At 40.9% G+C, this 115,343-nt stretch carries 96 protein-coding genes and 1 pseudogene (1 of these 97 only partly in view); 48 read left to right on the top strand and 49 right to left on the bottom strand.

Going from position 1 to position 115,343, the window contains the following annotated elements:
* Nucleotides 1–121: 121 nt before the first annotated feature.
* Nucleotides 122–1,201 (bottom strand): tetratricopeptide repeat protein, encoded by a 1,080-nt coding sequence (locus V7K53_RS33870; RefSeq protein WP_335187213.1) that lies wholly within the window; start codon nucleotides 1,199–1,201, stop codon nucleotides 122–124.
* Nucleotides 1,202–1,290: 89 nt separating this feature from the next.
* Complete coding sequence (locus V7K53_RS33865) at nucleotides 1,291–1,929, bottom strand: RNA polymerase subunit sigma-70 (RefSeq protein ID WP_099101733.1); 639 nt, start codon at nucleotides 1,927–1,929, stop codon at nucleotides 1,291–1,293.
* 325 nt (nucleotides 1,930–2,254) lie between these two features.
* Here V7K53_RS33865 and V7K53_RS33860 point away from each other — a divergent pair, with 325 nt between their 5' ends.
* Nucleotides 2,255–2,851, top strand: coding sequence for a glyoxalase-like domain protein (locus tag V7K53_RS33860; RefSeq protein ID WP_334839267.1), 597 nt, complete (start codon nucleotides 2,255–2,257; stop codon nucleotides 2,849–2,851).
* A 151-nt stretch (nucleotides 2,852–3,002) separates the two neighbouring features.
* Nucleotides 3,003–3,467 (top strand): DUF29 domain-containing protein, encoded by a 465-nt coding sequence (locus tag V7K53_RS33855; protein ID WP_335201832.1) that lies wholly within the window; start codon nucleotides 3,003–3,005, stop codon nucleotides 3,465–3,467.
* Nucleotides 3,468–3,489: 22 nt separating this feature from the next.
* On the opposite strand, the gene V7K53_RS33850 is transcribed toward V7K53_RS33855, so the two are convergent.
* The 3 genes from V7K53_RS33850 to V7K53_RS33840 all read right to left on the bottom strand — a co-directional run bounded on the left by V7K53_RS33850 (nucleotide 3,490) and on the right by V7K53_RS33840 (nucleotide 7,856).
* The gene (locus V7K53_RS33850; RefSeq protein WP_335201799.1) at nucleotides 3,490–6,489 is read right to left on the bottom strand and encodes a CHAT domain-containing protein; all 3,000 of its coding nucleotides are present in this window, start codon (nucleotides 6,487–6,489) and stop codon (nucleotides 3,490–3,492) included.
* Nucleotides 6,490–6,747: 258 nt separating this feature from the next.
* Nucleotides 6,748–7,452 carry a helix-turn-helix domain-containing protein gene (locus tag V7K53_RS33845; RefSeq protein ID WP_335201798.1) on the bottom strand — a complete coding sequence of 235 codons (705 nt, stop codon included), beginning with the start codon at nucleotides 7,450–7,452 and terminating at the stop codon, nucleotides 6,748–6,750.
* Nucleotides 7,452–7,856, bottom strand: coding sequence for a type II toxin-antitoxin system RelE/ParE family toxin (locus tag V7K53_RS33840; RefSeq protein WP_335201797.1), 405 nt, complete (start codon nucleotides 7,854–7,856; stop codon nucleotides 7,452–7,454). Before V7K53_RS33840 ends, V7K53_RS33845 begins: the two co-directional genes overlap by 1 nt.
* 146 nt (nucleotides 7,857–8,002) lie before the next feature.
* Here V7K53_RS33840 and V7K53_RS33835 point away from each other — a divergent pair, with 146 nt between their 5' ends.
* On the top strand, nucleotides 8,003–8,569 hold the full coding sequence (locus V7K53_RS33835; protein WP_335201795.1) for a Uma2 family endonuclease: 567 nt from the start codon (nucleotides 8,003–8,005) through the stop codon (nucleotides 8,567–8,569).
* 25 nt (nucleotides 8,570–8,594) lie between these two features.
* Here the strand turns inward: V7K53_RS33835 and V7K53_RS33830 are convergent, their stop codons facing one another.
* From V7K53_RS33830 to pstS, 5 genes are all read right to left on the bottom strand, one after another.
* Entirely contained in the window at nucleotides 8,595–8,876 is a 282-nt protein-coding gene (locus tag V7K53_RS33830) for a hypothetical protein (RefSeq protein ID WP_289795754.1), read from the bottom strand.
* A gap of 125 nt (nucleotides 8,877–9,001) precedes the next feature.
* Nucleotides 9,002–9,808, bottom strand: coding sequence for a phosphate ABC transporter ATP-binding protein PstB (pstB, locus tag V7K53_RS33825; RefSeq protein WP_322694172.1), 807 nt, complete (start codon nucleotides 9,806–9,808; stop codon nucleotides 9,002–9,004).
* Between the two features lie 56 nt (nucleotides 9,809–9,864).
* Nucleotides 9,865–10,746, bottom strand: coding sequence for a phosphate ABC transporter permease PstA (pstA, locus tag V7K53_RS33820; protein ID WP_292738472.1), 882 nt, complete (start codon nucleotides 10,744–10,746; stop codon nucleotides 9,865–9,867).
* A 19-nt stretch (nucleotides 10,747–10,765) separates the two neighbouring features.
* Nucleotides 10,766–11,716, bottom strand: a complete 951-nt coding sequence (pstC, locus tag V7K53_RS33815) for a phosphate ABC transporter permease subunit PstC (protein ID WP_335201793.1) — start codon at nucleotides 11,714–11,716, stop codon at nucleotides 10,766–10,768.
* Between the two features lie 149 nt (nucleotides 11,717–11,865).
* The gene (gene pstS, locus V7K53_RS33810; protein ID WP_335201792.1) at nucleotides 11,866–13,047 is read right to left on the bottom strand and encodes a phosphate ABC transporter substrate-binding protein PstS; all 1,182 of its coding nucleotides are present in this window, start codon (nucleotides 13,045–13,047) and stop codon (nucleotides 11,866–11,868) included.
* Nucleotides 13,048–13,635: 588 nt separating this feature from the next.
* Between pstS and V7K53_RS33805 the strand changes: the two genes are divergently transcribed.
* Complete coding sequence (locus V7K53_RS33805) at nucleotides 13,636–14,223, top strand: biotin transporter BioY (protein WP_335201791.1); 588 nt, start codon at nucleotides 13,636–13,638, stop codon at nucleotides 14,221–14,223.
* Between the two features lie 94 nt (nucleotides 14,224–14,317).
* Nucleotides 14,318–14,794: a signal peptidase II gene (gene lspA, locus V7K53_RS33800; RefSeq protein ID WP_289795760.1), complete on the top strand. Its 477-nt coding sequence runs from the start codon at nucleotides 14,318–14,320 to the stop codon at nucleotides 14,792–14,794.
* Nucleotides 14,795–15,002: 208 nt separating this feature from the next.
* Here the strand turns inward: lspA and V7K53_RS33795 are convergent, their stop codons facing one another.
* Nucleotides 15,003–15,713: a hypothetical protein gene (locus V7K53_RS33795; protein ID WP_335201790.1), complete on the bottom strand. Its 711-nt coding sequence runs from the start codon at nucleotides 15,711–15,713 to the stop codon at nucleotides 15,003–15,005.
* Nucleotides 15,714–16,150: 437 nt separating this feature from the next.
* Between V7K53_RS33795 and V7K53_RS33790 the strand changes: the two genes are divergently transcribed.
* The 3 genes from V7K53_RS33790 (at nucleotide 16,151) to V7K53_RS33780 (ending at nucleotide 19,560) form a co-directional block, all read left to right on the top strand.
* Nucleotides 16,151–18,421: a transglycosylase domain-containing protein gene (locus tag V7K53_RS33790; RefSeq protein WP_335201789.1), complete on the top strand. Its 2,271-nt coding sequence runs from the start codon at nucleotides 16,151–16,153 to the stop codon at nucleotides 18,419–18,421.
* 310 nt (nucleotides 18,422–18,731) lie between these two features.
* Nucleotides 18,732–19,256, top strand: a complete 525-nt coding sequence (locus V7K53_RS33785) for a J domain-containing protein (RefSeq protein WP_335201830.1) — start codon at nucleotides 18,732–18,734, stop codon at nucleotides 19,254–19,256.
* 31 nt (nucleotides 19,257–19,287) lie between these two features.
* Complete coding sequence (locus V7K53_RS33780; RefSeq protein WP_094351119.1) at nucleotides 19,288–19,560, top strand: DUF3143 domain-containing protein; 273 nt, start codon at nucleotides 19,288–19,290, stop codon at nucleotides 19,558–19,560.
* A 70-nt stretch (nucleotides 19,561–19,630) separates the two neighbouring features.
* Here V7K53_RS33780 and V7K53_RS33775 read toward each other — a convergent pair whose 3' ends face one another.
* The 4 genes from V7K53_RS33775 to V7K53_RS33760 all read right to left on the bottom strand — a co-directional run bounded on the left by V7K53_RS33775 (nucleotide 19,631) and on the right by V7K53_RS33760 (nucleotide 23,190).
* The gene (locus tag V7K53_RS33775; RefSeq protein WP_335201788.1) at nucleotides 19,631–20,749 is read right to left on the bottom strand and encodes a glycosyltransferase family 4 protein; all 1,119 of its coding nucleotides are present in this window, start codon (nucleotides 20,747–20,749) and stop codon (nucleotides 19,631–19,633) included.
* Nucleotides 20,750–21,129: 380 nt separating this feature from the next.
* Nucleotides 21,130–21,687 carry a methylmalonic aciduria and homocystinuria type D protein gene (locus V7K53_RS33770; RefSeq protein WP_190240939.1) on the bottom strand — a complete coding sequence of 186 codons (558 nt, stop codon included), beginning with the start codon at nucleotides 21,685–21,687 and terminating at the stop codon, nucleotides 21,130–21,132.
* Nucleotides 21,688–22,069: 382 nt separating this feature from the next.
* Nucleotides 22,070–22,276 (bottom strand): glycogen debranching protein, encoded by a 207-nt coding sequence (locus V7K53_RS33765; protein WP_094351122.1) that lies wholly within the window; start codon nucleotides 22,274–22,276, stop codon nucleotides 22,070–22,072.
* A gap of 260 nt (nucleotides 22,277–22,536) precedes the next feature.
* On the bottom strand, nucleotides 22,537–23,190 hold the full coding sequence (locus tag V7K53_RS33760; protein WP_335201787.1) for a MotA/TolQ/ExbB proton channel family protein: 654 nt from the start codon (nucleotides 23,188–23,190) through the stop codon (nucleotides 22,537–22,539).
* A gap of 116 nt (nucleotides 23,191–23,306) precedes the next feature.
* Here V7K53_RS33760 and V7K53_RS34195 point away from each other — a divergent pair, with 116 nt between their 5' ends.
* Nucleotides 23,307–23,396 (top strand): DUF6888 family protein, encoded by a 90-nt coding sequence (locus tag V7K53_RS34195; protein WP_442940525.1) that lies wholly within the window; start codon nucleotides 23,307–23,309, stop codon nucleotides 23,394–23,396.
* A 6-nt stretch (nucleotides 23,397–23,402) separates the two neighbouring features.
* Nucleotides 23,403–23,642: pseudogene (locus V7K53_RS34190) on the top strand (DUF6887 family protein).
* A gap of 3 nt (nucleotides 23,643–23,645) precedes the next feature.
* Here the strand turns inward: V7K53_RS34190 and rsmH are convergent.
* The 3 genes from rsmH to V7K53_RS33740 all read right to left on the bottom strand — a co-directional run bounded on the left by rsmH (nucleotide 23,646) and on the right by V7K53_RS33740 (nucleotide 26,618).
* Nucleotides 23,646–24,530, bottom strand: a complete 885-nt coding sequence (rsmH, locus tag V7K53_RS33750) for a 16S rRNA (cytosine(1402)-N(4))-methyltransferase RsmH (RefSeq protein WP_335201784.1) — start codon at nucleotides 24,528–24,530, stop codon at nucleotides 23,646–23,648.
* 171 nt (nucleotides 24,531–24,701) lie between these two features.
* Nucleotides 24,702–25,361, bottom strand: coding sequence for a hypothetical protein (locus tag V7K53_RS33745; protein WP_335201783.1), 660 nt, complete (start codon nucleotides 25,359–25,361; stop codon nucleotides 24,702–24,704).
* Between the two features lie 132 nt (nucleotides 25,362–25,493).
* A complete protein-coding gene (locus tag V7K53_RS33740) occupies nucleotides 25,494–26,618 on the bottom strand; it encodes a M48 family metallopeptidase (protein WP_335201782.1) in 1,125 nt (374 codons plus the stop codon).
* A gap of 330 nt (nucleotides 26,619–26,948) precedes the next feature.
* Between V7K53_RS33740 and V7K53_RS33735 the strand changes: the two genes are divergently transcribed.
* Nucleotides 26,949–28,133, top strand: a complete 1,185-nt coding sequence (locus tag V7K53_RS33735; protein ID WP_229562223.1) for an NAD(P)H-quinone oxidoreductase subunit H — start codon at nucleotides 26,949–26,951, stop codon at nucleotides 28,131–28,133.
* Nucleotides 28,134–28,410: 277 nt separating this feature from the next.
* On the opposite strand, the gene V7K53_RS33730 is transcribed toward V7K53_RS33735, so the two are convergent.
* The 3 genes from V7K53_RS33730 to V7K53_RS33720 all read right to left on the bottom strand — a co-directional run bounded on the left by V7K53_RS33730 (nucleotide 28,411) and on the right by V7K53_RS33720 (nucleotide 32,647).
* Nucleotides 28,411–29,592, bottom strand: a complete 1,182-nt coding sequence (locus V7K53_RS33730; protein WP_335201781.1) for a catalase — start codon at nucleotides 29,590–29,592, stop codon at nucleotides 28,411–28,413.
* A 335-nt stretch (nucleotides 29,593–29,927) separates the two neighbouring features.
* Complete coding sequence (locus V7K53_RS33725; RefSeq protein ID WP_335201780.1) at nucleotides 29,928–31,559, bottom strand: peroxidase family protein; 1,632 nt, start codon at nucleotides 31,557–31,559, stop codon at nucleotides 29,928–29,930.
* A gap of 80 nt (nucleotides 31,560–31,639) precedes the next feature.
* The gene (locus V7K53_RS33720; protein ID WP_335201779.1) at nucleotides 31,640–32,647 is read right to left on the bottom strand and encodes a DUF2235 domain-containing protein; all 1,008 of its coding nucleotides are present in this window, start codon (nucleotides 32,645–32,647) and stop codon (nucleotides 31,640–31,642) included.
* 332 nt (nucleotides 32,648–32,979) lie between these two features.
* On the opposite strand from V7K53_RS33720, the gene mtnA reads away from it, so the two are divergent.
* The gene (gene mtnA / locus V7K53_RS33715; RefSeq protein ID WP_335201778.1) at nucleotides 32,980–34,059 is read left to right on the top strand and encodes an S-methyl-5-thioribose-1-phosphate isomerase; all 1,080 of its coding nucleotides are present in this window, start codon (nucleotides 32,980–32,982) and stop codon (nucleotides 34,057–34,059) included.
* Nucleotides 34,060–34,903: 844 nt separating this feature from the next.
* On the top strand, nucleotides 34,904–35,860 hold the full coding sequence (locus V7K53_RS33710; protein ID WP_335201777.1) for a hypothetical protein: 957 nt from the start codon (nucleotides 34,904–34,906) through the stop codon (nucleotides 35,858–35,860).
* 154 nt (nucleotides 35,861–36,014) lie between these two features.
* On the opposite strand, the gene V7K53_RS33705 is transcribed toward V7K53_RS33710, so the two are convergent.
* Nucleotides 36,015–37,436: an NADP-dependent isocitrate dehydrogenase gene (locus V7K53_RS33705; protein WP_163939025.1), complete on the bottom strand. Its 1,422-nt coding sequence runs from the start codon at nucleotides 37,434–37,436 to the stop codon at nucleotides 36,015–36,017.
* 276 nt (nucleotides 37,437–37,712) lie between these two features.
* On the opposite strand from V7K53_RS33705, the gene V7K53_RS33700 reads away from it, so the two are divergent.
* From V7K53_RS33700 to V7K53_RS33685, 4 genes are all read left to right on the top strand, one after another.
* Nucleotides 37,713–38,432 (top strand): GUN4 domain-containing protein, encoded by a 720-nt coding sequence (locus tag V7K53_RS33700; RefSeq protein WP_335201776.1) that lies wholly within the window; start codon nucleotides 37,713–37,715, stop codon nucleotides 38,430–38,432.
* 107 nt (nucleotides 38,433–38,539) lie between these two features.
* On the top strand, nucleotides 38,540–39,661 hold the full coding sequence (locus tag V7K53_RS33695; RefSeq protein WP_335201775.1) for an ABC transporter ATP-binding protein: 1,122 nt from the start codon (nucleotides 38,540–38,542) through the stop codon (nucleotides 39,659–39,661).
* 111 nt (nucleotides 39,662–39,772) lie between these two features.
* Entirely contained in the window at nucleotides 39,773–40,552 is a 780-nt protein-coding gene (locus V7K53_RS33690) for a superoxide dismutase (protein ID WP_335201774.1), read from the top strand.
* A 375-nt stretch (nucleotides 40,553–40,927) separates the two neighbouring features.
* Nucleotides 40,928–41,464, top strand: a complete 537-nt coding sequence (locus V7K53_RS33685) for a hypothetical protein (RefSeq protein ID WP_335189112.1) — start codon at nucleotides 40,928–40,930, stop codon at nucleotides 41,462–41,464.
* A 104-nt stretch (nucleotides 41,465–41,568) separates the two neighbouring features.
* On the opposite strand, the gene rsmG is transcribed toward V7K53_RS33685, so the two are convergent.
* Together rsmG and V7K53_RS33675 are read right to left on the bottom strand one after the other, a co-directional pair.
* Nucleotides 41,569–42,303, bottom strand: coding sequence for a 16S rRNA (guanine(527)-N(7))-methyltransferase RsmG (rsmG, locus tag V7K53_RS33680; RefSeq protein WP_335201773.1), 735 nt, complete (start codon nucleotides 42,301–42,303; stop codon nucleotides 41,569–41,571).
* A 98-nt stretch (nucleotides 42,304–42,401) separates the two neighbouring features.
* A complete protein-coding gene (locus V7K53_RS33675) occupies nucleotides 42,402–43,076 on the bottom strand; it encodes an ABC transporter ATP-binding protein (RefSeq protein WP_094353410.1) in 675 nt (224 codons plus the stop codon).
* A 305-nt stretch (nucleotides 43,077–43,381) separates the two neighbouring features.
* Between V7K53_RS33675 and V7K53_RS33670 the strand changes: the two genes are divergently transcribed.
* The 3 genes from V7K53_RS33670 to V7K53_RS33660 all read left to right on the top strand — a co-directional run bounded on the left by V7K53_RS33670 (nucleotide 43,382) and on the right by V7K53_RS33660 (nucleotide 45,396).
* Nucleotides 43,382–44,311: a Sll0314/Alr1548 family TPR repeat-containing protein gene (locus V7K53_RS33670; protein ID WP_335201772.1), complete on the top strand. Its 930-nt coding sequence runs from the start codon at nucleotides 43,382–43,384 to the stop codon at nucleotides 44,309–44,311.
* Nucleotides 44,312–44,503: 192 nt separating this feature from the next.
* Complete coding sequence (locus V7K53_RS33665) at nucleotides 44,504–44,956, top strand: DUF3531 family protein (RefSeq protein ID WP_069070833.1); 453 nt, start codon at nucleotides 44,504–44,506, stop codon at nucleotides 44,954–44,956.
* Nucleotides 44,957–44,964: 8 nt separating this feature from the next.
* The gene (locus tag V7K53_RS33660; RefSeq protein ID WP_335201771.1) at nucleotides 44,965–45,396 is read left to right on the top strand and encodes an NUDIX hydrolase; all 432 of its coding nucleotides are present in this window, start codon (nucleotides 44,965–44,967) and stop codon (nucleotides 45,394–45,396) included.
* Nucleotide 45,397: 1 nt separating this feature from the next.
* On the opposite strand, the gene V7K53_RS33655 is transcribed toward V7K53_RS33660, so the two are convergent.
* The 3 genes from V7K53_RS33655 to mfd form a co-directional block, all read right to left on the bottom strand.
* Nucleotides 45,398–45,499 carry a toxin-antitoxin system HicB family antitoxin gene (locus V7K53_RS33655; RefSeq protein WP_335201770.1) on the bottom strand — a complete coding sequence of 34 codons (102 nt, stop codon included), beginning with the start codon at nucleotides 45,497–45,499 and terminating at the stop codon, nucleotides 45,398–45,400.
* A gap of 80 nt (nucleotides 45,500–45,579) precedes the next feature.
* Nucleotides 45,580–45,804 (bottom strand): DUF433 domain-containing protein, encoded by a 225-nt coding sequence (locus V7K53_RS33650; protein ID WP_335201769.1) that lies wholly within the window; start codon nucleotides 45,802–45,804, stop codon nucleotides 45,580–45,582.
* Nucleotides 45,805–45,843: 39 nt separating this feature from the next.
* Nucleotides 45,844–49,407 carry a transcription-repair coupling factor gene (mfd, locus tag V7K53_RS33645; protein ID WP_335201767.1) on the bottom strand — a complete coding sequence of 1,188 codons (3,564 nt, stop codon included), beginning with the start codon at nucleotides 49,405–49,407 and terminating at the stop codon, nucleotides 45,844–45,846.
* Between the two features lie 240 nt (nucleotides 49,408–49,647).
* Between mfd and V7K53_RS33640 the strand changes: the two genes are divergently transcribed.
* On the top strand, nucleotides 49,648–50,976 hold the full coding sequence (locus V7K53_RS33640) for a hemolysin family protein (RefSeq protein ID WP_335201766.1): 1,329 nt from the start codon (nucleotides 49,648–49,650) through the stop codon (nucleotides 50,974–50,976).
* Between the two features lie 241 nt (nucleotides 50,977–51,217).
* Here the strand turns inward: V7K53_RS33640 and V7K53_RS33635 are convergent, their stop codons facing one another.
* Nucleotides 51,218–52,399 (bottom strand): aldo/keto reductase, encoded by a 1,182-nt coding sequence (locus V7K53_RS33635; protein ID WP_335201765.1) that lies wholly within the window; start codon nucleotides 52,397–52,399, stop codon nucleotides 51,218–51,220.
* 838 nt (nucleotides 52,400–53,237) lie between these two features.
* On the opposite strand from V7K53_RS33635, the gene V7K53_RS33630 reads away from it, so the two are divergent.
* On the top strand, nucleotides 53,238–54,353 hold the full coding sequence (locus tag V7K53_RS33630) for a hypothetical protein (RefSeq protein WP_335201764.1): 1,116 nt from the start codon (nucleotides 53,238–53,240) through the stop codon (nucleotides 54,351–54,353).
* On the opposite strand, the gene V7K53_RS33625 is transcribed toward V7K53_RS33630, so the two are convergent.
* The 3 genes from V7K53_RS33625 to V7K53_RS33615 form a co-directional block, all read right to left on the bottom strand.
* Nucleotides 54,337–54,504 carry a hypothetical protein gene (locus V7K53_RS33625; protein ID WP_335201763.1) on the bottom strand — a complete coding sequence of 56 codons (168 nt, stop codon included), beginning with the start codon at nucleotides 54,502–54,504 and terminating at the stop codon, nucleotides 54,337–54,339. The two genes, V7K53_RS33630 and V7K53_RS33625, sit on opposite strands and share 17 nt — an antisense overlap.
* A 14-nt stretch (nucleotides 54,505–54,518) precedes the next feature.
* Nucleotides 54,519–60,473, bottom strand: coding sequence for an amino acid adenylation domain-containing protein (locus V7K53_RS33620; RefSeq protein WP_335201762.1), 5,955 nt, complete (start codon nucleotides 60,471–60,473; stop codon nucleotides 54,519–54,521).
* A 275-nt stretch (nucleotides 60,474–60,748) separates the two neighbouring features.
* The gene (locus tag V7K53_RS33615; protein ID WP_335201761.1) at nucleotides 60,749–61,651 is read right to left on the bottom strand and encodes a methyltransferase domain-containing protein; all 903 of its coding nucleotides are present in this window, start codon (nucleotides 61,649–61,651) and stop codon (nucleotides 60,749–60,751) included.
* 1,003 nt (nucleotides 61,652–62,654) lie between these two features.
* On the opposite strand from V7K53_RS33615, the gene V7K53_RS33610 reads away from it, so the two are divergent.
* The 6 genes from V7K53_RS33610 to V7K53_RS33585 all read left to right on the top strand — a co-directional run bounded on the left by V7K53_RS33610 (nucleotide 62,655) and on the right by V7K53_RS33585 (nucleotide 72,541).
* Nucleotides 62,655–64,097: a sugar transferase gene (locus V7K53_RS33610; RefSeq protein ID WP_335201760.1), complete on the top strand. Its 1,443-nt coding sequence runs from the start codon at nucleotides 62,655–62,657 to the stop codon at nucleotides 64,095–64,097.
* A gap of 250 nt (nucleotides 64,098–64,347) precedes the next feature.
* On the top strand, nucleotides 64,348–65,799 hold the full coding sequence (locus V7K53_RS33605) for an oligosaccharide flippase family protein (protein ID WP_335201759.1): 1,452 nt from the start codon (nucleotides 64,348–64,350) through the stop codon (nucleotides 65,797–65,799).
* Between the two features lie 65 nt (nucleotides 65,800–65,864).
* Nucleotides 65,865–66,968: a glycosyltransferase family 4 protein gene (locus V7K53_RS33600; protein ID WP_335201758.1), complete on the top strand. Its 1,104-nt coding sequence runs from the start codon at nucleotides 65,865–65,867 to the stop codon at nucleotides 66,966–66,968.
* A 12-nt stretch (nucleotides 66,969–66,980) separates the two neighbouring features.
* A complete protein-coding gene (locus V7K53_RS33595; protein WP_335201757.1) occupies nucleotides 66,981–68,195 on the top strand; it encodes an O-antigen ligase family protein in 1,215 nt (404 codons plus the stop codon).
* A gap of 292 nt (nucleotides 68,196–68,487) precedes the next feature.
* A complete protein-coding gene (locus tag V7K53_RS33590; protein ID WP_335201755.1) occupies nucleotides 68,488–69,684 on the top strand; it encodes a glycosyltransferase family 4 protein in 1,197 nt (398 codons plus the stop codon).
* A 628-nt stretch (nucleotides 69,685–70,312) separates the two neighbouring features.
* Entirely contained in the window at nucleotides 70,313–72,541 is a 2,229-nt protein-coding gene (locus V7K53_RS33585; protein WP_335201754.1) for a GumC family protein, read from the top strand.
* 307 nt (nucleotides 72,542–72,848) lie between these two features.
* On the opposite strand, the gene V7K53_RS33580 is transcribed toward V7K53_RS33585, so the two are convergent.
* The 5 genes from V7K53_RS33580 to fabI form a co-directional block, all read right to left on the bottom strand.
* Nucleotides 72,849–74,234, bottom strand: a complete 1,386-nt coding sequence (locus tag V7K53_RS33580; RefSeq protein WP_335201753.1) for a choice-of-anchor Q domain-containing protein — start codon at nucleotides 74,232–74,234, stop codon at nucleotides 72,849–72,851.
* Nucleotides 74,235–75,063: 829 nt separating this feature from the next.
* Complete coding sequence (locus tag V7K53_RS33575) at nucleotides 75,064–76,533, bottom strand: SLBB domain-containing protein (RefSeq protein ID WP_335201752.1); 1,470 nt, start codon at nucleotides 76,531–76,533, stop codon at nucleotides 75,064–75,066.
* Between the two features lie 508 nt (nucleotides 76,534–77,041).
* Nucleotides 77,042–78,025: an ABC transporter ATP-binding protein gene (locus V7K53_RS33570; protein WP_335201751.1), complete on the bottom strand. Its 984-nt coding sequence runs from the start codon at nucleotides 78,023–78,025 to the stop codon at nucleotides 77,042–77,044.
* 220 nt (nucleotides 78,026–78,245) lie between these two features.
* Complete coding sequence (gene hisB / locus V7K53_RS33565) at nucleotides 78,246–78,887, bottom strand: imidazoleglycerol-phosphate dehydratase HisB (protein ID WP_335201750.1); 642 nt, start codon at nucleotides 78,885–78,887, stop codon at nucleotides 78,246–78,248.
* Nucleotides 78,888–78,968: 81 nt separating this feature from the next.
* Nucleotides 78,969–79,745 carry an enoyl-ACP reductase FabI gene (gene fabI, locus V7K53_RS33560; RefSeq protein WP_335189072.1) on the bottom strand — a complete coding sequence of 259 codons (777 nt, stop codon included), beginning with the start codon at nucleotides 79,743–79,745 and terminating at the stop codon, nucleotides 78,969–78,971.
* A gap of 380 nt (nucleotides 79,746–80,125) precedes the next feature.
* Here fabI and ntcA point away from each other — a divergent pair, with 380 nt between their 5' ends.
* The 3 genes from ntcA to V7K53_RS33545 all read left to right on the top strand — a co-directional run bounded on the left by ntcA (nucleotide 80,126) and on the right by V7K53_RS33545 (nucleotide 83,062).
* The gene (gene ntcA / locus V7K53_RS33555; protein ID WP_292854711.1) at nucleotides 80,126–80,797 is read left to right on the top strand and encodes a global nitrogen regulator NtcA; all 672 of its coding nucleotides are present in this window, start codon (nucleotides 80,126–80,128) and stop codon (nucleotides 80,795–80,797) included.
* 168 nt (nucleotides 80,798–80,965) lie between these two features.
* Nucleotides 80,966–82,456 (top strand): DUF3084 domain-containing protein, encoded by a 1,491-nt coding sequence (locus tag V7K53_RS33550; protein WP_335201749.1) that lies wholly within the window; start codon nucleotides 80,966–80,968, stop codon nucleotides 82,454–82,456.
* 150 nt (nucleotides 82,457–82,606) lie between these two features.
* Nucleotides 82,607–83,062 carry a Holliday junction resolvase RuvX gene (locus V7K53_RS33545; RefSeq protein WP_094347375.1) on the top strand — a complete coding sequence of 152 codons (456 nt, stop codon included), beginning with the start codon at nucleotides 82,607–82,609 and terminating at the stop codon, nucleotides 83,060–83,062.
* Between the two features lie 61 nt (nucleotides 83,063–83,123).
* Here the strand turns inward: V7K53_RS33545 and V7K53_RS33540 are convergent, their stop codons facing one another.
* A complete protein-coding gene (locus V7K53_RS33540; RefSeq protein WP_118171445.1) occupies nucleotides 83,124–83,387 on the bottom strand; it encodes a DUF3146 family protein in 264 nt (87 codons plus the stop codon).
* 902 nt (nucleotides 83,388–84,289) lie between these two features.
* Here V7K53_RS33540 and V7K53_RS33535 point away from each other — a divergent pair.
* The 6 genes from V7K53_RS33535 to V7K53_RS33510 all read left to right on the top strand — a co-directional run bounded on the left by V7K53_RS33535 (nucleotide 84,290) and on the right by V7K53_RS33510 (nucleotide 88,310).
* The gene (locus V7K53_RS33535) at nucleotides 84,290–84,490 is read left to right on the top strand and encodes a heavy-metal-associated domain-containing protein (protein WP_099104264.1); all 201 of its coding nucleotides are present in this window, start codon (nucleotides 84,290–84,292) and stop codon (nucleotides 84,488–84,490) included.
* Between the two features lie 403 nt (nucleotides 84,491–84,893).
* Nucleotides 84,894–85,760 carry an aldo/keto reductase gene (locus V7K53_RS33530; RefSeq protein ID WP_335201748.1) on the top strand — a complete coding sequence of 289 codons (867 nt, stop codon included), beginning with the start codon at nucleotides 84,894–84,896 and terminating at the stop codon, nucleotides 85,758–85,760.
* A gap of 113 nt (nucleotides 85,761–85,873) precedes the next feature.
* Nucleotides 85,874–86,470 carry a GNAT family N-acetyltransferase gene (locus V7K53_RS33525; protein WP_335201747.1) on the top strand — a complete coding sequence of 199 codons (597 nt, stop codon included), beginning with the start codon at nucleotides 85,874–85,876 and terminating at the stop codon, nucleotides 86,468–86,470.
* Nucleotides 86,471–86,553: 83 nt separating this feature from the next.
* Entirely contained in the window at nucleotides 86,554–87,330 is a 777-nt protein-coding gene (locus tag V7K53_RS33520; protein WP_335201746.1) for a class I SAM-dependent methyltransferase, read from the top strand.
* 119 nt (nucleotides 87,331–87,449) lie between these two features.
* Complete coding sequence (locus tag V7K53_RS33515; protein WP_335201745.1) at nucleotides 87,450–87,797, top strand: cupin domain-containing protein; 348 nt, start codon at nucleotides 87,450–87,452, stop codon at nucleotides 87,795–87,797.
* 21 nt (nucleotides 87,798–87,818) lie between these two features.
* Complete coding sequence (locus V7K53_RS33510) at nucleotides 87,819–88,310, top strand: hypothetical protein (RefSeq protein ID WP_335201743.1); 492 nt, start codon at nucleotides 87,819–87,821, stop codon at nucleotides 88,308–88,310.
* A gap of 44 nt (nucleotides 88,311–88,354) precedes the next feature.
* Here V7K53_RS33510 and V7K53_RS33505 read toward each other — a convergent pair whose 3' ends face one another.
* Together V7K53_RS33505 and V7K53_RS33500 are read right to left on the bottom strand one after the other, a co-directional pair.
* Entirely contained in the window at nucleotides 88,355–89,053 is a 699-nt protein-coding gene (locus V7K53_RS33505) for a Crp/Fnr family transcriptional regulator (protein ID WP_335201742.1), read from the bottom strand.
* 2 nt (nucleotides 89,054–89,055) lie between these two features.
* Entirely contained in the window at nucleotides 89,056–90,459 is a 1,404-nt protein-coding gene (locus tag V7K53_RS33500) for an amidase (protein WP_335201741.1), read from the bottom strand.
* A gap of 208 nt (nucleotides 90,460–90,667) precedes the next feature.
* Here V7K53_RS33500 and V7K53_RS33495 point away from each other — a divergent pair, with 208 nt between their 5' ends.
* Entirely contained in the window at nucleotides 90,668–92,131 is a 1,464-nt protein-coding gene (locus tag V7K53_RS33495) for a hypothetical protein (RefSeq protein ID WP_335201740.1), read from the top strand.
* Between the two features lie 138 nt (nucleotides 92,132–92,269).
* On the opposite strand, the gene map is transcribed toward V7K53_RS33495, so the two are convergent.
* The 5 genes from map to V7K53_RS33470 form a co-directional block, all read right to left on the bottom strand.
* The gene (gene map / locus V7K53_RS33490; RefSeq protein WP_334903486.1) at nucleotides 92,270–93,097 is read right to left on the bottom strand and encodes a type I methionyl aminopeptidase; all 828 of its coding nucleotides are present in this window, start codon (nucleotides 93,095–93,097) and stop codon (nucleotides 92,270–92,272) included.
* Between the two features lie 217 nt (nucleotides 93,098–93,314).
* Nucleotides 93,315–93,740, bottom strand: a complete 426-nt coding sequence (locus V7K53_RS33485) for a plastocyanin/azurin family copper-binding protein (protein WP_335201829.1) — start codon at nucleotides 93,738–93,740, stop codon at nucleotides 93,315–93,317.
* A 202-nt stretch (nucleotides 93,741–93,942) separates the two neighbouring features.
* Entirely contained in the window at nucleotides 93,943–96,879 is a 2,937-nt protein-coding gene (locus V7K53_RS33480; RefSeq protein ID WP_335201739.1) for a M16 family metallopeptidase, read from the bottom strand.
* 142 nt (nucleotides 96,880–97,021) lie between these two features.
* Nucleotides 97,022–97,465: a VOC family protein gene (locus tag V7K53_RS33475; protein ID WP_335201738.1), complete on the bottom strand. Its 444-nt coding sequence runs from the start codon at nucleotides 97,463–97,465 to the stop codon at nucleotides 97,022–97,024.
* Between the two features lie 71 nt (nucleotides 97,466–97,536).
* Nucleotides 97,537–98,046, bottom strand: coding sequence for a TIGR02652 family protein (locus tag V7K53_RS33470; RefSeq protein ID WP_442937507.1), 510 nt, complete (start codon nucleotides 98,044–98,046; stop codon nucleotides 97,537–97,539).
* 242 nt (nucleotides 98,047–98,288) lie between these two features.
* On the opposite strand from V7K53_RS33470, the gene V7K53_RS33465 reads away from it, so the two are divergent.
* The 3 genes from V7K53_RS33465 to V7K53_RS33455 all read left to right on the top strand — a co-directional run bounded on the left by V7K53_RS33465 (nucleotide 98,289) and on the right by V7K53_RS33455 (nucleotide 100,569).
* Entirely contained in the window at nucleotides 98,289–98,816 is a 528-nt protein-coding gene (locus tag V7K53_RS33465) for a gamma carbonic anhydrase family protein (protein ID WP_289795818.1), read from the top strand.
* A gap of 219 nt (nucleotides 98,817–99,035) precedes the next feature.
* Nucleotides 99,036–99,161: a photosystem II protein Y gene (locus V7K53_RS33460; RefSeq protein ID WP_099101230.1), complete on the top strand. Its 126-nt coding sequence runs from the start codon at nucleotides 99,036–99,038 to the stop codon at nucleotides 99,159–99,161.
* Between the two features lie 88 nt (nucleotides 99,162–99,249).
* Entirely contained in the window at nucleotides 99,250–100,569 is a 1,320-nt protein-coding gene (locus V7K53_RS33455) for a bifunctional folylpolyglutamate synthase/dihydrofolate synthase (protein ID WP_335201737.1), read from the top strand.
* A gap of 36 nt (nucleotides 100,570–100,605) precedes the next feature.
* On the opposite strand, the gene V7K53_RS33450 is transcribed toward V7K53_RS33455, so the two are convergent.
* Nucleotides 100,606–101,904, bottom strand: a complete 1,299-nt coding sequence (locus tag V7K53_RS33450) for an ABC transporter substrate-binding protein (protein ID WP_335201736.1) — start codon at nucleotides 101,902–101,904, stop codon at nucleotides 100,606–100,608.
* 152 nt (nucleotides 101,905–102,056) lie between these two features.
* On the opposite strand from V7K53_RS33450, the gene pilM reads away from it, so the two are divergent.
* From pilM to V7K53_RS33415, 7 genes are all read left to right on the top strand, one after another.
* Nucleotides 102,057–103,163, top strand: a complete 1,107-nt coding sequence (pilM, locus tag V7K53_RS33445; RefSeq protein ID WP_335201735.1) for a type IV pilus biogenesis protein PilM — start codon at nucleotides 102,057–102,059, stop codon at nucleotides 103,161–103,163.
* A gap of 4 nt (nucleotides 103,164–103,167) precedes the next feature.
* Entirely contained in the window at nucleotides 103,168–103,944 is a 777-nt protein-coding gene (locus V7K53_RS33440) for a PilN domain-containing protein (RefSeq protein WP_335201734.1), read from the top strand.
* Complete coding sequence (locus V7K53_RS33435) at nucleotides 103,941–104,705, top strand: pilus assembly protein PilO (protein ID WP_335201733.1); 765 nt, start codon at nucleotides 103,941–103,943, stop codon at nucleotides 104,703–104,705. Before V7K53_RS33440 ends, V7K53_RS33435 begins: the two co-directional genes overlap by 4 nt.
* Before the next feature lie 251 nt (nucleotides 104,706–104,956).
* On the top strand, nucleotides 104,957–107,140 hold the full coding sequence (locus V7K53_RS33430; RefSeq protein WP_335201732.1) for an AMIN domain-containing protein: 2,184 nt from the start codon (nucleotides 104,957–104,959) through the stop codon (nucleotides 107,138–107,140).
* An 811-nt stretch (nucleotides 107,141–107,951) separates the two neighbouring features.
* Nucleotides 107,952–108,236 carry an HU family DNA-binding protein gene (locus V7K53_RS33425; RefSeq protein ID WP_010998076.1) on the top strand — a complete coding sequence of 95 codons (285 nt, stop codon included), beginning with the start codon at nucleotides 107,952–107,954 and terminating at the stop codon, nucleotides 108,234–108,236.
* A 26-nt stretch (nucleotides 108,237–108,262) separates the two neighbouring features.
* On the top strand, nucleotides 108,263–109,366 hold the full coding sequence (cobD, locus tag V7K53_RS33420) for a threonine-phosphate decarboxylase CobD (protein WP_335201730.1): 1,104 nt from the start codon (nucleotides 108,263–108,265) through the stop codon (nucleotides 109,364–109,366).
* A gap of 100 nt (nucleotides 109,367–109,466) precedes the next feature.
* Nucleotides 109,467–110,918 (top strand): dihydrolipoyl dehydrogenase family protein, encoded by a 1,452-nt coding sequence (locus tag V7K53_RS33415; RefSeq protein WP_335201729.1) that lies wholly within the window; start codon nucleotides 109,467–109,469, stop codon nucleotides 110,916–110,918.
* 283 nt (nucleotides 110,919–111,201) lie between these two features.
* Here the strand turns inward: V7K53_RS33415 and V7K53_RS33410 are convergent, their stop codons facing one another.
* The 4 genes from V7K53_RS33410 to V7K53_RS33395 all read right to left on the bottom strand — a co-directional run.
* Nucleotides 111,202–111,723: a hypothetical protein gene (locus tag V7K53_RS33410; protein ID WP_335201728.1), complete on the bottom strand. Its 522-nt coding sequence runs from the start codon at nucleotides 111,721–111,723 to the stop codon at nucleotides 111,202–111,204.
* Between the two features lie 159 nt (nucleotides 111,724–111,882).
* On the bottom strand, nucleotides 111,883–112,476 hold the full coding sequence (locus tag V7K53_RS33405; protein WP_335201727.1) for a DUF4360 domain-containing protein: 594 nt from the start codon (nucleotides 112,474–112,476) through the stop codon (nucleotides 111,883–111,885).
* 652 nt (nucleotides 112,477–113,128) lie between these two features.
* Nucleotides 113,129–113,866 (bottom strand): diacylglycerol/polyprenol kinase family protein, encoded by a 738-nt coding sequence (locus V7K53_RS33400; RefSeq protein ID WP_335201726.1) that lies wholly within the window; start codon nucleotides 113,864–113,866, stop codon nucleotides 113,129–113,131.
* Nucleotides 113,867–113,943: 77 nt separating this feature from the next.
* Nucleotides 113,944–115,343 carry the 3' portion of a DUF3685 domain-containing protein gene (locus V7K53_RS33395; protein WP_335201828.1) on the bottom strand. The gene runs 328 nt beyond the window's last position, so the window shows 1,400 of its 1,728 coding nt (coding positions 329–1,728); its start codon lies beyond the right edge, outside the window; its stop codon occupies nucleotides 113,944–113,946.

The raw sequence follows: 115,343 nt of genomic DNA, 5'->3' as shown, positions 1-115,343 counted from the left end.
TTTCCCCTTTACCCTTTCCCCTTTAACCGAACCGTATTGGGTTCACTTATACAAAACTGTAGGGACAATTCATGAATTGCCCCTACTTTCAATGATGCAAAATATTTTCGGTGTCTTATTGCTACTTTCGCTGAAGCATTTTAGTTAATTGATCCCGCAATTGCACTTCTTGCCTGCTATCTTGCAATGTCCGCGCCAGTATAATTGCCCTTTCGTAAAAATTGCGGGCAGTTAAGTAGTTACCTTGTTGCTTATATAACTGGGCATAAGATTCAAAAGATTTTAATTCTTCGCGTAAATTTTGTAATTCTTTCGCGAGTGCTAAACGCTGCTCTAGTAAGTCAAAGGCGCGTTCGTAACGTCCTACAGCAGTGTGAGCCGTAACTAAACCGTCAATTGCCCGTAATTCATTGGTGCGATCGCGGTTAGTTTTAGCTGTCCGCATTGCTTCACCATAAGTAGCAATGGTATCTTGATAATTTCCAGATGCTAAATAAGCATCTCCTAAGTTATTCAAGGTATTTGCTTCACCGATGGCATCGCCAGTCTGACGGCGGAAAGTTAAAGCATTTTCGTACAGTTTAATCGCCTTGTTATAATCTCCCAACCTAGCATTTACCAAGCCCAAATTACTCAAAGACAGTCCTTCACCTTCAATATTTTTCACCCCGTGAGCAATTGTGAGTGCATCTGCAATTGTTTTACCAGCAGCAGCAAATTCACCTTTTTGCAGCAGAAATGTACCAATATTATTCAGTACAAAAATCTGAGATTGGAAGTCTTTAGTATCACGAGCGATCGCTAATCCTCTTCTGAAAGCATCTTCTGCCTCTTTTGAACTACCAAGCTGCACATAAGCCTTAGCAAGCAAATTGTACGTCAGACCTTGTGCTTTCAGGTCGCCAATGGAATGATATAGTTCTAATGCCCGCAAACAGGACGCAATTGTTTTGTCGGCATATCCTGAAGTGTATTCTTGTTGACCAATACGCAGCAAGCTGTCTGCTTCATCTCTTGATTGTCGCCCAACGGAATTATTTAAAGGGCGATGGAGTTGTTCGGAAATATCAACTGCACCCGCTACAGGACTCAGCAAAAAAGCAAACAGTAAAAAGCTGTGTAAAAGTACCTGGGGAGAAGAAATCGCACTTACACAAATTAAGCCTACCTTTGGGCAGGGAAATACAAGCCGTTGTTTCATAAAAATTACCCGTAAAGTTGCGGGTTTAAGTAGAAGGTCTAAGAAGAAGTTTTAAGTTTTAAAATTGAAGACAATTAATATACGCATTTCTACTTAAGTTGTGATTGAGCTAAATCTTCCCCAAAGTATATGGCGCGGATATCTGTGGGCAATTTGTCCTCTAGCATACGATAGCCTTCTTGGAGAAAATTGGCTACTTCGTTAGGAGCGATCGCTTCTCCTTCAGCTTGTAGATAAGCAGCGATTCTAGTTTCACTCCAGTGGAAAGTTTGAGCCATTAATACAATTAATCGTAAAACTGGCGGTAGTTGGTCTAACGCCTGTTGTACATAGCACCATAGCGGCGGTGAAGTCGCTTGCAGAGAATAATGAATTGCTTCTGTGGGTGGTAGTTTAATCTCATTTATACAGAAAGCTGTCATATTAATTAACCAATTCTGCATGGTTAAAGCTTCCTCACCTGATTCAGAGTCAGTTAACTTGAGTCCACCGAGTTCGTAATAAATATGTCGCCAAGTAAGGGCAAACAGATAATCTGCCTGCACAGGCGATCGCGCCGAATGCCGAATTAAGGTGTAAACTATGGGGCTATAGCGGCAAAAAATCACCGTAAAGTACTTTCCAGCATCTGGATAGCGCTGAAATAGAGTCAGTAGTTCATGGTCACTGTGATGGAACAGCGACTTCACCAGTGGGTGATTAGCTTCGGGAAAATGAGGAATTTGCACAAGTCTTGGAGTTGATAGTTGTTAAAATAGTTTTGGGAATTGCACTCCCCTAGTAGTCTGCCAACCCAAAATTGTTAGGTGAGGGCTGGGAAAAGGTTAAAGGTTAAAGGTTAAAGAAGTAAACATCTTTTCCCTTTCCCCCTTGCCCTTTACCCCGCCAAGTTTCCTTGGCGAACTACTAGTTAATCGCATAATATCTTGGTGTTGCTCAGTTTGTAGATGAGACTCAGACTAGTTGAGTATTGATAAACTAGAAACAAGGACTTAATTTTAGTCTTAATCGACAATCATAAAATCAACTCTCTTAAAGAATCCTTATTTGTTCATGGTTATAGCAGTTAGTGTCATATCGTTCCTGCTCAGTCCCCTTACTTTAGGCTCCTTTCTGCCTTCCCTGCCCTTAGATAGCCTGTTCTCCACCCAAGGCATTATGGTGATGCTGCTAGCAGCTTACGCTGGTGCCATGTGGATGTTTCTCACCAGTGCCCCAAAAGTACACACTGTAATGGTGTCAGATTTGGAGATTGCCCGACAGTTGTATGAAGGGCTGCTAGATTTGCCAGCAGCTGAGGTGCCATTGCACTACTACTACAACTACGAACAAACTATAGGCGCAACTGGCATCGATCCGTTATATATGTCTACCGGGCCGAGCTTGTCTAGCAAAATGATGAATAATGCTAACGATGGGCTGTGGTATCAATTGAAGAAAAACACCCAGCTACACGTCATTACTGGCGCGAGTTTAGGTAGCAAAAATCAGCAACGCCACGTTTGTTTTGATCATGACTGCCTGGAAATGATTTTAATGCGAGTCGAAACGCGCGGTTTGAAATTAAAAATTCGTAATCACAAACCTCTGAACTTTTTGGTCAAAGACTATGAAGGGCGCGTTATTGAGGTGGCTGAAGTAGCGAATTAGTTTTGAGGTTTTAGATTATTTGAGGTTGGGTTTGGCGTAGCTTGCTACCGTAGGCATCGCTAAACCCAATATTTATTTTTAGATTTTGGATTTTCGTGCAAGTGTTACCGCAGGGGTAGGTAAGTAGATAGGTGTAAATAAAGTGGAAAAAATGTACACATCTCACCTATATGAAACAGATTTCTATGATTGGACGCAAAAGCAGGTTAGCTTGCTCAAAACTCAACAGTGGGAACAACTAGATACGCTTAACCTGATTGAAGAAATTGAAACTTTGGGCAGAAGAGAACGGCAAGAATTGCGAAATCGGCTGGGAGTATTGCTAGGACATCTACTAAAATGGCAATTTCAACCTGAAAAACGTAGCAATAGCTGGTTGGGTACAATTCGAGAGCAACGTGTTCAAAGTAAGCTGCTTCTGCAAGATAGCCCTAGTTTGAAACCCTATCTTGATGAAGTTTTCTTCAGTGTTTATGAACTAGGTTTGGCTTTAGCGATTCGAGAAACTGAGTTGGGTGAAAATATTTTTCCAGAAATCTGTCCCTACACTTTAGACCAAACTTTGAATCCTAAATTCTTACCAAATTTTAATCAGGTTGATGAACAGGGCGAGTAATTGCCCCAATACTATTATTTTCTTACTGTAAACCGTGGCAAATAAAAGCAGCCCAGTAATGAGGATCTGAAAAAGGAAATTGCTGAGTAGAGTTTTCGATTTTTTTAATTTGTCTGTTCAATTTAGTATACATATTATATTCAATCTTCCATTGTTGATATTCGATAGAATCTGGAGGATATTTTTTTCTATTTCCTATCAGTTCTTTTTCCCTTGCTTCTACTTCCTGAAATATTTTATTTAGGTCTAGTTTTGTAAATTCTCGTAGCTGAATTTGGGCTTTATGTAATGCTTCAGGACGGTTTTTACCTTCTTGTCGCAGCTGATAGTAAAAAATGGAAAATAATGCTGTGGCTAAATCATTGACTGACCACAGAGTACTAACTACACTTCTAGCACCAGCACACAAAAACCCTGTGGAGAGAGTAAAAATATCATCAGTTAGAGAAGGAATACCCAAATTAGTTTCGCAGCAAGACAGAAATACTTCTACAAGTTGAGGTAAACGCCAGCTTGGTGTCATCAACTGTCCCAAGGTGATGCTACCATCAGCTAATTTTAACTGTGATTCTAAGGGATTATCGAGGCGAGATTGGGCATGATGGCTGGAATGAAGTACTTGAACTTGTTGTGCTAACTGTCGATACTTGTTAGAGGTAGCTTGACTGCTGCCAATTAATCTGTTTTCTGGTGGAATGTTATACATTTTGGCGAGTTGTTCGCCTTCAAATCTGGCACAGGGAAGGTTATCTTCAGCATCTTCCACAGTTCCATATTGTAGAGATATTTCATTAAATGCCCTTACATTGTCGCGTTGTTGACAAAATTCTAAAATTTGGCAGCTTGGGGTGTAACGAATGAGAAATTTATCTCCTAAATATTCCTGATATTCTCCTGTAGGCAAAGCAACGAACGGAATCTGATGTAGTAATAGGTGAGGTACTAAAATTAACTCTTTTATTCCTTCAATATGTTGGTAAATGAGTTCAGATATTTGTAGGCGTTCAGCTAATTCGCGGAGAATACTATTAATTTGAGTTTCCCATTTTTGGGAATCATTCATATAAGGCAATAACCAATTCTGGCTAATCCAGCCTTGCAACGTATTTAAGCCTTGTCCTGTGCAGGTGTGGAGAGTAATCTGGTTTTGCTGGACGACAAAAATATGGGTGTCGCTGTTGGTAGTGTAGAAACTGAGGATAGCTGTATTTGGTTGATCAATTAGCTTTTGAATTTCTGACAAGCTGAGAGGGTTAACTTGAATTTCGCCAGCTAATACGGGATCTTCGCGTCTGAGATTTTCCCAAACTTGTTGTTTTTGGGTTTCTAGAGTGGCGATCGCTTCATTATAAGCTTCCCAAGCAGCGCGTGTTTCACTACGGTTATTTTCAGATTTATGACTTTGGCGTTCTTGGTCAATTTGTCGTTGCAGTGCTTCATACTGCTGCAATAATTCTTGAACTTTTGGGGGGATTTCTTCGCCTTGAGAGAGGTTGTAGCTTGCCATTAAGTCTACTAGGCGTTTGGAGCGCGATCGCTCGGAGTATTCAAAAGCTTTTTCTATTTGTCCGGCGTTGATACAGGCTTGCACCATGCTTTCGTAAATGCCGATGGATTCTTCCAGAATTTCTTGGCGACGTGATTCAGAAGTTGCCCAAGTACGGATTTGTTCAACAGCATCAATAGCGTTATTGTAGCCTTTTATAGCTTCATTCCATAATGTAATAGCAAAAGCTATGTTTCCCAATTTTCTTGAACATCTCAAGCATTCTTCAGGAAGAGAAGTAGGGGTATAAATTTCTAAAGCTAATTGGAAACACTCGATAGCTTCATTTATTTTTTCTTGTAGAAGATAAGTGTTACCTAAACTAAATTGGGTCATTGCCCAATCCGCTGGAAATGCTACCCTTGTAAATATTTGCAAAGCTAAATTATAAGCCTGAATTGCTGCTCCCAAATCTTGTGTATGCTTCTTTTGATTTGAGTCACTGTAGAGATTACCCAAGTTATATTGGAGTGTAGCCCAATCGGCTGGAAACGCTTCCCGTGTAAAGACTTGGAAGGCTGACTCGTAAACATTCATAGCCGCTTGCAAATTATTTGTCCGGTTTCCATGCACCCTTTGACGATAGGCAATAGCGAGACTTTTTTGAGTTTTAGCCCAAAATTCTGGTGAATTTTCCTGTGTATATACTTGTAAAGCTACTTCACAAGCCTTAATAGCTGCTTCTAGATTTTTTGCCCGATCTCCTTTAATACGAGCAACATATGTACTACTTAAATTAAAGTGAGTTTTAGCCCATTCTTGGGGTAATTCTTCCAAGGTGCGAATTTGTAAAGCCAATTTATAAGCTTCGATAGCTGCTTCTAGATTCTCGGCTCGATCTCCCTTAATGCGTTGATCGTAGGCACTACCCAAATTATCTTGAGTACTAGCCCATTTTTCAGGAAATGCCTCTCTAGTGCGCACTTTTAATGCCAATCTGTAGGCATTAATCGCTACTTCCAGATTTTCTGCTCTATTACCCAGTATCCGCTCATTGTAAGCAGTACCAAGATTATTTATTATTGTTGCCCACTCTTCTGGAAATGATTCCTGTGTAAAGACTTTTAAGGCTAATTGGTAAGCCTCGATAGCAGCCTCTAAATTTTCCGCTCGGTTTTCTTTAATTCTATCGCAGTAAACATTAGCAAGATTAGTTTGCAGCACAGCCCAATGTTCTATATGCCACTGCTGTGAGCAAGCTTCTATTGCGAAAACAGTTAGTGCCATCTTGTTGCCTGTGAGGGCAATCTCTAAATTGCTTGCTCTGCTGCCAAATGGAAAAGACTGGATTTGTATGCTGAAGTCGGAGATGACTAATGCAATCTCTTTTGCCCTTGACGGTTCGACTTTAGACAGTTCATCTGTCGCCCAAATTTGCAGTACTTTAGCAAAATTGTCATCTAGTTTTTCTAAGTTATTTAGGAGCAGCGAGTTTAATGCTTGTGGGTTGCCCCAATTTACCGAAATTGTATTCAATATTTTAAATAAGAAACTGAAATAGGCTTTTATTCGTTGTTTGTCCATTCCTGAATTACTCACTCTAAATTTTGGCATAGCAAGCTAGGTAGCACAGCACTACGCTGTAGATCAAGCAAGTTAGTTGTGCTGAGGATTGGACTTACAGCACCTTTTCAGAGATTTTTCACAGCTTAAAGTACATTACCTACCACTAACACACTGCTTGAGAGCAATTTGCTCAATATCAAATTAATCGACTTAGCCTTTATTGTCATCCTAAAAATCTGCCAACTTTTCTAGCAATTCTTCAGCTAAATCCAACAACTCAATTTCATCAACTTCATCACTACTTCCACGATTACTTTCTCCACACGCCACATTAGCAGCCAAAACATTTTTGACAGCAAAAATCCTATCTTCTTCAGATAGACTCAAACATTTTTCCAACTCTACAGCAACTTCTTGGATTGTCCTTGAACCCAAATGCTCTCTCACTTTCACAGCTACCGGATCGTCACTTTCGAGCAGTTTGACCAAAGCTGTTCTCAGTCCATCATCTTCGCCAGAAAACTTCTCAACAGCGACACGCACATATTCCCGGACGCTCATGTTTGCCGCCAATGCTTTTTGGAAAACTACATCTGGTACATCTACCAGCAACACACCTTCGTTATCACTAGCTTGATATAAGTCATCTCCTTGTTTAACGGCTACCAGCAAATCTGCACCCAAGGTATGTAAATAGTGCAACACCGATTCCAACTCATGTTCCTTTAATGCTGACTCCAATTTGGACACAGCCGCCTGCTTTACTCCCAGCTTTTCCGCTAACTGTGCCTGAGTCAATCCTGCTTTATTACGTATTTCCCGCATGGCATCAGTAAGATATAGACGCAGATACTCTAACTTTCCCGCCAAAATCACTTCTGGCTCATCGCTTACCTTCTCCTGCAACCAAGCTTGAAAATTAGGTTTTTTCATCAATTTTCCCTCTGCTGCAATTCACGTAATCTTACTCTTGCAGGCTCTTTGTCTCTATCTTTAATAGCGTTGTCGTATTTCTTCATAAAGGCGTGCAGCACTACAAACCGTTGAGGAGTCGCAGCCGTTAATATAAACCTTGGATTATGTTCGCTCTTGGTCATGCGTAACTCATACAGGTCATCTTCGAGTTTCTCAAAAATGCCACTTGTGAGTGATGCGAGTCCTTTATTACACAGGTAGCCCAGGTTAACTTGCAAACGCCTGGTTTCGGAAGGACTCAGTAATGGCTTTGGTGGATTTTCTAATTGCTCCTCTTCAGGAATCATCCTAATGAAAAAAGCAAGCAAATCTTTGGGGATTTCCCCATTGACATCTTGATAAAGTTCCCAAGTCCAATTCACTTCCTACCTCAAAGTATAGTATTCCTTATAAGGAATGTCAAGATATTATTCTTTATAAGGAATATCGCATAGATTATGGAAATGCAACTAAAATGTTCCATTTCCACTCAGGCTAAAATAGGTAAATCCCCTAACAGAGATGATTTATGAACCAGCCGATATCTGAGAGAGTGCGCTGGACTACCGCCGACTTAGAGTTGTTTCCAGATAACGGGAATCGCTATGAAATTATCGACGGAGAATTATTTGTGACTAAAGCGCCCCACTGGAAGCATCAAAAAACTTGTGTCAGAATTAGCACTTCCTTGGATAACTGGTCACAAACTACTGGTCTGGGAGAAGTTGTGACTGCTCCAGGAATAATTTTTGGCGATAATGATAATGTTATTCCCGATGTTGTCTGGGCTAGCAACGAGAGATTGCCTTTACTTTTAGACGAGGCGGGGCATTTGACTGGTGCGCCAGAACTGGTTGTAGAGGTGTTATCTGCTGGTAGTGAAAACGAAAAGCGGGACAAAGAACTAAAACTTAAGCTCTACTCATCACGAGGTGTCAGAGAATATTGGATTGTAGATTGGCGCAAGCAACAGGTGGAAGTATATCGACGCGAACAAGCGAGTTTAAAGTTAGTTGCTACGTTGTTCAATGGTGATGAATTGAGTTCACCCATATTGCCTGATTTTACTTGTGCGATCGCACAACTATTTAATTAATATAAAATTACTAATTACGAATTAGTTAATTGTGCTGTAAAAACTCAATTTTGGGCAATAACGGGTCAGTCACAATACCCACACCGCTAAAACCCCAACGTTTGAGCAAGTTTCCCAATTGTGTACGCGCAATAGATTCAACAGCAAAGCGATTTGCCACTTCTGCTGCGTGGGTGTTGAGATAGCTAAGGGCGTCAAAGTTCTCCTGAAACAGCAATAAATAGCCCGATGTTTCAGCATCAGGACGAGCTATAAGATAATTCCCGTCAGTTTTTGAGCGCACTAAGTAATAGACATCGGACAGCATGGAGATGAAGTTTGTTGGGGAGAAAAAAGTCCTTAAAATAAAAAACATAGAGGAATATCGCACAACTTTAATTTCCGAGTATCCCTCATTGCTTTAATATCTACAATGTAATGTGAAATAAATATTTATCCAAATTTGCCGCTGACGTAATCTCTAGTATCTTCCTGCTGAGGATTGTTGAAAATTACTTCTGTTGCATCATACTCTACCATATAGCCATTACGGGTTCCTGTTTCGGAAGTCCGAACATTAAAAAAGGCTGTCTTATCAGAAACACGCGCTGCTTGCTGCATGTTATGGGTGACAATGACAATCGTATATTGCTCTTTAAGTTCGTGAATCAGTTCTTCAACACGCAAGGTGGAAATAGGGTCAAGAGCGGAGCAAGGTTCATCCATCAGGATAATTTCAGGTTGTACTGCGATCGCACGAGCAATACATAACCGTTGTTGTTGTCCGCCAGATAAAGATGAACCGCTTTGCTGTAGTTTATCTTTAACCTCATCCCACAAAGCTGCTTTTCTGAGACTGCTTTCTACCAATTCATCCAAATTACCTTTATAGCCGTTAATTTTGGCTCCAAAAGTAATATTGTCATAAATTGATTTGGGAAATGGGTTTGGTCTTTGAAACACCATCCCAATTCTCCGACGCACTTCTACAGGGTCGATGTCGGATGCATACAAATTCTTATCGTAAAAAAGTATTTTACCTTCTGCCCGAAATGACTCAATAAGGTCATTGAGACGGTTATAGCATCGCAATAACGTACTTTTACCACAACCAGAAGGGCCGATAAAAGCAGTCACCTGATTTTTCGGTATATCTAGCCAAATATTCTGTAAGGCTAAAAACTTGCCATAGTAAACGTTGAGATTTTCAGTGCGTAAAACGGTATCAGTGTCATTCACTGTCCTAGTATTGGTAGCCATAAATTAATTTAGTGTTTTTTTAAGCGATGGGGATCTGCACTGTGGATGGTTGCTGACTAAGCTTTTTTGCGAGTTACCCAGCGAGCGATGATACTTGTGATTAGAACCATCAATACCAAAATCAAAGATGCTGCCCAAGCTAGAGATTGCCAATTTTTAAACGGAGAAATGGCGTATTTGTAAACTAAAACAGCCAAAGAAGCTGTCGGTTGGAATAAACCATCTGGCCAAAAGTTAGAAAATAGAGCAGTAAATAGCAAAGGTGCGGTTTCTCCAGATGCTCTGGCGATCGCTAGCGTTGCCCCAGTTACAATAGCTGGTAAAGCTGCTGGTAAGACTACTTGACTTACAGTTTGAAAGTTAGTCGCTCCCAACCCTACAGATGCTTGTCGCAAATCTTGCGATACTAACTGTAACGCTTCATCAGTAGTTCGCAGAATAATTGGCAACATCAAAATTGCCAGTGCAAACCCTCCAGCTAGAGCTGAATACGATCCTAAGTTCAACTTTACCATTGTCAAAACTACAATCCCATAGGCAAATACCCCAGCAATAATGGAGGGGACTCCGCTAAGGACGTTAGCTGCAAAACGCACCCATCTAGCTACTTTCGCCGAACTAAATTCTGTGATGTAAATCGCCCCTAAAACTCCAAAGGGGATACTAATCAAGGCAGCAATTCCTACCATCAGCAGCGTGCCTAAAATTGCATTACCAAAGCCTCCTCCTTTTTGGAGAGCTTTGGGTGGCAATTCCACAAACACAGCCAGATTCAGACTGCTAAAGCCTTTAATAATCACATAAGAAAGTACTGCTAACAAAGGAACAAGTGCCAATACTCCGCAGGTAAAAGCGATTACGGTCATCACTGTATTAAACAGTGTTCTTTGAGACATGGCGGAGCGAGTTAAACTGCGCTCTGGAAAATTAGAAGTCATAATTTAACCCAAAACTAAGCTATATTCGCTTGACTCTCAGAACGATAAACTCTGCCAGAATATTGACTACTAGTGTCAAGAAGAATAGAATTAAAGCCGCATACATTAAAGCCGAAACTTGCAAACCACTAGCTTCTGAGAATTGATTTGCCAGTAGAGAAGAAATCGTATTGGCTGGTGCAAAAAGAGAGAGACTGATGTTGTTGGAGTTGCCAATTAACATCGTTACAGCCATTGTTTCTCCCATTGCACGGCCAAGTCCTAACATCACAGCACTAACTATGCCGGAAAAGGCTGCTGGGATAAGAACTTGCAAAATCGTTTCCCAACGGGTTGCTCCTAGTCCTATAGAGGCTTGGCGCAAGCTGGGGGGTACAGAAATCAAGGCATCGCGGGATAAAGCTGTGATAATGGGCAAAGTCATAATCGCTAAGATGACTCCCGCCGGTAACATTCCTGGTCCTGTAGGAGAAGTGCTAAAAAATGGTAGCCAGCCAAAGTAACCATTGAGCCATTTTCCCAAGCTGGTTAATATTGGCACCAAAACGAAAATACCCCACACGCCATAGACAACGCTGGGAATAGCTGCGAGCAGTTCTACCGCAAAAACCAGTACCAGTTTCACTTTTGCAGGTAAAAAATCCTCGCTCAGCACAATGGCAGTACCAACACCAATTGGTACTGCTATCAGCAGACCAATAAAAGAACTCACGAGAGTTCCATAAATTTGAGGTAGCACCCCATAGCTATCATTAACCGGATTCCAAGTGGTATTGGCTAAAAAGCTGACGCCAAACTGTTGAATTGCAGGCCAAGCACCAATTGCAACCTGCGACCCGATCCATAATAAAGTACCAGCAACCCCAAAAGCGAAAATTTTAGTCAGCCAAATAAAACCCAAATCTAGGGATTTTTCGGCGTCAGAGCGATTTTTCATCGCTGATGACAGATTTTGAGAATTTGTAGTCATGAATACCGACTTTCAGAATTAAATCAGAGAAAAATATGGGAGGCAACCAGATTAGTAAAATTGTCGCCTCATCATCTATTTAAACTGACTTATACAATAGTAACTCCGTGTCCAAAGTTACTACTGGATAGGCATGTTTTATTGCTTACTTACTTGCTAGCGCTATTACCACTGGCAACAGAAATTTTGTACTCTGGACTGATTTGGTCAGCAGCAGCAGCTACCTTTGTAATCACATTTGAGGGGAGGGGAACATATCCTAATGCACTAGCCTGCTTCTGTCCATCAGTTAAAGCGTATTCAATCGCAGCTTCGATCGCCTTGGCTTTTGCCGCATTGGGATATTTCTTGTAAGCTAAAATCCAGGTGTAAGTGACGATGGGATAGGAATCAGCCCCTTCTGGATCGGAAATGAAGGAGCGGAGATTTGCGGGTAGAGCTACTGATTCGAGAGTTTTAGAAGCTGACTCTTCACTAGCTACAACAAACTTACCGCCTTTATTTTCCAAAGCAGCAAACTTGAGACTATTTTGTTTGGCATAGCCATACTCGACATAACCAATGGAACCTTGAGTTTGTTGGATTTGGGCAGTAACACCCTCGTTACCTTTAGCACCTACTCCCTTAGGCCAGTTGACGGTTTTGCCTTCACCAACTTTACTCTTCCACTCAGGGCTGATAGCGCTGAGGTGTTTTGTGAACACACCCGTAGTTCCGCTACCATCAGAACGATAAACAACCGTTATTGCCTCTTTAGGAAGCTTTGCACCTGGGTTAGCCTTAGCAATTTGGGCATCATCCCAAGACGTGATTTTGCCTAGTAGAATATCGGCGTAAACGGCTCGTGGTAGCTTGAGTTCTGGAACATCAGGCAAATTGTAAGCCAACACGATGCTACCAGCAGTCACAGGTAGTAAAATAACACCTCTATCTGCTGGTACTTTCTGGATTTCTTCATCCTTCATTGCGACATCGCTGGCACCAAAGTCTACAGTGCCTTTGATAAATTGTTCAACTCCAGAACCGCTACCAACTGATGCATAGTCAACTTGCAGATTGGGATATTTTTTGTTTAAATCTGTGAACCAGGTATCGTAAAGTGGTGCCGGAAAAGACGCACCAGCTCCGCTTAACTTTACGGTTCCGCCAAGGTCTAATTTAGCTGGGCTAGAGGCAGTAGTATCTGTAGCAGTACCAGAAGGCGTATCCTTGCTGGCTGTACTATCTGGTGTTTGTTGTCCGCCACAAGCCGCTAGGCTGATTGTCAGTGCTAACACTGAAATTGAACCTGTGAGGCGATGAGTTTTTATTGCACCAAGACGTGAGAGCATCGCTATCAATTTTTTAGTAACTTTTCAGGTGAGCGTTTCTAAGATACTCCCAAAGCACAACAATAGAGATTAACGAAAGGTTAACAAAGCAAAAAGATACTTGTTTTTTTGATGAAGAGCAAACCCTTATTTTTAGTTTTTATTTGATAAATTTTATACTCTTACTTTAAGTTTAGGATAGAAATATTACTACCGTAAGTTTGTTATACCTATTTACAAAAATTTATTATTAGTGTAATTTCATTGGTCAAGTCATAAAAAAATATATAAAGATTAATTAAGATTAAGCATTAAACACTTTGTAGCCAAATTTAGGCCCTGCTCTGCAAAACTAGTATAAATACTAATATAAATAATGTTAATTGACCATATTTTAGGTTAAATACCAGAATTCACAGCACGCCTCAGCCAAGAAAATCAGATAATAGACACCTCAGCGACAATTCGTAGAACTGAAAAATTACATACCAAAAAGGCAAAAGAAAATATGCTAGTTCTTAAGATGTAAGCACAAATTTCATTTCAATATTAATGAATATACTAGTTGCTGTTGGTTTTCCCTTTTGCTTTTCCTTGGTTGCCTGATAAATGTTTGCTGCTTCCAATCAATTACTATGGTCTATGATTGGCTTACTCCTGACAATGGGTGGTACCTTCTTAGAAGTTTATGGCATCACCTTTCCTTGGACTTGGAGTCAGCACGGAATTCAGACTTTTTCTTTAGGTGTCACTTTTCAAATTGGCGCAGTATTATTGGTGGGTTGTTTAGGAGGCAAAAATGCGGGTGCGCTCTCGCAAATTGCCTATTTAGTCATGGGGTTAACCTTATTACCAGTATTTGCTGATGGCGGCGGTATTGGTTATATCAAGCTATCTCAGTTTGGCTATCTACTAGGCTTTATTCCTGGGGCTTGGATTTGTGGCTTAGTTGCCTTTAAAGCAAGACCCCGACTAGAAACTCTTGCCTTTAGTTGTGTCTGTGGCTTGTTAACTCTCCACATCTGCGGTATTACTTATTTGATTATTAGCTATTTTTTTCAGTGGAAAGGCACAGAAAATCTACCCTTGATGCAAGCAATCCTTAGATACTCCTGGTTTGCACTACCAGGTCAACTAACCGTGGTCTGTGCAGTTACTGTAATAGCATATATATTGCGTCACTTAATGTTTTATTAGTTCATTGCCTTTCGTCCTTTGTCATTTGTCAAAAGCTCATGACCAATGACCAATGACTAATGACCAACGACCAACGACCAATGACTAATTCGCCATGCATTTAAAAAATCGTCTTTTCTGGATTGCTGCCTTCATCGCTTTTTTCTTAGACCAAATAACAAAGTACTGGGTAGTACAAAGCTTTAGCTTGGGGCAGACACTACCACTATTGCCTGGTATATTTCACTTCACGTATGTCACTAACACTGGTGCGGCTTTTAGTCTATTGAGCGGGAAAGTAGAGTGGTTGCGCTGGCTGTCTTTAGGAGTGAGTTTAGTATTGATAGCATTGGCGTTAATTGGCCCAACATTAAATTTGTGGGATCAGTTAGGCTATGGCTTGATTTTAGGTGGAGCTATGGGCAACGGTATCGATCGTTTTGTTTTAGGCTACGTCGTTGATTTTCTTGATTTTCGCCTGATTAACTTTGCTGTATTTAATGTGGCAGATTCATTTATCAGTATTGGTATTGTTTGCCTGTTAATTGCTTCCTTGCAAAAAACACCGACTTCAACTGGCAGATCCCATTAAACTATTAAGCCTGGGATGATTAATCCCAGGCTATTGACTTAGTGAAACCCTTGCTTAGTCTTATATCCGAAGACTTTACGTATAAGGTTTTATCAATTTTTATTTTTCATCTGACACCAGTTTGCATAACTGGTGCAAGAGTTCAAGAAAGATGCACCGACGATCGCTGATGGCAAACTAGTATTTAGATTACGCCCCAGCTTTAAATTTAGTTACCTGTGGTAGGAGTTTTTGGCGAACTAGAGCCAGGAGTACTAGGAGAGCCACCTGGTTCAATAGTGCTGCCAGGAGTGCCAGGAGTGCCAGGTTGTTCAGGTGTAGTTGAGCTACCTGGTTCGGTAGTGCTGCCAGGAGTAGTAGGTGAGCCTTCAGGAGTGTTTGGAGTAACGCTTCCTGGTGCTGGAGTTAGGTTGCTAGGTGCGCCTTCAGGAGTGGTTGAGCTTCCTGGTGCTGGAGTTAAGTTGCTAGGTGCGCCTTCAGGAGTGGTTGGAGTAACGCTTCCTGGTGCTGGAGTTAAGTTGCTAGGTGCGCCAGGTGCCGGTGGGGTTATGCTTCCTGGTGCTGGAGTGGTTTCGGGAGTGCCAGATTCAGGAGGAGTGGTTCCTGGTGCAGTTGTGCTATCAGGAGTGGTGGTGCTATCAGGCGTTGTTGTTTCTGCTGGTGTTGTTTCTGCTGGTACTGTAGTGCTACCAGGAGCGCTAGGGGTGGCTGCTGTGCCGCCGGAACAGCGCGAGTTGAGCGGAAAATGCTCGCACAGAATTTTCATCCCTTCTGGCGACATTTTAATTTCCGCTGGTGCACTAGTGGAGTCGCTACTAGATTGGGCTATGGGGGATTTACTGGATTGGGCTACAGCAATATTAGTGGTAAGTGCCAAAGATAAAGCTGTACCAATCAGGGTCAGAGATTTTCCCATCATTCTGAAATTAACCTCAACAGAACACTCGCCCTATTAAAGCAGCTAACTAAGATTTAGAAAATCCTCCTAAATGAAGATATTTAGGTTTGTTTCAGAATATGTGGATATGTAAAATTGGTAACAATTAAATTCAGTTGTTTGTTACTAGCTAGTGTCTAAAAAGACAAAAGGGAAAATTATACTTGTAGTTATCGAACGAATAACACTAGCTAATTATAAGCCTTTGAGAATATAAAAGAAATTTTTCTTATATAAAGAAGTGATTAAAATCACAAATAAATTCTAGCCATAAGACAAGATTAAGTATAAATTAAATCAATAAAGTCCCGTATAGCTAATTTATGCTTTGGCTTATGAGTAAAATGATGAAAGATTAACATCTAAAATTGATTGTAATTCGCCCGATTCTTCATTAAAAACTGTGATGTGAATAGCCGATGAGTTCTCCCCAACCCCCTCACAAGCCACAAACGTTACTAGGTCAACTGACTCAAGCAGTACATACGATTCAAGCTAGGGTCGATTTTTCAAAATTGGCGCTCAAGCCTAATGCCAAAGTACCAGAACTTTGGGTGCAGGATGCGGGGGCGGATAAAGCAGAGGTATATCCACTGTTGGGCGATCGCTATATTCTCGGTCGTAGTTCCAAATCCAGCGATATCGTTATCCGTAACCCTGTTGTCAGCCAAATTCACCTGTCACTATCGCGGAATTCTACTCAACGCACACCAGTTTTCACGATCAAAGATGAAAACTCTACCAATGGGATTTATCGTGGCAAGCGTCGTGTTAGCTCCCTAGAACTGCGTCACGGCGATATTCTGACTCTGGGGCCTCCAGAACTAGCCGCTTCTGTACGGTTGCAATATGTCGATCCACCAGCATGGTATGTCAAAGCTGCAAGTTGGACAGCTTATGGAGTTGGTGGTGTCAGTGCCCTGTTAACGTTAGTGATTGGCGTCGAATGGCTGAAATTTTCAGTCAAACCTCTACCGACAGCGACACGCGCCCCAGTAGTTGTTTATGCCCGTGATGGAGCCACTCCTCTGAGAGAGCCTCGAACAATCTCTCATGTAGACATGAAGCGATTAGAGGAGTTTGGCCCTTATTTGCCTGCTGCGGTAGTGGCTTCAGAGGATAGTCGTTATTACTGGCACTTTGGGGTTGATCCTCTGGGGATTTTACGAGCTGTGTTGATTAATAGCCGCAGCGGAGATGTGCAACAAGGAGCCAGCACTGTCACCCAGCAAGTTGCCCGCAGTTTGTTCCGCGAGTATGTAGGTAGACAGGATACCCTTGGCCGCAAATTGCGGGAGGCAGTTGTCGCCCTAAAGCTCGAAACCTTTTACAGCAAAGATGATATTTTGCTGATGTACTTAAATCGGGTTTTTTTGGGAGGAGATACCTCTGGCTTTGAGGATGCAGCCCGATATTACTTTGAAAAGTCGGCTAAAGAATTAACTTTGGCAGAAGCAGCAACATTGGTAGGAATTTTACCAGCCCCCAACGCCTTCGATTTTTGTGGGGATGGGCCAAATAAGCTAGAAGCGGCCGAATACCGAAATCGTGTGATTAAGCGGTTGCTGGAGATGGGCAAAATTAAACCAGAGGATGCGAACCGGGCTAGACGCTCCACTGTCCAAATTAGTCCTAAAGTCTGCGAACAGCAAGCTAAAACGATCGCACCTTATTTTTACAGTTACGTCTTCTCTGAACTCGAATCAATTTTAGGGGAGGGAGCTGCAAGAGAGGGAAACTATATCATTGAAACCAAGCTCGATCCAACGATACAGAGACAAGCAGAATCAGCATTGAATAATTCGGTCAACAACTCTGGTAGAAATTTTAATTTTTCTCAAGGGGCTGTGGTAACTCTTGACTCTAGTACAGGCAGTATCCTCGCAATGGTAGGCGGGACTGATTACAAAAAAAGTCAGTTCAATCGTGCTGTTCAAGCTAAAAGACAACCAGGTTCCACCTTCAAAATCTTTGCTTACACTGCTGCTATTCAACAGGGAATTTCGCCATCCAACAGTTATTCCTGCGCCCCTTTCACTTGGCAAGGCTTTACTTATAAACCCTGTCGTGCTGGTGCTGACACGAGTTTAGATATTGCCACCGGACTGGCGCTTTCAGAAAATCCCATCGCCTTGCGAGTTGCCAAACAAGTTGGGCTGGATAAAGTTGTGGCCATGGCGCAGCGTTTGGGGATAAAATCAAACCTCGATCCAGTTCCCGGCTTGGTACTGGGTCAAAGTGTAGTTAATGTTTTGGAAATGACTGGTGCTTTTGGCGCTATTGGCAATCGCGGTGTGTTGAATCCTCCCCATGCCATTAGCCGAATTTTAGACAGTGGTGATTGCAGCGATCGCAATGATATCAAAACCTGTCGTGTAATCTACTCTTTCGACCAAGATCCAGGTGCCAACAAACGAGTGTTGAAAAATGATGTCGCTGATGAAATGACTAGTTTGATGCGCGGTGTAATCGCAAGAGGCACTGGTCGTAGTGCTGCCATTGGACTAGGGGAAGCTGGTAAAACTGGCACGACTGATAAAAACGTTGACTTGTGGTTTATTGGTTTTATCCCCAGTCAGCGACTTGTAACTGGCGTTTGGCTGGGAAACGACAATAATTCCCCGACATCTGGCAGCAGCGCTCAAGCGGCTCAGTTGTGGGGAAATTATATGCGGAGAATTACAAGGTAAACGGGGATTGGGCATTGGGCATTGGGAACTATTGATCTATAAGCGATCGATGGACTCTTGTGAGAAGACCTGATTTTGAGGACTTAGAATAGACGGTTCGGTTAAAGGGGAAAGGTGAAAGGTGAAAGGTTTTGAATACATCCTTTCCCCTTTACCCGCAAACCCATTCCCCAGACCACAAAGAAAGTGAAAAATGCTTATCCGAACCGTATTGAGACCTGCTGTGTCTTCTCAAATTCACAAAGGATTTAAAATATAAAAAATATCTTTGAGCAAAGTGACTCAAACAGATGTGAATCAAAACGGGGCAATGCCACAAAGCAGCGAACCAACTTATTACTCCCTGCTAGGACTGCATCCCTGGGCATCGGTAATTGACATTCGTCGCGCTTATCGGCAACTTAGCAAGGTCTATCATCCTGATACTACAGACTTGCCGACTGCGATCGCTACTCCCAAATTTCAGCAAATCAATGAAGCTTACGCCACCCTTAGCCATCCAGAACGCCGATTAAGCTACGATTTGAAAATTGGCTATTCCCGCTTTGGAGTGATTCAACCACCCCCTGATTTGAATCATCCCGTCTCGCGTTCTCATGACTGGTCAAAATCAGCTTACCTTGATGCGAGCGATCGCCCCTTATCATCTGGCGAAATCTTCGCTTTATTTATGCTGGTGTTAACATTTGTAGGTTGTTTGTTATTAGCAGTTGCCATTGGCTTAACTCGTGGCGAGGCTGCGATCCATTCCCATTTGCTGCAACCAAATACATTTGTACAACAGCAGATTACCTATATGTCGCAACTAATTGCCCATCCGATAATTAAAAATTAAACAATTCCCTAATCCAAAATCTAAAATTCCTATGGCTCTTCTTCCCTCTGATACTCCTCTATATAATCATCCCCTACCACAAATTGAGCAGTGGCTAAAAGACCAAGGCTGTCAACAAGATGAAACACAAAGGCATTGCTGGCGTGTACAGCGACCTAATTGGCAAGCTGAATTATGGCTTGATGTTGAGCAAATTGTAGTGCGATATGTTCAATCTGGGGAAAATGGACAAGATATCCAACGCTCATTCAAGTATTCTCTTAGTCGGGATGATGTAGAACAAGCTGTGTTTTCTGGGCCATAAGGAAGTGCTTATGTACTATTGGTAGAGCTTCCAATGAGCCTGTTACAGGGCAGCAACCCTGTAACGGGAATTATGTATCAGATTTTGTTACCAATGCTTTAGGAGTAAGTTGGCTACAAATTTCCAGTAGTCTATTAACAGCACGCGCAGCCGAAAACTTTTCCGCAACATATTGGCTGGACTGAAAACCTCGCTTAATTGCTTCATCTGGATTATCTAAGCAATATCGCATACATTTGGCTAATTCTTCTGCATCTTCATTTTCAAAAAATAGGCTGTGCGGCCCTCCTACTTCTGACAATCCTCCCATTTTTGAGACAATCGAGCAGGTTTGAACGCTAGAGGCTTCTTGCACTACGTAAGGTGCTGGATCTTGCCAACGGGATGGAGCAATTAAAGCCAAAGCATCTTGAACTTTTAGAAGTACTTCTTTTTGAGGAACTTTACCTAAAAAATTAACTTTGTTGGCAATTCCTAAATCAGACGTTAGCTGTTTTAATTCCTGAGATTGTTCGCCATCGCCAATAATAGTAATTTTAAATTCTTTATTTTCATCTTGTAAAATCCGCGCTGCTTTTAATAAAATATCTACACCTTTATCTGTAGCTAATCTACCGACAAAAATAAAATTATATGGCTGAGAGAAATTTTCTAAAGTTTTAAGCTGGTTTTCCGACTTGATTTCAATGGGATTATATAAAGTATCAACTGGCCAAGGAAAAGCAGAAGATTCTCCTAAAAAGTTACTACAAGCCGTATGATAATCGGCTAAGAAGGCAGTAGAAAGCCGGGTGATTAGGCGTGCCCATTTGATAAAAGTGTGTAATTTCCACTTTAATGGATAATTAGCTTTCGGCAATGTGTGTTTAAATTCAGCTTTTAAACGTTGCGTCAACTTCATCTGCTCATAACTAGTATGAGTAGATTGATAAAGGGAATAATGATATTTAATAATTATCTTTTTTCGCAAGGCTTTACATAACAAAGTAAACAATAAGTCATTGGAATTCATGTGTACTATATCTGCCCAAACAATATAACTAAACCATTTAGCGATATTATCTTGTCTGGTAGAAATAGTTTTAACTTCAATTAATCTAGCTTCCAACTCAGGAATAATAGAATAAATGTAAGTTAAAACTCCACTAATTTCATTGTCGTAATGACGGTGTTGAATTAATATTTTCATACTAGTTATAAATTTCCCCACCCACCTACTTATATGCAGAAAGTTGGGAACAGGATTTTTGCCGATAGTTATAGTTATATAATTCCCGCAGATACTGCTAAAGTACCATTCTCTTCGCTACAGGCTAAAAGTATAGTCTGACAGTAGTGGGTAAAATTATCATCAATTTGAAATACCTGCCGATCAACCTGAGATGTCACCCAAACAGGAACCAAAAGCCATTATCCCCAACTTGACTTCGTAGCGTCTACTTATGAGAGAGAAGTAACAAGCCGCACTATCGCTTCGACTGTCATAGCTTCTTGGAAGAATTTGTTTGGAAAAACAAGTGCTGATATACGTCTTTACATACCCAATGACCAATGACCAATGGCTAATGACTAATAATTAATTTCTTTCCACCCATGCATGGATGCTATGCCTTTTGTAACCCATTCGATCACAATTGGGGGAGCTTCTGATATCAAAATACTAGGATAAACTGCTGCACCCCAATCGGGATGAACTAACACACGGCATTGATTTTTAATCACTGGATAGTTGAGCAAAGCTTTGACAACTGCTGTGTCGTCGTGAGGAATTGCTCCGGGATGGGAGAGTAAAGGATAGCCTGTACGAGGGTCAATCAGGTCAGTTAAATAACCGCGATCGCGCAGATTAAATGCTAGATCGCAGCCAAATCTCATAAACTTTTCTCGTAAGCGTTCTTTCTCTGACTCTACTTCTGCTGTCTTTTCGACTAATTGATAACGCGATTGCTGTAATACAATCACTACTCGTAAAAATGGCTGCCGTTTCCAATCTGGTAATATCCGTTCGCAGTTAGCACAGATATATTGACTGGGAGCATGAATTGAAATTTGAACCGCTTGTCCTGTTTCGCCAACTAAATTAATGGGACAGGCTTGCTCCGAAGTGTAAACTTTGGGATAGTTCACTAAATTGATTCGGCTTATACAAATTTTTTAATTTAATCTACGGTATAGATGATACCTCTTAAAAGTTAAGAAAAATCATCATTTTTCTATAATATGTTACTTTTTTGGGAAGCAGTTAATAATAATTTGAGAAATTTAATCCGAATTTTATCCTTTATTAACCTGTTCTCATGGAATTTGCTGCGATCGCTCTGGGTATTGGCATAGATGCAGGGTGTGTTAGACAAGCGATGCCTATGCCTAGCTACGCCTACGCAGATGAAATATGTTCGATCAAAATCCCAAAAAAATAACGCAGGTTGGAGTAAGCAGAAAATAACAAAAGTAATTATGTCTGCCAGAAGATATTTCAGCTATGTAGGCTAATTTCTATAGCACCCAATTAATTGAGTTTTAAAGAATTCACCGGCACTTCATCCCAAGAATCGACTGTCCGTAATCGCGCTACCCAACCTGCGGCCTTTTGCGTCTTGGTCAAATTATTCTCAAAAGAATCATGACAATCTTTAGCTTGAGATTCATTACGAGTGGCAATACAGGCATGAATCATCCCAGACGGATCAATTTGCTCATTTACCCAAATAGTCATGGAATATTTCCTCAATAACTGTAGCGAACAAAGCTATTCGTCATTTTAGAATACTATTAAAGTCAAAAGTGTTAGAGCAAAATTCGGTAACAAATAGTGAACTAATCCCAATTACCGATTACTAATTTACAATTACCCAGTTCCGCTTCATTTATTCGGCAGATATAGGACTCATATTTGATTTCTGAAAAAACTCAGTACACCTTAGAAAGCTTTCTTTCCTGTTCCCTATTTCCTGCCTACGCAAGTAAATTCAGGAATCAAACCGGATTCCTATATGATTTCTCTCCTCTTTCGTAGCGACGGCGGTAGAGTAATTCTAACTGTCCACCATATTCTTGAATCCAGGCAATCTGCCGCTGGTAGAGTCCTCGGAAGGTATTGGCAAATAATAGTGTAAAGATTGCCACTACCAACCCTGATGCTGTAGATACTAAAGCTTCACTAATTCCAGCTGTTACACCTGTTGTTTTACTACCTCCCACATCTCCGATATTCAGAGAGGCAAAAGAGTTAATTAATCCTAATACAGTGCCGAGAAGTCCTAACAGAGGTGCAAGACCAATAATTGTCTCAAAAATATTTTGGGAGCGCTTGAGCAAGGGGATTTCGGCTTGTGCTTCACTTTCCAATGCCAAACGAAATTCCTCTGGTGTTGGCTCCTCTAATTCTAAAGCTGCTAAAAAAATCCGAGCTAAGGGTAAATCAGTATTTTTCTGCAATTTATCTAAAGCACTAACTACATTATCAAGACGATAAAGGTGTAGCACCTCTCGTACCACCTTGTTTTGCCGATTATTTATCTTTATCCAAAAGATGATACGTTCGATAATTAGCGCTACCCCTAACAAAGAGAATGCCAGCAGAGGCCACATGACCACGCCACCTGCTGTAAACAGATTACTAATTTCCATCTACTCTTTTTAACTCCTCAACAACGCTAGGTTAACAGATTGTTGAGATGGAGAGGTTTAACGCTGAATTGTAAACACAATGCTACATATTGTGCTGCTGGTTTACTAAACTTTACGTGCCTATTAATATTGTTCGTATGGATGAACGGACAAAAAATCTATTTTTCTTGGCAGGTGAGGAAAATATTATAGAGATACAATCCTAACGGTAAATGGAGATATATAGGATGAGCAAGCCTAATTTTCATGCAATGAGTCAGAAAGATTTACATGATTACGTTCTTGCTCATCGGTAAGATCGGGAAGCCTTCTATGCTTATGTGGATAGGCTGCATGTCGAAGGTAATTGGATTGAAATGCCACCGTTAGAGTCAGAACAGGATTTAGAAAATCATCCTCAGTTCATTGAGCGTATTCGCAGCAGTTCTAAGCCACAAGATGAAGCAGTTTAAGGCTTACAGCAGCTTTTCTGCTATCCTCAGTTTCGCCGATCGCGATCGCGGATTCTGACTAATTTCTTCTTCTGTCGCAATAATCGGCTTTTTTGTCAAGACTTTTAATAAAGGTGAATTTCTTAAACCATGCTTCACCGGACGGTCTTCCAAACTGTGGAAACTGATAATTGCAATTCTACCGCCAGGTACAAGGGCATTTGGTGCTTTATCCAAAAAGGTTTCTAGAGATTTTAACTCATCGTTGACGACAATTCGCAAAGCTTGAAAAACACGCGTGGCCGGGTGAATTCTCCCATAACGGTATTTGGGAGGAACAGAAGAAGCGATCGCATCAGCCAATTCTGTAGTCGTGTGCAACGGTCGCCGTTCTACAATACGACGAGCAATGCGCCGCGATAATCTCTCTTCACCGTACTTAAAGAAAATATCAGCTAATTCTGCTTCATCCCAATTATTAATCACATCAGCAGCAGTTAGCGATCGTCCCCGATCCATTCGCATATCCAAATTTGCAGCTTGGCGAAAGCTGAAACCCCGCTCTGCTCGATCTAAATGGTAAGAACTTACCCCCAAATCGGCTAAAATACCATCGAAAGTGTTGGGGGGAAATTCGTAGTCAGCAAAATTGCGATGAATAAATTGTATGCGATCGCCAAACTCTGCTAATTCTTTCCTCGCTGCTGCTAAAGCATCCTCATCTTGGTCAATTGCCGTTACCCGCACATCCGCCGCAGCTTCTAAGATTAGGCGACTATGACCACCACCGCCTACCGTCGTATCAAGATAATGACCTCCTGGAGATACCGCTAGACCTGCGATCGTTTCCTGCGGTAACACTGGTAGATGGGAAAATATCGGTTCTTCAATAGCTAGCTGACGATTCATGAGACTTAGGGCAAAAAACCACAGATGAACTTTAATTATGTATTCTTTTGTTTGTGTCTTTGTGGTTTCTAGCTAAAAAATAGTTTTTAAACCACTAAGACACAAAAGAAAATATCATAAACTCAACACTCAACGTCAACTTTGAATGTTGAGCTTTAAGCATCTGTAGTGCTATTTTTTACCTTTTTTTTGGTAAATCATCGAATTTGATATCCGTTTTAATTTTTTCTCCATACTTAAATTACTATTTAAAATAAAAATGAATACATTATCGGGCAATTCATTTTCCTTTAATAAGCTCTGAACAATTTTAGAGTTATCGGTTTCATAAATACGACTACCTTCCCAAAAACTAAATCCACGCTTCACAGCTAGAACATAAAGTGGTTTTTCAGGAAAATATTGCAGATTCTTTTTAACTAAATAAGCAGTTATTATCTGCGGGTGATGAGATAACTGCTGACGAAGCTTATTTACCTCTATCTCAGAGATATTATGAGGGTCAAATTTATCATTTCTTTTCAAACTAGAGCGCTCTTTCTGTGCTTTTAAAATTAATTTATGATAATTTTCTGCACGTTCTTGATAAGACTTTGCCTCATTGTTTTTACCTTGGTTTGTAAGAAAATCGCAAATTATCTGACAACCTACTATAACTATATTTGAGTCTTGCTCTATTGCCTTCTCAATGTATTCTATTCCAGTCGCATCTTGTTTTTTTAATAATATTTGACCTAGTAAATAATTAGCTGATGCATGATAAGCATCACGATGAATAATTTCTTGTAATAGAGGTATAACAGCTTCTTCGCCTTCAAGTTCCAATGTCAAAAATGCTCGCTGACTAGCTTCTTCTAAAGTTAGCTGTTGTTTTTGCGATTTGTGATTTAAATCTTTTAATGTAGCTATCGAATTTTGAAACTCAGCATATTTTTGTCGCCAAGGTGTTGCTATCTTTTCTCGTCAATCTTGACTAAAAGAATCAATAAAGCTTTCTAATTTATCTCCTAAAAATTCTTGGGCAGCACTAATTTCAATTGGTGCAAAGATAGCTAATTCCTGCTGAATATCGGCGATATATCCCAAGGCTTTTAATCTATCTGTCAGGCAAGGGTGAGTATCAGCATTGTTGGTTTTTGCCGATAAAGCTTCACTTAAATAAGTACTTATGATTTCCTGATGAAGTCTCTGGCTTAAAGCCTGCTTCATATCCATATAAGTCATTTTTGGTGGTTCAATATCTGTCTGTATTTGTTTATAAATACTAGACCAAAAATATCTTTCTAAAAATCTAGATTTGACCTGAAAACTTATCAAAGTTTTAGCAATATTTTGTTCTCCCATTAAATCAACAGCACATCTATCTGCTTCATATTCATCCATTCGTGCTAATACAAAAGAATAGGCATTAAAAAATGGAATGTACCATATCAAAAACAGTTGAAAAATTAACAATGATAGATCGTGTCCACTTTGTTGGAGTCCCTTAAGAATGCGATACCAAGTTTCGCGCTGGCGATAAATCCAACCACTAAAGCGGCTGTGATTTCCTGATAAATGTCCCAGTTCATGGGCTAAGACGGCACGAAATTGCTCGGGCGGCAGTGCTAGCATTAGCGGTAGACCTACAATTAAGTAATTTTGCTGCCATCCCAGCAAACCTAAGCCTGGTATTTGGACAACTGCTGCATTAAAATCGTTGGTCAGTAGAATGTGGTGAAACTGTGGAGCTTTTAGCTTCGATGAGATTTCGTTAATTAAAGAATAGAGATTGGGTACATCATTGGGTTGCAGTGGTAAACCTGTCGGTGGGGGAAAAGAAACCCAAAGCGATCGCACTAATACAAATGCTAAGGTCACGCAAAACAGAAGACCTGTCAAAGATAACTTAGAAATTGACTGAGCATTAAGTATCCCAAAGATAATACCTACCAGCAGAGTCAACGTTACAGCTAGAACCAAAAATATATATGCGTAGCCCAAAGTAGCCAAAAAAGCAACGTGCAATTTATAAAGATGCGGTTGTTTCTTAGCAAAAACTTCTAACTTTTGAATTAGCCGATCAAAACGCTCTTGATTGAAAGCCATAAATATGTATCAGCCTCATAAAACTGTAATATAGCTGACACAATATCTCTATAGCTTACGTAGAAACTCAGAAGTCAATAGTTATCATTGAAAAAACGCATCTTCTTTTACCCCGTTCTCCCAGCACCATGAGATAAAAAAATTCGATGCCTTAATTAAGTGCATATCGAGCTTCCATATAATAGTTGAAGAAGTGCAACAAAATTAAACATCAAATCAAATTCCTCTTCCCACAACCCTTACTTTGGCTTGACAAACAAGATAAATTGGGTCTAGTTGGCATCTGCGCGGTTGAATTCAATATTTTCACGAACGGAGAACACGAAATCTATGACCAGACTAGAAACCCGCACCGAACCTATGGTGCTAAACATGGGGCCACACCACCCCTCAATGCACGGGGTTCTGCGGCTAATCATGACTCTGGATGGCGAGGATGTCGTTGACTGTGAACCAGTTATCGGCTATTTGCACCGGGGAATGGAAAAAATTGCTGAGAACCGCACTAATGTAATGTACGTCCCTTACGTTAGTCGCTGGGACTACGCGGCGGGAATGTTCAACGAAGCCGTCACTGTCAACGCCCCAGAAAAGCTTGCAGGTGTTGCTGTTCCCAAACGTGCTAGCTACATCCGCGTCATCATGCTGGAGTTGAACCGCATTGCTAACCACTTGTTGTGGTTTGGCCCCTTCCTAGCTGACGTAGGCGCACAAACTCCCTTCTTCTACCAGTTCCGGGAACGGGAGATGATTTATGATTTGTGGGAAGCTGCCACAGGTTATCGGATGGTGAATAATAACTACTTCCGTGTTGGTGGAGTAGCAGCCGATTTACCTTACGGTTGGGTAGATAAGTGTCTAGAATTTTGCGAGTACTTATTACCCAAAATCGATGAGTACGAACGCTTAGTAACCGATAACCCTATCTTCCGGCGACGTGTTGAGGGACTTGGTACTATCACCCGTGAAGAAGCAATTAACTGGGGACTTTCTGGTCCCATGTTACGTGCATCTGGCGTGCAATGGGATTTGCGGAAAGTTGACCATTACGAATGCTACGACGATTTCGACTGGGATGTGCAGTGGGAAACCGCCGGTGATTGCTTTGCTCGTTACGTAGTGCGGATGCGGGAAATGCGCGAATCTGTGAAGATTATTCGCCAAGCAATTAAAGGACTTCCTGGCGGCCCTTACGAAAATCTGGAAGCAAAGCGTTTAGCCGCAGGTAAAAAATCCGAGTGGGACGCATTTGATTACCAATTCATCGGCAAAAAAGTTTCCCCGACTTTCAAGATGCCCAAAGGTGAAATCTACGCCCGTGTAGAAAGTGGCAAAGGTGAATTGGGAATTTATTTGGTTGGCGATGATAATGTTTTCCCTGCACGTTGGAAGATTCGCGCCGCAGATTTCAACAATCTCCAAATCGTTCCACATTTACTGCGCGGCATGAAGGTTGCAGATATTGTGGTGATTCTCGGCAGTGTTGACGTAATTATGGGGTCTGTGGATAGGTAGAGTAAATATCTATCTCAGTAATTTTTAGAGCAGTTGTATTACAATGCAACTGCTCTATTTTTTTGATTTTTGAGTACTTAACTGTATCACTAATCGATCAAACGCGCTTACCAAACGAATAGACTTCTTGCATAAGTCGGGTAAAGGGTAAGGGTTAAAGGGAAAAGGGATAGAATTAACATTCCCCTTTCCCGACCTCTTGCAAAAGGCACTTTTGCAAGAGGTCTAATATACATTGCTGAAGATTTGCAAACCTGTCGTTTTAGTCTATTGAAAGTCAGACAGTTGGTTCCTGGTATTTGACTCCTCGTTTTTGATGACGGTCATTAGCAACGATAGGATAAACAATGCTGCGTAACCGATTAATTGCACCGACCGGACGATGCACTGCTAAACCATTCCCAGGAGAAAAACTGAGATTTTCTGCAAAGTCATTATCTTTAGCAGAATTAACCTTCTGATGCTTAACCGTTAGGCGACCAACTGTAATGAAGGGTGATTCCTCTTCACTCCAAACAATGGTGGTATCATCAATGGACATTTCTGGGCTAGTTTGAAATTGAATTTGAAAGTCCCAACAATATTCAGCATCAGGCTTTGCTAAAGCTTGAATGATATCCTCTCGGTAATAATTGTCCTCTGAACCTGAGGCTTTGGCACGCTGAAGCTCACTTTCTGGTCTAGATTCGAGAGAAAGTTGTTGATGAGGTGGTTGACTGGAAACTGGAGTAAATGCATATTTAATCACAACCGGATATTCCACAGGAACTCTACCTGATTGAGATGGGTCAAAATCAGATTTGAGTCCCAAAGAATACGCTGAAGCACTCCAATAGCGTTCTGTGAGCAAACTCTTGGGAAAACGTTTGAAACTAGTTTGCAAAAGAGTGAATTCGTAGGGATGCAATTTTAGCCAAAAAAGCACCAACAGCTTAAAAAGCGGAAACAGTCCTGCTCGATAAACCGCCATAAAAAAGCTGTGGAAGTCTTTGATGGTTCTAACAAAAAAGAATTCAGTATTGTGGACAATAATATCTTGGGTTTGTAACTCGTGACTTTGCGGTAGTCGTTCTCCTTCTACCCCGATCGCCTTTACGGACATGGAGCGCGTATCCCCTTCATAATCATTCTTTACTGAAAACGCACCATTTGCAAATCGTAGCCAAACCGGATATTGTTTGGGTTTGGCAAATAAACCTTGTTTTAGGGAAATGGCTTGAAGTTGAGCTTCAGTTAATGAAGTGCGTTTGCTCAATTCCTGCTTAATTGCTGCTTCATCAAAGTCAAAGATTTCTAGAGTTCCTTGTACAGCAGCGTTAGTTTTGGAGTGAGTATCTCTCTTTGCAGTTTTTTTCTTCTCACCTCCGTAAAGATTTTCCATGTTCTTTTTGACTAGCTCACTCATGAGAGCGCAATATTTGGCTTCGTCTTTTTCTGGGTATTCGGTAAATAGTTTCATTTTTTTGAAAGGAGGATTAATTAATCAATTGAGTTTGTTCCAAGCTGCGATCGCTCGCTTGCAGTTATTGTCTAGTCAGCTTCGAGTGACAGAGTAAGAAGAGTATTATTAAGAGCGATCGCTCCACCATATTGGCTTTGTGAAAAATTGTAGGTTGGGTGAAGCAAAGCGCAACCCAACAAAGCTATGAAAATGTTGGGTTTCGTTCCTCAACCCAACCTACAAAACTACAAAACTTAAGGTTTTTGGCGCTAACCCAAGCGTATTGCCATACAAGACGCTACGCATAGCTTGCTTAATAGTAGGGGTAAAGCGATCGCATTAAAAACCGATGTTTATTGAAGGTCAAAAGTAACTTTGTACTTTCTGCCTGATGGAGGAACGTTGCGATTAACTAAATCTGAGACTGTGTTGGTATTTTGAATTATTTCCCAACCCACAGGAGAAAAAGTCTGTTTATTGAAGATATTGGGTGATAGTAAAGGATTAGTTAGCGCTTGAGAAAAGGCATCAATCCCAATTAAGCGTGCTACTAAAGAAGGAATAGTTGAATTTTTCCGCCCATCCTCGGCGTAAAGTCCCACAAAGAATTCAATATTATCAACATGACCATATAATTCTTTGAGTTTCTCTTGAACAAATTCATTACCGCTAATTTGCTCAAATCTCGTCACTCTGGGGAAACCACACAATTGGCGATAATCGTTGTAGCTTGCTAATTGCAACTGTCGCCCCAGTCGGATTGAGGGTAATTCAGTTAACTCAACCAATATATCAGGGGTGTTGAATAAACCGATTTTTGTACCAGCTTGGGAACAAGTTTCCTCCATCAATGCTCCCAAACCTCGATCGATGAACATCTTGTTGTTCCAGAGAGATGCAACAATATGGGTTGGTTTTCCGTTATATTTAAAAGTCTCTGGAATCGCACTATGCCAGCGATAAACAAAGTCAAACTCAATTGCCATGTAATTAGGACGATGCCAACTTTCCTTAGTAAAAGCTTCAGGATCGGCAAACAATTTAAAGTGATAAGGAGTTATGTGGTTAATGTACTCCTCCATAATGATTTTGAGAATAATCGCCATGAGAATATTTCTCGCGGTTTGGAAGAGGCGCTCATCATCCCAATCTGGATAATTGTTTGCTAATTGATCGCAAAGACGATTATGCTCCCGAAAACATAGAGTATTGAGCATGACATAGCCGATTTGCACATTTGCTCGTTCTACTCCCATCGCAAACAAATATTGTTTTTTTTCTACGGGCTGCCTTTTTTCATCATTGACAGGTTCATAAAGACCCTCAAATTGAGCGTCAACTTTACCCTGCGCTGGATCGGCATAATAAAACAAGGGATATTCTTCTTCTACACCATCTTGGCGCTTGAGTTTTTGAGATTTTAGTTTACCTCCTTTAAAGCTTCTTAAAAGGTGTGTTTGTTTTCTGGTTAAACCATAAACATTACATAAATCAATTTCATGGTTGGAAGTATTTTTTAATTTATTATAGCGATCGAGGCGGAGAAAACTATCAGTAAACCACTGCACCCAATAGGGAAACAGCATAGTTGATTTGGTAGAATAAATGGTTTTACCATCTCTTTTACGAAATAAGATAGCTAGGTCTTCAACTTTTGGTAAGTTACCCTCAGCGTTTAACTTGGGATCGGGTGGTAGATGTCGTCCGGTATAAGTGCGATCGTTGAGTGATTCCCAGGAAGTATAAGCATCAGTTTTCTTAGGAATTTTAGTATCAGGAATATACTCATCTAGAGTCATCATACTGTAGGCATTAGGACGAGTCGGAATTTTGTAGATGAGACTATTGAGTAGAGTTTTGTTAACTTTACGCTTTAGAGATTCGTTACTTTGTAGAAGTTTCCAAATCGGTTTAAAGTTTGTTAAAACTAATGTTTGAATTTTGTTACCTAAGCCATCTTTAGATGTATCTCTTTTTCCAGTCATAATTTTTTACCTTATTTTTGGCAATTCTGTATTCAATGCACCCGGAATTTATCTGCTGCGATTACCCAAATTAATTCAACTTATTTCAGTTTGGAAATAATCTTTTCTAGATTTTTTGGTCGATAGTCCTTGCGACTTTTCAAACGGTAGATCGCACTTTCATGAAGGTCTTCAATGACATCGCTGACCTCACGAAACTTAATTCCTGCTAATTTAAAGAATCCAGCATCGTTCTTAAAGTCACATTCATAATTAGGGTTGATGCCTGTCGGAATCACATTTGGATCTAAGTCAAGCCCTAATCCTAGTTCACCGATGGAATCAATCATCCACTGTAAGGCAGCATCTGATAGCCCACTATGTTCTTCGGTTCCACCGCCAACGCAACCGTGTACGCCTGGAAACCACTTTTGAATTACCCGCTGGTTTTCAGCCTCAGGATGCTTTTTCATGGGAGTGACATCAAAGATTTCACGGATTTCGTCAATCGCTATCGCGTGCAATGCATTTTGAACACATTTATTTAAAGTAGTGTCATGGAATCTGTAGCGCGTATTAAGCTGGTTGCGTAACCTACTAAAGGCTGGTATCCCAGGAATACCAAGGGCACCAACGGTGTCAAAACAACCGAGTAAGGTTATAGGGACGCGATCGCCATAAGTTTGACGATATTCTACTGCTGTCTTATCCTTGGGTTTAATATTTCGGTTACGGTAAAGCTCGTAGGCTTCATGTGCTTTAGTAACATGGGGGCGGTCTAGAAGACCGGAGCAATAGATCATGCCCGCTAAACTTCTAACTGTGTAAGCACCGCGACTGAAGCCGAACAAATAGATTTCGTCACCAGAAACATAATTGAGACTAAGAAATCGATAGCAATCTTCTATATTTCTATCGATTCCTAGTCCGGTAGCTCCGCCTAAAACCTTTTGACCCTCGGTTCCAATGCCCTCGTCATAAAAGACGATTTGTGTAACCCCGTCACTGGCAATCGATTTCACAGACTGAGCTAGCTTTACCACATTGCTTGGATAACGACTAGTTAACTGTTGCCAAGTTCCATCACAGCAAATCACAAGACGTTTCATCGTTTTATTTCAAAGGCTTTGAATAATTACTTAAACTTTTATCAAGGTGTGAATTCGCTATTTAGTTAGGACAAAAAGCGTTTTATATATTAACTCAGAAATGCTCATGTTTTATAAATCCTTTAGCGAAATATCCTCCCACTTTTATAATGAGAATGCAAGGACAATTAAGACAGTTAAGCAGTAAATTAAATAAATAAATATTAAGTAATCATTCGCGCAGCAAAATTATCAATAGCTAAAAATAATTAATTGAATTTTGTTTTTTAAAATGAAATCATCTAAGTGCATTAAAGTAAAAAATATTGATCCTTTACTAACGACCTTTTTCTATGACACCTTCCACAAACCAGGTTTATCCCGTTATTTGGCACAATGACTCAGTGTCACTAATCGATCAAACTCGCTTACCCAACGAATATACATTTGTGGAAATTCACCGCAGTGAAGATATGGCACGGGCGATTAAAACTATGATTGTGCGAGGTGCGCCTGCAATTGGTGTGGCTGCGGCTTATGGAATGTATCTTGGCGCAAGGGAAACTGAAACAAGCGATCGCACCGAATTTTTGCAACACTTAGATAAAGTAGCCCAGTTGTTGCGTTCTACTCGTCCGACGGCGGTAAATTTATTTTGGGCAATTAGCCGGATGCTGAAAGCCGCCTACGAAACGCTGGGAACGGTAGAAGAGATTAAGCAAACCCTTTTCCAAACAGCCCAAACAATCAACGCTGAAGATTTACAAACCTGTCAAGCAATCGGCGACAATGGTTTAGCAGTGTTGCCCACTACCCCAGGAAAGCTAAGGTTGCTTACCCACTGCAACGCTGGGGCATTAGCTACTGCTGGATATGGCACTGCTTTAGGTGTGGTGCGTTCTGCTTGGAGGGAAGGACGTTTAGAACGTTTATTTGCCGACGAAACCCGTCCCCGCTTGCAAGGTGCAAAACTCACCACTTGGGAATGTGTGCAAGAAGGTATTCCAGTTACATTAATTACTGATAATATGGCAGCCCATTGTATGAAACAGGGTTTGATTCATGCTGTAGTTGTGGGTGCTGACCGCATTGCTGCTAATGGTGACACTGCTAATAAAATTGGTACATATAGTGTGGCGATCGCAGCTAAAGCACATAATATCCCCTTCTTTGTCGCTGCACCCCTTTCCACCGTTGATTTTGAATTAGCTGATGGCAGCCAAATTCCCATTGAAGAACGCGAACCAACAGAAATATATCAAGTTGGCGATACTATTCTCACACCTGCGGGTGTAGATTTTTACAACCCAGCTTTTGATGTCACCCCAGCCGAGTTAATTACAGCCATCATTACAGAGAATGGAGCGATCGCACCTAATAAATTAGCGAAATCACAGTTAAAGCAATTACCGATTGGCTTAAATCCGAATTAATGGAGAACTTGCGCCGAGTTCTCAATAACTCTAAATCCGAATAACGGAAACTTTATAAGGATTGCCCCAAAAAAATCTCCGGCTTTTTAGAAAAGCCGGGGACTTTGTTTTTTGACTAGTTTTAAATCTCACGCAATACGGTTCGGTTAAGGCAAGAGACGCGATAAATCGCCGTCTTTACAAGAATCAGTCCTTTGTAGAGACGGCGATTTATCGCGTCTTTGCGATCTAGGGTGTGTCATCAAAAAACCTTAACCGAACCGTATTGAAATCTGACGGATCAAAATTTATCAGTAATTTTTCAATAATTTTATCTAAACTTCATATTTGGACTAAATTCAATAAGCAAAATCCGCAATTACTTTCTCAAAATAAGCTTTGACTTTCTCAAACCCCAGTTTGCTTTCTCATTTTGGTGTTTTCCGCAAGTAAAAGAAGCTTTTGCTTTCTCAAAATGCCATTTGACTTACTCATTTTGGTGTTTTCCGCAAGTAAAATAAGCTTTGACTTTCTCAAAATGCCATTTGACTTACTCATTTTGGTGTTTTCCGCAAGTAAAATAAGCTTTTGCTTTCTCAAAATGCCATTTGACTTACTCAAACCCCAGTTTGCTTTCTGATTTTAGTGTTTTTTGCAAGTAAAATGCCATTTATATACAGTTCGCTCTTGAGCATTTGTTCTAGTTTTTTTGATTTGATATCTTCAGTAATCCTCCACAGTACACGTCTGGATTTTGTTTGTATGGTAGAGGATACTTCAGAGATTTAGTGGAACTGGTCTAGCGCCAATGCTCGTAGTCCATAAAATGCTAATGCTCGATGTTCTTCATATCAAAAATTAGACAATGGTTGTACCCAAAGAGATTATTGAAGATATCTGTAAAAACACTTATGGAAGTAACTTAGAGACTACTTCGTGTTATGAAATTATCGAGAATCATATCCTACCCATTTATCAAGAAGGTGCTTGGAAAAGCAAAGTTAATCAACTTTTAGGATATATTTGCTACATTAAAGATAATTTATCAGAATACGAGAAAGAGTCTAATAAAAGGAATAATCCTGATTCTTTGTCTTCTCTAAAATTGTCCTTATTGATAAAAACAGATGACAATATATATTTACGACCAACAGATGTTTATATTCCTGCCATTTATGGGAATCCCAATGACTTGGAAACATTATTATCAGGAATACAGGATGTCTGGTTTGTATCATCAGAGTATATTCAAGATTTAATGCAAATTAAAGATCCTATTGAAAAAGCAGAAAAAATTAGAGAGTGGAGAGACTTTTTTATTAAACTCGGAGTTCATACTGTACCGAAAGTTGATGTAGAAGTCAGAACTACTTCTCATAAGTCTAATAAAAAGTATGTATATACTCATCAATATCCTATTTATAGCTCATCTCATATTTTGAAAATTTTTGAAATCAATGATATAGATAAAAATAAAAAACTAGCTAAGATTTTAGACTCCAATTGGAATTATTACAAGGAGTATAAACAATGGTATCATTACATTTTTCGAGGCACTGATGTTAGTTGGTGTGTTGATTGGCGGCGTGCTTCTTGGGCTGTAGAGGCTGACTGGTTTACCTATATTAAAACAGCAGCTTGGCTCCCTACTACGAAAGGCAAGTTAGCTAATCCTTCTGAAGTTTTATTAGCTAAACCAGAAACTCTATCAATACTAGGAGATAGCGTTTCGTACTTAAATATTAATCTCAATAATCTAGATTTCATTAAAGACTTGGGGATAAAAAATAATATAACTGACCCCAAGGATTATTCTGATTAGTAATAAAAATGATGTTACAACCTGCGGTTCTAATACTAAATTAGTTACAAAAATTAAAGTTTAACTCTGTCCCTCGCCGACTCGGAGAGGGACAGGTTTTGCGTAGTAAAACCAGGGAGAGGTCTTTTTATTCGACTAATTAACCCTAGTATACTTATCCAAAATGTTGAATAATTGCGTCGGCAAATTCAGAACATTTTAAGGGTTCAACTGGCGGTTCTAGCAACCTGGCTAAATCGTAGGTGACTTGACTATTGGCGATCGCATCGCTTAAACCTTTCTTAATTAGGTCTGCGGCTTCTTGCCAACCCATAAATTCCAGCATCATCACGCCAGACAAAATCACTGAACCAGGATTAATCCGATCCAATCCGGCGTGTTTGGGTGCAGTGCCGTGGGTAGCTTCAAATATGGCACTAGAATCACCAATATTTGCCCCTGGCCCCATTCCCAATCCCCCAACAATGGCGGCGGCGGCATCAGACAAGTAATCGCCGTTCAAGTTCATCGTCGCCAAAATCGAATACTCATCCGGTCTGGTTTGGATTTGTTGAAAAATACTGTCAGCAATCCGGTCATTCACCAAAACTTTCTCTTTCCATTTGCCATCACCGTGGGTTGCCCAAATTGTGTTAAGAACAGTTTCAACTTCCTTGACAACTTGCGCTTTCTTGTCTGGGGTAAGATTATCAAACCCAGGCTCAATCTGGCGGGCGTTTTCTTCTAAAGAAATATTGGGATTTTTTTCCTTGTTACTCAAAATCCAAGATTCTTGTTCAGTGACAGTTTCTTGGCGGAATTCGCTGGTTGCTAGTTCATAACCCCAGTCGCGAAAAGCGCCTTCGGTGTACTTCATGATGTTGCCCTTATGCACCAAAGTCACCTGTTGCTTGTTTTTGGGCAATAGCAAGGCGTGTTTGATGGCACGTCTGACTAGGCGTTGAGAACCAGTTTTGCTGATAGGTTTAATGCCAATACCAGAATCAAGAGGAATACGTTTTTTCCCGTGTTCTGGGGTAGCGGGGATTAGTTCTTCGTTGAGAATTTTTATTAAGCGATCGCCGATTTCGCTACCTTGTCGCCACTCAATGCCTAAATAAATATCTTCTGTATTTTCCCGATAAACAATTACATCAAGCTTTTCGGGATTTTTGTGGGGTGAGGGCGTACCTGCATAGTAACGGCAAGGACGCACGCAAGCATATAAGTCAAAAATTTGCCGTAATGCCACATTTAAAGAACGAATTCCTCCCCCAATGGGAGTAGTCAAAGGTCCTTTGATAGCTACACCATATTCTTCAATTGCTGTTAGAGTATCTTGAGGTAAATACTGATAAGTACCGTATAAATCACAGGCTTCGTCTCCAGCGTAAACCTTGAACCAGCTAATTTGACGCTGACCCTTATATGCTTTGGCTACCGCAGCATCGAGGACTTTTTGGGTAGCAGGCCAGATGTCTATACCTGTGCCGTCGCCACGAATAAAGGGGATAATTGGATTGTCCGGTACGATTGGTTCACCATTTTTGAAGGTGATTTTTGCTCCGGCTGCGGGGGGGGTAATCTTTTCGTACATCGTTCACACACTCCTAATCGATACGCTGCTATTCAAAAAATCTTTATGTGGCAGGCTTGTATATTTTGCTATGTCTTTTGTTCGCCAAGCCATAAGGCACAGATTTTCCCCCTATTCCCCTTGTACATTATTTGGGGATTAAGTGTGAGATTTCAGTGAAGCGATCGCAATTTTGTACGATCAAAAATAGTAAACTACTTTTCGCTATCAGTGCTTCACTTTAGGGAATGCCCGATAGCTTACCGCTCTTTCACTGACCGTTAACACAAGAATGGCATGACAGACCCAATGATTTTATCAGGCCCTGCAAATGACATCGACTCCCTCCGACAACCGTTAATCGCTGGGTCTGAAAAAGTCCAACAGCAGATAATCCCACAATTAGCTGAGTTGGGTAATGAGGGATTAGACGTGTTGATGGAATTTTTACTGAAACGGCGTGAGAACCCAGCGACTTGGATTGATGGCAAAGCTTACCAAGTCCTTTACAGTTCTGATGCACCTCAAGCCAAAGAATTTTTGCGCTCCTGTTTTCCTGAAGGAATTGTACCTCTAAAATCAGAGTGCGGGATTAACTATAATTCTTTGCAACAGTTATTGGCTGTTCAAGACTTCCAAGCAGCCGATCGCGTCACCATCGAAAAAATGTGCGAACTATCAGGGCCAACGGCTGTACAACGAAAATGGTTGTACTTTACTGAGGTAGAAAATACCTCGGCTGTTGACTTGCAAACCATTAACAACCTCTGGTTAGTCCACTCCGAAGGTAAATTTGGTTTTTCAGTGCAGCGAGAAATCTGGTTAAGTTTGGGTAAAAATTGGGAGAATTTCTGGCCAAAAATTGGCTGGAAAGCAGGTAATACCTGGACGCGATACCCTAACGAGTTTACCTGGGATTTGAGTGCGCCTAAAGGTCACTTACCCCTTTCTAATCAACTTCGGGGAGTACGAGTTTTTGCTTCTTTACTTTCTCACCCAGCTTGGACAAAGTTATGAGTTAGAAGTTATTAGTTATGAGTTGAAGAGGTTTTTAATTTAAAACTCAAAACTCAAAACTTAAAATTCCTAACTCCTAACTTCTAACTATTAACTTTAATCAGATAATGGCAAACGTTCGTCTAGAAGATATTAAGCGTAGATTTAATAATGTCACCGCGATCGAGGACATTACCTTTGAAATTCCTGATGGCGAGTTTTGGGTTTTAGTCGGGCCATCGGGTTGTGGAAAGTCTACAATTTTGCGAACGATCGCTGGTTTAGAAACCGCTACATCTGGCAAACTTTTTATTGGCGATCGCTTGGTGAATAATATCCCAGCCAGACAACGAGATGTGGCGATGGTGTTCCAAAACTACGCTCTCTATCCTCACATGAGTGTGGCGCAAAACATCGGCTTCGGCTTGGAAATGCGGAAGGTTGACCGAAAAATCATTCAAGAACGGGTGATGAATGTGGCGCGATCGCTTTCTCTAGATCACTTGTTAGATCGTAAGCCCAAACAACTTTCTGGGGGACAGCAACAACGGGTAGCATTAGGAAGAGCGATCGCTCGTGAACCCCAAGTGTTTTTACTTGATGAACCTTTATCCAATTTAGATGCCCAACTGCGCGATGATACCAGGGCAGAATTGAAACAGTTACATCAAGAATTAGGCATTACAACAATTTACGTCACCCACGATCAAGTTGAAGCCATGACTTTGGCTGATAAAATTGTCGTGCTAAATCGCGGACGGATTCAACAAATTGGCGATCCCCAAACTATTTATGCAAGTCCTGCTAATCAAATGGTGGCAAGTTTTTTAGGCAGTCCACCAATGAATATTTTGCCTGCAATCTATCAAAATAACGGTTTTGATGTGAGTGGACAGTTATTAGCAATTCCAGCAGTTGTGAAAGAAAAATTGCAGTTGCGTCAGGGACATAGTTATGATTTGGGGATTCGTCCAGAGCATATAAAAATAAACACTGATTCAGAAAGGGCTGAACGTTCCGCTACCGCTAACAGTACTCAAAACTCAGGATTATTATCAGTCGAAGTTAAAGTTGTAGAACCTTTGGGAAGAGAAACTTTGATTCGTGCTGGTTTACCCGGTTCGGCGGTAATGCTGAATATTCAGGTAGGCGGTGATGTGCGTCTTCGTCCAGGCGATCGCCTTTCTCTACATCTCAATTTAAATCAGTTGTTTGTATTTGATCCTAAAACTGGGGACAGAATCTTATAAAGAGTTTCTTAAACTGCCATAAATAATCGCCAATTTATAATTTTTTGTAGCCAGAATCTAAGAAAATAAAAACTGCAATAGAGACTTCATGGATTAGCTGCAAAAACTTATATGACTATTAATCGACGCCATTTCTTGTTTTTACTTACATCAGGTGCTGGTGCTTTTGCATTAGACGCTTGTGCATTGGCAGAGAAATCTCCTACTGGAAACACTGCAACTCCCAACACAGCAGCAAATACAACACCTAATATAACAGCAAATACAACAGGAGCTATCCAACTACCGCCTTTGCCTTATGCCTACGAAGCACTGGAACCACATATCGATGCCAAAACGATGCAATTTCACCACGATAAACACCACGCAACTTATGTGAAAAACCTGAATGCAGCCTTAGAAAAACATCCAGAACTCAAAGGTAAAACTGTTGAAGAACTGTTGCAAAAACTTGACAATGTGCCACAAGATATTCGCAGAACAGTACGCAATAATGGCGGTGGTCATGTAAACCACTCAATGTTCTGGCAAATTATGAAGCCGAAAGGTGGGGGAGAACCCACAGGAAATATCGCCTCTGCAATTAATCAAAATTTTGGCTCTTTTGCAGCTTTTAAAAAACAGTTTAACGAAGCTGGTGCTGGCCGTTTTGGTAGTGGTTGGGTTTGGCTAGTGCGTAACAAAGGTGGCAAGTTGGAAGTGACAACTACAGCTAACCAAGATACTCCCTTAAGTGCAGGTAAATATCCCATCCTGGGTAATGACGTATGGGAACATGCATATTATCTCAATTACCAGAATCGCCGCGCCGATTATTTAGATGCTTGGTGGAACGTGGTTAATTGGGATGAGATTAACAAGCGGTTTGCAGCAGCAAGTAAACTTGCCTGAAACCAGACAATAATTTAGAGTTATGGGCGCTTAAAAACTGGCAACAGAAACAATATTCTGCTGCCATTTTTTTAGATGTGATAAGGTAATCGCCATTCATTTTTTCAGAATGATTCGCTTGTATAGGACTATGATTTGATTTCTGACAAAACTCACCCTAAACTCAAAAGACTGATTCCATATTTCCTACTCCCTACCTATTACACTTCGCGCAGCAAGTAGATAATTTCAAAAATAAAATATTGATTCCTATAGTAAGCAAAGCCACTGCATTGCATATTTTTAATTAAAAATTAACTAAAATTTACCAAAAATATTTCTTGTTTATGTATATGTTTTAGGTAGAGTTCGATAAATTCTTTACTACTGTTTCTCATGAAAATTCGTAAAATTTTGCTTGGATTGACAATTGGTGTACTTTCTACAGTCAGCATTTTGGATATCTGGAACATTCAAAAAGTAAAGGCTGACTCTGTAATTGATACCAATTCTGAACTGTCAGTTTGTAGAAAATTTGTCGCTGGTACATACCTTACGACAATTAAAGATGCTAGTGGAAAGTTTGCTTCACGTGCGCTGATCACTCTTACTGAAGAAGGCAACTTGATTACTAGTGACTCAAACCAAGGTGGTGTTACGGGTCAGTTTGATCCTTTTACCACTTCTCAGGGTACTTGGGCGTGTAATGGAAAGAAGGCGATTACAGGTCGGGCACTCAACTTTAGTCTTTCAAACAAGGGCGGTAGCGGTATTGCAAGAAATGATTATAGAGCGACTTTTAATCCAAGAACTCAAACGGTAGAAGGGACAATTGAGCTTCGTTTGTTTGCTCTACAAGGAAATCCACTACAAGGTAATGGACAAAATGGAGGTTCATTCTTCTTTACAGGTCAGCTTGTCACTGCTAGATAGGATGAGATCATTAACTCAATAAAGATAAGGATAAAGGCGGCATTGTCGATGTCGCCTATTAGTGAAAATTGGTAAACAGTCTACACATATTTTCGCACTCCTCCTTACAAAGGTTTTTGAGAAGGTACACCTATAGGACGGGGAAAATTAGCTGGTGTGTTTGTTACCTTACGTACATAAAGGCAATGACGGATGCTATTACTTAGAGGAGTAGTAAATTCTTCAATTAATTCAATCACACCACCTAGCTGGTTAACAGCATTTTGCAAAGCTGTGGTTTCTTCCTCTGTCCAATTACCACGATAAATTATAGCTAAACCTCCCTGTTTGAGCAGTGGTAGAGTATATTCTGCACAGACAGAAACTGCCCCTACAGCACGGATCAATGCAATATCATAAGCTAGTCGATGCTGGGGGTGCTGACCGATTTCTTCAGCCCTACCAACAAGAGTTTTGGCATTGCTAAGGGCAAGTTCAGTTAATATATTGTCGAGAAAAGTAATTTTTTTCCGAGTGGAATCGAGAAGAGTAATTGGGCAATTAGTTACAGTAATTGCTACGGGAACACCCGGAAAACCCGCACCTGTACCAATATCGATGAGAGCAGGGGAAGCAGGCGAGAAATTTGCTGATAACAGAGGTGCAATTCCTCGCAGAGAATCCCAGAGATGTTTTTCCCAAAACTCTTGGGGATCAACAATTCGAGTTAAATTTAGTTGGCGATTACCTTCTAGGATTAACTCATAAAGCTTTTGAAATTGCGCCTGCTGTTGAAGAGTTGGTTGCCAATTGAGAGTTTTCTGCCAGATTTCTGCCATTTCAGGCAATAGGTTTGTCATTTGTCATTTGTCATTTGTCATTTGTCATTTGTCATTTGTCATGGGGCATTGAGCATAGTTATTCTCCTTCTCTCCCTTCTCCCCATGCTCCCCTGCTCTCACACCGTTGGTAGAGGTTCTTTAACTTTGGATTCTAGTGACTTTGGGTCTACTGATTCTAGTTCACCGTGGTTGAGTGTCCAGCAACGGTCTGCGATCGCTAACAGATCCCCAGCATCATGTGTCACAATTAACAATGTCCAGTCTTGTTTGAGTTTCGCTAATAAATTTACAAGTTGCCGACGCATTGACCAATCTAAACCAGCTGTGGGTTCATCCAATAACAGTAAATTTGGTTGGCGAATTAATTGGACTGCCAAAGCTAAACGTCGTTGCTGACCACCACTCAAAGCATGAGGCGCAGCGGAAAGCGATAAATGCTCTAATCCCACCTCACTTAGGGCCTGTCTAACTCGTTCTGACCCTAACTCAGGATGTCCTAAACGTAATTCTTCTAAAATTGAACCACCGCAAAAGTGCCGCTCTGGAAACTGAAATACTAACCCAGCTAATTGTTGTAGCTGTTCGGCTATCAGTTCTTGTTCCCGCCAGAAGAGAGCGCCAGTAGTGGGTTCGGCTAGTCCCGACAAAATTTCTAGTAAGGTACTTTTACCGGAACCACTCGGACCAATAATCAGACCTAGCTGCTGAGGTGCTAATTCTAAATTGATCGATTTGAGAATTGCTGTTGGGCACGCTGTGGGATGATAATTTACGTTTCGGAGATAAAGCATTTGTTAAGATTACCAAAAAGTCAGCAAATTAGTAATTAGTTACACTGAGAGTGTCTGCAAAATTCTAGAAAAAATTTACAGCGCATTACCTGGATTAACACCTTAATTTAGCAGCAAGAATTATCCACTTTTTCTCCATTGTGGCAGACTAGCCTGAAATAATGGCTAGAGCAAGCCTGGAAACATGGAAAGATTACCAATATATAAAAAATTTTGGTTGAAGCAAAGGCAAGTTGAAATTAACCATTTTTGCATTCTAAGTAACACATACAACTATTTCAACCGCAATTATTCTGAGGGTTAAAATGACTAAAAGGTTTTCTTTGCCTCAATTAGTAGTGTCTGCTCAACTCACTACCTTTGCTCAGACTGCTTTTGCAGCTGTGTTCGCACTTAGTATCTGGGTAAATCCCTCCCTGGCTGGCGATCCGTTTCGCGATCGCGAACCTCATCAAATTGGCGACCAAACAGAAGCAGCTTTTAAAGCAATTTTTCAACAGGGCAACTATCCAGCAGCACAGCGTTATCTGGAACAAGCAATATCTAAAGAACCAAATGAACCTCTAGCTTATGCTATGAAGGCATCTTTGGCATACGGAAATAAGGATTGGGCTAAACTTGACACATACAGTCAGAAAACTCTAGAAACAGGACAAAAACTGATTCCTAGCGATCCATTGCGTGGTAATTTATACACTGCTGTTGGTCATTTTTTAGAAGGTGCAGTAGTTATTACCCGTGAAGGTACAGTCAACGGTGTACCCCAAGCCTTAGGTCGGCTGCGACAAGTTTATGAATATTTAGACAAAGCCGAAGCAATTTCCGCCAACGATCCAGAACTGAATTTAATCAAGGGTTATATGGATTTATTATTGGCGGTTAATTTGCCTTTTGCTAGCCCAGATCAGGCAATTGGACGCTTAGAAAAAAATGCTGCTCCTGGGTATCTGGTGGATCGGGGTATTGCTCTTGCTTACCGGGATTTAAAACGGTATCCACAGGCACTAGAATATGTCAACCGAGCGATTAAAACCACATCAGATAATCCAGAAATTTATTATCTCAAAGCCCAAATCCTTAAACAATTGGGGCAAAAAGAAAAAAACCCGCAAATAATCCAGGAAGCGATCGCTAATTTTGATAAAGCATTGACTAAAAAATCTCAACTCCCAGGCGATTTAGTCAAACAAATTGAGCGCGAACGCAGAAGTGCTGTTAGCTTGAAGAATCCTTAACACCCATTCCCCACTCCCGTTCGGCTACGCTACCTCGGCTCCGGTTCCATCGAGCGACTTGCACTGAGTTTCGACTACGCTCAACTACCGCGGCGTCGAAGTGAGTCGAGATGCTCGGCACAAGTCACGGCAAGCCCACTCCCTACTTTGATATGCTTATTTGCAGAAGAGTACTTGAGATATTAGACCAAAATGGAGATTCAGTTCCGCGAAATTAATCCTTTTGATATGTGGATTTGGCTGAAATTCAGCACAAATCCTTCTGCGCGTGAAAAGCAGTATGTAGAAGAAGTTTTCAATTCCTGGTTTTATTTAGGTAAATTGGGTGCATTTAATGCAGAAAATCTCCAGGTGCAGGACACTGGACTCGATATCAGCTACATGAATTATGATGAACAAGGCTATGACAAAAGCTTGCTAGCACTGATGCACAACATCGGTGAGTTTGAATATGAGGGACAGTGGGGACGTTGTTGGTTTGACTTAGGAACCAGTGATGCGATCGCATTGGATATTTTAATCAACGCTCTCACACAGCTAAGTCAGGAATATGTGACCATTGAAGAATTGTATATCGGTGGCGAAAATCCAGATTGGCCTATTGAGGATAGTGAAAGTCGTCCTCAGTCTATTTACGATAATTAGTTATAAAAATGAGTAAAGCAGGTGAAATTAGGGTAATAGCATTGGGGCTAATTCGGAATGGCGATCGCATATTTCTTTCTGAAGGTTACGACCCCGTAAAACAAGAAACATTTTATCGTGCTTTAGGCGGTGGTGTTGATTTTGGTGAAACCAGCCACGCCGCCTTAAAACGGGAATTTCAAGAGGAAATTCAGGCAGAGTTAACGAATATTAAATATTTAGGTTGTATAGAGAACCTATTTACATTTAATGGTAGGCAAGGTCATGAAATCATTCAGCTTTATCAATGTGACTTTGCTGATTCAAAATTTTATCAACTGGAAAGTTTAGTTTTTTCCGAATCACCACATCATAAACATAGAGCGTTATGGATAGATATCTCTCGCTTGAAATCTGGGGAATTCAGATTAGTACCTGAAGTCTTTTTTGAATATTTATAAATTATCTGGAAATCGCACTCAACAAAGACACAATATACTGATTGAGACCAACGCCTTCCCGCTCAGAAGTCTCAGCTAAACGTCGATGTAAAGATTTTGGCATCTATAGTAAGTCAGTAAGTTCATTGGCAGGTAAATTTTTTAGTTTAGCGATAGGTGATAGATTTGCGTCTACCCAGATCATCATGCTACTAACACTGGATGATTAAGCTTACGCGATGCGTATAGAAATGCCGATCTTGAGATCATCGACCTCAAGATGGGCATTTCTTCCAAGATTTGTTCAGCACTAAGTCCAGATGCAAACAAGTCCAGTACATCTGACACCCGAATTCTCATATACCGAATACATGGGCGACCACCACATTGTTTGGGATTAACTGTAATTCTTCTAAGTAAGTCTGACATAGGTTTGTTTTCACTTGATAACTAATCTTTTTCTACCACTCAAACAATAGCCGCTTCTGGAATCGCACCTTGCATTCTCCCGAAAGCATCAATCAAATTCTGCAATTGTTGATCTGCTTTAAAAACTCCTAATCCGCGCACCGTCACTTTCCCCGGAGAATAGACAAACCGCGTCTTGAGATTGTCTGGTAAATTTGCCGCCAACAAATTCCAAGCGGGTTCTTCCATCGGCGTTTCTAAAACGACGTGCTGCTTATTTTCTGGTTTAATACGGCTAAATCCGAGTTTTTTCGCTAACTGTTTGAGTTCCATAACTCGCAAAAGTTGATTTGCAGAGACTGGTAAAGTACCATAGCGATCGCTCCACTCGGCTGCAATCTGCTTTAATTCTGATTTAGATTTAGCTGTCGCCACCGCCCGATAAGCGCTCATCTTTTGATCCAAATCGGTGATATAATCTGCTGGGATAAACGCCGTCAGATTAAGGTCAATCTGGGTATCCTCCACTTTCGGAATTTCTTGTCCTCGGATTTCCCGAATTGCTTCTTCTAGCATTTCCATGTATAAATCGAAACCGATGGCATCCATTTGACCGGATTGTTCTGCACCTAGCAAGTTACCCACGCCTCTGATTTCCATGTCGCGCATCGCTAGTTGATATCCAGAACCTAACTGAGTAAATTCCTGAATCGCTCGTAATCGTTGCCGTGCCGCATCAGATAATGCCCGTTGCTTCGGATAAAATAACCAAGCATGAGCTTGTATCCCTGCACGTCCCACACGACCGCGTAACTGGTAAAGCTGTGCCAATCCAAAGCGATGAGCATCTTCAATCAAAATTGTGTTGACTCGCGGAATATCTAAGCCAGATTCAATAATTGTCGTACAAACAAGGATGTCTGCGTCGCCATTACTGAAAGTGAGCATGGTTGATTCTAACTCGCTTTCATCCATTTGACCGTGAGCGATCGCAAACCTAGCTCCCGGTAAAACTTCTCGTAAATTGGCTGTTGTCTCTTCAATTCCGTCTACTCGTGGAACTACATAGAAAACCTGTCCACCTCTGTCTAATTCTTGACGAATTGCAGTGCGGATACTTTCGGAATTTATTGGTGATAGATGGGTTTTAATTGGGCGTCTGGTTGGGGGTGGCGTGGTAATCAAACTCATTTCCCGAATTCCCGACAAGGACATATACAAGGTACGAGGAATTGGAGTGGCGGAGAGGGTAAGCACATCAACCTGAGTTTTCAAGCTTTTAATTTTCTCTTTCTGGTTTACCCCAAATCGCTGTTCTTCATCCACCACCAACAATCCTAAATCCTTGAATGATACACCTTTACCTAAAAGTTGGTGTGTACCAACTACTACATCTAACTCACCCGTTGCTAATCGTTTTTGAATCTCGCGGCGTTCTTCAGCAGACCGAAAACGGTTGAGCAAACCGACATTTACCGGGTACGGTGCAAAACGTTCTTTGAGTGTATGGTAATGTTGCTGTGTTAAAATAGTCGTTGGCGCAAGGAGTGCCACTTGTTTACCGGCGGTGACTGCTTTAAAAACAGCACGAATCGCCACTTCCGTCTTTCCAAAACCGACATCGCCACAAACTAAGCGATCCATTGGGCGATCGCTCTCCATGTCGCGTTTTACATCTTGTACAGCTTTGAGTTGATCCGTTGTGGGTTGGTAGGGGAAAGAATCTTCCAATTCCTCCTGCCAAGGCATATCACCCGGAAAGCTAAAACCTTGTTGTTGCGATCGCGCTGCATACAGTTTCAACAAGTCCACCGCCAATTTTTTAATTGCTTTGCGGACTTTATTCTTGGTATTTTCCCAAGCTTTACCAGTCATCCTATTGAGTTCTGGTGCTTTATCTCCTGCGGCGCGGAACCGCGATAAAGCACCTACTTGATCGGCTGCAACTCTGAGTAACCCATCAGCATACTGCACTACCAAATAATCACGGGTTTCGTTATTAATCGTCAAACTTTCCAGCTTGACAAATTTACCAACACCATGATTTCTATGAACTACATAATCACCTGGACGTAGCTTATTAGGATCGACTTGTTTAGAAGTAGCTTTGTGGCGCTTGCGGATATAGCCGGGAGTCGCCAAGGAATGCTGCCCAAAAAATTCCCGATCTGTGACAATTACTAATCGGTACGTAGGCAGGATAAAACCTTCTAGTTCCGCAAGCCCAGAATATTTTAGAGCTATGGGAATATGGTTGATTTGCAGCTTATCTATTGCTTGGTAGTCGCGAGGATTGGGGATAAACTGAGCCGGACAATCATGTTCTTGCAACAGTGAGACAGAACGGGAAGGTTGAGCAGAAAGCAGCCAGATCGAGAAATTACGATCGCGTTCTTGGCGGATGGTTTCAGCTAGTTTAGCAAACTGGTGTGGCGTGGCTGGAACAGGACGGCTGGCAAGATTAATCCCACTATTTTCCTCTGATAGTTCCGATAAATATAATGTTTTAAATTTGGCAACATCAGCCAAACACTCATCAAACGAACGGTGAATTTTCGGCAATGTTAGGGGAGTAGATTCTTCCCCATGCCCCATGTCCACTGCCCTATGCCCAATTCCCCATTGTTCTTGAGCATTTTCTACCCAGCGATCGCTATGAGCATGACACTGTTCTGGCTCATCAATGGCAATCAAGGTATTTTCTGCTAAGTAGTTTAGCAGAGATGCTGGTTGCTCGAATGCTAACCCCAAAAAGCGACGGCTACCCTCAATCAGTGATGAGTGCTGAGTGCTGGGTGCTGAGTTAAATTCTGACTCAGCACTCAGCACTCGGAACTGGGCACTATTTTTCAGTGCAGCCATCACGATGGGAGTAAAGCTAGTGGGGGTAAGAATTAACTGGTCAACTTTGTCGAGGGCAGAACGTTGGGTTGCTGGGTCAAATTCTCGCATTTGCTCGATTTCATCACCAAACCATTCCAACCTGACTGGAAATTCAGAAGAAACCGGGAACACATCAACAATATCGCCCCGGCGACTCCATTGCCCTTCCATTTCCACCAAAGGAACTCTTTCGTACCCCAAAATAGTTATTTTCTCACTGAAGCTATTCAGGTCTAATTCCATCCCTTTTTTCAGGGTAAGACAGAATTGCCCAAAAGCTTCTGGCGGAGGTAAATGAGGTTGCAACGCCCCTTGAGTAGCCACAATCGCCATCTTGGGTAATTGAGAATTAGGATTTGGGATCTGGTTTTCTTCCCCATGCCCTATGCCCCATGCCCCATGCCCTATTCCCAAATCTGCCAATACCTGCATTTGCCCCCAACTCATTTCAGTTTCCGGGTCAAAAGGTTCGTAGGGAGAAGCCTCGGAGGTAGGGTAAAAATGTACTGTTTGCCATCCCATTGCCTCCAGTTGTGCGTAAACGCGTCCAGCTTCTTCCAGAGTGGCGCAAACCACAAACAAATCCTTGCCCTGAGACTGCGCTAATGCCGAAGCTACTAGAGTCTTGGGCAGCCTGGGAACGCCATTTAACCGCAATTCTTGTTGTCGATTCAGCTTAGAAATAAATTCAGTGGTGAGCGGCGATCGGCCTAAGGCACGCACAATAGAAGAAAATGACATAAGTACTACTAGCGATGGGAGTCTTTGTGGGTCAGCAAATCTTGAGGCAGTTTATGTCAACTATTTTAAAAGTGTTAACAGCTTTCTTATTCCTTCAGTGGAAGAATAATCCACAGTGACTAATAAACTTAAGAACTATAACTACTACTTTGTATATAGTCAAAGTATTTATCGAAGCACCTTTAATACTAGATACTAGGGATTGAGCTACGTTCGCTCTGATAAGCGGCAATTTTAAACATGTCCTCCATCACTTTTGAAATTTTAATCATTTTGGTGCTAATTATTGCCAATGGCGTGTTTTCTATGTCTGAGATGGCGATTGTCTCGGCACGGAAAGTAAGGTTACAGCAGCTTGCCAATCAAGGAGATGCCAAGGCAATGGCAGCATTGAAATTAGCGGAGTCTCCAAATCATTTCCTGTCAACTGTTCAAGTGGGTATTTCCCTGATCGGTATCCTAACTGGTGCTTTTGGAGGAGCAACAATTGCCAACCGACTGGCAGTTTATGTAAAACTTGTACCTTTGTTAGCACCTTATAGTGAACCGATATCTTTTGGAGTAGTGGTTTTGATCATTACCTATTTGTCACTGATTGTTGGCGAATTAGTACCAAAGCGTCTGGCATTAAACAACCCAGAAAGAATTGCATCGACTGTAGCTATTCCAATGCGTGCTTTATCGGCGATCGCTTCGCCAATGGTATATCTATTAAGTGCTTCTACTGATTTGATCCTGCGAGTGCTGGGAATTACAGCTTCTACTGAGCCGCAAGTCACCGAAGAAGAAATTAAAATCTTAATCGAGCAAGGCACAGAGGCGGGAACCTTTGAGGAAGCTGAACAGGATATGGTAGAGCGGGTTTTTCGTTTAGGCGATCGCCCTGTAAGCTACTTGATGACACCCCGTCCTGATATTGTTTGGCTAGACTTAGACGACTCTGCCGAAGAAAATCGCCAAAAAATGGTTGATAGTGCTTATTCTCGGTATCCAGTTTGTCAGGGGGGACTTGACAATGTGCTGGGTGTTATCCCTGTCACCGATTTATTAGCCAGGAGTTTCCGAGGGGAACCACTAGATTTAACGATCGGATTACGACAGCCTGTATTTGTGCCAGAAAGCACCCGTGGTTTGAAAGTTTTGGAGTTGTTCAAGCAAACTATCACTCACATGGCGTTGGTAGTGGATGAATACGGCGTAATTCAAGGATTGGTTACTCTCAACGACATCATGAGTGAAATCGTGGGTGACGTTCCTTCAACGGATGGACAGGATCAACCACAAGCTGTACAACGCGAAGATGGTTCCTGGCTTTTGGATGGGATGTTGCCTGTAGAGGAGTTTTTGGAACTTTTTGGTATGGAAGAGTGGGAATCTGAGGAACGCGGCAGTTATCAAACATTAGGCGGTTTTGTGATTACCCATTTAGGTCGTATTCCTGCCGCAGCAGATCATTTTGAATGGCAAAGTATGCGAATTGAAGTAATGGATATGGATGGTAATCGCGTTGATAAGGTGCTAGTCGTACCGAAGGCAGTTAAATCAGCAGATACGAAAAAAGCTGAGTAGTATGGGGCATAGTAGTTCCGAGTTCCGAGTTCCGAGTTCCGAGTTCCGAGTTCCGAGTTCCGAGTTCTGAGTAAATATTAAGTGAGATTTCCCACTCAGCACTCAGCACTCAGCACTCAGCACTCAGCACTCAGCACTCAGCACTCAGCACTCAGCACTCTTGAAGGGCATTGGGCATTGATAATTATTGTTTACTATTTCCCATACCCCATAATAGCCAATGCCCTATTTATGCAATTTATCAAGTGCGAGATAGACGTTTTACTTCTTCACCCGCTAACAAATGATGAGCTTGTTCCAAAAGTTGGGGGATTTTATTGGCGTAGGGATGATGGGCGAGACATTGCCGCAAGTCTAATTCATCTAGCCGGTCGGCTTTGTTGCCGGGAAACCAGTGGCCGCCATTGCCAAGCAGGTTGTAGCGCATTTTAGCGTAGTCTACTAAGTCGTAGGCGATCGCTAAATTCCGCAGCCACAAAATCACCCGAATATTTACTTCACCAGGGGTTTCGTCAAAGGTTGGTAGATTTGTTTCCCAGGATTTTACCCAATCTTCTCCCAAAGTAGCGATCGCTTCTTCTTCCAATCTTGCTAAAATTGGCGGCAAAATTTCTGATGCTCGATCTATTAATTCTAAAGTCTTCAGATGTTCATCAAAATCTTGAGGTTTTGCTGCTCCCAAGCTCAGGGTATGTACCTCTTGATGACTTAAACAAAACAAATCATTAAACACCATTGGACTCAACGGGGCGCAAAGATTTACTAATTTTTGGGGAGGCTCATACAACAAACCTCCTTTATTAGATGGGCTAATAATAAACACCCCCATATCGTGGCGTTTAGCTGCTTCGATTGCCGCCCAATTCCATTGATTAATGTAGTACCAGTGCAGGTTCACGTAATCAAATTGATTGGTATTAATTGTCTGCACAATCATATCTGTCGAGCCATGTGTCGAAAAGCCAATAAATCTAACTTTTCCCTCTGCTCGCAACTGCTGTGCTACTTCCAAACAGCCGCCAGGACGGATGCTTTCATCTAACGACTCAGGATGATTAATGCCGTGCAACCCTAAAAGATCAACATAATCTAACTGGAGATTTTTCAATGATTGTTCAAACGTCTCCCGAAATTCTTTCGCATCTGCCTTTGGATTGATTTTTGTCTGAACAATCAACTTTTCGCGGGGAAACTTGGGCAATATTCTCCCCAATTGCATTTCAGAAGTGCCATAACCACGGGCAGTTTCAATATGATTAATCCCAACTTCGACTGCCCTTTTAATAGTCGCTTCCAGATTTGCCTGGTTATCAGCAGGAATTTCATGATTGGGAACATCCTCCCATTTGAACTGATATCTCATGCCACCGCAGGAAAACACTGGCATCTGTAATTCTGTGCGTCCAAATCTTCTATATAGCATCAGTGGATTGTGGATTGCTTACCAACTTAAAATCTAACAACGATAGTCATTCCAGCTTTTAGTGCCACAATCATTCCCTCTGTTCAATATGTGACACTAGCAATATTCATCGCATTCTTAAATCGGTCAGGTCTTTTGGTTATTGGATTTTTACCTACCAATATTCCAGTTCCACAGAATAATTATCTCATCCTAGTAGTCTGTCAGGGTTGAAACGAGGGATAGAGTCGTTTAAGCTTAATGCGTGCATCATAGGACAATTCTGCCGCACGCATTCTAGTACTTCAGATGATGTCGCTTCTGGTTGAGGGCTTTTTCTTGCCATTCATACACCACATATTCTCTGCGTTCTCTAGTTTACTTGAATATCTCAAATTCTCTAGCAAACTTTGCCACTCTAGTTTTTTTAAGTTGGTTAACTGTCGAAATTCTCGACACTTTATTACCTGAGCATGTTTATTGAACTAATCCTAGAGTTATCAAAAAACCTGTATCAAAGTTCTGCTTAAAAAAGCCTCAACATCGAGGTATTAGTACTAAAATGAATCCTCCTGTTTTTCTTGTTATTAGCACTGCGTAGTCCTAACTGAACCGTATTGGGCTATAATTAGGCGATTTTTATAGGTTAGCACTTTTTCAACTTCTCCCGAAACCACTCAAATGAGAAAAGTTCCTCGTCTTTTATTCGAGCGTTTGAGAGATATTGCCGTTTACGCTACTTGATTGAATCAAAATGGATAAAGTCGAGCTTAGACCGTTAGAGAGATAAAAATCAACAGCAAATATATTAACAATAAATAAACAGTAGCAAGACTAACATTTTACTATTTTGGTGGGTATGGATACAATAGTGGAACTGTGCAGCACGCAGGGTTGGACAGCACAGCTTGTCATCGCTCAAGAATTTACAGCTTCAGAAGATGCTGCGCTTTTCTTCTCAGGCACTCAAGGTTTTTTAGCCTTGATAGCTGGACTGTTGCTGGCCTTTGCCTTTCAGCTGCTACTAGCAAACTTTTTCATTGCCTTGGGAATTTCATACTCCACTCCTGAGCATGAATTAGATACTAACAGCCAAGCATTGACGGACGATAAGATTAATCAAGTTGGGATAATAGTTGGGTTGCGAACGTTAGGAACTGTAAGCATTACATTATTTCTTGCTTGTTTTCTAGCGGTGAAACTTTGCCCATTACATGACCCGCTATTGGCAGCAATTATTGGTCTGCTCATTTGGGCAGCCTACTTCTTTTTACTGGTATGGGTCAGTGCTACTACGGTAGGCTCGGTACTTAGTTCTGTTTTAGATCGGGCAACTTCTGGCTTGCAAGGCATTATCGGTACAGCAACTATAGCCTTTGGTGCGAAGACGATCGGCGATCGCGTTGTTTCCACAGCAGATGCAGCGGCAGCCGCAGTTCGTAACGAACTGGGTTCAGCGATAGATCGAACCAGTATCCGCAAGGCAATAGACAATTATTTAAACCAGCTACAACTATCTCAGCAAGAGCGACTAGAAATTGAAGATGAGTTTGAAAAATTAGTCGCCCAACCAGAAATGCAATCTCTCAGTAAGGAGAATTACTTACGCAATATCGGCCGTAAAACCTTTGTGGATATAGTCGATAGTCGCACAGATTTTTCAAAACAAGACATTAATTGGTTTGTAGACTCTTTTGAAGGCTTTTGGCAGCAAATTTGGGGTCAGCAACCCCAGAAAGTGCAAACTAATGGATTGCCGATCGCTCTAAAGTCTGGCGAACCAGAAGAGCTAAAGCGCGAGCAACTAAGTGCCAAGCTAGAGCAATTTATTAACCAAATTAGCCAGCAGCAAGCTAGACAGCAAGCGGAAGCTACCCAAAAGGTGGCAGAAACTGCTGCTTGGTGGCTGTTTAGCACGGCTTTTTTCTCTGCTGCTGCTGCTGCGAGTGCTGCTGCAATTAGTATAGGTGTTTAATTTTCTCCAACCAAGCTAATTGAAACGTATACACCAGCCCTGAGCGATTTTGCCATTCGTGGTAAACAGTTTCTAGTAGCACCACAGCAACAAAACCAGCAGCAGTCAACAATAGAATCCGTTGCCATTTAAATTTTGGACTATTTTGCATTGTGGTTTTTCATTTTAATTCTTTGCAGACTGAGACTGCGCCTGAGTTAAGCAATTTCTCAATTTTTCAGCTAACACTTGTACATGAGGTTCTTTAAGTATGTCAAGGTGAGATCCGGGAATGTAATGGATATCTAATCCTCCAACTACTACCTCGTCCCAGCCGAATTGAGGAGCGTATTCTATGCCTATAGCTTCATCCCGATTTTTATCCTCTGTCCGCAAAAGAATAGCTCGACCAAGATAAGGTGAAAAAGTATAGTCACTAAGGGCTTGAGTGTTAGTATCTATAATCTTTAAATGCTTGTCAGTTTCAGGTACATGAAGTACGTCTTCCAAGTAACGGTTATATGTATTTTGCAGTTCTTGTTTACGCCAATAACTCCATCTCACAATCTTTTGCCAAAGGTAGTTAGGCCCTTGTTGAACAATGTTATTTAAATGCAAAAAAACTCGCTTGAGAAATGGCGACTGCCAGCTATAACCTAGACGACAACTATCAAGCATAACTAAAATGCCGACTTGTTCGCCTTGCTCTTGGAGTTGCCGAGCCATCTCAAAGGCAACTGTACCCCCAAAAGAATAACCACCGAGAAAATAAGGGCCATGAGGTTGAAGGGTCTGAATTTCTTGAATGTAGTGCGCTGCCATATCTTCAATGCGGGTATGGAGAGGGTATTTTTCATCTAGCCCTCGTGGTTGTAATCCGTAAAATGGTTGTTCTGTCCCCAGATGTAATGCCAATTCACGGAAACATAAGACTTCTCCACCCAGCCCGTGAATACAGAAGAAAGGTGGCTTGGAACCGTTGGGTTGAATTTCTACCAAGGATGACCAGCTAGATTTTGACTGATTTAAGGTATTTACTAAAACCGAGTCTGTTGTTAAATCTTCTTTTTGGTAGATTATTTTGGCTAGAGCCTCTACAGTCCCTGACTGGAAAAGAATGGCAAGTGGCAGGTTTTTACTAAATGTCTTTTCAATTTGCCAAAACAGTTTTACTGCTAGGATAGAATGTCCTCCTAGCTCGAAAAAGTTATCCCTAACACCAATGGGTTGGACACCTAAAATTTGTTCCCAAATCTGGGTTAACTGGCGTTCCACTTCATTGCGGGGAGCAACAAAGCTGGCTTCTGGCTCTTGCCTTGATAAGTCTGGTGCTGGTAGAGCGCGACGGTCTACCTTGCCGTTGGGGGTTAAGGGCATGGTATCCAGCAAGACAAAAGCCGAAGGTACCATGTACTGTGGCAATTTTGTCGAGAGGAAGCCCCGGATATCAGTAATTGTAATTACTGAGTCTTGATTTGGTATAATGTAAGCCACCAAACGTCGATCGCCAGGAACATCTTCACGGGCAATCACTACAGTCTGGAGTACATCTGGGTGTTGGGCTAACACCGTTTCAATTTCCCCTGGCTCAATGCGTATCCCCCGGATTTTGACTTGATGATCTTGGCGGCCGAGAATTTCTAAAGAGCCATCTGGACGATAGCATCCGCGATCGCCTGTATAATAAAGCCAATCCTGGCGATCGTTCCGAAAAGGATTCTTGACAAACCGAGAACGGTTTTCTTGCTGGGCATTGATGTAGCCCAAACTGCGGAATGGAGTTCGGATTACAATTTCGCCTGGTTCACCGATACCGCATGGTTGGTGATTTGGTGTGAAAACCAGTGCTTGGGTTTGCGGCAGCGGCAATCCTACTGGCTGTACACCAGGGCTACACTCAACAGGTACTTGGTAATAACATTTCGCCAAGGTTGTCTCTGTCGGCCCGTAGAGATTAACTATTTCACCAGATTCGGGAAAAGCATCCCGCCAGCGAACTACAAGTGTTTCTTTCAGAGGTTCTCCAGCCAAGAATAACCAGCGTAAGTTACGTAAAGAGACTCCTGACGGCACATTCGCTAACCATAATTGCGCCAGTGAAGGAACTGTATGCAGTACAGAAATTTGCTCATTTTCCAAATAACGTAGAATTCTCGTTGGTTCTAAGTTATCCTCTTCTTCTGGCAAACAGAGGGTTGCACCACTAGTTAAAGGTAAGAAAATATCTCTAAGAACGACATCAAAAGAAAGACCAGTTAATTGGGCAACGCGGTCTTGCTGATTAATTTCAAAGGTCTGTCGTTGCCAGTTCAGAAAATGCGCCAACCCTTTATGACATCCCAGCACCCCTTTGGGTACACCAGTAGTGCCGGAAGTAAAGAAAATATAAGCTGCATCGTCGGCAGTTATGTCAGGTAGATTTACTGTTTCAATACTATTTTGGGAATTTATGGCTTCTCCTGTATCTGGGTTGACACAGATGCTAGTTAAAGACTCCCCTATCTTTTCGTCTTTTGGATGGTGACCATCAATATATAATATGTATTTAGCTTTAGCTTCCTGTAGCATCAGCCGCTGGCGTTGCCTGGGAAGTTTCGGATCGAGGGTGAGTAACACACCGCCACTCAAGAGTACGCCAAGCATACTGGCAATTAGCCCAAAGCTTCGTGTACCATACACGGCTACGACATCTCCCTGCTCTACTCCGTGAGATAATATAACCCGTGCTATGGTTTGAGCTATTTTGCCCAACTCCTCATAATTCCAAGTACGAAATCCTTGACGAAGTGATGAATGTTCTGGGGTACGATGTACCCAAGAGGTAAACATTGTTGTCGTCAATTCATACTGTGGTTCTGGCAAAACCGCTCTTAGCTCTGGCAGCAAAGGTCGTGCTTCTGGTGTCACCAATGAATACAAACTAATCTGTCTCTCTGGAGCAGCAACAATTTGATTTAGCAAGTGATGGAATTGATGAAGCATTTCCATCATCCGTTCTGAAGTAAACAAATCGGTGTTGTAGACTAAATCAAGTTGGATTCCTTGATTTTGTTCTGTAACGTAAAGGGTTAAGTCGAACTTAGAAGCTGTTTCTAGGATCGAGACTGGTTCGATAGCCACTCCAGGTAGTTCCAGTTGGATGTCCCTTAAGTTGAGCATATTAAACCACACTTGAAATAGTGGGTTGCGACTGGTATCTCGCTCTGGTTGCAGTTCTTCTACCAGTTTCTCAAAGGGCATATCTTGATGGGCATAAGCAGCTAATGCCATCTGGCGAACTCGATTTAGCACTAAACGAAAACTGGGGTTGTCGGCAAAATCAGTCCGTAAAACAACGGTGTTAATAAAAAATCCAATTAACTCTTCAATCTCAGAACGGTTACGTCCGGCAATGGGAGAACCGATAAGAATGTCTTCTTGCCCAGTGTAGCGGTGCAGTATTGTCCCAAAAGCTGCCAGCAATGTCATGAATAGAGTGACACCCTCCTGATGTGAGAGTTCTGTCAGTGATGCACTCAAAGTCGGCGGTAGCATCAGAGATTGGGATGCCCCTTGGTAAGTTTGTACTGGTGGCCGTGGTTGGTCGGTAGGCAATTCCAGTACAGTATTAGCACCTGCTAATTGGGTTTTCCAATAGTTAATTTGCTTGGAAAGTACTTCACCTGATAGCCATTGGTGCTGCCACACAGCAAAATCCGCATACTGAATGGGTAATTTTGCTAATGGGGAAGGCTTACTACTCAAAAAGGCTTCATAAAGCGCTATTAACTGCTGCCAAAGAATACCAATTGACCAACCATCTGAGGCGATGTGGTGCATCATTAACAAGAGTATATGCTCCTGCTCGTCTACTTGGAGCAAAGTAGCACGTAGCATTAAGTCAGATTCTAAGTTAAAGGGGTGTTGCACCTCTTGATTTAGGAGAAATTCTACTTGGTCTTTTGTTACCTGAATAATTTTGAGTTCCACTGGCCGAGGCGTGCCAATTACTTGTATGGGACTACCATCAAGTGATGTAACAAAGTTGGTTCGTAATGCCTCATGATGGACGACGATCGCATCTAATGACTGTTGCAATAAACCCAGGTTTAACTTACCCGTTAAGCGCTGTGCATTGGAGACTATATATGCTGCGCTGTTCGGTTCCAACTGCTCCAAAAACCAGACTCGCTGTTGGGCAAAGGATAAAGGTGCCGATTGCCGATTCGCTATTTGGGGAATAGTCTGATTTTGGGGATCATTTTCTGGAGTTTGGTTTTGGGCAATCGCTTGAGCTAAAGTAGCGATCGTGGGATTCTCAAATAAGAGTTGCAACGGTATTTCTATTTGAAAAGCTTGGCGAACTCTAGACATCACTTGAGTGGCCAGCAGTGAATGCCCTCCCAATTCAAAAAAATTGTCGTGGATGCCTACTTGTTCCAGACGCAAAACTTTCGCCCAAATGTCAGCTAAAACCTCTTCTGTCGAATTCTGAGGTGGAACAAAGTTAGTTGACAGCTTAATATCAGATGTATCCGGTGCAGGTAAGGCACGGCGGTCTATTTTACCGTTGGGATTTAATGGCAGAGTGTCCAAAAATACAAAGAAACTAGGCACCATGTATTCAGGCAACCGAGGTTCCAAAAAGCGACGCAATTCAGCCTGACTAGGAATTTGCTCTGGACTGGCAACAATATATGCCACGAGTCGCTTGTCCCCAGGCACATCCTCTCTGGCTATGACTAAAGTCTGCGTCAGTGACGGATGTTGAGCTAGTATGGCTTCAATTTCTCCTAATTCAATTCGGAAGCCACGTATTTTAACTTGGTAGTCAATCCGACCAAGGAACTCGATATTACCATCGCTCAAATAACGTGCCAAGTCCCCAGTTTTGTAAAGGCGGGCCCCAGGTTCAGAGCTAAAAGGGTTGAAAATAAACTTCTCTGTGGTCAATTCTGGACGGTTCAGATAGCCTCGCGCTAGACCAATACCGCCAATGTGCAGTTCACCTGATTCACCAACAGGCACTGGCTGCAAATTTTCATTGAGGATGTGAATCTCTGCATTGGTAATTGGACGACCAATGGGTGCAATAGCATAATTAGTGCCCCGTTGGCAACTCCAGAAAGTAGTATCAATTGAAGCTTCTGTCGGGCCATAGCAATTATGTAAAACATTGTCCAAATTCAGTTGGACAAAGAAGCGTTCTATAAGTTCGCCAGGTAAAGCTTCACCACCGCAGGTAATGTGTTTGATAAATCGGCAATTCTCAATTCCCTTCTCTTCCAACAAGACACGCAGTATGGAAGGTACTAAAGCCAGAACTGTGATTTGCTGCTCAGTAATTACCTTCACAAGGTAGGCTGTATCTTGATGTCCACCAGGGCAAGCTATGAACAATTGCCCCCCAAAGCACAATGGCCAGAATATCTGCCACACTGAGGGGTCGAAGCTAAAAGAAATAGTTAGTAAAACTTTGTCTGCGTGAGTTAATCCAAAAGTTGTTTGCTTCCAGTGGAGTTGATTGCAGATACCACGGTGAGGGATCGTTACACCCTTAGGCTGTCCTGTAGAACCAGATGTGTAGATTACGTAGATGAGGTTATCAGCCGTCGTCTCATTTACAGGATTTTCTTGACTGTTTTGAATATTCCCTTGCCAGTCTAATAAGTCCAGACAAACCACTTGTGCCTGATGCGGTGGTAAGTTCTTGACCAATTTTTCTTGGGTTAACAATACTGGTGTTTGGGTGTCTTCCAAGATGAAAGCTAAACGTTCTGAGGGATATGCCGGATCTAAAGGCACATAGGCACCTCCAGCTTTGAGAATGCCTAGTAGTCCTACAATCATCTCTAAGGAGCGCTCTAGGCATATACCTACAAGTACTTCTGGCCCAACGCCTAAAGCACGTAGGTGGTGCGCTAGTTGATTTGCCCGCTGGTTTAACTGTTGATAAGTAAGTTGTGTATTTTCACATACTACAGCAATTGCTTGGGGCGATCGCTCTACTTGCATCTCAAACATTTGATGAATGCACAGATCCTGATGATGAACTACTTGGGTGTCATTCAATTCCTGTAAAACTTGATTGCTGATGATGTTGTTTAAGGTATTTAAGGTAATATTTTGCTGATATTCTGATGTCTGACTATTTATCTGCATTTTCTATATTAAGTTACAGTGGGCATAAATAATTAAAGTTTATGAAGACGTAAATAATTAAAGGTTGATTACTAAAAAAGATATAAGTAAATATAGCCCCCAATGTATAGAAAATCAGAACAATATTATTAATAACTCTCAGATAACCAACATAATAGCAATTTTGAATGATACACATACTAGGAGTACACAGATACGTTGTGCACCCCTACTAATTATAAATAATTGCAAATTGCTATAACACTTACCAAACTCAAAAGTTGCAAAGTTGCTATTTAGTTTTTGACTATTACCAGTGCCTTCATTTCAGCATTGAGTAGAGGTTGATGATAATTTTTTTGGAGGTCTGGCACAGGTTTTCCATCTACAATAACTTTGTAGATTTTTGCATGACAGTTGCTCGCTAAATTATCAATAATTCTTGTTTTAAATGCAGCAGGACTATAAGTTCTAGCAAAGCCTTCATATGCACCCCATCCAGCAAAGCTTGCAGTATTGTCAAAAATTGTGATTGCTTTGTCAACATTAGACTTCTGAATACGTTTATTGTTCCAGATTTCTGCATATTCGTTAGTTAAAAATAGCGGTGCAATGACAAGTTTTCTGCCCACTTTCAATAAACGTACAGCCTCTTTAATAAACTTAATATCCAAATCATCTCGAAAATGCTCAAAAGAGTGATGACAGCTAATTCCATCTAAAGATTCATCTGGGAGAGGGATCGCATCGATAGAGCCACCAATGTACTTAATTCCATCTGTGACTTTTCCATCCAATAAAGAGTCTTGACAGTAAGCATTCAATTTGAAGTCCGAAACTGCCATTAAAGCCTTTATATATTCAGCTTTTTCACCACCAGCAGCATCTAGTATTTTATCACCCTCTTTCAAATCTAACAGAGTCATTGTCGTCAAATATTCGAGTGGCTTGGAATGGATGAAATCAAGCTGATTATATTTACTCAGTACATCTGAATTTACAAAATCCCTATAATCTTTTTCAGAAAAACATAAATTATTTATTTCTGTCTGTGCTTTTCCTATTTCCGAATCATCTGTGGCTCGTAAAATTTTATTAACTTCTAAATTATTGAGACGCAAATTTGTCAGTAAACTCCACTTTTTACTGGTTAAAAACCTACCCAATCGGTCTAATATATCTAATTTACTAGTCACCATACTTTTCTCCATGTTTTATTGATTGAAATGAAACTCTAAATTATTACTATTACAATTGAATCCAAAAAATCAAATTTCTGTTTTAGCCAACAAACACTAACACTTACACGCAATTATAAAAGTACATTATCCTATCTCAGTAAAATCTACTGAATGAAAAATAGTTTTTACAAAATCTTCATTTTGTCTCTAATTATATAAAATTAATGTAAAGTCGTAATATTATTTTTTTGAAGAATCTAGGCGAACCTTATAAAATCCAACTACGTTTGTAACATCAGTCTTCTACTCTAAACTACAGTCTCGTCGTTAAAGTTGCTGCTCTTTTAAGACTTCATTTAGAAATATCCATAAAACTGACTCAATAAATATTCAATAATGTAAACTTTTATTACAAACATCAAATTTTTGATGCGTTTTGTTATATATTGTGTATACAATTTGGTATCAGTAATTATGCTTAAAAACAATAGATACAATAAGACAACTTTATATTCAAAGCTAAATTAGCCTAAATAAATATGCTAGAGTAATTTCTGAGGTTATATCAATCATTCTATACCTCGAAGAAGTGAAACTCTCCAAGATATCTGCGATATCCATAATTAAGCTGATGTATTAGTGACTTGGAAAATTATAATATTTTTATTTTGCCTAATTGCTTGACTCTTAACATCATACTTGCTTGATTCTTAACATCAGCAGTTTTGTTTAACTACTAAATAATCTAAATTGATCAACAAATCCTTTTTTTCATTAATTTTTAGAGACTAAAATGTGATTATAGGCTGCAATCACACCTAGGTATTTCGGTAGTAAAACGGCAACACAAACCGACCCTGGAGGATGCTTTTGATAAAAAACTTAAAGTTACTCCAAAGAAAACGGTTAAGGCTAGACTAAAAAGTCAAGGTTTCTTTGTAAATAAAAATAGTGAGATACCCAAATTGTCTTGTATATCTAACCTCCTATCAAATTTTACCTACACCAAGTGTTCCTAACTATGAGTAATCAAAGCATTACAACAAATAAATTCAGTGAAGTACCTTTGGATTTACGTGCATCGACATTTGTCACGGTACGTAAAGGTTCATGGTGGTTGAGATTAACAACATTATTCTTAGTAGACTGCACTCTTTTATTTCTAGCTTGGGTTTTAGCAGCATATCAATCTACTTATGGACATTTTTATTGGTATATACCGATTCATTATTTACCAATCTTAACAGCTATTGGGATTCAAATAGGATCGCTAGCTGTCGAGGGTATTTATCGAGAAGGTCAAAAACGCTATGACTATTTCAATATTATCAAATCGCTAACTTTTGCTCATGGATTAATCGTTTTAGTTAGTTTTTTGTATAAACCAGTTGTTGATATCACACGTCCAAGATTAATATTATTGCCTTGGCTGCTAAGTATATTTCTTATTTGTACTGGTAGATACGCTGTAAATATTACTCTTGAATATCTACGCAAGCAGAAAAAAATAGTTCGTTCTTCTGTTTTCATTATTTGCGATCCTCAAGATCGCGAGCAGATTGCGAGTTTTATAAAAAAAGAAAAGCATTACATTATATCTGGAACGGCGAATGCTAATTCACTAGACAGATATCAGCGTCAGCAAACATTGTCTCAACTTAATCAACTAGGAGTGACAGAAGTTTTTATATCTTGGGATGCGCTAAAAAATAGAATGTTTTTGTGCTGGCTATTTCAAGCATCTGGGATACAAGTACATATTTTACCGATGGAATTAAAACCAATTTATAAAAACGTACAATTTAACAAAATAGGTGGAATGCCTTGTCTGAGTTTGGATTGTCCGATAATTACAGGTAAAGATTTTTGGATAAAGCGTAGTTGTGATTTTTGTTTTGCAACTTTATTTGTAATGTTATTATTCCCGATTTATATAGCTATAGCTATAGCTATAAAACTTGACTCTCCAGGCACAGTATTCTACAGACAAACACGTATAGGTTTACATGGTCAACAGTTTAAAGTATGGAAATTCAGAACGATGAGGTCTGATGCGGAAAAATTACAGAAAGAATTAGAAGCTTTAAATGAAACAAAAGATGGAATTATCTTTAAAATTAAAGATGATCCTCGCATTACCCCTGTTGGAAAATTTCTCCGTCGTTATAGTTTAGACGAATTACCTCAACTTTTTAACGTTATCCTTGGAGAAATGAGTATAGTAGGGCCTCGCCCTTTACCTACAAGAGATGTTGAAAAGTTTTCTGAACACCATTTTATTCGGCATGAAATTTTACCTGGTATTACAGGTCTTTGGCAAGTCTCAGGTCGCTCAGATATTTTAGATTTTGAACAAGTGATTCATCTAGATATCAGCTATATCGAAAATTGGTCGCTTGGGTTAGACTTTGAAATTCTCCTTAAAACAGTTATGGTGGTTTTGAAAAAAGATGGTGCTTACTAACAGTAAAAATCCATACCATGACAGCTATGATAGCTACGATTAGAGAATTTACTTTCCATATCAATCAATAAATTTATTGCAGTATTCAGTTTAATTTATAGCGGATTAAATTTAGATTTTTCTACATTACTGAGTAATTAGTTACTTGTTTTGTTTGAGGATGCTCTCGAAAAATCTATAAGGATATATCCGACAAAAAATTGTGGTGACTCAAAATGAAATAATTAAGCTGAACTAAAAATTATTAATAATGGTAGAAAAGTACAAATTCATAAGTAATTCCTTCTCGATGATACTCAATCGGTTAGCACAAAGTGTTACAGCTTTTGTATTAACTGCTTCGATTGCTCGTACTCTAGGAGCTGAAGCTTTAGGTCAATATCTACTAGCATATAGCTACTATTTTATCTTTGTGGGCATTGCTTCACAAGGGCTAAAAACATTGTTTACTAGAGAACTAGCTCGTGAGCCACGAAAAACACCAGTCTATTTAATCAGTGGTACTTGTCTACAGTTAATATTTAGTTTTTTCAGTTATGCGGCATTGGTGATTGTAGTATTTTTACTTCCCTATAGTTCCAAAACCTCGACTGTTTGTTACATCATGGGTTTAACGATCATTCCCTTTGCGCTTTCTAATATAACAGAGGCAATTTTTCAAGCGAAAGAAAAGATGCATCTGATTGCGATCGCTACAGTGCCAGTCTATATTTTACGCCTGATAATAATGATTTGGGCGATGCAACTAAAATATGAAATTGAATATTTGGGGGCGATCCTAGTTTTTTCAGAAACACTAATTTTGGTAATTGAATGGATTTTTATTGCCCGGTTAGTAAAAATACAATGGCAGATTGATAGGAGTTTTGTCTTTAATACAATCAAAAATGCACGTACATTTTTTGCTATTGAAGCAATAGCTGTAGTTAGTGGCAGAATTCAAATATTGATCCTTTCATTGTTAGGAAATGAGTTTTTAGTAGGCTTATTTGGCGGAATAACACAATTATTACAACCCTTTATGATTATTGCTAACAGTATAGGTTTAGCAATATTTCCAAGACTTTCAAAGGCTGTAGAGCAAGGACGGCACAAGCAGAGACAGATAGCTGAAAATATTATCGAAATCCTATTAATCATAGCATTACCTTTATATCTTGGAATCTTATTGTTTGGCAAAGATTTACTAGTTTTTCTCTATAATACTAGCTTTGCTGAAGCAAATATAGCCCTTGTTATTAGTGCTGCATCACTCGTTTTTTTGCCGTTTACACGCTCACTGACTTATTTACTTGTAGCCAATGGTTTTGAGATAGTAAACCTACGTGAAGTAGTTATTACCACTACATTAGGGAGCTTGGTAGGTGTAGTATTAGTTTCACATTATCAGTTATTAGGTGCAGCTTTAATGGCATTATTAATGACTGTTTGCGGTTTTAGCCAGTATATTTATTTCACCTATACTCGCCTATTTCCATTAAATTTATGGCGAATTATTTGCAGGCCATTAATAATAACTGTTGGAATGCTACCTATATTAATATTATTACAAAAATTTAGTTTAGACTTTATATTAACTCTAATTATTGCAACTTGTGCCTATGCTTTATTTGTGATTTATTTAGGTATTCACTCTTTTGGAGGATTTCGTTTTTTATGGTCAAAATTGTTAAAAAAGATAGCAGTAATCCGTTTAAGATAAATTCTTATAATTAACTTATAAAAACTAGTGAAATCAATAATTTAAGTGAGGGTATAATTTTAATTATGATTAAAGTTGCTTTATTACATTTTAGCTTTGAAGATTACACTATTGAATTAGCAAACAGTCTGGTTAAACATGTTGATTTAACGCTAATTCATCCACAAAAAATCTCAGATGTCTGTAGGAATGTTCTTGATTCCAGTATCCGCGTGATTAGTTTTAAAAAACCACGGATTCGCGACCCGCGCAACCTATTGTCTATGTACGCAATGATGCGTATTATCAAAGACATACAGCCAGATATTTTGCATGTGCAAGAAACCAACGATCCCTGGTATGATTGGACTTTGTTATTCAACAAGATGCCGCCACTGGTGACAACTATCCACGACATATTTCGTCACCCAGGAGATAGCATGGCTGTATTCGGTTCGGAGTATACCAGACGTATTGCTTTCTATCGTTCCCAACAATTGATTGTCCATACTAATCAACTAAAAAAGATTCTAACTGAACAATTTCGTATACCTCAAGAGCAAGTCAATGTTTTATCACATGGGGAACTTGGTAGTTTGTATCAGCGTCGGGGTAAGGGGATTAGTCAGACTCGTGAGCCAAATACATTGTTATTTTTTGGGCGCATCTGGCCCTACAAAGGATTAAAATATTTACTTCAGGCTATGCCTTTAATTGCTGAACGTATACCTGAAGTCAAGCTGATTATCGCTGGACGAGGAGAAAACATAAAACAATATTTCCCTAATGGGTATGATGAGAAACGCTACGAAATTATCAATGACTTTATCCCCCTTGAAGAAGTAAGTAATCTATTTCAACGCAGTACAGTAACAGTTCTACCATACATAGAAGCCTCTCAAAGTGGTGTGGCAGCCTTATCTTATGGGATGGGAACACTGGTTGTAGCCTCTGAAGTAGGGGGATTAAGTGAGATAATCCAGCATAAAAAAGATGGGTTGTTAGTTCCACCTTGTGATGTCCAATCTTTAGCTGATGCAATTATTCATTTGTTAAGCGATCGCGACTTACAACAACGTATGCAAACTGCGGCATTAGCTCGTTGTCAAGAAGATTTAAATTGGTCAAATATTGCTGCTCAAACAGTCCAAGTTTATTATAAAGAAATGAATATGCAAAAGAAATATTAGTTAAAATTTTTTATGAGTAAAATACTAATTGTTGCTGAACAGGGATTCACAATTGCGAGCTTACTGATGTATTCAGGAGCAATCTTTGTTGTTGTAATGTCAGGAGGAGCAGGACAGACCGATTTAGTAGAATATGATAGCTCTTTGATCCGGATTATTTATTCTTTAATCTATGCAGTTACATTAGTACTACTAGTTTTGCGTTGGAAGACAACTCTTTATTTCCTTAGTAAAGGGTTTTTGCTTTATTTTTTAATTTTATTGTCAGCTATTTCTATTATTTGGTCTTTTGAACCATCAACAACATTAAAAAATAGTTTTGCTCTCATTAATTCTTGTTTATTTGGGCTATATTTTGCTTCGCGATATAGCTTAAAACAGCAGTTACATTTACTTGCTTGGAACTTTGCAATTATTATAATACTTAGTTGCGTTTTTGCTATAGCCTTACCTAAATACGGGATACAGAGCGATTTGGGTAGCCCAAAGTGGCGTGGAGTATTCACGCACAAAAATGGTCTGGGAGCAAGAATGGTAACGAGTAGTATGACTTTTTTTATCCTTGGTTATCAAAATAAAAGACGTAATTGGCTTTTTTGGGGTGGGTTTAGCTTGTCAATAATACTCTTACTTCTTTCCGCTTCAGGTTCATCTCTAATTAATCTATTAATTCTAATATTGGCATTTTTTGCTTTTCAAATTTGGCGCTGGCCATACCAGTTCATGGTACCAACCATAATAATCATAGCTACTATCAGCCAAAGTTTATATTTTTGGTTGTCTAACGATGCTGATATCCTGTTCAGTGCAATTGGTAAAGATGCAACACTGACAGGCCGAACACAGTTGTGGCCATTAGTAATTGATATGATTTGGAAACATCCTTGGCTTGGTTATGGTTATGGTGGATTCTGGCAAGGATGGAATGGTGAATCTGCCTATGTTTGGCTTGGAGCTGGATGGACGCCAAGCCACCCACACAATGGCTATCTGGCTCTTTGCCTAGATCTGGGTCTTTTAGGGTTAGGAGTATTCTTTTTAGGATTTTGGCGCAGTTATCTGCAAGGATTGGCTTGGGTGCGTAGTCATAAGACAGCATTCGATATTTGGCCACTTATACACATGACATTTATAGTCTTATCTAGCCTCACTGAGTCTAATTTGATGGAATCAAATAGTTTGACTTGGATACTCTATGTGGCGGCATCTCTCTCAGTCAGAATGTAAAGATGGATGAAATAAAAATCAGATAGTCAATCAATTATACTTGTAACCAGCTAGTAACAGCAAAACTGATAGCTATTATGATGTGTACATACATATTTATTTCATAACCCAGTTTCACTCAGTATGACTATAGGTTCCATAAATAAGGTATATTTTAGACTTGACAAGTGAGTGTTTTACTAAAGTAACGTTTCACATTTCCCCTGCCTATTACGAATAAGTTAAGGGTTTCGACCATTTTGCCGAGTGAGTGAATAATTGCTTACGAAACTAATTAAAAATTGAAATTATTATGCCATCACCGAAGAAAGTACTAATTATCGTTGAAAATCTTCCAGTTCCCTTTGATAGACGGGTATGGATGGAAGCAACTACTTTGCAAAAATCTGGGTATGAAGTTAGCGTAATTTCACCTACAGGTAATGGCTTTGAAAAAGATTATGAAATTATTGAGCAGATTCACATTTACCGTCATCCTCTACCACCGGAAGAAAGTTCTGTCATTGGCTATCTTCGAGAGTACAGTTGGGCGATTAACTGGCAATTCCGTCTAGCTCAAAAGGTATGGCGAGAGCGTGGTTTTGATGTCATACATATTTGTAATCCGCCCGATCTACTTTTCTTGGTAGCAGCATGGTTTAAATTATTTCATGGTATATCTATTATCTTCGATCATCATGACCTCAGTCCGGAAATGTATGAAGCTAAGTATCGGCGGCGCGATATTTTTTATCATGGATTACGCTGGGCTGAACGCTTGACCTATGCCACAGCAGACATGGTAATTTCAACGAACGAGTCACACCGAGAGGTCGCTCTTAAGCGTGGGCATAAGAAACCAGAGAAAGTATTTGTAGTTCGTAGTGCGCCGGATCTTTCGCGCTTTCGCCGAATGCCTCCAAACCCCAATTACCGTAGAGGTAGAAAGTACTTGATAGGTTACATGGGTGTCATGGGAGAACCAGAGGGTATTGATTATCTCCTAAGAATGGTATATTACATTGTCCACAAAAAAAATCGCTCTGATATTCACTTTATGCTAATTGGTAGTGGACCTATGGCAGAAAAGCTCAAAGAATTATCTAAAGAGTTAGAAGTGAATGAGTTTGTAGAATTTACAGGGTTTAAGCAAGGTGAAGAACTTTTAGAGCGGCTTTCCAGCTGCGATGTGTGTGTAGAGCCTTCTCCAACATCTGCTTATAACGAAAATTGCACCATGAATAAAATCCTTGAATACATGGCAATGGGAAAAGCAATTGTTCAGTTTGATTTGCGAGAGGGAAGACGTTCTGCACAAGAAGCTTCTCTTTATGCCAAGCCTAACGATGAGATAGAATTTGCCGAGAAAATTCTGGAACTTCTAGATTTTTCTGAACGTAGAGAAAAGCTCGGAGCGGAGGGGCGACGTAGAATGGAGGAGATTCTTGAATGGCAATATCAAGCTCCAAAACTGTTAGATGCTTACGATAAAGTTTGGCAAAGTAGGTAGCTAGTTGAACTTTCAGAATTACTATATTAAGTAGGTGGGTTGAGTAATGAGTAGATATTTATAGTCAGAAATTACAAACGACTTTGAAATTTTGGCTTTAGCTAAGATAGTTGATGTGACAAGAAATATAACCGTATAATATCCAGCAAAAAATTAAGCCTTTGATAATCCAGAAACAAATTTGAATATTTATTAATGGTCGATCGCTAATGCAAAAAACTTTTAATTGAACGTCCTGTTACTAAAGGGTTGATTTCTGGGACGGTAGTTATAGCTAGGACGTAGTTAACTCACCTCAAATCCCAAAATTAACAAAGTTTTTGCTCAATAAACGTACATATATCACCGTTACACATTTGCACCAAAATCTGGACTAAATTATTAACTTAAATAATCTAGACTACAATACAGTTAAGTTAAATATTTCTTCCTTCTTGCCTTTGCGTACTTGGCGGTTCGTTAAAAAAAATAATTTTGATAATAGAGTTAAGGCTTAACTGAACCGTATTGATCTATACTATTTTTATATGTAAAATTATACATAATCAGTATTATCAATTGCACTATTTTGCGAGTGTTCTAAGTCAATTTTTTGTTTCTTGCTTAAGACCTGTACTTTGGAAGATTTATGTCAGAAAAATCTATGGAATCTAGAGAATCTATTGATTTAGACCTTAATCGTTACTTATTGATATTGAAAAGATGGTGGCTACCAGCTGTCAGTATATTTGTAGCGACAGTTATTCTGAGTGCCATATCTACAAAATTTCTGAAGCCAGACTATGAAGCAGAAGGAAAACTGTTATTCAGAGTTCCCTCTTTTAAAGTAGCAGGAAATAATCTTTCTCCGGGTACCTCTGAGGGAGCAGACTCAGGCGATTTGAAACCATTGGTAGCAACCCAAAATCCCATAAGCAGTCAGATAGAAGTTATTTCTTCCCCAGCTTTATTACAGCGGACAATTGACAAACTACAACTTAAGGACAAGGAAGGTGAACCTCTAGAGCTGAAAGCACTACAAAAAGCCCTGAACCTAAAAATTATTGGTGGGACAGATGTATTGCGTATTACTTATAGCAGCCACGATCCTGAAGAAGCAGCGGCAGTAGTCAATACAATTATGAGGTTTTATTTAGAAAATGATACTCTGACGAATCGCTCTGAGGCAGGAGCAACTCGTCAGTTTATGGCCAAGCAACTTCCTACAACTCAAGCTGCTGTTAATAATGCAGAAGTAGCGTTACGTATATTTAAACAAAAGCATCAGATTGCAGATTTATCAGAGGAGACAAAGTCAGCTGTTGCGACTATTGGAAATCTAGACAATGAGATGAACACTGTCAAGGCTCAACTGGATGAGGTAAATGCCCAAACCAATGAACTGCGGCAGAAAGTAGAGCTAAATTCTCAGGAAGCGATCGCTGTGAGTGCCCTCAGTCAGTCACCAGCAGTACAGGGAATTCTTACACAACTCCAAGAGACCGATCGGCAGTTAGCGGTTGAGCGCAGCCGTTTTCTAGATGACAACCCTATAATTATTAACCTTGAAGCAAAAAAAGCTAATTTAAAATCTCTCCTGCAACAGCAAGTTGGTCAGACTATTGGCAATCAAACACAAGTTCCACCGAGCCTATTGCAGATTGGAGAACTCAGACAAAGCCTTATACAAAACTTTCTGCAATCAGAAATACAACGTTTTGGCTTAACTCAAAGACTCTCCTCTCTATATAATTCTCGTGCCAGCTACGAACAGCGCGTGAAACTCATACCACAGTTAGCACAAAACCAGCGAGAGTTGGAACGGAAAGTTGAAGTTGCAGAATCGACCTACCAAACTCTATTGAAAAAGGTTCAAGAACTACAGTTAGTTGAAAATACAAATACACCTAGTTCCCGGATTATTGCTCAGGCTTTAGTGCCCGAAGATCCTACATTAACTAAAACAATAATTGTTTTGGTGCTAGGAGTCATGTTCGGTTTATTTTTTGCCACCACAACTGTACTTTTTCTCGCGATGAGAGATATATCTCTAAAAACACTTAAAGAAATTAGAGATGTATTTGGATATACTTTGCTAGGAATTGTTCCTTTGTCTGTTAAAAAGCTTCGTTTTCGTGATTCAAATGCAGAATCAATATCTCAAACAATTGCTGTCCGGGATACTCCCCACTCTTTAACGAGTGAAATGTACCGGATGATTCAAGCAAATCTGAAATTCTTAAGTTCAGATAATTTGCTCAAAACTATCGTGATAACTAGCGCAGTTCCTAAAGAAGGCAAGTCTACAGTTTCAGCTAATTTAGCAGCAGCGATCGCTCAACTAGGACGTCGAGTTTTACTAATCGATGCAGATATGCGAGTTCCTTCTCAGCATCATCTCTGGGAACTAACCAATGAAGTTGGTTTGAGTGAGGTTCTTGTAGGACAGGCTGAATTTGATATTGCCGTATCTAAGGTAATGGACAATCTTGATGTTTTAACTGCTGGAGTTAGACCTCCCAACCCACTTGCTTTGCTTGACTCAAAACGAATGGCATCACTCATTGAGAATTTCTCATCTCAGTACAAGTATGACTTTGTAATTATTGATGCCCCTCCACTGCTTTTGGCAGCCGATGCTTTGACTTTAAGCCAAATGACTGATGGTATTTTGTTAGTAGCCCGACCCGGAGTAATTGATTCCAACAGTGCTAATGCTGCTCAAGAGATATTAGAGAGATCCAGCTACAACGTTCTAGGTTTAGTAGTCAATGGAGTCATTGATAAAAATGAATCTAGTAGTTATCGATATCATTCTCACGAATATTTTAAACCAAGAGAGTTGACAAAAGAGCTTAAGGGACTGGCGAAGAAATAAAGCTTCTAAAAAATTATTTGAGGAGTTACATCAAGCTCCAATTTAGTTGGGTTTATTAGGGTTTTTGCTCGCCTCGGAAGTAACTCCATGCACAAAACCCTGATTCATCCAAATACTTCAGGTCTATTTCTCCAGTAGCCGCACATAATTCCCGCATCTGTATTCTGCTTTGCTTGTTTCTGCGGTCGTACGATGGCGTCTTGTTTTCCTTTGTAGCTCTTCCTCGCCCATTTCCAATTGGGTTGTAGACAAAAAATCTGTATAAATAAGAACTTTACCATACAACCCAATGCAATACTTTTAACTGCTACCGATTTTCGTATGCTCCTCTATCGGGTGCATAACCGGAAGCACGAGGATTGCCTAGAAAATCGGTTTTCAAACTATTCCACTTTAAACCACTATTAATTGCCGGACTTGTTGATTTCAATCTAAAGTCATGATCTGAGGCATTAACAAACTGTGGATCTGCAATCATATCGTTAGATCCTGTAATCTTGATCGTCGAATTACTGGGATAAACATTGTAGTTATAACTGACGTTGACATTTTTCATATTGCTATTCGCAGCATTACCAGGGGAAGGATACATAATGTTATTGAAAATTTTGACATCAGACGAATAACCCGCATAAATTTCGCCCTTTCCCTTTTTTTTAACTTCTGGACTTTGCTGATTCAAATATGCCGTGTTGTTGATAATATCGATATGCTGACTATCATGGGAATGAATACCTGAACCGCCATTATTGTAGGTGAGATTGTTTGCAATTAAAATCCGTCCTCTATATCCTTTTGAAACATCAACAATAATACCATTACCGTCTGAGATCGTTCCGGAACCAATCCAAGGAACGTACATTCGATTGTTGTAGCTTCTGTTATTGGTTACAAATATCTTGTATCCCTGTTTGTTGTCAGAACTCCAATTATTAAGCATGGAAATGCCACTGCAACCATGAACTGTGTACCAAGCGTTATTGAAAACAGTGTTATTATCCACTTTCACATAATCAGCTTGGATTGCTGAGATACCTCCTCCTCCACAATCATGCACTTTGTTGTTCAGAATATTTATGTGATGAGAACGACCTTTGTTTCCTCCTTCAATGCTTATACAACTTCCGTTAGTAAGCGGATTTGATCTGTTATATTTCTGACTTAACGCATAATTACGGGTGATATTAGCATTGTTCCCTATGACCTCCAGCCCGTTAATCTCGATATATGAAGCTCCATTTGAAATCGAGATACCATTCCATGTATTGTGCTGAATTTTTGGAAAATGCCCAGGATATGCTTTATATTTAATCCATGCATTTGCAGTTCCAGAACGTTTAATACCTAATACAGAACCGTTTTTGGGCCCATTCTTGTATTGCCCGTTCATAATAAGTACCGTGTCGCCAGGATTAGTAAGGTTTGCTGCCCTTTGAAGTGTCCTAAAAGCGGATGAGGTCGATAGTCCGCTATTTCTGTCGTTTCCGTTACCACTAACATAGTATGTTGTCGCAGTTGAAATACCACTGATCAGCTTGCGGCTAGGTAGTGGTATTTCCTGAACAGTGGATGGCTGAGGAACATCTTTAAATAAAGACTCTGTTATTCTCTGTCCTTGAACCAGACCTGTTAATGCCCAGGGAAGTACAAAAGATGCGCTCAAACTGAGAAAACCGAAACCATGAATCATCATAGGGAAAAATAGGGTATGTTGCAAAAACTCAATCGTTAACGGTCAGTAACTCTAGCCTTAGTTAATAACCCAGTATTGAATACGGTCGTATCACTGCCACTTGTAAGTTTATACACGGTTTTATAAGTTTAAACCTGCGCATTTTCGCGTAAATATGGCTGAACCACCTTTTGAGCTTGTGTTCCAAAAAATCGCAAACATCTGATAAAATCACTGAATAAAAAATATCAGTATCCAGAGTTACCCTATTCATGAACACCAAGCAACCGTACAAATGGCGTCATTTCCAATTCGACATCATTCTACTGTGTATACGCGGTATCTGTGGTTAAAATAGTATATCTGTCATCAATTAGTTGATTTACTTAAATAATTCTTATGATAATAAGAATCACTGAATGACTAAAAATCAGTGATGAACCAGTATTTACGAAATCTGCTTTCTAAAATATTCTCATTATCATAAGAAATGTGAGTACCTACAATAAAGATTTCAAAAGCCTATCAATGCACATTATGAATTTACAGTGAGAGTTTTAAAGTTTACAGTATTTCTCTATGAGTAATATTACTTAAAATTATTATAATGACGGATATATAGAAGTAGTCAGATAGCTTAGAATATTGGCAAATCATAAGAGAGCGACTATCGCAGCTATTTATAGCAGACTTGTCGTAACAGTATAAAGCCGCTATAAAACACAATTTGCAAGAAGCGATGCCTTGTGGAACATCTGCTATGTTTAACTTGCTTTTGATTAAAGGATAGTGCAATTTTAGGGACGAAGACGGTTGGCCAACGCCCCCAATTTTGCATCTATCTCTTAAACTAGAGTCCGAATAAGTTCAAAAGATTAAAGATAACACCTAAAGGTCCAGTTATGGTATTGACGGTATCGCCAGTCTTAGCTGAACCAGATCGGTTGACTACTACAACGTCATTATTGCGGAGTATGGGATTAGTTTGCTCATTAATCCCAGCCGAGAAATCCACTTTTACTATACGTTTAGTGACAGAACCATTAGGGTTGAGGCGAATTAAATCAACAGCACTACTACTAGCTCTGGCATCATTAAATCCGCCAGCAGCGAGTATAGCTTGATTTAAAGAGCTATTTGGCTGAACGTCTGTTAAGCCTGGTTTTTTAACTTCGCCTACCACACCAACCTGAATCCGTGTAGGAGACAAAGTAGTGGTAGCTAATTGAGTCGCTTCTGCGGGGTTAATTTCAGTTGCCGTCGGAATAACAATCGTATCTCCGTCTTGCACAATGATGTCTTGATTGGCATCACCACTCTGTAACAGTTGCCAAAGATTAATATCTATAGATTGTTCTGAGCCAGTTCTTGTGGGTCGGCGTAGCTTGAGATTACGCACATCAGCTTGTGCTGTAATTCCGCCAGCTAATTGAATTACCCGTGTCACATTTGGTAAACCATTGGGAGTGGTAGTACCGCTGTTAGTGGTTGCGCCCCCCTGTGCATCTGTGTTGGCTGGGGTAACAAGATACGAACCGGGACGGTTAACTTCACCAATAATGGTTACTGTGCGGGGTGTGGTTTGACTGGCGGCAAAGTTAGATGCAAATATATTGCGAGATTCTGCAACGTTGAAGTTGGTTGCTGTCGGCACAACTATAGTGTCTCCATCCCGCAAGGTAATATCCTGCGATAACTTGCCTGTTTGAATGAGTTCTTTCAAATTGAGGGTGACAGCTTGCTCTGAAGAACGTCCTATTCTACGCCGTAATTGAACTTGAGTCACATCCGCAGCTAAAGTCACCCCCTGCGCTGTTGTTAATGCGGCTAATACAGTGGGGTATTGTACGCCTGGATTGTTCCCGGCGCCTCCGCTCAAGCTTAGAGTGTAAGCTCCAGGACGTGTCACCTCTCCAGCAACGAAAATATTGATGGGACGAGGAGACAACAGATTGACTGAGATTAAGGGACGTTTGAGGAAGCGGGCATATCTTCTAGCTATTTCGTCAGAAGCTTGTTCAGTTGTTAGCCCTAGTACCGACACACTGCCAATTAAAGGTAGGTTGATTGCTCCACCTGGGGGAATTTGGTATTCACCTGTATATTCAGGTACTTCAAATACATTTACACGGATGAGATCGCCTCCTCCCAATGAATAATTAGTATCTAATTGTGTTTGTGTGATTGGTGGTTGTGTACTTGGTGGTAATGGTTGTCCCTGAGCTAAACTGGCAGATGACATAGCGGCATTGACAGCAGTTAACAAAGCCATACCTACAGCTGGCTCAATTAGGATTTTAGACAAACTTTTGTTAAGCATATTTACCTGAGACTCTGAAACTACAATCAATAAAGTACTGTCTAAACATTTTTATTTTGACTATACCTAAATATTCAAGTTCCCCGACACTCTTATTTTCCTAGAAAAGTGTGATTTTCCGGAGGAAATTTGTTTATTGAATTTAAATTTTTAGTGAAGTTAGCTTAAAGTTAATGTTGCTTGAATAGAGTAATATCAAAAAATATAGGATTTACACAACTAAACACAGTTTCTACAAGCAATTGTCTGTTAACCAACAATCAAGTAGTCACGAATAAATTTTTCTTGTCAAAGTTAATTTGATGACATTTAAAATCTACAATGAGTAGTAAAGGACTACTAAAATTAAGAACAAGTTCATTAAATAAATACAAATAACCTTTAAAAGATGTGAGAGATGTGAGATTTTTATTTTTTGTAGGTTGCCTTGGGCAAAGAGAACTCAAAAAGGCAGAATTTTTGGTTTTGTTCTTCCAAGCAGTCGACAATTTATTATTTAGCAACAAGACTAATTCGATGAGTTGTTTTTTCTTTGGATTTGTTGAATAAAAAATTCTTCTAGAGAGTGACGTGATAAGTTCATGGCGATAATTTTACCTTCCATGAGACGAAGACTGGCAAGAAAATCATAGTAATCATCTTGTAGTGTACCGTGCCAGGAACCATCAGGCTCAAATATGAGAGTGGGTATCCATTTTTTGAGAATTTCCCAGTCACCACCTTGACCTTTGACGTGATATGTATTCTTACCGCCTAAGAGTTCATTGAGGGAACCAGAGCAAATTAGTTCACCTTGAGCGAGGATGGCAATGCGATCGCAAATCTGTTCTACTTCGCTAAGAACGTGGCTGTTGAAAAAAATCGTCTTACCAGCAGCTTTGAGCGCCAGAATAATTTCCCGCATTTGGTAGCGCCCCACCGGATCGAGACCAGACATTGGTTCATCCAGAAAAACTAAATCTGGCTCGTTAATTAGTGCCTGTGCCATACCAACACGCTGTAGCATTCCTTTGGAATAGCGACGTAGCAGCTTTTTACGAGCGTCGGCTTGCGATAAACCCACCAATTCCAGAAGTTGGGGAATGCGTTGGCGTTGAACACTTTGGGGAATTTGGAATAGCCCAGCAGCTAGCTGCAAAAATTCCCAGCCAGTGAGATAGTCATACAAATAGGGATTTTCTGGTAGATAGCCGATATGTTGCTTAACGTTGCGATCGCCTATGGGTTTACCCAACAACGATCCGCGTCCAGAAGTGGGATGAATAATTCCCAGCAACAATTTTAAAAGGGTAGTTTTCCCAGCACCATTTGGCCCTAGCAACCCAAAGGTTTCGCCTTTGTAAACCTTTAAAGAACAGTTTTTGAGCGATACGACTTTTTGATTTAGCCAAAAACCAGTGCGATAGACTTTTCGCAACTCAGAAGTTAGGACTACTGGTGGAATGTCTATCGTATTAAGTTGAGAATTAGAGTCATCTGCAACAGACTTCATCTCGGTTAAATCACTATTTACCAGCTTGATATTAATTAGAAGTTACCCGGTAGGCTGATAATAACCATCAACTGCTGGTGTGTCAATTATCGGGGACTGGGGACTGGAGACTGGAGACTGGGAAGCAGGCGAGAAGTAGCAGTAAGTCTTTTCCCTCCGCAACTCTACCTCTTGTGCCCAACACCCAATACCCAATACCCAATCACAAATTTGACTCCTTTCATAAAACGCCCTTAGAACTGGGAATTAAGCCAGCACGTCGGGGGTCAATTTCCACTGCCAGCCGTGTTGCTCTTGCAAAAGCTTTAAATGTCGCTTCAATGATGTGATGGGAATTAATACCATCCAGTTGCCGAATGTGCAGTGTTATCTGGCTATGGTTCACCAAAGCCACAAAAAATTCTCGCACCAGTTGGGTGTCATAGGTTCCTACCCGCTGAGTAGGAATTTGCAAGCCATAGCTGAGGTGAGGCCGTCCAGAAAAGTCTAGCGCTACCTGAACTAAGGCTTCATCCAGTGGTGCAAGAAAATTACCAAAGCGGACAATACCTTTTCTGTCGCCTAGTGCTTGGTTAAAAGCTTGCCCTAAAGTAATGCCGACATCTTCGTTAGTGTGATGATCGTCAATTTCCCAGTCTCCCTTGGCTTGGACATCTATATCAATCAGCCCGTGGGAGGCAATTTGATGCAACATGTGATCCAAAAACGGAATACCTGTTGCTGCTGTGCAAGTTCCTCTACCATCCAGGTTGATGGTAACTTGCACATTAGTTTCACCAGTGGTGCGGTGAACAGTGGCAATGCGAGGGGTTTGGGTTAAGAGATCGTAGTTTGAATTAACTTGGCGATTGGTTGTTTGCATGGGGAGTGAAAAAAGTTAGGAGTTAGAAGTTAGGAGTTAAAAATTCATAACTCATAACTCCTAACTCCTAACTTTATCGCGTCACATTCCCATAATTTCATATCCTGCATCTACATAGAGAATTTGTCCGGTAATGCCACTGGACAAATCACTAGACAAGAAAGCCGCAGCGTTGCCCACTTCTAACTGAGTGACGGTTCGTCGTAGGGGAGCTACTTCTTCTACATGATGAATCATATCCAAAATCCCACCCACTGCTGAAGAGGCCAAAGTACGGATGGGGCCTGCGGAGATAGCATTCACGCGGATATTTTGTGGCCCTAGTTCAGCAGCTAGATAACGCACACTCATTTCTAACCCCGCTTTGGCAATTCCCATAACGTTGTAGTTAGGGATTGCCCTAACACCACCTAAATATGTCAGGGTGACGATACTACCTCCCTCTGTCATTAAAGGTTTGGCTGCACCACTTAACTGCACCAGCGAGTAGGTACTAATTTCTAAGGCGGTGTTGAAGCCAGAACGAGAGGTTTGGCTAAAATCTCCAGTTAAATCGTCTTTGCTGGCAAAGGCTAAACAATGGATGAGGATATCTAGCTTTCCCCACTGTTCGCGGATTGTCTCAAAAGTAGATTTAATTTGGTCTTCATCTTGGACATTACAAGGAAGAAATAAGCTGGGGTTAAGAGGTTCAACCAACTCCGCGACTTTTTTCTCCATCTTGCCGCGTTCATCCGGCAGGTAGGTAATACCCAGGTTTGCTCCGGCTTTGTGCAGTTGTTGGGCGATGCCCCAAGCGATCGAGCGGTTATTGGCAATACCTGTAACAAGGGCATTTTTTCCAGTCAGATTTAGCATATAAATTGTTAGTGCGATCGATCATTTAGGAGCATACTAGAATCTGAGGCACGTTTAGTCTTTGTTTTATACAGGATTGGCAAAAATGAATATTGTTAAGGGTGTTTGCTGTGACAAAAATCTTGATTTTTTATAAAGATATTCTCAAGATATCTTTATTTGTTCTTCAAAAAACCTTTTGAATATAGCTATTGGAACTACTTATCAACAAGTTGTAGCTGAAAGGATCAACAATTATGTATCATTATAAACAAAGAGTTATGAAGAGATTAGTTTGAGTATAGGAAAGTACAGAAAGGTTGACGGTGCTTTATTCATTTTTCGGGTGTATTCTTAGGTAATCAGTTTTTGTTTTTCCGGCATTGGGTAGGGGAAGGGAGATGATCGTGACACAAGATAAAGCCCTAGCAAATGTTTTTCGTCAGATGGCGACCGGGGCGTTTCCGCCAGTTGTGGAAACGTTTGAACGCAATAAAACGATCTTTTTTCCTGGCGATCCTGCCGAACGAGTTTATTTTCTTTTGAAAGGTGCTGTTAAACTTTCCAGGGTGTACGAGGCAGGAGAGGAAATAACGGTAGCGTTGCTGCGGGAAAATAGTGTTTTTGGTGTATTGTCATTGCTGACAGGAAATAAGTCGGATCGATTTTACCATGCGGTTGCATTTACTCCTGTGGAATTACTGTCGGCACCAATTGAACAGGTCGAGGTAGCACTCAAGGAAAATCCAGAATTATCAATGTTAATGCTGCGAGGTCTGTCTTCGCGAATTTTACAAACAGAGATGATGATTGAAACTCTCGCTCACCGAGATATGGGTTCTAGGTTGGTGAGTTTTTTGTTAATTCTTTGTCGGGATTTTGGCGTTCCTTGCGCAGATGGGATCACAATTGATTTGAAATTATCTCATCAAGCGATCGCAGAGGCAATTGGTTCAACTCGTGTTACCGTTACTAGGCTACTGGGAGATTTGCGTGAGAAAAAGATGATTTCCATCCACAAAAAGAAGATTACTGTGCATAAACCTGTTACCTTAAGTAGGCAGTTCACATAAAAACAATTGGAGAAAGGGGAATCGGCGCGTGTTCTATTTTGAAAAATGACACTAATAGCTAGAGGTAAATCTAAAATTGAATAATTTCAGCTATTGCCAATTTCCACTTCTTTCCAGACAATGCTTAAAAGTAGTAGGCTGTATCAGGAAGGATTTCGGTAGCTAAAGATGACCACCGGATACATCCTCATCGCAGCAATTTTGATTCTGGGAGGCGTAATTGCCACTGTGGGCGATCGCATCGGCACACGAGTTGGCAAAGCCCGCCTCTCACTTTTTAAGCTTCGTCCGAAAAACACCGCTGTACTAGTAACAATTTTTACTGGTGGTTTGATTTCAGCATCAACTCTAGGGATTTTATTCGCTGCCGACGAAGGCTTGCGAAAAGGAGTCTTTGAGTTAGAAGATATTCAAACAGACCTCAGACAGAAGCGGGAACAGTTAAAAACCGCAGAAACTCAGAAAAGTCAGGTAGAGGGTGAGCTAAACCAAGCAAGAATTGCCCAAGCAAAGGCACAACAAGACTTACAGGCAATTAATCAATCTTTGCAGGCGGCAAACGCCAAACAAAGGGAAACGCAAGCCCAGCTGAACCGCACCATTAGTCAACAAGCCCAAACCCAAACTCAACTCCAACGCACTCAAGGTCAGCTAGATCGGGTGGTAACTCAATACCAAAAAGCCATAGCTGAATTGCAAAGCGTTTACGACCAGAGAAAGGCACTACAGGCGGCAGTTGAACTACTGAAGACAGAACGCCAAAGACTTTACGCGGAAGCGAAAAAAGCCATTGACGAAGCCAAAACAGCAATTGAAAAACGCGATCGCGAACTTGCTAACCGTCAAGAAGCCATAGAAGCGCGCGATCAAAAAATTGCCCAACTGGATCAACTAATTCAAAAACGTAATGTAGAAGTTGCAGCACGAGAGCAAGTGATCGCCAAACGGGAATCGCGCCTGAAAGAATTGGAAGCACAACAGGAGGAACTAGAACAGGAAGTTGCCAGGCTGGAAAAATATTATCAGTCCTACCGCGACCTACGCTTGGGTAAGCTGGCCTTAGTTCGCGGTCAAGTTCTGTCCGCTGCTGTAATTCGTGTTACTCAACCTGCTGCTGCTCGTCAGGCAGTGGTACAACTGTTACAAGAAGCCAATCGCAACGCCAACCTCGAATTAAGCGAACCTGGTGCAAATCCGGCAAATTTAGAACTACTACGCGTCACCCAGGATAGGGTCGATCAATTAAGCAAGCAGATTGAGGATGGTAAAGAATACGTTGTGCGAATTTTCTCTGCTGGTAATTACGTCAGGGGAGAAAAGCAAATAGAATTTTTTGCGGATACAGCCCAGAATCAACTAGTTTTTTCGGGAGGCGCGGTGCTAGCCACGACTACTGCTGATTCCAAAACGATGACATCTTATCAGTTACAGCAGCGGCTAGAAATACTGATTTCTGCTTCCCAATTTCGTGCCCGTAATGCTGGAATTGTCGAAAATGTGCAAGTAGAGGGGACTTTTCTGCGCTTTGTCAGCCAACTAAGACAGTATAATCAACCGTTGGAGATCAAAGCGATCGCAGCAGACGATACTTATACAGCCGGGCCATTAAGAGTAAAATTAGTGGCAATAGTTAACGGAAAAATTATTTTTAGTACTTAAAAAATTATTTGCACGCTGTTATTAGTAAGATTTAAACATATTGAACAGCAGTCAAAATAGTTGCTGTAGCTGCATTTTTTATTTAGCACATACTATGCGTAGCAAGATCCCTGTAAGGGTAGATTTTTTATTTTTTATTTTTAATTAATTATGAATTTCCGTGAATTTTCAGCAACGCAACCAGTCATCTTGGGGTTCGATCCAGGTCGAGATAAGTGTGGTTTAGCGGTGATGGGACTGGATCGGCAACTCTATTATCATCAAGTCGTGTTAGCAAAAGAGGCGATCGCTACCATTGAGACACTGCGCCAAAGATTTCCAATCTCTTTGATGGTCATGGGCGACCAAACTACAGCCAAACAGTGGAGACAGAGACTATATCAAGAATTGACAGAACCGTTGAGTATTATTTTAGTGGATGAGCGCTACACAACCTTAGAAGCACGCGATCGCTATTGGCAAATGTTCCCACCCAAAGGGCTAATCAAGCTATTGCCACAGGGTCTCCGACAGCCTCCAAGACCCATAGATGACATTGTTGCCATCCTCTTAATCGAAAGATACTTAAATCGCCTCACGGAATCAACACTAAGCAGTCAGGAGTGAGGACTTAGATCGTTACTCCTAACTCCTGTACAGAAGCGATTAATCGCGTCTCTCCTAACTTTTAAAGTTCCGCCCGAATCGTAAAAGCATAGTCTCCTCCAGGCTCTAGCTGATAATCTTGTTGCTCCAAAAATCGACCGAGGGGTTCTTTAATTAAGGCGCGGCCTTGGGAAGGCTTGACGGCAAGTTCTCCCCGGCGAAAATGCCACTGGAAATGCCACTCAAACTCACCCGCATTCACTTCGCCTTCTAGGAAGCCGTGTTGCCAGGATTGGCGGGTAATTCTGACATGGGCAATGGTTTCTGGCAGACGTTTTGCACTCACAATGCTTTATGTCAAGTGTGGAATAACAGCCGATGATGTAGGCTACTTATTTTATTTACCAAACATATCTCAATTAGACAAACTGACAAAGTGGGTATTTGTAGTTGACTAGGTTGTGTTTATGAGTAAGATGACTTCAGCATCCTGAAATTGCGCATCACCTATAGCTTAAGCAAGCTACGCGTAGCGTCTTATAGAGAAGCGTTAGCGAGTTTTACTTTGAGGGTCATAAGTTCGTCATAGAGATTGGCAAATAAATCAAACGATAAATGCTAATTTTTCGTTGCTTCAAGCGATCGCACTTTAACTAATGGCACATTTCAGCAATCGTTCCCATTGGCAATGTGAAGCAGTCTCTATCGTCAATACCCAAATTAGCAGCATCCAACACTTTTATCAGAATTGTGTCACTGAAAGTTTTTGTTGCGAAGCCCACAGTATATTTATGCCGCAAGATAGCTGTTTTTTGAATCTATATGTACTCCAAACCTTGGCGGAAGTACCTGAAGCATACAATAAATTAAAAACTACAGATAAAAAGGTTTCGTGAATTACGCATAAACGCTTGTACGATTGGGCAGTACTACAAAAACAACTATGTCGAACACCAACGACTAGGAAAACAGGGGAAATGTCTAGTGGAGCCTTCAGAAGAAACTAAACAAGCGGCTTTTTATAAGTTAGTAGTACTAAGTGCATTTTCATAAATAACTTTATATATTTTGGTATTTTATTTTGACTTTACTACCTCAAAGTTTGTCAATAATGATTTAGATATAACTCTGAGTTACTACTATTTATGTGATGACAAATTCCCTAACTCAAGTAAGATGTGCGCTCACTCTTAAAATCGATATTATATTTTTTAAATGTAAATTTAAGTTTACGTAATGAGGTAAGTAATGGCAATTCAATTGAAAGTTCCAGATATTAAAGGTGATGAGTGCGCCAAAAAAATAACTAAATCTATTCTGACTATGGAATCTGATGCCAAAGTAGATGTAAATGTTGATACTAAAACTGTAACTGTAGATGCTGCGGCTTCTGAAGAGTCAATTAAACAGATGGTTCAATCTGCTGGTTATACTATAGAGGGCTATTAATTTATTTTCTCTAAATTTTCTAATAAATTTAGAGAAAATAAATTAGCCAGCAAAATTACTTCATGATATTTACGTCCGTTTTCAGGGCGTAAATATTAATAAGTATTCTAGTCGATCGCAACTATTCCTCCTTTGACATCATGGCAAACACCAATAATAATTAAATTCACCAAGACCACAATCAAATATAACTTTCATAAAATTAAATTTTAAATCTCATTTAATCATCCTTATTAACTAAAAGTTCGAGTAAATCGCCGTTTATCTGGCAAATAATGTGATATTCTCACACCTAGCAAGAAGGAAAATTACATTCACTTATCCTCAAGTCTAAGTACTAGGGAGGATTTCTAATAAATAACTAACTGATAGATAATTGGGGCAGAAAGTTATAGCTAAAAGCATGGAAACCAAACAGCTAGGAAAAACTGGTATTTTTGTAAGTGCGATTGGTTTGGGTGGTATGCCCATGTCAATTGCTAATCGTCCTTCTGAATCGGAATCAATCCAAGTTATTCATCGTGCCTTGGATTTGGGTATTACATTTATTGACACTGCCGATTCTTACTGCAAAGATGAGTCCGATAAGCACCACAATGAGCAGCTAATTCACAAGGCACTTAGTAGTTACAAAGGCGATGTTAGCCAAGTGATTGTAGCCACTAAGGGCGGGTTGATGCGTCCCGATGGTAACTGGACAAGCAACGGCAATCCAGAACATTTGCGCCAAACAATTCGCGAGAGTTTTGAGGCGTTGGGTGGTGCTAAACCCATTGATGTATGGCAGTACCATTCTCCCGATACTAATTACACCATTGAAGAATCCCTTGCGCCAGTTAAAGAAGCAGTAGAGGCTGGTTTAATTCGGTTTGTGGGAGTTTCTAACTTTTCCGTTGAACAAATTAAACGGGCGCGGGATGTGATGGATATTGTCTCGGTGCAGAATCAATACAGCCCTTGGCAACGACAGCCAGAAAATGACGGCGTATTAAAATATTGCGAACAGCAAGGTTTGACCTTTTTACCTTGGAGTCCCTTTGGTGGTAGGCGTCGCCATCAGGGCTTGCAAGATATTCCTGCGATCGCTAAATTAGCTAAAGAAAAAGGCGTGTCGGTATATAATATCGTTTTGGCGTGGTTGCGTTCCAAATCGCCTGCTATTTTGCCAATTCCTGGAGCTAGCAAGGTTTCCAGCATTGAAGACTCAACACGTGCTATCAACGTGAAACTATCTGACGAAGAAGTGCAAAAAATTGATCGGGCAACTTAATTATTCGGCGTTGCTAATTCAATGTATGAATCTGGTTATAAAGATGTTGCAATGTAACGTTTTTACAAGAATCTTGAAATCACGCAAAATCATTTTCATCCTTGAATTTAGCAATGCCAATTATTCTACTGGCTAACGTAGATGTGGTAGAACTTGCCTATAAAGAACAAATGATATTAGAAACACACCGCTTGCTAATGCGTGATTTTTTAGAGACAGACTGGCAGGCGGTTTTTACCTATCAATCCGATCCTTTGTACTTGCGTTATAACTACTGGACACAACGCACACAGAAAGATGTTTGCGAGTTTATCCAGATGTTTATCGATCAGCAAAAAGAGCAACCTCGGACTAAGTTTCAGTTAGCTGTTGTCCTCAAAGAAGAAAATCGGCTGATTGGCAATTGTGGTATCCGTGTAAACGATCTGGAAATGCGAGAAGCAAATATCGGCTATGAACTAAATACTCAATATTGGGGACAAGGTTATGCAACAGAAGCAGCACAGGAAATTTTAAAGTTCGGCTTTGAAGAATTGAGAATGCATCGTATCTGGTCTTGGTGTATTTCAGAGAATGTTGCTTCTATAAAGGTATTAGAAAAAATTGGTATGCGTCGTGAAGGTCATCTGCGAGAAAAAGAGTTAATCAAAGGCAGATGGTACGACAACTTTCTTTACGCTATCCTTGACCACGAATGGAAAGCAAAGTAATACTGCTTCTATGAGCTACCTCAGAGACAATATCATAAATTACTGAGAAATTGAGGGTAAGACAAGTTCAGAGGGTCAAAGACATGACCAACACTATCCTCAATTTCCAAACAGCTACCGGACACGAAGTATTAGCAGCAGCAGGTAAAAAATATCTCCGTCCTGGTGGACGAATAGCCACCGAAAAATTATTTCAGTGGGCAAACTTTCAGCCTGGAGAGACAGTTTTAGAGCTAGGTTCTAGCTTTGGTTATAGTGCGATCGCTTTAGCAAAAAAGTACCATGTCAAAGTAGTAGGCATTGAAAAAAATTCTGATAGTGTAGCTCGTGCGCGTGCTAATATCTGCGCTGCTGGGTTAAAAAATCAAGTTGAAATTATTGAAGGTAATATTTTCAACCTAGAGGCAATCCCAGGAAAGTTTGATTATATATTGGCAGAAGCTATTCTCACAATGCAATCTCCATCGGTAAAAGCCAAGATTTTAGCTGAAATTCATAATCGACTCAAACCTGGAGGTAAATTTCTCTCCCATGAACTGCTAGCCACTAATAAAGAAGAACAAATTCGGGTTGACTTAGCACGAGTAATTCGAGTTAATTCTACGCCACTATCAGAATCCAACTGGATTACGGCTTTTGCAACAGCAGGATTGCAAGTAGAGAAATGCCAAACTGACTCAATGAATTTATTGAATTTAGGACGGATATTTCAAGATGAAGGTTTTCTCAACACAACTCGAATTTTGTGGAATATCTTAACGCAGAGAGATATTCGCAAGCGGGTTTTAGAAATTCACCAAGTTTTTCATAAATACCAACACGAATTAGGCTACATCATTTTGTGTGCTGTTGCCCAGTAACATACAGCAAAATTCAGAATGAGCTACGCCCCGCTGCGCTAACAGCAGTAAAACATGCTTTATATCTGGGTAACAAACTTAGCTTGTGTCTTCTTTACGATTCATCATCCCAAAATACTATGACCAATTCAATTGCAACTACTCCATCTTTTATTATTCAACTACGAGAACAAATTGAATATCCCAGTGCGGGAGTTTTCAGCAAAGTACTGCTGAAAGATAGCGCTTGTCAATACACTTTATTTTGCCTAGCAGCCAACACTGATATTTCTGAGCATACCTCTATTCGGAATGCCACCATCAACGTAATTGAAGGCAGAGGTCTACTCACTTTATCTGGAGAAGATATTGTACTTGAACCTGGTGTTTTCGTGTTGTTGCTTGCTAATGCACTTCATGCCTTAAAAGCTGAAGAAAACCTGACATTTATGCTCACCCTTTCTGAGAAAGTCACAGATAAAAATTAGTTAATTTTGGAGTCCAAAAAAATGAAATCGCTACTTTTAACTTTTGCTCAAAATTTAAATTTTTCTGAAACTCAGTTGGAAGAAATACTATCACAACCTTTAACTGAAGTTCTCAATTCGCCTGGATTACAACAAGCATTAAACAGCTTAGATACCAATTTGCTTAAGGAAACCTTACCCATAGCAGGAGGAGTTTTAGCTAAGGAATTACCACCTTTTTATAACTGGCTAAAAAATGAGTTGGGAGTAAAACGGGTTCCTGATAGTCCCGATCACACAACAACATGGGTAATTGGTTTTCTCCATAATCAAGAAAATCTAACTCATTTAGTTGAGTTGCACCGTCCAGTACCTCGTCTGGCTTTAGAAGCTTCTGTTCCCCGCTTGGTAGGACTGTTTGAAGGTGTTAAAGACGCGCAAGTTCGGCAAGAATGGCAAAAAGCGATCGCGGCTCTATGTTTAGTTTTAGTTGTCGCTGCACGCGAACAAGATAGAGCAGCTGTAGCAGCCTGAATTCCTGTCCCCCGCGTGTAGTGGCGCACAGATGTGCGCCACTACTAATCTATATCTCCAGAAGCGATCGCATCTAATTTATCAACATCAAGGATCGTAATCGTCCCACCCCGGTGATAAGCAATTACTGGTTTGAGACTTTTAATTAATCGCACGCATTCTTCGTAAGTAATGCCGCTACTTCGAGCCATCCGATAATAAGATAATTTGACTTTTAAACGTTCGCCTTGTGGACTAGATTCAGTTCCCGATTCAGCAGCAAAATATTGAATCAATCTCGCAAGGCGAACAATAGCCCTTTCAGAAACTAATCCGTGGACTGTTTCATGTAATTGCTGAATCCGACTGTTAAAAACCATCAGCATTCGTAAGGCGATTTCAGGATTTTTGCCAATAGCTGTTAATAAAGCATCTCGCTCTACAGTGAGGATTTCACAATTAGATTCAGCAGTGACAGTTGCCGGAGAAATTCCATTTCCCAACAAAGCAGGAGCCGCAAAAATTTCCCCAGCAGCTAAGGCACGGAGAATTGTTTCTTTCCCCGTTGTTGCTGTTTTGGTAACTTGAATCGATCCACTGACAACAGCATAGAGTTTTGCTGGTAAGCGATCGCGTTCATGGAGAATAATCTCTCCTTGGCGATAGTATTGCACCTGAGTGTAAGGCTGCAAACCGATCTTCTCTGCCGTTTTTAAACCTGCAAACACGATAATTTGCGAAAGTTGTTCCAAGGATGCCTGCATGATTAGCCCGATATTGCAAAGGCTGGACGATGATGAATCCAAGGATTAGCCGCTTCTAATTGTGCTGCTAGGCTGATGATTGTGGCTTCAGCGGCAGGTTTACCAATTAGCTGCACGCTGATGGGTAAACCCTTACTATCAAAGCCGACAGGAATTGCGATCGCAGGTTGGCCAGTTGCATTCGCAGGTGGACAAGGGGCAACCCACTCAATAATATTTTGGAATGTCTCTTCTGCACTCAGCGCAGCCCATTCCCCAACGCGGATAGGTGAATGTAGATAAACTGGCAATACCAGCACATCCACGGTATCGAAAAACGCCACAATTTGCCGTGCCACTACCTGCATTTGGGAAACTGCTTGTAGGTATTCTCCAACGGAACCTGTGCGTGCAAATAGCCAGCGATTCAATGGCTGCAAAGCTTCAGCAGGAAGTCCCGACGCGGCTACCCCAGCTTGCCAAACGATTTGAAATGGTTCAACTAAACCACTAAAATCTGGGGATTTTTGTTCAACGTGGTGGCCGAGTTGTTCTAATAACTGGACTGTTTGGCGGACACCTTGCTGACAGTTAGCGTCAGCTTCTCCCAAAGGAGAAATACTAGTGTCAAAGGCAATTCGCAAAGCACCAAGTTTTGTCTGAGTGGCGGCGAGAAATGAAGGTTCGGGATCTGGCAACCAGTAAGGATCGCCTGTCATGTAACCAGAGATGGCATCCAAAAGGGCAGCAGCATCAGCAACAGTCCGGGCGATCGGCCCGTTGACGGCAATTCCAGCGAGGCGTTCGCCTACGGGTGCTTTACTCACCCTACCCCTAGATGGCTTGATTCCCACCAAACCACAACAAGCCGCAGGCCCCCGAATCGAACCACCGCCATCAGAACCTTGAGCGATCGCACATAATCCCGCCGCTACCGCTGCCGCCGCGCCACCACTGGAACCGCCAGGGGTGTATTCTAAATTCCACGGATTTCTCGCTGGGGGAAAACCCATAGGTTCGCTGTAAGGGAATGAACCTAATTCGGAAGTGGCTGTTTTACCAAGAATAGTAAATCCAGCTTGCTTAATTCTCGTTACAACCCCATCGTCATAGTTAGGGATATTGTTTAGTAATGCCGGATTGCCATAAGTACAGGTAACACCTGCTACAGCATTGAGGTCTTTAATGCAAATCGGCACGCCAAAAAATGGCGGTAGTTCTGAGGTAGTTGTTAATAATTCTGTTTTGGCTTTGGCATCTGCGATCGCTAATTCTGCCGTCACCGTAAAATAACTTCCTAATTGAGGATTTAATTGCCCAATCCTTTCTAAATATATTTCTACCAACTCTAGCGGTGATATTTCTCGGCGACGAATTAATTGCGCCAACTCTAGTGCTGGGGTAAATGCTAAATCAACTTCATTCATAGGTTAGTGAATGGGTAATTTTGTCTATCTCTGGGATTTTTAAACTGAAATTGTTACTTTAGCAGGATTTCCGGGAACTATAAATTTTATAGCTCCTAAGACTTGTGACTCATTTAGGATGCTCAGATGCAATAGGCGTGGTTGTATTCTTACTCAAGCCATTTTAATTGTTCCGCATAAACTTTCGACAAATCCCCAAGGGGTATTTATGGCTAACCTAGAAATACTTGTTAGTGAATTGCCAATACTAATTCAGAATTTAAAACTGACTATTGGCGATTCTAATCAAATCATGGAACAAATTATCCTAATCAATAATTCTCAGGAACAGCTACGGAATATTAAAAAATTAATCACTCAAGAATTGAGATTCGATCGGATCGATAATTCTGCGATCGCTACACTTCCTCGATTGAGCGCAGCAGCTACTTTATTTATACCTAATTTGGGATTAGTAGATCCAGCGATCGCAGAAAAGTTTGGAAACTCAGAAACTAAAATTTCATTGACTGATTTACAATCAAAAATTGATGATTGGATTGAATGGGGTTATTTTTTGCAAGCAATTGCTACTGATATCCTTAGCGATCTTCAATTAGTCAATCAACTAAATTCTGATATTATTAATTTAGGTATATCAAATGAACTTCAAATCTTGAATGACAGCTTACAACTTGACTTAGCCTTGGCTAAATCTAATGTTTTAAAAAATCAAATTGAAAAAATTAGCGATTCTCAAAAACAACTATTACAGTTACAACAAAAATTAAATTATATTTTTGATACTATTAAAAATAGTCGAAGCTTATTAAATATTTTATTAGGTGTATCAGCTTTTTATGGTAAATCTGGTTTCGCTTTAGAGTGGTTAGATGATGACCACGAATTAATTATATCGAGTGAGGGAAAATTTCAAGAATTGACAAATCTTCTCAATGATTGTGATTCTTTTCAAGAGCAAATTGCTGCTTTAATTATTCAGGCTAATACTTTCACTCACCAGGGAGAACAAGCCCTGAAAAAGATTGAACAGGAAAGTAGTAGCCAGGAAGTAGGAATAGTACCAAAGTTTTCAACACCAAAAATAATACGTTCAGCTTTGATTATCGCTTCAAGTTTATTAATCTTAACTTTTGCTGGTTTGAAAATTAGAGAGCAAAATCTAAGTTTAACTCAAAAAACAAGTGCGTTCGTCGCAGACGATAGCTCCGCGATCGCCAACTTTAAATCTGCTCAAAAACTTGGTATGGAGGCTGCTTCTTTAGTTCAAAAGCCACCGCATCCTCTAAAACTCTGGCAACAAGCAGAAACTAAATGGTATCAGGCAATAATATTATTAGATAAAATTCCTGCTAAAACATCAGTTTATAACCGTGCAAAGAAGAAATTAGCTTACTATCAAGTTAACTATAAATTTATCAGTAAAAGAGTGCTAATTGAAAAGAAAGCTGTAGCAAACTTAGAATCAGCACACAAGCTAGCAACCGAAGCTAATTTATTTGTTCAAAATTCACCACATTCACAACTAAGTCGTCAGCAAGCACAAGATAAATGGCAGCAAGCAATTAATTTATTAGAAGCTATTCCAGAGAGTACGTCTGTCTCTGTACAAGCTAAAGAGATGCTTTCTATTTATAAAACAAATTATGCGGCGACTAATCGGCAGTCCTAAATCATTTGTGAAAAGTTAGATTGGATTACTATATAGCAGTTATTGAATATTTTACAAATTGCGTTAAAAAAGTAAAGAGGTAAATCGCCATCTTTCAACGTTTTACCTCTCTCAACAACAGATAATTACAACTAACAATTACACCTTAGAACGGTCAGTCAAAATCTCATAACCAGTCTCTGTCACCAAAACTGTATGCTCAAACTGAGCCGATAAAGAATTATCCATTGTGACTGCTGTCCAACGGTCAGATAATGTCCGAGTGTGTCTGGAACCTGCATTTAAAATTGGCTCAATTGCTAGTGTCATCCCCGCCCGGAGTTTAACATTTGGCATCTCACGAGTACGATAGTTGAATACTGAAGGTTCTTCATGCAGGTTACGACCGACACCGTGTCCAGTAAACTCTTCAACTATACTAAAGCCGTTAGATTTCACATGGTCTTCAATTGCTCCAGCTAAGTCAAGGAGGTATACACCAGCCTTTACTTGCTCAATGCCTTTATATAAAGCTTCTTCTGCTACGCGAATTAATTTAGCGGCTTCTTCTGTCACTTCACCGACAGCAATTGAAATGCAAGAATCACCATGAAAGCCTTGGAAATAAGCGCCTGTATCTACTTTTAATACATCCCCAACGCGAATCACTTTCTTGGGGCTAGGAATTCCATGTACTGCTTCATTATTAATGCTGGAGCAAATAGAACCCGGAAAACCGTGATATCCTTTAAAACTTGGTGTTGCACCCATTTCGCGGATACGCTTTTCTGCATAAGCATCCAAATCAGCTGTTGTCATTCCTGGCTTTACTAGCTCGGAAATTTCTTTTAAGACAGTTGCGACAATTGCCGATGATTGCCGCATGATTTCAATTTCACGTGGCGATTTAATTTCAATTCCTCGGCGCTGTTTTTTTGCTGGTGCAGGCTGAGTCGCTTGAGAAAGTAAGTTACTGAAAATGTTCATGGGAGATTAATAATTACTGGTGGCTTTGACGCTGAAGTATGAATGCTTTCTCTAGATTAATTGAGAAATAATATCTATAATTTAACACTATGGGAGTTAGTACAGTTTGGTCTAAAATTGTGATGAATTGAGGATTGAAATTTAAACGTAGAAGGAGGCAAAGTTACACAGAGAATTTAATTACCTTAATTAAATGTTGTATTCATCTCAATTATTTTTAATTTTTGATAGCAATCTCTCCAGTCATACCTGCTTCTGTATGTCCCGGTATTGTACAACGTAAACCATAAGTGCCAGATTTTAGGGGTATAAATACCCATTCGGCTTCAGCACCGGGCTTGAGTTCCAGTTCGTGAATGGCTCCTTTGATTTCTACTTTGCCTGCTTCAACTTTTTGTGTCCAGATGCCATCGGCAAAATCTTTAGCGGTAAAATAGTGCTTCAGTTGGCTGGGATTATTAAGCCGTAATTGATAGCGTTTACCAACCTCAAATTCCAAATGATTTGGCTCAAACTTGAGTTCGTTAGCTGAATTACCTAAGCTAACTGGAATTTCTGTAACTGGTTGCTTGAGCAAATCGCCAGACAAATTCGCCGCCATTACTGGAGTAGCAGCGATGAAATTTAGAGCGAAGAGTAACATTAATATCACGTAGTTGCGCCGTAATATTTGTACCCAAGTAGGAATTGTGAAACTAAGGGATTTAATTACAATTTCGTAAAAACAGTTATAAATTTTCATCACTAATTCTCAAAAGGCAATGCTGATGAGCAGGAAGAATGAATAGGTAGCGGAGAAAAACACTTTACCTATTCTTTATATTATCCATGCCCAGTGCCTATCTCTACCTAATACTTTTCCCTGCTAACACAGATGGTCCAGCAGTAACGACTACGATTTGATCTGCGTGAAGTAACTCACGAGCCGCTTGATTAACTTGGTCAAGAGTGACTTTCTGGATTTTATCAGTGAAGGAGTGCAATTCTACTTTATCTAGTCCATAGACCTCATTCATCAGAATTCTATCTGTTAATTCCTCTGGGTTTGCCAGAGAAACGTTGTAGTTGCTGATGAGGGTGCGTTTAGCTGTTTCTACTTCCAGCGCCGTGACACCTTGTTGATGAATTTGCTGTAGCATCTGGCGGGTACTAGCGATCGCTTTACTGCTATCTTCAGGACTAGTCTGCATCTCAATCAAAAATGTCCCTACATTCTTCCCAGCTTGGAAGGAGCTATAAATTCCATAGCTCAAACCTTGGCGATCGCGGACTTCTGCACCTAGTCTACTAGATAAAGTATCGCCTCCCAAAATCTGGTTCAATACTAAAGCTGCATGAAATCGAGGATCGTAACGGTTAATGCCTGTGTAACCCATATAAGTTACAGCTTGGGCTTTATCTGGTAAAACTGGGTTGACACTGATGATTTTCTGTGGCATTGCCACTGGAGGATATTTTAACGTGGGTGCTTTTCCGCTAACTTCCCAGTCTCCAAACTTATTTTTAATCAGCGATCGCACTTTGTCTAGATCGAAATCTCCTACCAGCGCTAGTACTGTTGTATCTGGGCGATAATGTTTAGCTTTGAAATCAATCACATCCTGGCGCTGAATCTGCTGTAAACTCTCCTCTGTGGGAAAAGTATGTAAGGGGTGTTTTTTCGGATAAATTGACTGAACAAATACTCTTCTGGCTACTTCTGATGGCTCATCTAATTCCTGTTGCAAATCAGTTAAAGTTTGTTGGCGATGCAGTTCTAACTCTTTGCTGGGAAAGCTACTATTTTTCACAACATCTGCCAATATCTCCAGGAGTATCGGCAAATCATCTGCTAAACTATCACCTTCGATATGCACGCCTTCGCGGTAGGTTTGAAAGTCTAGACTTGCCCCTCGTTCTCCTAAGATTTTAGCAATAGTTAAAACATCCTTGCTCTTAGTACCATTTAGCAAATTATCTGCCACAAAAGCAGCTAATCCAGCTTTGTTTTCTGGATCGAATTCCGTCCCAGCTTGAATATAACCGCTCAAGGTGACGGTGGGAGTACTGCGATCGGGTAAGAGTAATATCCGCAATCCGTTAGTCAATTTAAATTCCTGGGGTAAGACTTGGGCAATCGCATCTGTAGCCAAATCCACAGGTGGTAAGTATTTCATCATCTCAGAAGGAAGCACAGGTGCGCCAGGAGAGAAATTTTCTGTAGTTTGGGCTGAGTGTGGTTTGTCAGCAACTTCTGTTATCCGCTTCTGGGTTGGTTCAAAAAATCCTACTGTCCGCGCTTCTTTTGTCAAGTATCTGTTAATCACAGCAACAACATCCGTCGGCTTCACCAGACTAACAGCTGCCAAATAGCGGTCTGTGTAGCGATAATCACCAACAGTTGTCTCATCAGTCCCCAATCGCATTGCTTGAGAGGTGATATCACGGTTACTCAAAATTACATCTGCTGTTAATTGAGTTTTAGCTCGTTCTACTTCCTCAGATGTCACACCTTTTTCTGCTACATTAGCGATCGCACTATTCAACATTGAGTCAATTTTTTTCAAATCTTGTTTAGCTCCAGCCGTCACCAACACCTCATACCAGCCAGATTCTCGCAAACTGGTGACGGATGCTGTAACTTCACTAGCTAAACCTGATTCCAGCAATGCCTGATAAAGTCTAGAATTTCGTCCCTCTGTCAAGATGTAATCCATCACATCCAATGCCGGGACATCCGGTTGGTTTGCATCCGGTAGCGGATACACCGCCTGTAATAGCCTCCCTGCTCCCGGTTCTCGCAATACTATGGGAGTGCTGAGTGCTGTTAGCGGTAGCGGGGCGTTTAGCCCGTGTTGAGTGCTGTTAGCGGTAGCGGAACGTTTAGCCCGTGTTGAGTACTGAGTGTTGAGTGATGGAGAAATAACTCCTGCCTCCTGCCTCCTGCCTTCTGCCTCCTGCCTTCTGCCTCCTGCCTCCTGCCTGGGTAATTTACCAAACACCTCTTCAATTGTTTCAAGAGCATTTGCAGTTTGAAAATCTCCAACAATCACCAAGACAGCATTATCAGGACTGTAAAAATTGCGGTAATATTTTTCTACCTGCTCAACTTCAAATTTCTCGACATCAGCTTTAGTGCCACCTACAGGCAACCCATAAGCATGATTGGGAAACACCGCTTTCATGACAGCGCGGTTGAGGCGATATTCTGGACTATTTTCGTAACCCTGCAACTCCGAAATTACTACCCGCTTTTCACTGGCTAATTGCTCCGGCTCAATCTGGGAATTTCGCATTCTGTCTGCTTCTAGCACCAACAGCGCCTTCAGCTTGTTTCGTTCCACAGTACCGTAATATGCAGTTTGGTCATAGCTGGTAAAAGCATTGGAATCACTACCTAAAGCACTAAACAAACGTCCAAATTGAATTGGACGGTTTTTTGTACCCTTAAACATCATGTGTTCCAATTGGTGGGCAATGCCATTCACACCTGGTTCTTCATTGCGCGAGCCAACCTTGTACCACACCTGCACCGTCACCACTGGCGCAGTATGCACTTCCTTTGTCAGGACAGTTAGACCATTCTCCAGCACTGTCTTGCGGACATTTTCTGTCAGTGTTGAGGGCATTATTCTTTTTGCTAGCAAGGTTGACTGATATTTGTCTTTGTTAGATATAACAGGATGTTGGCTATGAGCAGGTCGATCGCTCAACAAAAAAACAGCTACTAGCCATAAACTTAAAAGTAATAACGGCAAGGGATATTTATAAAATTTAGAATAAAATTTGGAAAATCCATACATGTATTTAGCAGATTTATCTGTAAATTAAGTTACATAGTTATTTTGGAGAGTGACTACACTTTAATCTGGCGAAAAAATCTGTGACTTCAGTAACAATACAGAAAAACAATATATTAGCAACAAAGCTAATAAAAAAGCTAAATTACGGGAGTTTTGCTAAAACCCGAATGAATTCCAGAGGTAAGCCATCAGTATCGGCGATAAAAGCTACTTCGTAAATGCGATCGCCTATTTGCTGTTGTGTCGGTTCTAAAAGCACCTTCAACGGTTCTAATCCTTCGGGTTGACTCTCAGCAGCTAGCGATACACGTTCTTGTAAACTTGTCAACCAGCTAGGTAAATCTGGTGTAATCTCAGTTAAATCGAACGAGAGATGATAATATCCCACATAATGTTCATCAGCAAAAGCATCTGGGGCTGGTTTTGGTTCGGGAATTTGGATCAGTTCAATTCTGCCGCCCAATCCTTCCATCCAGCAAGCTAGCGTGTAGCCTGTGGTAAAGCGTTCTGAGATTGTAAACCCTAAAAGTTCGTAGAAAGCGATCGCGCGATGAATATTCGCAGTCCGAATAGAGGCGTGGTGCATATTAATCCTTAGTCCTTAGTCATTTGTCCTTTGTTATTCACTAATGACAAATGACTAATGACAAATGACCATTACTCAAACAACCTGAAATAAGGGTAGCGTACAGGGACACCAGGCTCTTTTTCCAAGTCAAAATTAATCACTTCCCAACAGTCATCTTCTGAAGTATCGGGGCTAAACTCCACGGGTAAACCGTACAAACGCGCAGCAGTAGCTTCAGGTTGTCCAGAACGCCAAGGCGTGCTGCGTTCTAAGTAGCCACTCATCAATTCCTGATAGCGTCGAGCAATAATTACTCGTGTTGCTCGAAAACCTTGGGTATAGAGCTTGTCTAATGCTTCGTGAATTTCAAAGCGAATACCATCAGGATGAGTATGTTGTCTATACCATTCATTATTCCACCTCCGCCAATGACGCCCCGATTGCAAATGGATTAACTCTCCATTTTTAGGATTAGCTTCAAATGCGCCATGACGCGGACACAAATAGGTATCTGTTAGTGTCAACGCCGGAATAGTCTGGCGACAATGGGGACACTGTATTTCCGGCCCAAACATCGGGTACTGCAAACCTGGATTCATCATGAAGTGCGTACAAACATAGTTTTGTCTTCACCAGCACTAGTGGGTTGGATTATACACTTCGGCTCAACCACTTTGAGTTACTTGCTCACTGCTGCATAGACACGGTGTTGCGGCAGGAACATTGTTCACTAGTGTTTTCCTCAGCGTAGAGGCTTGACGCTGTGATATCCTGGTTGTGCAACCAGCCTCAAAGGTTGGAGTTTCTCCAGTGTTCCTGGGTACCATATTCATATTCTATCGTGTCTACCGCTTCTTACTGGACATCTCCTGATTTTTCTCAAGCTGCCTTCATTGCGAGCAATGCTGTTGTTATGGGTTCGGTAAATATAGCAACAGGAGTGAGCATTTGGTATGGAGCAGTGGTTAGGGGAGATGTAGAACGAATTGAAATTGGCGAATGCACAAATATTCAGGATGGTGCAATTTTACATGGTGATGCTGGTTTTCCAACAATCTTAGAAGATCATGTTACCGTAGGGCATCGCGCTGTAGTACATTCTGCTTACATTGAGCGTGGAAGTTTGATTGGCATTGGCGCAGTGATTTTAGACGGGGTACGAGTGGGCGCTGGTAGCATTATTGGTGCTGGCGCAGTGGTAACTAAAAATGTACCGCCTTTGTCTTTAGTTGTCGGTATTCCAGGTAAAGTATTACGGCAAGTAACAGATGTTGAAGCCGCAGAACTGATTGAACACGCTAAACGTTATCAAAAGTTAGCTTTAGTTCATGCTGGTAAGGGTACTGATATTGGTTTTAGCAAGGCTTAGGGAGTAGGGAGCAGGGGGGCAGAGGAGCAGACGAAGCAGGGGAGCAGGGGAAACTGGGGAAGAAGAAATATTAGCCCATGCCCAATGCCCAATGCCCAATGCCCCATAATTTAAACATTCTTTACATTTGTATTTGGAAAAATTGCCCACTTCAGCTAAAAATAAAAATGAGAGCTGTTGACAAAACTTTAATTTCTACTTAAGAGAGGGGTTCTAGATATGGATATCGATTTTCGTATAGCGATCGTTTTAGCACCAGTTGTTATTGCCGCTAGCTGGGCAGTGTTTAATATTGGCGCTGCGGCTTTAAGACAAATTCAAGGCTTTTTGGATAGAGAAGCTTAAATTCATTAATTGGGCATGGGGCATTGGGCATTGATTATTCCCCTTGTCCCCTTGTCCCCTTTGTCCCCTTGTCCCCTACTCCCATTCCTTGGATATCGATTCTGTAATACAACCCCTTCAACGCTTTGGTGTCCATTTGGGACTTGATCGCATTGTCAATCTATTGGCAAATCTCGGCAATCCCCATCACCAAGTCCCGGTAATTCATGTTGCTGGCACTAATGGCAAAGGTTCAGTCTGTGCCTATCTTTCATCGGTACTCACTGAGGCTGGTTATCGTACAGGACGCTACACTTCCCCCCATTTAGTTGATTGGACGGAACGTATTTGTCTGAATGAACAGCCAATTTCCTCTGAGGAATTAAGCCAATTATTAGAAAAAGTCCAAGCGGTTATTCGTGCTGGTGACGAATCGGCAACCCAGTTTGAAGTAATTACGGCAGCTGCTTGGTTATATTTTGCCCAACAACAAGTTGATGTGGCTGTGGTAGAAGTCGGACTAGGAGGGCGCTTAGATGCAACCAATGTCTGCTTGGAACCTTTAGTTACGCTCATTACCTCCATTAGCCGCGAACACTGGCAGCAACTTGGCCCTACCGTCGCTGATATTGCTAGAGAAAAAGCAGGTATTCTTAAACCTGGATGCCCTGTTGTGGTTGGGCCATTACCACCAGAGGCAGAGAAAGTGGTGCGATCGCGTGCCTTAGAATTACAATGTCCAACTTTTACACCTCAACCTGCCCGTGAAATCTCTACAGGATGGGCAGAGTATGAAACAATTCAAAATTCAAAATTCAAAATTCAAAATTTCAAATTAATTAAATACCCTTTGCCGTTAGCTGGACAGATTCAGTTAATTAATTCAGCTTTGGCTTTAGCCGCTTTAGAAATTCTTCAACAACAGGGTTGGGAGATTTCAGAAGAAGCCATAACTAAGGGTATGGCCAAAACTAAATGGCCGGGGCGGATGCAATGGACTACTTGGAAAAACCATAAATTATTACTTGATGGCGCTCATAATACCGCCGCTGCCCAAGTTCTCCGCCAATATGTTGATAGCTTAGACGCAGTTAACCCCAAGCCAGTCAATTGGGTTATGGGAATGTTTGCCGATAAGGATCATACTGATATTTTTACTGCATTACTGCGATCAGGCGATCGCCTTTATTTAGTGCCAATACCAGTAGAACCTTGGCCCGGTAGAACTTCTGCGGATCTAGACTACTTATCAAATCTAGCTTACAGCCTCTGTCCTGAATTAAGCGATCGCCAAATCCATCCAGATTTATTCACAGCACTAGAAGCCGCAACCTCAACCACCACCACAGACGATTTAATCGTTTTGTGTGGTTCCCTTTATCTAGTAGGAGATTTTTTATCAACCACCAATATAATTCGTAAATCATAATTACGAATTACGAATTACGAATTACGAATTACGAATTTATCTGTTGTTCCACTCTTGCGCCGCATCTTCTACGGCTTTATCTACAGTTTTTTGGTTTAACATTGCTGCTTGTAAGTTTTCGTAAACAGCCTTTTGCAGTTTATTAAAATCCTTCAAAGTAGGGGTTAATATTTCTGCCTGTTGCAGTTGTTGAGCAGTAATAACTCGCGCTTTTTCTACTGTTGAAGCATTAGCTGGAACATCTTTAAAATAAGTATCAGACAATGCTTTGATCGTAGAAGGTAGGACATTTGCAGCTTTAGCAAAGGCTAACTGATTTTCGTCATTGGTGACAAATAAAGCAAATTTCACAGCGCCATCTGGTTGTTTGCTATCGCGGGGAATAACTATGTTCATCACTGCGACATTTTTCTTACCTGTGTCACCAGTAAGTTGAGGTGCTATTTCTGAAGCTTGAGCAATTTTTGGGGCATTATTAGCGATCGTTTTCAAGAACTCTGGCCCAGAAGCTAGAAACGCAGTCTCTCCAGATTGGTATAAATCGATCGCGTGGCGATGTCCTTGGGTTAAAGCCTCTTTGGGAAGCAAACCTTTTTTATACAAGTCTACCCAATACTGAAACGCGGCTTTCCCTGGTGCTGAATTAAACGCTGCTTTACCCTCAGCATCTATTAAGGTGACTCCCATTTGCACGAAAGATTCCAGCACTTCACCAGAATCTTGCGGTACGAAAGTTACAAAAAAGGCATATTTACCCGTCTTGTCTTTAATTTGTTGTGCGGCTTGTGCCAATTCTGCGTAGGTTGCGGGGACTTTATTGATACCTGCCTGTTTTAATAAATCAGTGTTATAAATGGTTAACCGTGTGGTGAGATACCAGGGAATCCCAAAACTCTTACCATTAAGCGTGCTTGCTTTCCAGATATTCGGCAGATAGGAGGAACGTACATCATTTGGGACTTTTGCATCTAAATCTAACCAGGCATTTCGTCCGGCAAGTTGGGAAGCAAAACCCGGATTTAAGTTAACTACATCAGGTGGCGTTTTTGCGGAGACAGCTGTTAATATTTTGTTCTCCATTGCTGCCCAAGGTACATCAACCCAGTTGATCTTTATACCTGGATTTTGCGATTCAAAATTCGCAATTAGGCTTTTGAAGTAGTCGGTAAATTGAGGTTGGAGTTGCATTGTCCAAAACTCAACAGTTCCCGCTCCTGAAGTAGCTTGTTTTGTACTTGTATTAACATTACCTGTACTGCAACTTACAATCCAACTGGTTAATAAGCCAAGCAGTACAAAAGCAACAAGCTGTTTAAATTTTCGCAATTGAATCATTTTCCCAGTATTTTTACGCTTGATCGGTGTGAAAAGCTTAGACAGAATTGTTGAGATTATAGGCTAAATAAATTACCCGTAAAGACGTAATATATAACGCCTTTACTGCAACAAATTTAAATTTTCAATTTAGCAGTCCAGCGGGCACAACTGTGGTAAAAAGCTTCAATAGTCTGTTTGGCAAATCGAAAAAAGGGGTAGGCATTGAACTTGCTCCCGAACGGGTGAATGTTGTTCAGCTACGCAAGCAGGGTCAAGGCTTGAAACTAGAAATCTATACATCGGTAGCAGTTCCAGAAGGGATAGTTACCGATGGTCAAATCAGCGACCCTCCAGCAATGGCGCAATTAATCCAGCAAGCGCTAGCTGAAAGCAAAATCAAAACTTCTCATGTTGCTACTGGTGTACCAGGACGAGATTCTATCGTTCGGATTATACCAGTGCCAGCAGAGTTAGACGACAAAGAACTGCGAGAAATGGTGCTGAACCATGAAGCAGGTTTGTATTTACCCTATCCTCGTGAAGAGGCTGATGTAGATTATCAGAAACTTGGGTATTTTGTAGATGAAGATGGCATTGAAAAAGTACACGTACTCCTAGTGGCCACCCGCAAGGAGATCACGGATACCTATATAAGTACCTTCGAGCAGGCAGGATTACAAATTGATGTTTTAGAAATTAACAGTTTTGCTCTGATTCGGACTATTCGCGAACAACTGCGACAATTTGGTCCGCAAGAAGCAGCAGTGCTTGTTGATATCGAGTTTGACAGTACAGAAATCGCCATCATCGTTAACGGAGTGCCGCAATTTTCGCGCACAGTCCCCATCGGGACTTATCAAATGCAAACTGCCTTAGCAAGGGCAATGAGCTTACCTACATCACGAGACATGCAACTGTTACACGGAATGGTTATTCCTGCAACTCCCATAGACGGCGGTAAAACTGGCGTTACCGAACTCGATCCTGGCATGGCTGCCATATTGAGAGTCTTGGGAGAACTAACGGATGAACTGCGCCGTTCCATCGATTTTTACCTAAATCAAAGTGAAAATTTGGAGGTAGCGCAGATTTTATTAGCTGGCCCAGGAGGTGGACTTCAACAGCTAGATGAATTTTTTACCCAACGATTGAGTTTGCCAACTACCCAAATAGATCCAATCGGGTCTTTAGCTTTGGAAGTTGACACTGATAAATATCCACAGGTACAACGCTCTGGCTTGGCGATCGTACTAGGTCTAGGAATGCGGGAGGTGTAATAAAATGTACAGCCTAGATGTTAACTTTCTTAAAGACCGCCCAGCATACCAGAAAAAGCCAGAGAAACAAGGAGGAATAGCCCTAAAATTCCCTACGGGGGATTTGACACTACTGTATGCGGGAGTTGCAGTAGGTATAGGTCTTCCGGTTTTATTGGGAGTTGGTTGGTGGTTGCTGCAAGGGAAGATTGTTGAATTAGATGGTCAGATTGCACAACTAGACCAAGAAAGCAAGAGGTTAGATACAGAAATAGGAAATATTAACAAAATCAAAGCCGAGACAAATGCGATTAAAGGGGAAACCCAAGCTTTAGTAACTGTATTTGACCAGATTCGTCCTTGGTCAGCAATGCTACAAGATTTGCGCGATCGCATCCCAAGCGCAGTGCAAATCGAGAACATCAAGCAAATTCCACCTATTGCGGTAGCGGCAGGTCAGCCACCAAACAATCCCGCAGGAGGATTAGAAATTAACGGATTGGCTCGTTCTTTTAATGATGTCAATGATTTCTTATTGAGTTTACAACAGTCTCAGTTTTTAAAGCCCACAGAAACCAGAATTCTCACAGCAACGTTAGTAGAGGCTCCCTTAACACCAAGTGCGAGTCAATCTTCTACTGATGTAATTATTAAGCCACCTCAAGTAGTTAAATACACTATTCAATCGAGCATGAACGACGTTCCAGCGTCGGAATTAATTCGAGAGTTAGAAAAAAAAGGCACAGTGGGGTTAGTAACTCGAATTCGTAATATGCAACAAACAGGAGTCATTTCAAAATGACGCTGAGTGATGATTTAAATTTTGCCGAACAAGGTGGGGAATTCGATCAGGCAGCGCCAGCCGCACCTGTGGTATTTGGTATCGCCTTCACACCAAAAATTATTGGGATCTTGGTGGGGGTAATTGGTTTAGCGGGAGCAGGTTATATATTATTAAACCTGCTGATGCCAGCTTGGGAAAGCTATCAGCAACAGCAAGCCAAAAGCTCTGAACTGCAAGCGCAAATTGAGCAAAAAAAAGCCAATATCAAACAGATTGACAAAGTTAAAGACGAACTAGCACAGGCAAAGCAGCAAAAAGTTCAGGTTTTAAGTTTATTTGCTAACGAAAAAACCTTAGATACATTACTGTTGGATTTGAACCGCTTAATTGAGTCTGGCAATAGTGCAACTTCTATTAATGCAGTAAGAGCCAAACTGAAAAAATATGTGCCTATTTCCCAAAAACCAGAACCGATTGTCGATGGAAGTTTAGGAGTAGGGGTTGATGGCAAGCTGCAACGCAGTACTATCAGCGCTGAGATTACAGCAACTTATGAACAAACACAATCGATAATTCGTAACATTGAGCGGTTACAGCCTTTGTTAATAGTTAAAGATTATCAAGCAACTTTGGCTCCAGCAGAGACAAGATCCCCATTAGATAAAACGCCGATGCAGGTAGGCCCAGCAGCGATTAATACATCATTCCAGTTACAGGTATTGATGCCACTTAGTCCAGAAGAAATAGCCGCAGCAGCGAAAGCTGCCCCGAAAAAGTAGTCAAATCAGAGCTAGGACGAATAGAATTCGCAGCTATACAAGCGTAGACAAAGCCTTCCCGCAGACTAAGAAAAAATTGAGGGTTTTGAAACTCGCGTTCGCCCTTGGCGTTCCCGTAGGGTAGGTGGGTAAAGTCTTGTGTAGTCAAGCCAGACGCCAATGGGGTTTCCCCATAAGCAATTGGCGTGTGGTTTCTAACCGCCTACTCAAAATTGTTTGTAAACAAGGTTTTATAAGGTGAGGAATGAACTGTGAAACAGTTTCACGGTAATAGTTTTATTTTAGGTACTGCCGCTTTTGTATTTTTGGCGGCTCAACCAGTTTGGGCACAAATTAGTCAAGTTACTGATGTCCAGTTAAATCCCGTTAATGGTGGAATTAGCCTCGCTTTGAAAACTTCTTCTGGGTCGCGCCCCCAAGTTTTCACTACAAAAAGAGGCAAGGCTTTAGTCGCTGATGTTATCAACACTCAATTACGTTTACCACAAGGTAATAGTTTTCGTCAAGATAACCCAGCACCAGGAATTGCCTCTGTTGAAGTTAGTCAGCTTGATGCTAATAGCATTCGGGTGACGGTAACTGGCAGCAACAATGCACCAGGCAGTCAACCCGTGATGCGATCGCCAAATGGAATTACACTCAGTTTTAGCCCTTCAACAGGCACTACAGCATCAGCACCAACGCCAACAGCCCCAACAACCCCAACATCCACAGCACCACCTGTTACTACTCCAGCTCCAGCCCAACCTGGTCAAAATCCAGGTGTTCTCGTTCCTAACCCGCAAGTCACCATTGACGGACAACCTGCACAAGCTGCTGGGCCAGGTCAACCTCTGAGTCAGGCTCCACCTTTCTTACCTAGAGCCGTCGCCCCACCAGTGGGAGATATTGCTATTTCGGCTACCGATGCTTCTCCTAGCACCGTTGACTTAGCAACTCAGGAACGTGTACCTCGTCTAGTACTGCGAGATGCCCCAGTACGTGAGGTTTTGTCATTACTTGCTCGTGCTGCTGGTTTGAACCTGGCTTACGTAGGAGGTGAGCAAGGTGGTGGAGGTCAGCCAGGTGGCGGTGCTAATGCACCAGCAGTTTCTCAAACAATCTCGCTAGATATAGAAAATGAGCCAGTGCAAGATGTATTTAACTACGTTTTGCGCCTGAGTGGTTTAGAAGCTAACCGTAGTGGTCGTACAGTTTTTGTCGGGGCTAAATTACCTAATGCAACGCGTGATATGGTTATGCGTAGTATTCGACTAAATCAGGTCACGGTGGGAACCGCTCTGAATTTTTTGGTTGGCTTAGGAGCAGAAAGTGCCGTCAGCCGCGAACGACAAGTTACCAGTGTTAGTGCCGTAGCGGTGGGTAATACGGCTGCTCCCATCACCCAAACTCAAACGACCACGGAAACCAGACTGGAAACCCAACGCGCTAGTTTTCAAGACTCTAGTCCATTACTAAGAGGTTTACAGGCATTAGGAGACGAGCGCACTAATTCCCTGACTTTAATTGGCCCTCCTAGACTGATTGAGATTGCGATGGCTCAACTAACTCAGCTAGATATCCGCCGTCGTCAAGTGGTAGTCAACGTCAAGATTATTGATGTCAACCTCTCGAATATTCAAGACTACAACACGAGCTTTTCTTTTGGGGTTGGTAACAATTACTTTAGCAATGATGGTGGTGTTGCATCTCTGAATTTTGGCGGTGCTAGACCAGCTACTAGCGATGAAGCAAGAAATAGCTTGACTAGTACACCGATCATCAATAATGTCGCTAGCACTATTACATCACCATATCGGTTTACCAAAAGTCTTCTCGCTAGTTTGAAGGCTCAGGTTACAAATGGCAATGCCAAAATTTTGACCGACCCAACCTTAATTGTGCAAGAAGGTCAGCAAGCTCTGGTGAATCTGACTCAAGAAGTAGTGGGAAATATAACCCTCGAAACAACGGATACTTCTGGTGGTTCTAGGACAGAAAGAACAATTGAGAAACAAAAAGTTGGCTTAACCTTGAGTGTAAAAATTGATCGGATTGACGATAATGGGTTCGTTTCTCTATCGGTTGCTCCTACTGTCAGCGCTCCTTCCGCCTCACAAGATACAGGAAATGGACAAATTATTTTAGTGTCTGAGCGCTCTCTTACTTCTGGCTTAATTCGCTTACGAGATGGTCAGACACTAATCCTAAGTGGTATTATTCAAGATCAAGATCGGACAGCTGTCTCCAAAATTCCTATCTTAGGCGATCTTCCACTAATTGGTTCGCTATTTAGAAGCACAAACCGACAGAACCAGCGTCAAGAGGTGATTGTGTTACTCACACCTCAGATTATGGACGACTCAGAGAACTCCTCCTACGGCTATAACTATGCCCCTAGCCCTGAAGTGCGGCAAATCCTTGAGCGTCGTGGGTTGAAGGTTCCTGGCAGGTAATAAAGACGATAAGCAGGTGAGTTAACTCTGCTAAAGGCTCAGATACCCGACTTCTTAAAGAAGCCGGGTATCTTCTTTTTTAGGAGTAGGTTTAAGTTTAAATGTCATTCTAGAATAAAACTACCCAATTACAACAGAAGTAACAGTAGTGGGTGAATACTAATGATTTCAGAACAAGAGTTATTAACAAAGTGGCGTTCTCTTCCACAAGAAAAACAAGAAATCGCCACCATAAATGTTAAGAAAGATGTGACTAATGGATAGCCTTGTAGCAGAGAAGCTTTAATTTTTACCCCTTCCCTACTAAAGAAGCTTGCATGGGGTTAAATTTCGCATTGGATTTTCCACATCAGATGAAAAGTGAGTAAAATCCCCGACTTTTTAGAGAAATCGGGAATCTGAGCCTTCAATTTCGATAAAAATTGCTTAATCTCAGCAATAACTCTTCAACATCGGTAATGAATGCCAACAAACATTGACCATCTCCCACCTTCCCACTCCCCTGTTTTCTTTGTAATTGCGGGATTTACTAGGTATTTTTTCCTACTTTTGGGGTGGTTTTTAGTGGAACAAGTACTCTAAAATTACAAAAAATCCTGAAATCTATATAAATTAATGGTTTCATCTATCCACATCAGGCTACAACACCTTAGAATGATTCATTGAAAAGTCGAGCCGATGGGATGTACAGCCGTTTTGAGAAAAATACTCCCAAAGGATGATTTTTGTATTTCCGCAAGCAAACATTTCAGTATAAATGTATTATTTTACATCCGTACTGAAATTTCAAATAAACCTTCAGGAGTTTGACATGAACAAAGGTGAATTAGTTGATGCCGTAGCTGAAAAGGCTAGTGTTACCAAGAAACAAGCGGATGCAGTCTTAACTGCCGCTTTGGAAACAATTATTGAAGCGGTTTCCTCTGGTGATAAGGTGACATTGGTGGGATTTGGCTCATTTGAATCACGGGAACGTAAAGCCCGTGAAGGTCGCAACCCGAAAACAAATGAAAAAATGGAAATTCCAGCGACAAGGGTTCCTGCTTTCTCCGCAGGAAAACTGTTTAGAGAAAAGGTAGCACCCCCAAAAGCATAGGTTCTGTCTTCGGGAACCCTTTTTTAATGCGGCAACCTGCACACGGGGGAAATTTAGCCTGGGCAGCAGCACTGGCTGGCTGTCCCCCTGATGCTATTCTGGATTTTTCTGCTAGCATCAGCCCGTTGGGGCCTCCAAATAGCGCGCTCGCTGCTATTAAGTCCCAAATTGGTAATCTTAAGCACTATCCAGACCCAAACTATAGTGAACTGAGACTAGCTCTCAGTCACTTCCATCACTTGCCGTCTGAGTGGATTCTGCCGGGTAACGGCTCCGCAGAATTACTCACTTTAATCGGTAGGGAATTAGCTCAATTAGCCGCGACAATTTTAATCACTCCAGCCTTTGGCGACTACTACCGAACCTTGTCAGCGTACAACGCTAATGTGCTGGAGTGTCCCCTGATTAATTCTGAGCAACGAGTGCTGTTAGCGGAAGCGGGGCGTTTAGTCCGTGCTGAGTTACCAGTTGTACTCAGCACTCAGCACTCAGCACTCAGCACTCACTGGGGACTATTGCTGAATAATCCGCACAACCCAACCGGAAAACTATTTACACGGGACTCTATTTTGCCCTACCTGGAGCAATTTGCTTTGGTTGTGGTGGATGAAGCATTTATGGATTTCGTGCCGCCCAATGAGGAACAAAGCCTGATTCCGGTGGTGCAGGAATATCCGAATTTAGTAGTATTGCGATCGCTGACCAAATTTTACAGTCTCCCAGGACTACGATTGGGATATGCGATCGCACATCCTGACTGCCTAGCGAAATGGCAGCTATGGCGCGATCCTTGGCCTGTAAACACGCTAGCGGCAGCAGCGGCAATTGCAGCACTCCAAGATACGGAGTTTCAGCAACAAACCTGGGCATGGCTACCACCTGCACGAAACCAACTGTTTCAGGGTTTAGCTGAAATCCCAGGATTACAACCCCAAGCAAGTGCTACTAATTTTTTACTGGTTGAGTCCCAAGAATCTACTTCCCAGTTACAGCAACAATTACTCAAGTATCACCAGATTTTAATCCGCGATTGCCTTAGTTTTAAAGAACTAGGCGATCGCTTTTTCCGGGTTGCTGTACGTGAAGAGTCCGATAACCAACGCTTACTAACAGCGCTAAAAGAGAGTTAGGAGTTATAAGTTAAAAAAAGGTTTTAATTCTTAACTGCTAATTCTTAACTCCTAACTCTTAATTCTTAACTCCTAACTCCTAACTCTAATCTAAATTCACGTGACCGTTGACTACGATGTTGTAATTATTGGTAGCAGTCTTGCTGGATACTATGCTGCACTTGCTGCAACCCAACTACGTGCTACAGTTGCCCTGGTACAACCCAAAGTAGACTACGGGTTTACTCATCACCATGCTCTGGCCGAAATTGGTAAACTAGCGCAGAAGTTGAAGGATGCGGCTGGTTTTGGTATTCATGCGACACACACTGATACTTCAGAAGAATGCCATATATCTATGGCATGGCAAGAAGCGATGCTGTATGCTCAATGCGTCGCCTCAAATCTCCAAGAACATCATTCCCCAGCCATCCTAGCGGCGCAGGGAGTCGATATCATCATTGGCAGTGGTCAATTTCAATCTTCACCCCAACTGGCTTTTGCCGTTAACAATCGCCTACTACGCGCCCGTACTTATTTGCTTGCTAGTGGTTCGCGTCCAGAAATTCCTGAGATTGAAGGATTGCAAACCACTGGCTATCTAACCCTTTCTAATATTTGGCAATCTTTCCAGGGAACGACGTTACCTAAAAATTGGGTAATTATCGGTGGAATTCCCCAAAGCATTGAAATTGCTCAAACTTTAGCAAGGTTTGGTTGCAGTGTGACGCTAGTAGTCAAGCATCCTTATGTTCTTCCATATCTAGACCCTGAAATCGCCATATTGCTTCAGGCGCAGTTGGAAGTAGAAGGTGTGCGCGTCCTCACCGAAAAACCAGTAACTCAGGTGAGGCTAATTGACAATAAAAAGTGGATTCAAGCAGGAGATAAGGCCATTGAAACGGATGAAATTCTAGTGGCGACTGGACAACAGCCGAATCTTGAATCTCTAAATCTAGCAGCAGTCGGTGTGAAATGGCATCGACGTAGCTTAGTGGTGAATGATAAACTGCAAACCACTAACCATCGCATTTACGCCTGTGGTGATGTAATTGGCGGTTACGACTTTGCCAATATCGCTAATTATGAAGCAAAAATTGCCCTGAACAATGCACTATTTTTTCCTAGGTTACGAGTAAATTATCCCTCAATTCCTTGGGCAATATTTTCTGTGCCGATGCTAGCGCAAGTGGGTTTGACAGAGGCACAGGCAAAACGCCAATTTCGTCGAAATGAAGTTTTAGTTTTGCGACAATATTTTAAAACAGTGGCAGCAGCCCAACTTCGGGATGAAACCACTGGTATGTGTAAATTAATTGTGCTACGCAATGGGGAAATTTTGGGAGCTTCGATATTGGGGGCAGAAGCTGGAGAATTAATTAATTTGATTGCCTTGGCAATATCACAAAAAATTAAAGTCAAACATCTAGCAAGTTTATCTCCTGCCTATCCCAGTTTCTCAGAAATTCTGGAACGAACTGCAAGAGAGTGGAGTAAGCAAAAGTTAAATACCAACATTCCTTTGCAAGAGTTTTTAGAAGGCTTCTTCCATTTGTGCCGCAATTGGAATTAGCACTTACGCACGGAGTTGTCACTATAATAACTTAAACAAGGTACTGATATAGGACTCCGATTTGATTTCTGAAAACATCTTGAGACTGAAAAGCCTGTTTTATAAGGGTTTTATCTAAAATGTCGTTCAAAAATCAGATATGAGTCCTATATCATTACTGACTTCCACAAGGATACTGAGATACTGACTTTGCAGTTCTCGCTACCTTTGCCAATATTGACAGCTCCTTAATTGCAAACGTAACGTCATCAGAATTGGGGAGCATCCCTCAAAATTGAGCTTATTATTTTTGTTGAACTGCAAACTTTAAATCTGTCAACTCTAATTCTCCTCCGGCTGTTGTTAATACTAAATTAATACCTAAAACACTTTTTCCTGTACTTGTATAGTTAGTTGGAAGTATTTGCTTGGTCAAATCAAAATTTCTAGCATTTCCATATGTTATTTGATATGGTGTTGCTTTATCGCCAAGTAAAAATGATGTGATAGCTACTCGTGCTGGTGCTTTCTTTACTACACCTTTTATAGCTAAAGGCACGAGCCTAAATTGCTTTTGAGTATTAGAGGTATCAATTCTAATGATACATCTAGCCCTTGACGATTGTGCCTTTACAGTTATAGGAGCGCGAAGCGTAAATTGACTTATTTGCGGATTGAAACTTATATTACATCCCCTATTAACCGAAAATCGTGGCTGGTTGTTTACTGGAGCAGCAGCGCTAGATGAATTGGCATCATAACAATAGAAAAAAAACAAGCACATTAATATGAAAAAATTACGTGCATCACTTAATCTCAACATCATCTTATTCTCCATCAACAGAATATTTGTAATCTTAAAGAAGAATACCTTTAGTAGATTCAATGAGTGGTGTGTCTAAATCTCCCACTCATTGAAAACCACTAAATTTGGAATTTGGTGCGGTGTATCACCATCTATCCGCAGAATCGCTAAAAGCAACTACTAGCAACGCTTTAGGTCAAAAGAAAGTATCACATCCCCAGCATTGATATCGGCTGTATCAACGAAAATAGAACTTCCAGATGAGGATTGTGCAGTCAGATTAATACCTAATAATCCTTGTCCACCACCACTACATAAACCTGTAGCAGCTATAACAGTAATCTCATCTTGCTCCGCAAATGCCTTACTAGATGTAAACTTGCTAGTTTTAGGGGGAGCTACGGCTTGACCAAGAGCACCACCACTAAAGCTATAAGTTCTGCTTAAGCTAGTACCTTTACTCTTGCTATCAATATCAGTAGTTCCTTGGTACAGTACTTGTACATTTTGGACGATGAAACCACTTGGAATAAAAGTTTGAACGCGTAAAATACACCTTTTACGGTCACCACTGAATGCACTAAAGTTATCCAAGACGATCGATAAGCTTCTACCATCCTCTCCAACAAGTTGATCGTCAACAATACATCCACCAGACCCGATTGCATCTCCAAAAGTAATACTAGGCTCTTCAGCCAAAACCTTGGTCGCAATCACGTTGAGTCCAAGAATTGTAGATATAGACAGTAATACACCAAATTGTTTAAAGTTCATATTGATTGTACCTATGTTGCTAGAGTTGTTTTTTGATGAAAAATGCATTCAGAAGGCAGAAGGTACGAGGTATGAAGGCATCTTTGCATTAATCCCACGCTTAAAAGCATGAGATTGAAGCAAGGATGATTTGTGTCGGTGTTACATATCTCGACACAATTTTGTTCTAGTAGTGGGCAATCACCCGCAACTAGAGTTTTGATTGATACTTACAGGCTTCTGCCTTCTTCAATTGTGGGAAATCCTTTCAGGTATGCTTTGACAATTCCTGCTTAATCAGAAAATGAAGCATAACTGTGTATCGCTGGAGTTAACAGAAAGAAGATGGAAATCAGGTTACAAGATGTATTCTTGCTGTATGTCCATGTGGGGAAGATCATATAGTTGTCTCTGTCAACAAATATGTGTTCTCGATCACAGATATCTTGTGTTTACAAACACTGCCAACTTCAAAATAATAGTATTGTAGTATGAAGGAGCGGTACTCCAAAGTTAGGTGCTAAAAATTAAAGGTATAAATTACCGATTTAATAGTGCGATACCGATAGCGCAACGTTAGTGAGCCGTCGAACGTCATAGCCCGCCGCAGATATCTCAGTGAAATAGCTGTTTTTATTGAGGATCTATATTGTGAGCGACTGCAATTCTAGTCTTAGACAGGGAACGAAGTAATTGGGAGTGCCTTAAAAATTTGCATAAAAATCCAAACTACTCCCGCCGCTGTTAGAGGTACGCTGAGGTTATCTGTGCCGTGGGGCGAGACTGCCTCTGCTAGAGTTGCGAAAGTAGCAGTTACTACTGCCGTCAAAAAGACCCAACCTAAACTTAAAGGCGTTGCTAGGGGACTCAGCGACGAACCAGGTAGCAGCAACAGCACCAAGAAAATTACTACTGTACTTGCTATAAACATTGCTGCTGAACCTTCCCAGGAACGTATAGAACTTCCCACTTGGTATTTATGTTGCCCAAAACGTTTACCGATTAATGCTGCTAGTGCGTCACCCCAGGTCATTGCCATTATCCCAGCTACGGCGATCGCAACGCTATCTACTGGCCCATCTGGTCGCCACAATAGCCCGAACAGCAGTGTCACTGAGATAGCGAAATAAACTGTGCCGGGTGAGCTATCTTGGGTATCCATTGCGCCGATGATTCGGTAGCGGTAAAACAAGTAGTTCAGTCCGATAAAGGTTGCAAAAGGTATAATTCCGATTTCCCAATTCTTAAACAGTAGCAGGACTCCGAAAGCCCACATCCCTGCACCAATATGGATTACCTTGCGGGTCAAATCCGGCTTTACACCAAATAGCCTACGTAGTCCCTCGCCAATCACAAGCAGACTGATAGCGTAAACATAAGAAATTGTTAGCCCGATAAAATCATTTGTCATTTGTCATTTGTTATTTGTCATTTGTTATTTGTCATTGGGAAAAGAACTACAGAAAGCTGCCCGTCTGTGTTGCTGGTTCACTTAGGTCGATCGCTATTTCGTTTAAAGTTCTTTTCTACTGACGAAACGCTACCAATACCTTGAAGAATACCACGACCGATTAAACCTAAACCTCGACCAACTATTTGGGTAAGGATAAAAACTATACCGCTACCGAAAACAGCTAATAGTGATTTTAAACGCGGTGCGATCGCATCACTAAATTCTAGGAGCAATGTCACTACTAAGGGAATATTAGAAAGTTTTACTAACTCTTGATTTCGAGGAGCATAAACTGAAGTATTGGCAATGCCACGAGGCGCAATTACAAATAGCTCATAGCGACTTTCAAAAACTGCTTTTGGCTCATTTATATAATTTTTTAATCTATATTTCCACGACAAATCATTTCTAAACCGTTCAATTTCTCTTGTAGAAATCAATTGGCGTCCATAAAAGTTTTGCTTAATCTCTTCTACATCTGCTAAATAATTTAACAGTGGTTGCACTACTCCATTCGCTACCTGAATCAATAAGTTCTCTAAAATCATCAATACTTGAGACTTAGCTTCAGCACTCACTACTGGATAGGAGGTATTGTCAATGTTCAATTCTGTTTGAAATAATAGATAAGAATAAAACTCACAAACTAGCGGGATTTTATTGAGAATCTCTCTTTGGACAACCTCTGTATCTTGCAGCAATAAATTAACAATTTTTATGTTTTTATTAACTATTTTTAATCGAGAAAATTTTCCAAAAAAATCTGTAACTGCTGCTTGCCATAAATCATATACCAAAGTATTTCTTAGTTCATGCAATTGATTTATCTCTATTTGAGAAGTACGCAGTTCATCCAACTGTTCTGCCAATTTTTGTAGGATCAGATAAAGTAATTCTCGTTTTTTATCTTCACGAAAAATATCAATTTCTAAAGGTATATCTGTGACATTTATTAAAGGAAATTGAAGCTTAGTAACACAAGATGTAAACAAGGCAGATTGTAGGGTTCCCGGACTAAGTAAAGGTGATACGGTTTGTCTTTGTTGAATGCTTAATGAAGGAGTCACAGGTGGCTCATCAGCAAGCGGAATCTGTTCCTCTTGCCTTTCTTGTGGCGAAACCAACAACCGATTTAGCAACCAACGAGCCACTAGCAGTTCTCGCCGCTGTCCAGCTAGAATTGCTCGATCTAGTACTGGTAGTCCGGCAACTTGTAATTGTGCTGTTACTGCGGCTAGGGTAGCATCAATGTTAGCAATTCCTGACAAACGTAAATTATTTCGCAGTTTAAAGAAAGGGAGGGAAGAGGAGTTAGGAGTTGTAATTGCTTCCATGTCCTGAAACCAGTAAGAACCACCATCTGCAACTTCTTGCATGGCGACGACTAACTCAGGAAGTGGTGTACCTTTGGGGCAGTAGCCATTTACACCAACAG

This window comes from Nostoc sp. (genome assembly GCF_036917355.1).
In the GTDB taxonomy this organism is placed as follows: Bacteria; Cyanobacteriota; Cyanobacteriia; order Cyanobacteriales; family Nostocaceae; genus Nostoc.
The sequence above is the reverse complement of the archived record's forward strand: the minus strand, read 5'-3'. Positions and strand labels throughout refer to the sequence as shown.

Excerpts from the sequence above, each read along its gene's own strand:
- V7K53_RS33475 (WP_335201738.1), bottom strand. The coding sequence starts at position 97,465 with ATGCACCACGCCTCTATTCGGACTGCGAATATTCATCGCGCGATCGCT.
- V7K53_RS33765 (WP_094351122.1), bottom strand. The coding sequence starts at position 22,276 with ATGACTATTTGGGTAAATGAGCAAATTGATCCGTCTGGGATGATTCAT.
- V7K53_RS33505 (WP_335201742.1), bottom strand. The coding sequence starts at position 89,053 with ATGCAGGCATCCTTGGAACAACTTTCGCAAATTATCGTGTTTGCAGGT.
- V7K53_RS33855 (WP_335201832.1), top strand. The coding sequence starts at position 3,003 with ATGTACACATCTCACCTATATGAAACAGATTTCTATGATTGGACGCAA.
- V7K53_RS33550 (WP_335201749.1), top strand. The coding sequence starts at position 80,966 with ATGACCACCGGATACATCCTCATCGCAGCAATTTTGATTCTGGGAGGC.
- V7K53_RS33860 (WP_334839267.1), top strand. The coding sequence starts at position 2,255 with ATGGTTATAGCAGTTAGTGTCATATCGTTCCTGCTCAGTCCCCTTACT.
- V7K53_RS33630 (WP_335201764.1), top strand. The coding sequence starts at position 53,238 with ATGGATACAATAGTGGAACTGTGCAGCACGCAGGGTTGGACAGCACAG.
- V7K53_RS33470 (WP_442937507.1), bottom strand. The coding sequence starts at position 98,046 with ATGAATCCAGGTTTGCAGTACCCGATGTTTGGGCCGGAAATACAGTGT.
- V7K53_RS33410 (WP_335201728.1), bottom strand. The coding sequence starts at position 111,723 with ATGATGTTGAGATTAAGTGATGCACGTAATTTTTTCATATTAATGTGC.
- V7K53_RS33615 (WP_335201761.1), bottom strand. The coding sequence starts at position 61,651 with ATGGTGACTAGTAAATTAGATATATTAGACCGATTGGGTAGGTTTTTA.
- V7K53_RS33605 (WP_335201759.1), top strand. The coding sequence starts at position 64,348 with ATGGTAGAAAAGTACAAATTCATAAGTAATTCCTTCTCGATGATACTC.
- V7K53_RS33515 (WP_335201745.1), top strand. The coding sequence starts at position 87,450 with ATGACCAATTCAATTGCAACTACTCCATCTTTTATTATTCAACTACGA.
- V7K53_RS33710 (WP_335201777.1), top strand. The coding sequence starts at position 34,904 with ATGGTTGTACCCAAAGAGATTATTGAAGATATCTGTAAAAACACTTAT.
- V7K53_RS33775 (WP_335201788.1), bottom strand. The coding sequence starts at position 20,749 with ATGAAAATATTAATTCAACACCGTCATTACGACAATGAAATTAGTGGA.
- pstA (WP_292738472.1), bottom strand. The coding sequence starts at position 10,746 with ATGACTTCTAATTTTCCAGAGCGCAGTTTAACTCGCTCCGCCATGTCT.
- V7K53_RS33460 (WP_099101230.1), top strand. The coding sequence starts at position 99,036 with ATGGATATCGATTTTCGTATAGCGATCGTTTTAGCACCAGTTGTTATT.
- V7K53_RS33835 (WP_335201795.1), top strand. The coding sequence starts at position 8,003 with ATGAACCAGCCGATATCTGAGAGAGTGCGCTGGACTACCGCCGACTTA.
- pstC (WP_335201793.1), bottom strand. The coding sequence starts at position 11,716 with ATGACTACAAATTCTCAAAATCTGTCATCAGCGATGAAAAATCGCTCT.
- V7K53_RS33625 (WP_335201763.1), bottom strand. The coding sequence starts at position 54,504 with ATGCAAAATAGTCCAAAATTTAAATGGCAACGGATTCTATTGTTGACT.
- V7K53_RS33780 (WP_094351119.1), top strand. The coding sequence starts at position 19,288 with ATGGCTCTTCTTCCCTCTGATACTCCTCTATATAATCATCCCCTACCA.
- V7K53_RS33790 (WP_335201789.1), top strand. The coding sequence starts at position 16,151 with ATGAGTTCTCCCCAACCCCCTCACAAGCCACAAACGTTACTAGGTCAA.
- map (WP_334903486.1), bottom strand. The coding sequence starts at position 93,097 with ATGAACATTTTCAGTAACTTACTTTCTCAAGCGACTCAGCCTGCACCA.
- V7K53_RS33400 (WP_335201726.1), bottom strand. The coding sequence starts at position 113,866 with ATGACAAATGATTTTATCGGGCTAACAATTTCTTATGTTTACGCTATC.
- V7K53_RS33480 (WP_335201739.1), bottom strand. The coding sequence starts at position 96,879 with ATGTATGGATTTTCCAAATTTTATTCTAAATTTTATAAATATCCCTTG.
- V7K53_RS33485 (WP_335201829.1), bottom strand. The coding sequence starts at position 93,740 with ATGTTACTCTTCGCTCTAAATTTCATCGCTGCTACTCCAGTAATGGCG.
- fabI (WP_335189072.1), bottom strand. The coding sequence starts at position 79,745 with ATGCTAAATCTGACTGGAAAAAATGCCCTTGTTACAGGTATTGCCAAT.
- V7K53_RS33580 (WP_335201753.1), bottom strand. The coding sequence starts at position 74,234 with ATGATGATTCATGGTTTCGGTTTTCTCAGTTTGAGCGCATCTTTTGTA.
- V7K53_RS33665 (WP_069070833.1), top strand. The coding sequence starts at position 44,504 with ATGGAGATTCAGTTCCGCGAAATTAATCCTTTTGATATGTGGATTTGG.
- pstB (WP_322694172.1), bottom strand. The coding sequence starts at position 9,808 with ATGGCTACCAATACTAGGACAGTGAATGACACTGATACCGTTTTACGC.
- V7K53_RS33585 (WP_335201754.1), top strand. The coding sequence starts at position 70,313 with ATGTCAGAAAAATCTATGGAATCTAGAGAATCTATTGATTTAGACCTT.
- V7K53_RS33660 (WP_335201771.1), top strand. The coding sequence starts at position 44,965 with ATGAGTAAAGCAGGTGAAATTAGGGTAATAGCATTGGGGCTAATTCGG.
- V7K53_RS33700 (WP_335201776.1), top strand. The coding sequence starts at position 37,713 with ATGACAGACCCAATGATTTTATCAGGCCCTGCAAATGACATCGACTCC.
- V7K53_RS33525 (WP_335201747.1), top strand. The coding sequence starts at position 85,874 with ATGCCAATTATTCTACTGGCTAACGTAGATGTGGTAGAACTTGCCTAT.
- lspA (WP_289795760.1), top strand. The coding sequence starts at position 14,318 with ATGCATTTAAAAAATCGTCTTTTCTGGATTGCTGCCTTCATCGCTTTT.
- V7K53_RS33705 (WP_163939025.1), bottom strand. The coding sequence starts at position 37,436 with ATGTACGAAAAGATTACCCCCCCCGCAGCCGGAGCAAAAATCACCTTC.
- rsmH (WP_335201784.1), bottom strand. The coding sequence starts at position 24,530 with ATGAATCGTCAGCTAGCTATTGAAGAACCGATATTTTCCCATCTACCA.
- ntcA (WP_292854711.1), top strand. The coding sequence starts at position 80,126 with ATGATCGTGACACAAGATAAAGCCCTAGCAAATGTTTTTCGTCAGATG.
- V7K53_RS33870 (WP_335187213.1), bottom strand. The coding sequence starts at position 1,201 with ATGAAACAACGGCTTGTATTTCCCTGCCCAAAGGTAGGCTTAATTTGT.
- V7K53_RS33640 (WP_335201766.1), top strand. The coding sequence starts at position 49,648 with ATGTCCTCCATCACTTTTGAAATTTTAATCATTTTGGTGCTAATTATT.
- V7K53_RS33405 (WP_335201727.1), bottom strand. The coding sequence starts at position 112,476 with ATGAACTTTAAACAATTTGGTGTATTACTGTCTATATCTACAATTCTT.
- V7K53_RS33495 (WP_335201740.1), top strand. The coding sequence starts at position 90,668 with ATGGCTAACCTAGAAATACTTGTTAGTGAATTGCCAATACTAATTCAG.
- V7K53_RS33785 (WP_335201830.1), top strand. The coding sequence starts at position 18,732 with ATGCCACAAAGCAGCGAACCAACTTATTACTCCCTGCTAGGACTGCAT.
- V7K53_RS33570 (WP_335201751.1), bottom strand. The coding sequence starts at position 78,025 with ATGAAGTCTGTTGCAGATGACTCTAATTCTCAACTTAATACGATAGAC.
- V7K53_RS33620 (WP_335201762.1), bottom strand. The coding sequence starts at position 60,473 with ATGCAGATAAATAGTCAGACATCAGAATATCAGCAAAATATTACCTTA.
- V7K53_RS33425 (WP_010998076.1), top strand. The coding sequence starts at position 107,952 with ATGAACAAAGGTGAATTAGTTGATGCCGTAGCTGAAAAGGCTAGTGTT.
- V7K53_RS33690 (WP_335201774.1), top strand. The coding sequence starts at position 39,773 with ATGACTATTAATCGACGCCATTTCTTGTTTTTACTTACATCAGGTGCT.
- V7K53_RS33545 (WP_094347375.1), top strand. The coding sequence starts at position 82,607 with ATGAATTTCCGTGAATTTTCAGCAACGCAACCAGTCATCTTGGGGTTC.
- V7K53_RS33805 (WP_335201791.1), top strand. The coding sequence starts at position 13,636 with ATGTTTGCTGCTTCCAATCAATTACTATGGTCTATGATTGGCTTACTC.
- V7K53_RS33610 (WP_335201760.1), top strand. The coding sequence starts at position 62,655 with ATGAGTAATCAAAGCATTACAACAAATAAATTCAGTGAAGTACCTTTG.
- mfd (WP_335201767.1), bottom strand. The coding sequence starts at position 49,407 with ATGTCATTTTCTTCTATTGTGCGTGCCTTAGGCCGATCGCCGCTCACC.
- mtnA (WP_335201778.1), top strand. The coding sequence starts at position 32,980 with ATGACACCTTCCACAAACCAGGTTTATCCCGTTATTTGGCACAATGAC.
- V7K53_RS33520 (WP_335201746.1), top strand. The coding sequence starts at position 86,554 with ATGACCAACACTATCCTCAATTTCCAAACAGCTACCGGACACGAAGTA.
- V7K53_RS33760 (WP_335201787.1), bottom strand. The coding sequence starts at position 23,190 with ATGGAAATTAGTAATCTGTTTACAGCAGGTGGCGTGGTCATGTGGCCT.
- V7K53_RS33795 (WP_335201790.1), bottom strand. The coding sequence starts at position 15,713 with ATGATGGGAAAATCTCTGACCCTGATTGGTACAGCTTTATCTTTGGCA.
- V7K53_RS33720 (WP_335201779.1), bottom strand. The coding sequence starts at position 32,647 with ATGAAACGTCTTGTGATTTGCTGTGATGGAACTTGGCAACAGTTAACT.
- V7K53_RS33500 (WP_335201741.1), bottom strand. The coding sequence starts at position 90,459 with ATGAATGAAGTTGATTTAGCATTTACCCCAGCACTAGAGTTGGCGCAA.
- V7K53_RS33535 (WP_099104264.1), top strand. The coding sequence starts at position 84,290 with ATGGCAATTCAATTGAAAGTTCCAGATATTAAAGGTGATGAGTGCGCC.
- V7K53_RS33450 (WP_335201736.1), bottom strand. The coding sequence starts at position 101,904 with ATGATTCAATTGCGAAAATTTAAACAGCTTGTTGCTTTTGTACTGCTT.
- V7K53_RS33595 (WP_335201757.1), top strand. The coding sequence starts at position 66,981 with ATGAGTAAAATACTAATTGTTGCTGAACAGGGATTCACAATTGCGAGC.
- V7K53_RS33830 (WP_289795754.1), bottom strand. The coding sequence starts at position 8,876 with ATGCTGTCCGATGTCTATTACTTAGTGCGCTCAAAAACTGACGGGAAT.
- V7K53_RS33730 (WP_335201781.1), bottom strand. The coding sequence starts at position 29,592 with ATGAAACTATTTACCGAATACCCAGAAAAAGACGAAGCCAAATATTGC.
- V7K53_RS33670 (WP_335201772.1), top strand. The coding sequence starts at position 43,382 with ATGACTAAAAGGTTTTCTTTGCCTCAATTAGTAGTGTCTGCTCAACTC.
- hisB (WP_335201750.1), bottom strand. The coding sequence starts at position 78,887 with ATGCAAACAACCAATCGCCAAGTTAATTCAAACTACGATCTCTTAACC.
- V7K53_RS33685 (WP_335189112.1), top strand. The coding sequence starts at position 40,928 with ATGAAAATTCGTAAAATTTTGCTTGGATTGACAATTGGTGTACTTTCT.
- V7K53_RS33510 (WP_335201743.1), top strand. The coding sequence starts at position 87,819 with ATGAAATCGCTACTTTTAACTTTTGCTCAAAATTTAAATTTTTCTGAA.
- V7K53_RS33575 (WP_335201752.1), bottom strand. The coding sequence starts at position 76,533 with ATGCTTAACAAAAGTTTGTCTAAAATCCTAATTGAGCCAGCTGTAGGT.
- V7K53_RS33530 (WP_335201748.1), top strand. The coding sequence starts at position 84,894 with ATGGAAACCAAACAGCTAGGAAAAACTGGTATTTTTGTAAGTGCGATT.
- V7K53_RS33440 (WP_335201734.1), top strand. The coding sequence starts at position 103,168 with ATGTACAGCCTAGATGTTAACTTTCTTAAAGACCGCCCAGCATACCAG.
- V7K53_RS33725 (WP_335201780.1), bottom strand. The coding sequence starts at position 31,559 with ATGACTGGAAAAAGAGATACATCTAAAGATGGCTTAGGTAACAAAATT.
- V7K53_RS33845 (WP_335201798.1), bottom strand. The coding sequence starts at position 7,452 with ATGAAAAAACCTAATTTTCAAGCTTGGTTGCAGGAGAAGGTAAGCGAT.
- pstS (WP_335201792.1), bottom strand. The coding sequence starts at position 13,047 with ATGCTCTCACGTCTTGGTGCAATAAAAACTCATCGCCTCACAGGTTCA.
- V7K53_RS33590 (WP_335201755.1), top strand. The coding sequence starts at position 68,488 with ATGCCATCACCGAAGAAAGTACTAATTATCGTTGAAAATCTTCCAGTT.
- V7K53_RS33635 (WP_335201765.1), bottom strand. The coding sequence starts at position 52,399 with ATGCTATATAGAAGATTTGGACGCACAGAATTACAGATGCCAGTGTTT.
- V7K53_RS33600 (WP_335201758.1), top strand. The coding sequence starts at position 65,865 with ATGATTAAAGTTGCTTTATTACATTTTAGCTTTGAAGATTACACTATT.
- V7K53_RS33695 (WP_335201775.1), top strand. The coding sequence starts at position 38,540 with ATGGCAAACGTTCGTCTAGAAGATATTAAGCGTAGATTTAATAATGTC.
- V7K53_RS33650 (WP_335201769.1), bottom strand. The coding sequence starts at position 45,804 with ATGTCAGACTTACTTAGAAGAATTACAGTTAATCCCAAACAATGTGGT.
- V7K53_RS33435 (WP_335201733.1), top strand. The coding sequence starts at position 103,941 with ATGACGCTGAGTGATGATTTAAATTTTGCCGAACAAGGTGGGGAATTC.
- V7K53_RS33655 (WP_335201770.1), bottom strand. The coding sequence starts at position 45,499 with ATGCCAAAATCTTTACATCGACGTTTAGCTGAGACTTCTGAGCGGGAA.
- V7K53_RS33735 (WP_229562223.1), top strand. The coding sequence starts at position 26,949 with ATGACCAGACTAGAAACCCGCACCGAACCTATGGTGCTAAACATGGGG.
- rsmG (WP_335201773.1), bottom strand. The coding sequence starts at position 42,303 with ATGACAAACCTATTGCCTGAAATGGCAGAAATCTGGCAGAAAACTCTC.
- V7K53_RS33675 (WP_094353410.1), bottom strand. The coding sequence starts at position 43,076 with ATGCTTTATCTCCGAAACGTAAATTATCATCCCACAGCGTGCCCAACA.
- V7K53_RS33740 (WP_335201782.1), bottom strand. The coding sequence starts at position 26,618 with ATGGCTTTCAATCAAGAGCGTTTTGATCGGCTAATTCAAAAGTTAGAA.
- cobD (WP_335201730.1), top strand. The coding sequence starts at position 108,263 with ATGCGGCAACCTGCACACGGGGGAAATTTAGCCTGGGCAGCAGCACTG.